The sequence below is a fragment of the Curtobacterium sp. NPDC087082 genome (assembly GCF_044745045.1).
In the GTDB taxonomy this organism is placed as follows: Bacteria; Actinomycetota; Actinomycetes; order Actinomycetales; family Microbacteriaceae; genus Curtobacterium.
This window is the reverse complement of sequence record NZ_JBIUZN010000003.1, coordinates 151,324-266,070: the sequence shown is the minus strand read 5'-3', so window position 1 is coordinate 266,070 and position 114,747 is coordinate 151,324. Positions and strand designations below refer to the sequence as shown.

Sequence of the window (114,747 nt, the reverse complement as noted above, 5' to 3'; positions counted from 1 at the left end):
GCGGAACTACCTGGTCGGGATCCCCTCGACGATCGAGGAGGCCTCCGAGATCGACGGTGCCGGAGCCTGGCGCACGGTGCTCTCCGTGATCCTGCCGATGGCGAAGCCGGGGCTCTTCACGGTCGGGGTGTTCACGTTCACGGCGTCGTGGAGCGAGTTCCTCATGGCGCTGACGTTCAACAGCGAGAACTCGTTCCGGACGATCCCGGTCGGGATCGCCCTGTTCGGGACGCAGTTCACCGTGCCGTTCGCCCAGATCTTCGCGGCGAGCGTGGCGGCGACGGTGCCGATCGTCATCCTCGTGCTGGTGTTCCGCCGGTCGATCGTGTCCGGCCTGACGTCGGGCGCGGTGAAGGGCTGAGCCGGGCCCGGAACGGGACGGGAGGCGCGTGGCGGACCCGCCACGCGCCTCCCGTCCGATCGCGACCCGTCGTCAGCGGCGACGCGGGTCGCGGGCGGTGTCCGTGAAGAAGTCCTCGTAGAGGCCGGCACCGTCCTGCAGCTCGCCGTACTTCCATCGCTTGCGCATCCGACGGAACGTCTCGATGCGCACCGGGTCGACGCCCTGCTGGGATTCGTACTTGCCCATGGTTCCTCCCCGCTCGTGGTCGTGCCCCCGATCGGGGGCATCCGATCGTGACGGTACGGGTGCGTGGCCCGTCCGTCCGGCAAGATAGGTAGGGAAGTTACCTAACTGCGCTTGGTGGACAAACGTTCGAGGTGCGTCCGCCCGCGCCCGTACTCTGCCGTCAAGGGGACGGGGCGCCGAACTCGAGCGCCTCGATGACCCGGTCGATGACCCGGACGTACTTCGCCCGCTCCCGTTCCGTGAAGGAGGACAACAGCTCGTGCAGATGCTCGTTCGTGCTGTCCATCGCCGTCGCGTAGGCACGCTCGGTCTCGGGGGTCAGCTCGATGTAGCGACTCCGGCCGTCGTCCGGGTTCGGCACGCGGCACAGGTGCCCGGCACGCTCCAGTCGGTCGACGGTGCCGGTGACGGCCGGGCCGCTCAGGCCGAGGTGCGACGCGAGGTCCTTGACCCGTACCTTGCGTTCGGCGGCCTCGGCGCGGGCGACGAACTGCAGCACCGTCAGGTCCGAGCCGGAGACGTCCATCCGCTCGCGGAGTCGTCCCCGCAGCGCTCCCATCGCGGCTTCGAGCCGGGTGATGGCGGCCGTCAGGTCGATCTCACTCACGCGGTCGCCCCTTCGGTGCGCATCGGTTCCGCGCAACGATACGCCGCGCTCACCGGGACAGCGTATCCAGATAACGAGGGGGACCGCGGGATCTGGACATCCAAGGCGTGGGGGTACGCATGGCCGACCCGCTGACCGACGACTTCGCCGAGGGGCAGACCACGACGCCGGCGACGGTCCGGTTCGAGGTGTCCGGCGGACACCCGGACGACGCCGTGCGGGACCTCGGCGCGGTCTACGGCGGCACGCAGTGGGTCGCGCGGCTGACCGACGCGCCGTTCGACTACCGGTACACGGCGATCGGCGACGCCGAGGTGACCATCCGCCGGTCGCAGTTGCGCGGCGCCCTCTCCGGGGTGGTGCCGGCCGGTGGCGACTACGTCGTGACCTGGATCAGCTCCGGCACCGCCGAGATCGAACGGCTGGGGGAGCGGTACGCCCTGCCGCTCGACGCCCCGGCACTCTTCCCGCCGGACCACGACTACGCCTTCCGCACCGCGGACTACGACCAGCGGGTCGTGCACCTCGACCGAGCGTTCGTCCGCCGGGTCGCCGTGACGCGCACCGACGTCGGCGACCACGCGCTGCGCTTCGACGACCGGCACGTGCCGGGGTCCGAGACGGCGCGGCGCTGGCAGGGGGCGTTGACGGCGCTCGCACGGTCGCTGCGCGTCGGCGGCACGGACTCCGTCGCCTGGCAGACCGCCAAGGTCACCGCCGCCGAGGTCTTCCTCGACATGTTCCCGCCGAAGCTCGACGACCTGCCCGGGGTGCTCGGGCAACCGCGCAACGCCCGTCTCCGTGCCGCGGTCGAGTACGTCCACGACCACGCCGCGGAGCCCGTCACGATCGGCGACCTGTCGGCCGCGTCGGGGTTGAGCGTGCGCTCGGTGCAGGAGTCGTTCCGTCGGGTGTTCGACGTGTCCCCGCTGACGTACCTGCGGCAGGTGCGCCTCGACCGGGTGCGCGCCGAGCTGCTCGACGCCGATCCGCTCGCCGGGGCGGTCGGGGACGTCGCGCGCCGGTGGGGGTTCGCGCACCTCGGGCGGTTCTCGGCGGCGTACGCGGAGCGGTTCGGGGAGTACCCGAAGCAGACACTGCGGCGCTGACGGTCGCGGTGCGGCGATGACGGTGCGGTCCGCCGCGCGGTGTCAGCGGTCCGCGGGCGCCGGTCCGGTGCTCCGGCGCACGCGCAGGGTCGTCGCCAGCCGGACGTGGTCCGACGTCGGCTCGCCGCGCAGCATCGTCAGGAGCATCTCGACCGCCCGCGAGCCGAGCTCGACGAGGGGCTGTGCGACGGTGGTCAGCGGCGGCGTGGTGGTCGCGGCCTGGGGCACGTCGTCGAACCCGACCACCGACAGGTCCCCGGGCACGTGGAGTCCGAGCTCGGCTGCGGCGCGGAGCACACCCACCGCCGACGAGTCGTTCGCCGCGAACACCGCGGTCGGACGCTCCGGTCCGGCGAGCAGGTCGCGGGCGACCTCGGCCGAGCGGTCCTCCTGGTAGCCGCCGTCGCGGACGAGTGACTCGTCCACCGACAAGCCCGCTGCCGCCAGTGCGCGTCGGTAGCCGGCCTCGCGCAGCTGTGCCGACGCCAGGTCCGGACGACCCCGGAGGTGCGCGATCCGGGTGTGCCCGAGCGCGACGAGGTGTTCGACGGCCTGGACGGCCCCGGCCTCGTTGTCGGAGTCGACCGTGGCGTGCCCCTCGGGGCCGGTGTGCGGGTCGATCGCCACGACCGGGATCGACGAACTCGAGAGCGCCGTGCTCGGGGTCACCACGATCGCGCCGTCGATGAGCGTGCCGGACAACCGCGAGAGCGACCGGCGTTCCCACCCCTTCTGCTCGGCACCGGTCACGAGCCCGGCGTACGCGAGCAGTTCGTACCCGGTGCCGGTGGTGGCGCCGGACACCCCGCGCAGGAGCTCGGTCGAGAACGGCTCGAACTCGGTGACGAGGATGCCGATGACGTTCGTCCGCGAGCTGCGGAGGCTGCGTGCGACGAGCGAGGTCTCGTAGCCGAGCTGCTCGACGACCTCCTGCACGCGCAGGATCGTCGCGGGGGCGACGCCGTCGCGTTGGTTGATCACCTTCGACACCGTGGGGATCGACACTCCGGCGGCGCGCGCGACGTCCGCGATGGTGACCCGGCCGGCTCCGGGACGCATGCCGAGAGCCGTGTCCATGTGCACACCGTACCGCTGAGCTGTGGCCCGAATTAGTAAAGAAAACGTTATCGATATCGATTGACATGGCTCGATGGCACCTGGCACGCTCTCCGCAGCGGCAGTCGATGTCGCTGATTGTCAACGACGACACTTCAGGAGATCCACGATGACGAGGAAGATCCGTGCCACGGCAGCCATCGCGCTGATCGGGGCGACAGCACTGGTGGCCGCAGGCTGCTCGGCCGGCAGCGACGCCGCCGGGGGCGACAGCGGCGACGGGAAGGTCTCGATGACCTTCTGGAACAACTCGACGACCGGGCCGGGCAAGGCCTTCTGGCAGGACACCGTCAAGGCGTTCGAGGCGAAGAACCCGAACGTCACGATCAAGATCCAGGCCATCCAGAACGAGGACCTGGACGGCAAGCTCCAGACCGCCCTCAACTCGAACTCCGCCCCGGACGTGTTCTCGCAGCGCGGCGGCGGCAAGATGGCCGCGATGGTCAACGCCGGCCAGCTCATGGACATCTCCGACTCGATCGGCACCGGTGCCAAGAGCGGGATCAGCGACGGATCGTTCAAGGCCTTCGAACTGAACGGCAAGACCTGGGCGATGCCGACGAACGTCGATCCCGAGGGCATCTGGTACAGCCAGGACCTCTTCGAGGAGGCCGGCATCGAGGGCACGCCGACCACGATGGACGAGCTGAACGCCGACATCCAGAAGCTCAAGGACAAGGGCATCCAGCCGGTCGCCGTCGGCGCGAAGGACGCCTGGCCGGCGGCGCACTGGTACTACAACTTCGCGCTGCGGGCCTGCTCGTCGAACGTACTCAACAAGACCGCGCAGGACCTGAAGTTCGACAACAAGTGCTGGAAGCAGGCCGGTGAGGACACCAAGGCCTTCTTCGACACGAAGCCCTTCAACGACGGCTTCCTGACCACCTCGGCCCAGCAGGGCGCCGGCAGCTCCGCCGGTCTCGTCGCGAACCACAAGGCGGCCATGGAGCTCATGGGCGCCTGGGACCCGGGCGTGATCTCCTCGCTCACCCCGGACGGCAAGCCGCTGCAGGACCTCGGCTTCTTCCCGTTCCCGGAGGTCTCCGGCGGCAAGGGTGCGCCCGGCTCGATGATGGGCGCCGTGGGCGGGCTCTCCTGCTCGGCGAAGGCCCCGAAGAAGGCCTGCACCGACTTCCTCAACTTCGTCACCACGAAGAGCGTGCAGGAGAACTACTACAAGGCGTTCAACTCGATCCCCGCGAACAAGGACGCGCAGTCGGTCGTGACCGAGCCGTACCTGACCACGGTGCTCAAGGCGTACAACGACGCCCCGTTCGTCTCGAACTACCTCGACACGCTCTACGGCCAGAACGTCGGCAACGCGCTCAACACCAGCGTCGTCAACCTGCTCGCCGGCAAGGGGTCCGTCTCGGACATCGTGTCGACCGTCAACCAGGCCGCGGCGAAGGGCTGAGACACATGACCACCTCCGTCGCACCGCGCTCGAACGAAGCGCCGGCCGGGACGGGGCGTCGCACGGGCGGGGCCGACGGTTCGCCGTCGGCCCCGGCCCGCCGGGTCCGCAAGGGCACCGACGTCCGCACCCGGGTCGAGATCGCCGTCCTCGCCGGTCCGGCGGTGATCATGTTCGTCGGGTTCGTCATCCTGCCCGTCGCACTCGCCGCCTACTACGGCTTCTACAAGTGGCAGGGCTACGGCGCCCCGGTCGACTTCGTGGGCCTGCAGAACTACACGGTGATCTTCACCGACCCCGACTTCCGGGCGGTGCTCTGGCACAACCTGTTCATCGTGATCGGCTCGCTCGTCGTGCAGGGCCCGATCGCGATCGTCCTCGCGCTGCTGCTCAACCAGCGGATCCGCGGCCGCGGGCTCATCCGCGTCCTCATCTTCCTGCCGTACGTCATCTCCGAGGTCATCGTCGGCACCGGGTGGAGCCTCATGCTCCAGTCGAGCGGTGCGCTGAACGACCTGCTGCAGAGCATCGGCCTGGGCGGCCTGCGGAACGACTGGCTGTCGAACCCCGACATCGCGCTCTGGACCCTGCTCGGGATCATCTCGTGGAAGTACATCGGCTTCGCGGTGATCCTCTTCCTCGCCGGCCTGCAGAGCATCCCCGAGGAACTGTTCGAGGCCGCGCAGCTCGACGGTGCGAGCTACTGGCAGATCCAGCGACGCATCACGCTGCCCCTCCTCGGACCGACGCTCCGCATCTGGGCGTTCTTGTCGATCATCGGGTCACTGCAGCTGTTCGACCTCGTCTACATCATCTGGGGGCAGTACATCGCCTCGACCGCCGGGACCTCGACGATGGCGACCTACATGGTCGGCAACGGCCGCCTGTCCGGCAACTACGGGTACGGCAACGCCGTCGCCGTGGTGATCTTCCTCATCTCGCTGGTCGTCGCCCTCGTCTACCAGCGGTTCGTCCTGCGCCGCGACACCGCCGGCGCCCTGACCGAGAAGAGCGACCGATGACCGCCACCGCCTCCATCGTCGCGCCGAAGCGCCGCCAGCGTGACACCGGACCCGTCCGTCGCGAGCGCAACCTCGGCACGTACTTCATCGCGCTGCTGTTCATCGCCGTGTGCATCGGCCCGGTCGCGTACATCGTGCTCGGCGGGTTCCGCACGAACTCGCAGATCACCGCGAGCCCGGCAGGGCTGCCGAACCCGTGGCAGATCGGCAACTACGTCACCGTCCTGATGAGCGGCGTGTTCTGGCAGCAGCTCGGCAACTCGGTGATCGCCGGCGTCACCACCACCCTCGGCGTGGTCGTGCTCGGCCTCATGGTGAGCTTCGTGCTCGCCCGGTACCGGTTCCGGGGGAGCGGCGCGCTCTACTCACTGTTCGCGGCCGGTCTGATGTTCCCGATCACGGTCGCCATCACGCCGCTCTACATCCTCGTGAAGGACCTCGGCCTGACGAACAACCTGGCGGGTGTGATCCTCCCGCAGATCGCGTTCGCCCTGCCGACGACGGTCATCATCCTGGTGCCGTTCCTCCGGGCGATCCCGGACGAGCTCGAGGAGGCGGCCGCCATCGACGGCGCGAGCAAGCTCGGGTTCTTCTTCCGGATGGTCGTCCCGCTGTCCCTCCCCGGCGTCGTGACGGTCGGCATCCTCGCGTTCATCGGCAGCTGGAACAGCTACCTCCTGCCGCTGTTCATCCTGAACGACGCGTCGACCTACACGCTGCCGCTCGGGGTCCAGGCGTTCGCGTCCCAGTACTCGGTCGACACCGCCCGGGTGCTCGCGTTCACCTCGCTCTCGATGATCCCGGCGCTCGTGTTCTTCGCGATCTTCCAGAAGCGCATCGTCGGCGGCCTGACCGGGGCGGTGAAGGGGTGACGGCGACGGACGCGACACGGACCGTCGGACGCGAGCCGCGCCTCCAGTCCGACCAGCGCCGCGTCGAGGACGCGACCGGCGCCGACCGCGCGACCGCCCTGCTCGCCGCCATGACGCTCGAGGAGAAGACCGCGCAGCTGGTCGGCTACTGGCTCGACCAGAACGGCGTGGTCGCCCCGATGCAGGGGGAGATGGCGGCGCACGACGACGCCGACGGCCGCACCCTGGCCGACGTCACGCGCCACGGCCTCGGCCAGTTCACCCGCGTCTACGGCACCCGCCCCGTCGAGCCGGACGAGCGCGCGGCGTGGCTGTGGTCGGAGCAGCGACGACTCAAGCGCGAGACGCGACTCGGGATCCCGGCACTCGTGCACGAGGAGTGCCTCACCGGGCTCGCCGCCTGGAAGGCCGCCACGTTCCCGACGCCGCTGGCGTGGGGCGCTGCCTTCGACCCGGAGCTCGTCGAGCGGGTCGGCGAGGCGATCGGCGACTCGATGCGACAGCTCGGCGTGCACCAGGGCCTCGCCCCGGTGCTCGACGTCGTCCGCGACCCGCGGTGGGGGCGGGTGGACGAGTGCATCGGCGAGGACCCGTACCTCGTCGGGACGATCGGCACCGCCTACGTCCGGGGCCTGCAGCGCGCCGGGGTGGACGCGACGCTCAAGCACTTCCTCGGGTACTCCGCGTCGCAGGCGGGGCGGAACCACGCTCCCGTGCACGCCGGGCCGCGCGAGGTCGCGGACGTCTTCCTGCCGCCGTTCGAGATGGCGCTGCGCGACGGCGGGGCCCGGAGCGTCATGAACTCGTACGCCGAGGTCGACGGCGTGCCGGTCGCGGCGAACGGTGACCTGCTGACCGACCTGCTCCGCGGCCGGCTCGGGTTCGAGGGCACGGTGGTCGCCGACTACTTCTCGGTCGCGTTCCTCGAGGTCATGCACGGCGTCGCCGCCGACCGTGGAGAAGCGGCCGCACTCGCCCTCACCGCGGGCATCGACGTCGAGCTGCCCACCGGGGACGCCTACCTCGCGCCGCTCGTCGACCGTGTCCGCTCCGGTGACGTCGACGAGGCGCTCGTCGACCGCGCGGTGCTCCGCGTGCTGCGGCAGAAGGAGCGGCTCGGGCTGCTCGACCCGGACGCGTTCGAGGACGAGCCGCCGACCGGGATCGACCTCGACACCCCTCGGCACCGGGCGCTCGCGAAGGCGCTCGCGGCGCGGTCGCTCGTGCTGCTGTCGAACGGACCCGAGGCCCCGGTCCTGCCGCTGGCGCCGGGTGCGTCGGTGGCGCTGATCGGGCCGAACGCCGATCGCGCCGAGGCCCTGCAGGGGTGCTACTCCTTCGCCAACCACGTGCTCGCCGCGCACCCCGACCTGCCGCTCGGCTTCGCCATCCCGACCGTGCGCGAGGCGCTGACGGAGTCGCTCGGGGCCGACACCGTCCGGTTCGCCGCGGGCTGCGCCGTGACCGGCGACGACCGCTCCGGGTTCGACGACGCGGTCGCGGTCGCGGAGCGCTCCGACGTCGCGGTGGTCGTCGTCGGCGACCAGGCCGGACTGTTCGGCCGCGGGACCGTCGGCGAGGGGAACGACACCGAGTCCCTCGACCTGCCGGGCGTCCAGCGCGAGCTCGTCGAGGCGGTGGTCGTCACCGGCACGCCGACCGTCGTCGTGCTCCTGACCGGACGGCCGTACGCCATCGGGTGGGCGCTCGACGGCGACGCTCCCCGTCCGGCCGCGGTGGTGCAGGCGTTCTTCCCCGGCGAGGGCGGTGGTCTCGCGATCGCGGACCTCCTCACCGGCGCCGCCGCACCGTCCGGTCGCCTGCCGGTCTCGCTCCCGCGGGCCGCCGGCGCGCAGCCGTACACGTACCTGCACCCGCGCCTCGGCGGCCCGTCCGACGTGACCGCGACCGACTCGACGCCCGTCCGGCCGTTCGGGTTCGGGCTCTCGTTCACCTCCTTCGCGTACGAGGAGCTCGTCGTCGACCCGACCGTGTCCAGCGCGGGTGCCTTCGACGCGTGGGTGACCGTCCGGAACACCGGGGAGCGTGCGGGCGAGGACGTGGTGCAGCTGTACGGGCACGACGTGCAGGGGAGCGTCACCCGGCCGGTCGCCCAGCTGCTCGGGTACGCCCGGGTCGCGCTCGGCCCGGGGGAGTCAGTGCGCCTGCGGTTCAGCGTGCCCGTCCAGCGGTTCTCGTTCACCGACCGTGCCCTGCGGAAGGTGGTCGAGCCCGGGGACGTGGAGGTGTGGGTCGCGTCCCACGCCGCGGCGTCCGGACCGACCGGTGGGGTGCGCGCCGACGGGATCGTCGCGGTGGGCGGCGGGACCTGCCCCGCGCCCGTCCCCGGGTCCGCCACGGCGCGCGCGGTCGTCCGCGTCACCGGGCCGGTGCGCGAGGTCGAGCCGTCCGACCGGCGCACGGTCACCTGGGAGCGGGTCTGACCGGACCGACGACGGCACGGACTGGAGGCGCGGTGCGGGCTCGCACCGCGCCTCCAGTCCGTCCCTTGGCCGGGATCCGGGTCAGAGCATCCCGGTGAGCACCCCGCCGTCGGCGCGGACCGCCGCACCGTTCGTGGCGGACGCCCGCGGGCTGGCGAGGTAGGCGACGAGGTCCGCGATCTCGTCGGGCCGGATGAACCGTTCGAGCAGGGTCGTGCGGTTCTGCCCGATCACCGCGGCCTGCACGGCCTCGACCGGAGCGTCCTGCGCGGCCGCGATCGTCTCGATCGTGGCCGCGACCCCGTCGGACCAGGTCGGGCCGCCGAGGACCGTGTTCACGGTGACGCCCGTCCCTCGGGTCCGCTTCGCCAGGCCGTTGCCGAGCGCGATCACCGCGGCCTTCGTGACGCCGTAGTGCACCATGTCGACGGGCACGTTCACGCCGGACTCGCTGCTGACGAACACGATCCGGCCCCAGCCGCGCTCGACCATCGGGTCGAGCAGTGCCCGGGACAGTCGGACGCCGCTCATCAGGTTGACGTCGAGGTACCGCTGCCACTCGGCGTCGTCGACCGATCCGAAGTCGGCCAGGCCGAACAGTCCGACGTTGTTCACGAGCACGTCGACCTCCGGGAGCTGCTCGAGCAGCGCGTCCACCTGCGCCGGGTCGGCGAAGTCCGCCGGGATCCCGGACACCTCGGCGCCGGGGAGCGCCGCTCGCAACCGGGCGACGGCGGCGTCGACCCCCGTGCGTTCCCGTCCGTTCAGCACGACGCGGGCTCCCTCCGCCGCGAGGGCTGCTGCGACGGCGTACCCGATGCCCTGCGTCGAGCCGCTGACGAACGCCGTCCGGCCCCTGATGTCGAGATCCACGTCGTACTCCTGTCGTGTCGGTTCACTTGCCTGGGCAAGTCAATGTACGCAGGTTCACTTGCCTGAGCAAGTCACGGTGGTACGCTCTCCCCATGCCGGACGACGTCGCCACCACCGGGCTCAGTGCTGAGGAGCTCGAGGTCTGGGTCGCCCTCGCGACCGTGCTCGAACGACTGCCGACCGCGCTGGACGCGCAACTGCAGCGTGACGCCGGCCTGACGCACTTCGAGCACGGCGTCCTGTTCGCCCTCGACAGCGAACCCGACCGGACGCTGCGGATGAGCGTGCTCGCCGCCGCCGCGAGCTGCACCCTGTCGCGGCTGTCCCGCGCGGTGACGCGGCTGGAGCAGAAGGGGTGGGTCCACCGCGTGGTCGACCCGACCGACGGGCGGTTCACCCTCGCGGTGCTCACCGACAGCGGGCACGAGCAGGTCGTGGCGTCCACGCCGGCGCACCAGGCGCTCGTCCGGCGGGTGGTCTTCGACGCGCTCACGCCGGCCCAGGTGCGGCAGCTCGGCGCGGTCAGTCGACGCATCGCCGAGGCCGTCGGCGGGACACCGGTCTGGTCCCCGCCGACGCGGTGAGTCAGGGGCGCGGCGGAGCCGTGTAGGACCCGTTCCGGACGTCCTCGACGAGTGACCGCTCCGACGGGTCCCAGCCGTAGGTGGCCCGTGCCTTCGTCGCGAGGAGGTGCGTGGACGTCGTCAGCGTCCGGACTGCCGGGCCCATCTGCGCCTCGGCGACCTCGAGCGGGACGGAGACGCTCGGGGTGCCGGTGAGGGTGCCGATCGCCTCCGCGAGTTCCCGGAAGGTGAACGGCACCGAACCGACCGCGTTGACGACGCCGGCGACCGGGTGCTCGATCGCCCGGACGTACAGGTCGGCGAGGTCGTCCACGTGCACGGGGTACCAGGCGTTCGCACCGTCGCCGATGTAGGTCGCGGCGCCGTTCGCGACGGCGGCGCCGATGAGGCCGGTGACGAGCCCGGTCCCGCCGCGGCCGAAGACGAGTCCGGCGCGGACGGCGATCCCGGTGATGCCCGGCGCGCCGAGCACGATGCGTTCGGCCTGTGCCTTGACCGGTTGGGCGCTGACCTCGGGGAGGACCGCGTCCTCGGTGACGTCCGTCGGGTCGAAGCCGTAGACGAGTCCGGTGGAGGTGTAGACGACGGGCTTCGGGGTGGTCCCGGTGGTTCCGGGCGTTCCGGGCGTTCCGGGCGTGCCGGGCGTTCCGGGCGTTCCGTTCGTTCCGGCGGCTTCTGCTGCTCCGGCGGGTTCTGCTGCTCCGGCGGTGACGGCCCGGACGGCCGCGAGCTCGTCCTCGGTCGACTGCGCGGTCGGTGCGTAGTCCGAGGCGGCGTACACCACCGCGTCGGCGGCCGCGGCGGCTGTGCGGAGCACCTCGGTGTCGGTGATCGAGCCGGCGACGGGTACTGCGCCGGCCGCTCGCAGGCGGGCGGCGCTCTGCTCGGAACGGGCGAGCGCGGTCACGGAGTGGCCGGCGGAACGGAGGTGTTCGACGAGGACCGAGCCGAAGTAGCCGGTGCCGCCGATGACGAAGATCTGCATGGACGGCACGCTAAACTCTGACATCAGTGTCAAGGTCAAGCGAGGAGCAGCGACGATGCAGATCGGCGATCTGAGCCGGGCCAGCGGGGCGAGTGCCCGGTCGCTGCGCTACTACGAGCAGCTCGGGTTCATCCGGCCGGAGCGACGGGCCAACGGCTACCGCGAGTACGACGAGTCCGACGTCGAGACCGTCGGCACGATCAAGATGCTCCTCGACCTCGGGCTGCCGACGGCGCTCATCGAACAGGTCCTGCCGTGCACCCGCGGCCGGAAGGTCGAGGACCAGTGCCCGGGCATCATCGACCAGGTCGTCGCGATCCGGGACGACATGGACGCGCGGGCACAGCGGCTCCTCGCGACGAGGGACGCCCTGTCGGAGTCGCTCGCGCGCGTCGGACGCTGAACCGCTCCGCAGGCGGATTCCGCACGCGTGCAGCGACCGTCCCTAGGGTGACGCCATGCATGACGAACCTGACGGGGGCCAGCACCCGATCGTGCCGACCGAGCGCGGTGCCGTGCGCCACGGTCGCCAGCGGCGCGCAGCCCGCACCCTCTTCCCGGCGATCGGCGGCGTCCTCGCGATGGCACTCGTGCTCACGGGCGGGTACGCGGCCTGGTCCTACGCGCAGCTCGACAGCGCCGTGACCAAGGTGCACGTGGCGCTCCCGCACCCCTCGGCGTCCGCCGACGTCGACGGGTCGGCCGAGAACATCCTGCTCGTGGGGGACGACCACCGTCCGGCCGATGCCACCCCGCAGGAGCTCGCCGAGCTCGGCACGCAGCTCGACGACGGGGCGACGAACACCGACACCATGATCGTGCTGCACATCCCCGCGGGCGGGGGCAGCGCGACGATGATCTCGTTCCCGCGCGACTCGTGGGTGCCGATCCCCGGCCACGGCACGTTCAAGCTGAACAGCGCGTTCTCGGACGGTGCTGCGAACGGCGGCGGCGACGCCGGTGGCATGCGCCTCCTCATCCAGACCATCGAGAACATCAGCGGCCTGCAGATCGACCACTTCGTGCGCGTCTCGCTGCTCGGCTTCTACCAGCTCGTGAAGGCGCTCGGGCCGATCCAGGTCTGCCTGAACGAACCCGCCCACGACCCGAACTCGAACGTCGACCTCCCGGCGGGGAACTCGACGCTGAACGCCTCGCAAGCGCTCTCCTTCGTCCGGCAGCGCGACGGGCTCCCGCGCGGTGACCTCGACCGCGAGGTCCGCCAGCAGTACTTCCTCTCGCAGGAGGCCCGCAAGGTCCTCTCCGCCGGCACCCTCCTCAACCCGGTGAAGGTGTCGGACCTGCTGCACGGTGTCGGGGACGCCGTGCAGATCGACGACGGTCTGAGCATCCCGAGCCTCGTCAACACGTTCCGCAGCATCGACCTGTCGAGCATCCGGTCGACGACCATCCCCACCGCGGGGACCCCGACCATCGACGGCTACTCGACGGTGGCGGTGGACTTCGGCGCGGTGCCGGCGTTCATCCAGGGCATCGTGGGCGCGCCCGCGGCGTACACGGCGGCGAAGGCGGCGTCCCCGTCGAGCGTGCACGTGTCCGTGCAGAACGGCGGCTCCACGCCGGGCGGTGCGACGGCCGCCTCGGCAGCGCTCACGGCGAAGGGGTTCGTGGTCGGGGCGCCGAGCGACACCACCACCACGGCGGCCACGGTCGTCGAGTACCCGAAGGGCGCCGAGGCCGCGGCGAAGGCCGTCGTCGCGGCGGTCCCCGGAGCCACGGCGGTCCGCTCGACCACGGTGTCGGGGGTGACGCTCGTGCTCGGGACCGACGGGCACACGGTCGGGGCCGCGGGGGCTGCCGGGTCCGGATCCGGGTCCGGTTCCGGCGCGGGTTCGGCCGGTTCCGGGTCCGGCGCCTCCGGGTCGTCCGGTGCCGGGTCGTCCGCGCCCGCGGCCACCCCGTCGTCCACCCCGGTCGGCAACGCGTACGGCAAGCAGGGCACCTGCATCAACTGATCGCACCCCCGGCCACCGCGCCGTGTCAGCATGGATTGTGCTGACCGTCGGGATCCTCGTCGTCGCGGGCGTGGTGGCCGGGGTGATCGGCACCGCCGGCGGGATCACCTCCCTCGTGGCCTACCCGGCGCTGCTCGCCGTCGGGGTCCCACCGCTCGCCGCGAACGTCACGAACTCCGTCGCGCTCATCGGCAGCGGTGCGAGCTCCGCGTTCCGCGCGCGGCACGAGGTGCGCGCCGAACCAGCTGTCCTGCGTCGCTGGATGCCGACGACCGTCGCCGCCTCGCTCGCGGGCGCGGTGCTCCTGGTCGTCACACCGGCGCACCTCTTCGACCGCATCGTCCCGTTCCTCGTGCTCGCCGGGGGACTGCTCCTGCTGCTGCAGCCGTTCATCGACCGTCGTCGTGCACGGGCGCCCGGTGCCGCCGCGGGTGGGCACGGCGCCGCCGCTTCGGCCGGGATCGTCGGGGTCGGCGTCTACAACGGGTACTTCGGCGCAGGATCCGGTGTGCTCATGATCGCCGTGCTGCTGCTCACCGGGGAGCCGTCCCTGCACCGTGCGAACGCCGTGAAGAACGTGCTGCTCCTCGCCGCGGACCTGTTGCCGGCGGTCGTGTTCGCGGTGTCCGGGCACGTCGTGTGGTCCGCCGCCGTGGCCCTCGGCGCGGGGGCGGTGGTCGGCGGGCTCATCGGACCGACCGTCGCCCGGCGGGTGCCGCACGGGGTCCTCCGGATCGCGATCGCGTGCTGCTCGGTCGCGCTCGCCGTGTACCTGTTCGTCACGGTGGCCTCGTCCTGATCCGCGGGGACGGTGCTCCCTGACGCCCCGGGACGACCGTCCGGATCGGTACGGTGGTCGGCATGGCACGATTCACGCCCCCAGCCGCCGACGCCGTCCGCGCACGCCTCCTGCTCGCCGCGCGCGACGAGTTCGCCGCGGCGGGGCTCGTCGGCGGCAAGGTCGAGCGGATCGCCGCCGCCGCGTCGAGCAACAAGGCGCAGGTCTTCCACTACTTCGGCAGCAAGGAGGGGCTGTTCGACGCGCTCGTCGAGCAGACCGTCGCCGAGACCTTCGACCTCGTCCCGCTCGACACCGACGACCTGCCCGGGTTCGCCGGCCGGTTGCACGACTCGTGGACCGAGCGGCCCTGGGCCCAGCGGCTGGCGACCTGGCACCGGCTCGAGCGCGCGTCGGCCGCTCCGTTCGAGGCGATCGTCGAACGCCGGACCACGATGGTCGCCGAGGTCGAGCGGGCGCAGCGGGCCGGCGTCCTGCCGCGCAGCTACCGACCCGCCGTGCTGCTCGGCCTCGTGCTGCACCTCGCGGCGTTCTGGAGCGAGGCCTCCGCGGACTCCGAGGCCCTGACGCGCGCGGTGGTGCCGGCGCGGCGACGGCAGATCGTCGTCGACGCGGTCACGTCACTCGTCGGTCACTGACGGTCAGGAGCCCTCGCCGAACGGCAGGCCGAGGGCGAAGGGCACGCCCAACCCGAGGAAGCCGGACGCGGCGACGGCGGCCGGCAGCACGACCGTGACGAGCGTCAGGGTCGCGCCGATGAGCACCGCCGCGAAGGCGAGGCCGTCGCCGCGCTCGCCGGTGCGCCGGACCTCACGGCGGGCGATGAACCCGACGATGACCCCGCCGATCGGCGCGACGAAGGCGAGCGCGATGGCCACGACCGCGATGAGGCTCAGCGGAGCGACCGCGGTCGGAGCACCAGCGGTCGGCGCGGCGTCGGGTCGGGTGGCGGGCACGTGGGCTCCGGGAGCGATGTCGGTCACGGCGACCGAGCCTAGGAGCGCGACGACCGACGGGGGGAGTACCCAGTCCTGGTGGCGTGGAGGCATTCCGGTGTGCCACGCTCGGTCCGTGGACGACGGACTCCTCTACGACCTCTGCAGCCGAGCGCGGCGCGTGCACATGCGAGCCGGCGGGTCGGGGCCGGCGCTCCGCGGGCTGACGGACTTCATCTCCGCCGCAGCCGACCCCCGGGGGACCTACTCGGACGCGGCCCTCGTGGCGCTCGTCGAAGCGGCGCCGGACCCGGTCGGGTTCCGGTGGGGGCTGGAGCGGCTCGAAGCGGTGAGCGCCATCCGGACCGTCCCGCCGTCGGACTACTCCGCCGACGAGGTGGCCGAGTACGAGGACGCCCAGGCCGCCCTGCTGCGCCGGATCGGCCGCGACAGCGGGGAGCCCGCACCGGGCCCGGTCCAGGTCGTGAAGAACGTCCTGGAGCAGTTCGTCCGCCGCTGGTACTGACCGCTGCGATCGCGCCCGGCTCAGCCGCGTCGTCCGGCGCGTGCGGCGAACGCATCGAGCGCCCCGAGCACCTCGTCGTTCCGGAAGAGGATGCCCTGCTGGTACTCGTTCTTCTTCGTCAGGATGCCAGCGGCGACGAGTCGGTCGAGGTGGGGGTACACGTTCTTCGCCTCGACGCCCATCTCGGCTGCGAGGGTCGATGCGTTGAGGACGGGCTGCCGGGCGACCACATCGAGCGCCTGCCAGATGCCGGAGTCGCGACGGGCCGTGACGGCCGTTCGCCAGCGCGCTCGGATCGACGAGATCTCGTCCACGAGCTCGCGGGCGTTGCCGATCGCTTCGAAGGAGGCTTCGGCGACCAGACGGATGATCGGCTCGATGTCTCCCCGGCGGTAGTCGGTGAGCGCTCGGACGTACCCCGCGGTGTCGGTGAGGAGGCCGGCGGAGACCGGCACCGTCACGTTCTGGGTGAGTTCGTTCGACCGGAGCATCGCCTGGAGGAGCGCCCGGCCGGTGCGTCCGTTGCCGTCGGTGAACGGGTGGACCGTCTCGAACTGGGCATGCGTCACCGCGACCTGCGCGAGTCTGGGCAGGTCGAGTCGACGAGCGAACTCCATCACGTCGTCGACCAGCGACGGGACGCGTTCCCAGGCCGGCGCCACGTAGTCAGCGCCGACCGGCGTTCGCCCGCTGGTGCCGATCCACACGGCCTCTTCGCGGAACCGCCCGGCCTCATGCCGGCGGTCGCCGCGGAGCAGCACTTCGTGCATGGCCAGCACGGTCTCCGTCGTCAATCGGTCGGACAACTCGATCGCGGTGCGCATCGCGCGGGTGTTCGACACGATCTCGCCCGCGTTGCGCTTCCCGACGCCGCCGAGTTCCGCAGTGAAGATCTGCCGCGCGCTCGCCGTCAGGTGTTCGATCTGCGACGAGGCAGCCGCTTCCGAGCGGAGCAGCAGCGGGGCGAACGGCGCGACCTCGCTCCCGAGGGACTCATCGAAGCGTGTGAGTGCTGTCGACGCCTCGTCTGCGAGGACCGACACGGCGTCGGACAGCCGCATGGAACGGTGCGCGATGCGGGGCGGAACCGCTGCTCGGTACGGCTCGGTGATCGTTTCCCGGCGCGCGGCTCGTGGGCCGTGCTCCGCGTACCGGCTCTGCCACTGCAGATCCTCGAAATCGAGCGACGGCCATGCTTCGGGAAGCAACGTCATGAGTCGGACCTCGGATTTTCTGTGATGAGCCATTATCTCAGAAAATCTGCCGTCCGCACACTGCGATCGCGCCCGGCTCAGCCCCGCTCGCGCAGGAACGCCACCTGCCGCTCCCAGTGCGCGAACCCGCCGCTCTCGTGCCCGTTGTACGGGTACACCTCGATCGCCTTGTCCACCGAGCCGAGCGCGTTGTACGCCGCGAAGGTCGTCCGCGGCGGGACCACGTCGTCCATGAGCGCGACGGAGAACAGCGCCGGCGCGGTGATCCCCGCCGCGAAGTGCACCCCGTCGAAGTACGCGGCCGTGTCCCACACGGTGTCGATCGCGTCGCGGTGCACGGACAGGTACCGCGCGAGCTCGAGGTACGGACCACCCACGGCGACGGCGGTGCCGTTCTCCCAGTCGCTGAGGAACGCGACGTCCGGCAGGAGCGCCGTGATCGGTCCGACGTGCGCCTCGACCAGCGCGGCCGCGGCGATGGTGATCCCGCCGCCCTGGCTCCCGCCGGTCAGCGCGATGCGGTCCGGGTCGACGCCCGGCAGCGAGCGGACGGCGTCGACGAGTCGGACGGCGTCGGTGTACACGCGCCGGTAGTAGTGGTCGGCGGGGGACCCGATGCCGCTCGTCATCCAGCCGCCGATGTGCGGGCCGGAGCCGTGCGGGTCCGGGGTGTCGCCGCCGGATCCCCACCCGCTGCCCTGGCCGCGGGTGTCCATCACGACGTGCACGTACCCGGCGAGGGCCCACGAGATCCGCTCGCCCGGCAGCCCGCGACCGCCGTTGTAGCCGAGGAACTCGACGACGACCGGCAGCGGCCCGGCGGCGTCGACCGGTCGTGAGACCCAGGCCCGGACGGGGTCGCCGGCGAAGCCCGGGAAGGTGAGGTCCTCGATGACGAGTCCGGTCACCGGGGTGTCGGCGGACACCAGGACCGGCGCGGTCCCCTGGCCGGCTGCTCGTGCGTCGGCGACGGTGTCGGCCCAGAAGGCGTCGAAGTCGTCCGGCCGGCGGACGTCGGGTCGGTAGGCGCGCAGGGCGTCGAGGGGCAGGTCGGTGTACGGCATGTGGTCTCCTCCGGGCAGACCTTGGCGGATCGGGCGTACATGGTCGGAACGTCCGACCAGGTACGCCCGATCGTGCCAGGCGTTGCGATGTCGTGGCAGCCGCTCAGCGCGCGGCGGCCCGGTACTGCTCGAGCACCTCAGGGTGCGGGTCGCCGGCCACGACCGTGGTCGCCGTCTGCCACGCCGGCAGGCTCCCGGTGAGCACCCACGCCGCCTGCTTCGCCGCGCCTGCCGCCACGTACTCGCCCGGCTCCGGCACGAGGACGTCCCGGCCGAACACCTGCGCAGCGACGACCCGCACGGCCTCGTTGCGTGCGGCACCGCCGATGAGCAGCAGCCGCTCGACGGTGACACCGGTGCCCTCGACCGCAGCGAGGCCGTCCGCGAGCGCGCACAGCATCCCCTCGACCGCGGCCCGGGCGAGGTGCGCCCGGTCCGTCGTCCCCGGCGTCATGCCGAGCAGCGAGGCCGTCGCGTCCGGTCGGTTCGGCGTGCGCTCGCCGACGAAGTACGGCACGAGCACGAGCCCGTCGGCACCCGCCGGCGCCTGCAGCGCCAGCTCGCCGAGCGCGTCGTGGTCCACGCCGAGCAGGCCGCCGATCACCTCGAGCACGCGCGCCGCGTTGAGCGTCGTGACGATCGGGAGGCGCGACCCGCTCCCGTCGGCGAAGCCCGCCACGGTCCCGCTCGGGTCGCGCACCTCGGCGTCGGTGACCCCGAAGACCGTGCCGCTCGTGCCGAGGGACACCGCGACGTCACCCGGGCCGAGTCCGAGGCCGAGCGCGGCCCCGGCGTTGTCGCCGAGTCCGGCGCCGACGAGGAGCCCCGAGGGTGCCACGGCGTCGTCCGGCAACTGGACGTCCGCGGTGAGCGTGCCCATCGCTTCGTCGGGCAGGACGACCCGCGGCACGACGACGGCGTCCGGGGAGCCCGTGGCACCGGCGACGCGCATCGGTCGTCCGAGCGCCGACTCGAACAGCTCCGCGTCGTACTCGCGCCGCACCGGGTCCCAGTAGGCCGTGCCGCTGGCGTCGGAGCCGTCGGTGGCGAGGGCGTCGAGGTCGGGGCCGAGCGGACTCTCGTCGGCCGGACCGTACCCGCGCAGCCGCCACGACAACCAGTCGTGGGGGAGGGCGACGGCCGCGACCCGGCCGGCGTTCTCGGGCTCCGCATCGCGGAGCCACCGCAGCTTGGTACCGGTGAACGACGCCACCGGTACCAGACCCGTGCGGGCGACCCATGCCTCCTGGCCCAGCTCCGCGACCATCTGCGCGGCCGCGTCGGCACTGCGGACGTCGTTCCACAGCAGCGCGTCGCGGACCACGCGGCCGTCCGCGTCCACCGCCACCATGCCGTGCTGCTGCCCGGCGATCGCGACGGCACCGACGTCGGCGAGCCCGCCGGCGTCCGCGACGGCGGTGCCGAGCGCGTCCCACCAGTGGCGGGGGTCGACGGACGTGCCGTCCGGGTGGGACGCGCGTCCCTCCCGGACGACGGCGCCGGTCGCGGCGTCACGGATCGTGACCTTGCAGGACTGGGTCGACGAGTCGACCCCTGCGACCAGGTCAGCCACGAGCGCCCATGAGGTGCTCGATGGCGAGCTGCTGCAGCTTCACGAAGCCGAAGCCCTTGCCGCCGAAGTACGCGTCGGCGTCGAAGTCCTCGTACGCGGAGCGGTCCGCGAGGAACGCGTCGTACGACTCGCCGTCGTTGAGTGTCGGCGTCGACAGCTCGCCGACCTTCGAGGCCTCGAGCGCTGCCTGCACCTCGGGGTCGGCGCGGAACGCCTGCGCGCGCTCCTTGAGCAGGAGGTACATGCGCATGTTCGCGGCCGCGGAGTCCCAGACGCCCGTGATGTCCTCGGTGCGGCTCGGCTTGTAGTCGAAGTGGCGGGGGCCGTCGTACGCCGGGCCGCCCTGGGGTGCACCGTGCTCGAGCAGGTCGACGAGCGAGAACGCGTTCTGCAGGTCGCCGTGCCCGAAGACGAGGTCCTGGTCGTACTTGATGCCGCGCTGACCGTTGAGGTCGATGTGGAAGAGCTTGCCCTGGTAGAGCGCCTGGGCGATGCCGGCCGTGAAGTTCAGCCCGGCCATCTGCTCGTGGCCGACCTCGGGGTTGATGCCGAAGAGTTCCGGACGCTCGAGCGTCTCGGTGAACGCGATGGCGTGGCCGAGGGTCGGCAGCAGGATGTCGCCGCGGGGCTCGTTCGGCTTCGGCTCGATGGCGAACCGGATGCCGTAGCCCTTGTCGGTGACGTACTGGGCGAGGAGGTTCACGGCCTCGCGGTAGCGCTCGAGCGCGGCCTGCACGTCCTTCGCGCTGTCGTACTCGGCACCCTCGCGGCCGCCCCACATCACGAACGTCGATGCGCCGAGGTCGGCGGCGAGGTCGATGTTGCGCAGGACCTTGCGGAGCGCGAACCGGCGCACCTGGCGGTCGTTCGAGGTGAAGCCGCCGTCCTTGAACACCGGGGCGGAGAAGAGGTTCGTCGTGACCATCGGCACGACGATGCCGGTGGCGTCGAGGGCGCCCTTCAGGCGGTCGATCTGCGTCTGGCGCTCGGCGTCCGTCGAGCCGAACGCGAAGAGGTCGTCGTCGTGGAAGGTCAGCCCGTAGGCGCCGAGCTCGTCGAGCTTCTCGACGGCCTCGACCACGTCGAGGGCGGGGCGGGTCGGGCCGCCGAAGGGGTCGGATCCGTTGTAGCCGATGGTCCAGAGACCGAAGGAGAACTTGTCTGCACGGGTGGGCGTCGTTGCCATGGTGGTCACCGTTCGTCGTCGAAACAAAATGTTGCCGCGCCCAACATAAGCGGTAGTGTTGACTCTGGCAAGGACGTGATCGCAAGGGAGCGAGCGGATGGCACAGGACCGACTTCGAGTGGCCATGGTGGGCCACGGCTTCATGGGAGCCGCGCACTCACAGGGGTGGCGCACCGCACCGAGGTTCTTCGACCTCGGGGTCGAACCGGAGATGGCCGTCATCGTCGGCCGTGACCCGGAACGGACCGAGGCGGCGCGGCAGCAGTACGGCTGGCAGGCCGCGTCCACCGACTGGCGCGCCGTGGTCACCGACCCGGACATCGACGTCGTCGACATCTGCTCGCCCGGCTCGTCCCACGTCGAGGTCGCGATCGCGGCGCTCGAGGCCGGCAAGCACGTCCTGTGCGAGAAGCCCCTCGCCAACACCGTCGCCGAGGCCGAGGCGATGACCGCGGCGGCCGCCGCCGCACGGGCGGACGGCGTCCGCGCGATGGTCGGCTTCAGCTACCGTCGGGTGCCCGCCATCGCGTTCGCGAAGCGGCTGGTGGAGGACGGGAGGCTCGGCACCGTCCGACAGGTCCGCGCGCTCTACCTGCAGGACTGGCTCGCCGACGAGGACGGCCCGATGACCTGGCGCCTCGACAAGGCGCTCGCCGGCTCCGGCTCGCTCGGCGACATCGGCGCGCACGCGATCGACCTCGTCGAGCACGTCACGGGCGCACAGCTGTCGACCGTGTCCGGCACCCTCGAGACCTTCGTGACCGAACGTCCGTTGATGGCCGAGGGCGTCGGGCTGTCCGGCACCGCCTCGACCGAACGCGGGCAGGTCACCGTCGACGACGCCGCCTTCTTCCTCGGACGGCTCGCCGGTGGCGCTGCCGACAGGGCGATCGGCACGTTCGAGGCGACGCGCTACGCGACCGGCCGGAAGAACGGCCTCACGCTCGAGATCAGCGGGTCGGCGGGCGCGATCCAGTTCGACCTCGAGTCGATGAACGAGCTGCGCTTCTACGACGCCACCGCACCCGCGGGGGAGCAGGGCTTCCAGCGGATCCTCGTCACCGAGCCCGAGCACCCGTACATGGCCGCCTGGTGGCCGACCGGGCACCTCATCGGGTACGAGCACACCTTCAGCCACGAGGTGAAGGACTTCGTCGAGGCGATCGTCGCGGGCACCGACCCGTCGCCGTCGTTCGAGGACGGGCTGCACGTGCAGCGGGTCCTCGACGCGGTCGAGCGGAGCGCCGCCGACGGCAGCGCCTGGACGGTGATCTGAGTGGCTCCGACGAAGCACGCCCTCGTCGTCCGCGGCGGGTGGGACGGGCACATGCCGGTCGAGACCACCGACGCGTTCGTGCCGTTCCTGTGGGACAACGGGTTCGACGTGCAGGTGTCGGACTCGACCGCGGTGTACGCCGACGAGTCGGTCATGGCGGACGTCGACCTGATCGTGCAGGTCGTCACGATGTCCACCATCGCCGACGACGAGTTCGCCGGGCTGCAGCGGGCCGTCCTCGGCGGCGCCGGCCTCGCGGGCTGGCACGGCGGGATCGCGGACGCGTTCCGCAACACCGCCGACTACCTCCACATGATCGGCGGCCAGTTCGCGCACCACGCGGGCAAGCACCCGTCGGAGCGCACCGGCGAGCAGTCCGACAACTACATCCCGTACACGGTGCACATCACCGACCTCGGCCACGAGCACCCGATCACGCAGGGCATCGAGGACTTCGACCTCGTGACCGAGCAGTACTGGGTGCTCTCCGACGAGTACAACGACGTGCTGGCGACGACCACGCAGGAGGCGCGGGACTTCGACGCCTGGAACCGTCCGGTCACGGCGCCGGCGATCTGGACCCGGCAGTGGGGCGAGGGACGCGTGTTCGTCTCGGCACCCGGGCACCGGCTCGAGGTCGTCGAGTCGCAGCCGCTCCGCACGATCATCGAGAGGGGACTCCTGTGGGCAGCCCGGTGAACGGTCCGGCACTGCGGGTCGGTGTCGTCGGTGTCGGCAACATCAGCCAGCAGTACTTCGAGCACTTCCCGGCGCTGCCCGGCCTGGCGCTCACGGCCGTGGCGGACCTCGACGTCGACCGTGCCCGGTCGGTCGGCGACGCCCAGGGTGTCCGGGGCACGAGCGTCGACGAGCTCCTCGCCGCGGACGACGTCGACGTCGTGCTCAACCTGACGATCCCGGCCGCGCACGCCGAGGTGGCCACCCGGGCCCTCGACGCCGGCAAGCACGTCTACGGCGAGAAGCCGCTCGCACTCGCGACGGCCGAGGCCGCACCGGTGCTCGAGCTGGCCGCACGCTCGGGCCTGCGGGTCGGCAGCGCGCCGGACACCGTGCTCGGGACGGGGATCCAGACCGCGCGCGCAGCACTCGACGACGGGCTGATCGGCGACCCGGTCGGTGCCGCGGTGTCGTGGAGCGCCCCGGGACACGAACTCTGGCACCCGGCGCCGGCGTTCTACTACCAGCCCGGCGGCGGCCCGCTGCTCGACATGGGGCCGTACTACCTGACGAGCCTCGTGCAGTTCTTCGGCCCCGTCGCCCGGGTCAGCGGGAGCGCCACCCGGTCGACCCGTGAGCGGACCATCGCGACCGGCCCGTTCGCCGGCGCACCGATCCCCGTCGACGTCGACACCCACGTCGTCGCCGTGCTCGAACACGCCAGCGGAGTCGTCTCCACGGTCACCGTCTCGTTCGAGGTGTGGGCGACCCGGGCGCCGCTGTTCGAGGTGCACGGCACCGCGGGCAGTCTCGCCGTCCCGGACCCGAACCGCTTCTCGGACCCGGTGTCGATCGCGACGGCCGACGACCGCGAGTGGCGCGAGCTGCCCGTGTCGGCCGGGTACGCCGACGCCGGCCGCGGGTACGGACTCGCGGACATGGCGCACGCGATCGCGACCGACCGGCCGCACCGGGCGTCGGGGGACCTCGCGTTCCACGTGCTCGAGGTCATGGAGGCCGTCCAGACCGCCTCGCGGGAGCACACCGTCGTCACGGTGGCGTCCCGCGTCGACCGGCCGGAGACGGTCCCCGCCGGCGCGACCCCGGGATCATGGTGACCAGCACACGCAGCGAGGAAGGACGACGACGATGACGACGACGGACGGAACCGACGAGGCGGCAACGACCCGCGCCTCCAGGCCGGTCACCCTCTTCACCGGCCAGTGGGCCGACCTGCCCTTCGAGGAGGTCGCACGTCTCGCCGGCGAGTGGGGGTACGACGGCCTCGAGATCGCCTGCTGGGGCGACCACCTCGACGTCCGCCGCGCCGCGACGGACCCGGCGTACGTCGCGGACCGCACGGCGATCCTGGAGCGCAACGGGCTGCAGGTCTGGACGATCGCGAACCACCTCACCGGCCAGGCCGTGTGCGACGACCCGATCGACCAGCGGCACGAGGACATCCTCGCGCCGCACGTGTGGGGCGACGGCGACCCCGAGGGCGTCCGGCAGCGTGCCGCCGAGGAACTGCAGTGGACCGCGCGTGCCGCCGCGGCGCTCGGGGTCGACACCGTCACCGGGTTCTCCGGATCCTCGATCTGGAAGACCGTCGCGGGCTTCCCACCCGTGCCCGCGTCGATGATCGACGCCGGGTACCAGGACTTCCACGACCGGTGGTCGCCGATCCTCGACGTGTTCGAGGAGGTCGGCGTCCGCTTCGCGCTCGAGGTGCACCCCTCCGAGATCGCCTACGACTACTGGACGGCGAAGCGGACGCTCGAAGTGTTCGCCGACCGCCCCGCGTTCGGGTTCAACTTCGACCCGTCGCACTTCGTCTGGCAGGACCTCGACCCCGCCGCGTTCCTGCTCGACTTCGCCGACCGGGTGTACCACGTGCACTGCAAGGAGTCGGTGAAGCAGCTCGACGGGCGCAACGGACGACTGTCGTCGCACCTGCCGTGGGGCGACCCCCGGCGCGGGTGGGACTTCGTCACCGCCGGGCACGGGGACGTGCCGTGGGAGCGGGTGTTCCGCGTGCTGAACCACATCGGCTACACCGGACCGACGAGCGTCGAGTGGGAGGACGCCGGCATGGACCGGCTCGTCGGCGGGCCGGAGGCACTGGCGTTCGTCCGGAAGCTGGGCACGATCGCGCCGCCCGAGGCCGCGTTCGACGCGGCGTTCTCGCGGTCGCGGTAGCGCGCCGCCACCACCCGCCCACCGACCACGACGAGGGACCGATGACGAGCACGACCGCCGCGACGCCTGCGCCTGCGCCCGCGCCGGGCAACGCGGCGCGCGTCCTCCGGCTCGTCCACGAGGAGGGGCCGATCACCCGCGCCGAGATCACCCGGCGCACCGGCCTGAACCGCTCGACGACCCTCGCGCTCGTCGGCGAACTCGTCGACCGCGGCCTCCTCCACGAGGACCTCCCCGCAGCCGGTGCACCGGGGACCGGCGTCGGGCGGCCGAGTCCGGTCGTCCGGGCCGCGCCGGACGTCGTGGCCGCCGCGGTCACGGTCGAGGTCGACGCCGTCTCGGTCGCCCTCGTCGGGCTCGACGGCACGGTGCGGAGCCGCCTCGTCGAACCGCAGCACCGTCCGCCCACGCCCGGCGAAGCGGTCGAGACCGTCGCCGGGCTGCTCGACCGGATCCGTCCGGGGTCGGCCGGCACCGCGACGCTCCGGCTCGTCGGGATCGGGGTCGCCGTGCCCGGGACGGTCCGGGTGGAGGACGGGACCGTCCAGTACGCACCGCACCTCGGCTGGCACGACGCACCCTTCGCCGGGCCCCTCGCCGAACGGACCGGACTGCCGGTGCGGGCCGCGAACGACGCCAACGTCGGCGCCTGGGCGGAACGGCTCGCCGGCAGCGGCCGGGGCGTCGACGACCTCGTGTACCTCAACGGCGGCGCGAGCGGCATCGGCGGCGGGGTCATCACGGCCGGCCGACCGCTGAGCGGTGCCGACGGGTACGCGGGCGAGCTCGGACACACCTTCGTCGCGGCGAACGGCATCCGGTGTCACTGCGGTGCCGTCGGCTGCCTCGAGACCGAGGCCTCCCGTGACGCCCTGGCGACCGCGGCCGGGACCGCTCCGGACGACCTGGTCGCCCTCGCCGCGGCGCTCGCCGAGGGCCGACCCGAGGTCGAACGGGTCGTGGACCGCCAGGTGGCCGCCCTCGCCACGGCCCTCCGCAACGCGATCCACACCGTGAACCCGTCGGTCGTCGTGCTCGGCGGCTTCCTCGGCGTGCTGCTCGACCACGTCGGCGACCGGATCCTCGACGACGTCCGAGCGCAGTCGATGACCGGGACCGCCGACCGGCTCCGCATCGTGCCGGCCGCGCTCGGGTCCGACGTGCTCGTGCACGGGGCCGCTGAGATCGCGTTCGGCGCCCTGCTGCGCGACCCGGACCGGATCACCGACGCAGTGCCGGCCACAGCCACACCCACCCCCACGACCATCCATCCGTCCGGCCGCGACGACGCGGCCGAGGAAGCGAGAACCGCATGACCTCCACCCAGCGCGTCAGCGTGCTGCTCGGCACCCAGGACCTCACCGTCGAGGACCGTCCCGTCCCCGCCGTCGACCCCGGCGACGTCCTCGTCCGGGTCGCCGCGGTCGGCGTGTGCGGCTCCGACGTGCACTACTACCGGCACGGCCGGATCGGGGACTTCGTCGTCGAGGAGCCCCTCGTGCTCGGCCACGAGCTCTCCGGCACGATCACCGCGGTCGGCGAGGGCGTCGACCCGTCCCGCGTCGGGGAACGCGTGGCGATCGAGCCGCAGCGACCGTGCCACCGCTGCGCCCAGTGCCTCGCCGGGCGGTACAACCTCTGCCCGCACATGCGCTTCTACGCGACGCCGCCGGTGGACGGGGCGTTCGCCGAGTTCGTCACGATCGAGTCCGAGTTCGCGCACACGCTGCCCGACTCGGTGTCGTTCGAGGCCGGAGCCCTGCTCGAACCCCTCTCCGTCGGCATCGCCGCGGTCCGCAAGGCCGGGATCGTCCCCGGGTCGAGCGTGCTCATCGCCGGGGCCGGTCCGATCGGCATCATCTGCGCGCAGGCCGCGAGGGCGTTCGGCGCCTCGCGGATCGTCATCAGCGACCTCGTCCCGGAGCGCCGCGAGCGTGCGCTCTCCTTCGGCGCGACCGAGACCGTCGACCCCACCGTGGTCTCCGTGGCGTCCGACCTGCCGCCGTTCGACGCCTTCATCGACGCCAGTGGTGCACCGCGGGCCGTCTCCGACGGCATCAAGGCCGTGGGACCGGCCGGGGCCGCCGTCCTCGTCGGGCTCGGCAACTCCGAGATGACGCTGCCGGTCGAGCACATCCAGAACCTCGAGGTCACCATCACCGGGATCTTCCGGTACACCGGCACGTGGCCGGTCGCGATCGAGCTCGTCGCGTCGGGGCAGGTGGACCTGGACTCGCTGGTCACGGGTCGCTTCGGCCTCGACGACGTCCGCGAGGCCCTCGAGAGCGACACCGACCCCGAGTCGCTCAAGTCGGTCGTCTACCCGGGCGGCGTGCCGTCCGCGACGTGACCGGACGACGGACGGGAGGGACGGGGCGGGCCCGCACCGTCCCTCCCGTCCGTCCTGGAGTCGCCACCAGGGCACGCGACCCGCGTCGGCACGCCCCCACTGGGGCCACCGCCGCGACACCCGGACGCGCTACGGTTCGCGCATGACGGCTTCACCCGCGGCTGCCGTGCCGCAGCGCACCGACCGCCGCGCCCTCGTGTCCTGGGCCATGTGGGACTGGGGATCCGCGGCGTTCAACGCGGTCGTGACGACCTTCGTCTTCAGCACGTACCTGGCGAGCCGCGCGTTCGTCGACCCGGCGCTCGTCGCCGACACGTCCGCCGCCGGGAAGGCGCTCGTCGAGCGGGAGCTCGCGCACAACGCGGCCGTCGTCTCGACGGCACTGACGATCGCCGGCATCGTCGTCGCGCTCGTCGCCCCGGCGGTCGGACGCCTGGCGGACACGTCCGGGCACCGGCGCCGGTCGGTGCTCATCGCCACGATCGGCATCGCGCTCTCGATCGGCGGCATGGTGTTCGTCGCGCCGAGCCAGCCGTACCTGCTGCTCGGTGCGGCCCTGCTCGGCATCGGGACCGTCGCCTACGAGATCGCGAGCGTCGGCTACAACGCGATGCTCGGACAGGTCGCGTCGGGGGAGCAGACCGGACGCGTCTCGGCGATCGGCTGGGCGGCCGGGTACTTCGGCGGCATCGTGCTGCTCGTCGTCCTGCTCGTGCTCTGCATCCAGGACTTCGGCGGGGGCGACGTCGCGGGACTCCTGCAACTGCCCGCGACCGTGGCCTCGGGGCAGTGGGACGTCCGCGTCGCGATCGGCATCGCCGCCGTGTGGCTCGCCGTGAGCTCGATCCCGCTGTTCGTCACCGTCCCCGAGGCCGCGCCGGACCGTTCGCGCGCCGGCACCCTGCTCGGGGCGTACCGGGACCTCGGCAGGGACATCGCCCGACTCTGGCGCGAGCGCCGGAACGTCCTGGCGTTCCTGCTGGCGAGCGCGGTGTTCCGCGACGGCGTCGGCGCCGTGTTCACCTTCGGCGGGATCGTCGCCGCGCAGGTGTTCGGCTTCAGCCCGTCGCAGGTGATCCTCTTCGCCATCGCGGCCAACATCGTCGCGGGCATCGCCACGTTCCTGTCCGGCAGGCTCGACGACCGGTTCGGTTCACGCGCGATCATCACGGTGTCGCTCGTCGGGCTCGCGGTGTGCGGGATCGGCGTGTTCGCGGTGGGGAACGTCACCGCGGGCTTCTGGGTCCTCGGCCTGACGCTGGCGCTGTTCGTCGGGCCGGTCCAGTCGTCCTCGCGGGCGTACCTGGCGCGGTTGGCGACGCCCGGCCGCGAGGGCGAGCTCTTCGGCCTCTACGCCACGACCGGGCGCGCGGCGTCGTTCCTCGCGCCGGCGCTGTTCGGGGTGGCGGTGACGGTCGGCGGGTCGACGCGGTACGGGATCCTCGGGGTCGTCGTGGTGCTGGTGGCGGGGCTGGTGCTCATGGCGTTCGTCAAGCGGGAGCCGGTGGGCGGGCGCTGAGTCCGAGCGTGTCGGAGACCGTGGTGCTATCGTCTCCGACGTCCACGGGGGAACGACGGGGGGAACACATGGGGGCCGCAGAACTGCGGATCGAGTCCGAGACGCTCGCGGCGGTCGCGACCGCGCTGACCGACGCCCGGACCGCACTCGGTGCGGACACCGCCCGGTTCACGGGCCTCGACACCGGTTGCCTCGGCGTGACCGAGGTGGTCAGCCGCACCGCCGGCCTCTCGCTCGCCCACCAGGGCATGATCGACGCCGTCGACGCGGCCCTCGAGCAGGCCGCGACCTTCCCGCACGACCTCGGTGCGCAGGTCGACGCGCAGGAAGCCGCCCTCGCGAAGCAGGCGGACGGCAAGTGAGCGGCGAAGAGCCGGACGTCGGCGACCCCGCCGGCATCACCGCCCTGGGGAAGCACTGGCACGACCGGGCCGACGCCGTGCAGGACGCCCTGGCGAAGATCGCCTCGGCGTCCGACGTCACCGCGTCGCCGACGTGGAAGGGCGACGCGCAGACCCGCTTCGCGGCGCTGCTCGACGAGATGCGGCCGAGCGCGTCCGGCCTCGTGGCGCTCTTCGACGCCGCCGGGGACGCCTTCGACCAGTACGCGAAGGACGTCCAGCGCATCAAGGACGACGCGGACGCGATCCGCCTGCAGCGCGGGACCGTCGCGGCCGAGCTCGCCGGACAGCAGCTCACGCTGCCGACCCTCCGCTCCGCCGCGAAGGCCGACGACGCGACCGAGGCGGACGCCACGAGCCTCGCGAACGCGGAGCGGGCGATCGCCGACGCCGGCGACCGGTCCGCAGCGCTCGACGCCCAGTGGGAGCAGCTCGTGCAGGACCGCACGACGGCCGACCAGGCGCTGCTCCGGGTGATCACCGGCCCGGAGACGCTCGGACGCCTCGGCAGCATCGAGGGACGTGGTGTCGGCGCATCCGACGAGGACCTCGCGTCGATGCTCGCGAGCCTGTCGCCGACCGAGCTCGGCGCGCTCCTGATGCTCGACCGCAACCTCGCCGACCGCATCGCCGACATGTCGCCCGACGAGGTCGCCGCGCTCTGGAAGACCCTGGGCGGTGGGAAGGACACGACCGGCGCCGAGCACAGCGCCGCCCAGGACGCGCTCATCGCATCGCTGCCCGCGGTCGTCGGCAACCTCGCGGGGCTGCCTGCCTGGGCGCGGGACCGGGCGAACCGGACGACGCTCGTGTCGGCCGTGGCCCAGGCCGAGCAAGACCTCGCGGACGCGAAGGACCGGCGCGTGGGGCTCGGGTGGCCGGCGTCGCAGGCGGCGGACCAGTCGATCGAGGCGGCGCAGGCGAACCTCGACGCGTACCGGAACATCGAGAAGACCCTGGCGTCGACGGCGAAGCCCGGTCGCGCGCTGCTCACCCTCGCCACCGACCACCAGCCGCCGCTCGCTGCGGTGGCGGTCGGTGACGTGGACACCGCGGAGAACGTGACGTACATGGTGCCCGGGATGGGGACCACCACGAAGGACACCTCGGGGTGGACGACCGGGGCGCAGAACCTCTGGCGGGCGCAGGAAGACCTCGACGACTCGGGCACCTCGCACGCTGTCGTGGCCTGGATGAACTACGAAGCACCCCCGGCCCCGCCGGCTTCCTGGGGCGTGCTCCACGGCGACGCGGCGCGAGCGGGTGCGACCCGCCTCGCGGACGACCTGTCGGGCTTCCAGGCAGCGCGGACCGACCATCCCACACTCAACGTCGTCGGACACTCGTACGGCACGACGACCGGCGCCGACGCGCTGCACGGCACGGGCGTGCACGTCGACAACTTCGTGGCCGTCGCCTCCGCCGGCATCGAAGGGGACGTCGGTGGTGCGAAGGGGATCGACGCCGACCACGTCTACGCCGGACAGGGGACGTCCGGGCTGCCGACGGCGGACCCGAACGACAACCCACGCGACCAGTACGCGTGGCTCGGCCGGCTCGGCAGCGGTCGTGCGGACCCGATGGACTCGTCGTTCGGCGCCACGACCTTCGGGACGAACGGTGGGGACCCGTCGGAGGGCGCCGGGGTCACGATGCACGACCCGATCGGCTACGGCGGGGGGACCGGCTACTTCAACCTCGGAACCGAGTCCCTGAACAACGTCGCGAGGGCCACGATGCACGACGGGGTCGGCATGACGCCCGCTGACGACGCCGGGTTGAGCGATCATGACAAGACCCTGCTCGACAACATGATGGGACCGTCACTGTGATCAGACGATCGACGACGATCGGGATGGTGCTGCTCGCCGCGATCCTGCTCGCGGGCTGCGCGGCGGGCACCCCGACCAAGGAGGACACCGTGCAGGCTGCACCGACCGCAGAGCACCAGCGCCGACAGGCGGCAGACTACGTCGAGGAGACGATGCGCCGTTCGGGGGTCGACTGGGACGCGGACCAGTCCGACGAGTACGCGCAGGACTGCGTCCTCGCGGACGGCTCGGCGGGCGCGCTCTACAACATCGTCCGGACCGGTGCGGGCGTCGATGACCCGGAGGCCGTGACGAAGGCGGTGGGCACGGCCTGGGTGGCGGACGGACTGAAGGTGGAGTACTCGACGGACGAGATGACGTCGGGTGCGAAGCGGTACCTGGTGAACGGCGGCGGCGGCGCCGTCGAGCGCATCCAGTTCGGCGCGGCGACGACCAAGACCACCATGAGCGGCGTGTCGAAGTGCGGCACCGGGAACGCGGCGGACCTCGGCTGACCGCGCGCCTCGCAGCCGGACTCCTCCGACATCCGACGGCACCGAGACGGTGAGCGGACGCGCCCGAGGCGCGGCAGCGGGGACCCTGCTCGCCCTGACACTGACGCTCGCCGCGTGTTCCGCTCCGCCGACCGGCGGCACCCCGGTGCAGAGCACACCGAGCACACCGACCGTCCAGCACCAGCGCGATCTCGAATCCGCGTACGTCGCTTCGACCATGCGGACCTCGGGCGTCCTGTGGGATGACGCACAGGAGAACGCCTACGCCCAGGAGTGTCGACTCGGTGACGGCACCTCCGGAGCGCTCGACAACCTCACCCGCATCGGTGCGGGTCTGCCCGATCCGCAGGCCGCGGTGCAGACCGTCGGCCGGTCGTGGGCTGCGGCCGGGCTGACCGTCCAGTACTCGGAGTCCTCGCTCAACGACGGCAGTCGACAGTTCGTCGTCAAGGGGGCCGGTGGTGACGTCGAACGCATCCAGTTCGGGGCGGCGACCACGCGCAGTTCGCTCGCCGCGGTCTCACACTGCGGCACGGGTGACGCGGCGGACCTCGGCTGAGCCTCCCGTCGGGCGGTGCCCGGAGGCGCGGTGCAGGCCCGCCCGCCGGCTGCGGTTCCGCGCACGGTTGCGCCCCTGGCGCGGTTCCGCCGGACTCCGCAGCGAGCGTGCGCCAGGATGGAGCCATGACCGACCAGCGCATCGCCGTCGTCGTCCTCGCCGCCGGGCAGGGCACGCGCATGAAGTCGTCCACCCCGAAGGTCCTGCACCGCCTCGCCGGGCTGCCGCTCATCGCGCACGTGCTCCGGACGGCGTCGTCCCTCGAGCCCGAGCACGTCGCCGTCGTCGTGCGGCACGAACGGGAGCTCGTCGCGGCCGAGGTCACCGAGCGTGCCCCCGACGCCATCGTGGTCGACCAGGACGACGTCCCCGGCACCGGCCGTGCGGTCGAGGTCGCGGTGCAGGCGCTGCCGGCGGACTTCGACGGCGCCGTCGTCGTGCTGTCCGGCGACGTGCCGCTGCTCGACGCGGTGTCGCTCCGAGCACTCGTGGACGCTCACGTCGGCGGCGGCAACGGCGCCACCTTCGTGAGCGCGATCGCACCGGACCCGACCGGCCTCGGCCGCATCGTCCGCGACGCCGACGGGGCGTTCGTCGGGGTCGTCGAGCACAAGGACGCGACCGCCGAGCAGCTGACGATCACCGAGGCCAACGCGGGCATCTACGCCTTCGACGTCACGCACCTCCGTGCGGTCCTGCCGTCGCTCACCACGGCGAACGCGCAGGGCGAGAAGTACATCACCGACGCGCCGGCACTCATCGGGGCGCGGGGCGCGCGCATCGACGTCGTCACGCTGACCGACCCGTGGCTGGTCGCCGGCATCAACGACCGGGCACAACTCTCCGACGCCGCGCGGGTGCTGAACGCGCGCATCGTCCGTCGGCACCAGCTCGCCGGCGTCACGGTGCAGGACCCGGCGACGACGTGGATCGACCTCGACGTCTCGATCGAACCCGACGCCGAGGTCCTCCCGGGCACCCAGCTCATCGGCGCCACCGCGATCGCCTCGGGCGCGGTCGTCGGGCCGGACACCACCCTGCGGGACACCGAGGTCGGCGTCGGCGCCGTGGTGAACCGCGTCGACGCGACCCTCGCGGTGATCGGTGACGGCGCCTCCGTCGGACCGTTCGCCTACCTGCGACCGGGCACGATCCTCGGCGACGGAGGCAAGATCGGCACCTTCGTCGAGACGAAGAACGCGACGATCGGCCGGGGCAGCAAGGTGCCGCACCTGTCGTACATCGGCGACGCCGAGGTGGGCGAGGACTCGAACATCGGCGCGAACACGATCACGGCGAACTACGACGGGGTGCACAAGCACCGGACCGAGGTCGGCTCGAACGTCCGTACAGGGTCGCACAACGTGTTCGTCGCCCCGGTTAGGATTGGTGACGGAGCGTACACCGGCGCGGGTACGACCGTCCGCAAGGACGTCCCTGCCGGGTCGCTGGCGATCAGCTACGCCCCACAGCGCAACACCGACGGATGGGTCGAGGAACACCGACCCGGTTCGCCGGCTGCCGAGGCCGCTCGGCGCGCGAACGGCGAACAGATCTGACGGCTCTCGGGCCGATCAACACGGCCCCGCGGGGTCAGGGAGTGAGCACCGCACTTGTCCGGAATCAAAACGACCGGCCAGAAACGACTCGTCCTCGTCTCAGGGCGAGCACACCCGGCGCTCTCGGCCGAGATCGCCGAGGAACTCGGCGTGGACCTCGTCCCGACCGATGCACGGACCTTCGCGAACGGGGAGCTCTACGCCCGCTTCGACGAGTCGGTCCGCGGCTGTGACGCGTTCGTCATCCAGTCCCACACCGCGCCGATCAACGAGTGGCTCATGGAGCAGCTCATCATGGTCGACGCCCTGAAGCGTGCGTCGGCGAAGCGCATCACCGTCGTCGCGCCGTTCTACCCGTACGCGCGGCAGGACAAGAAGGGCCGTGGTCGCGAGCCGATCTCGGCGCGACTCGTCGCCGACCTGTTCAAGGCCGCTGGTGCGCACCGCATCATGAGCGTCGACCTGCACGCCGCACAGATCCAGGGCTTCTTCGACGGCCCGGTCGACCACCTGTTCGCCATGCCGGTCCTGCTCGAGCGCTTCCAGCAGACCCTCGACCCGTCGACGCTGACGGTCGTCTCGCCGGACATGGGCCGCGTGCGCGTCGCCGACATCTGGTCGGAGAAGCTCGGCGCGCCGCTCGCCATCATCCACAAGCGCCGCGACCCGCTCGTGCCGAACCAGGTGTCCGTGCACGAGATCGTCGGGGACGTCTCGGGTCGCGTGTGCCTGCTCGTCGACGACCTGATCGACACCGGCCGCACCATCGCCAAGGCAGCGGAGGCGCTCAAGGCCGCCGGTGCCACCGGCGTGGTCGTCGCGGCGACGCACGCGGTGTTCTCCGACCCCGCGACGGAGCTGCTCCAGAGCGAGTTCATCGACCGGGTCGTCGTCACCGACACCCTGCCGCTGCCGGAGGACAAGCGCTGGGACCGCCTCGAGGTCCTGCCGATCGCACCGCTCATCGCACGCGCCATCCACGAGGTCTTCGACGACGGGTCGGTCACCTCGATGTTCGACGGCGCCGCTTGACCGCACCCGTGCGCGACGCGCTCGCGGCCCGGCTCCGGGCCGCGGGCAGCGTCTTCGCCGAGGACGAGGCGGACCTCCTGCTCGAGGCCGGCGACGGTGACGCGGTTCGTTTGCGGGCGCTCGTGCAGCGGCGGCTCGGCGGCGAACCGCTCGAGTACGTGCTCGGCTGGGCGGCGTTCGACGGGCACCGCCTCCGCGTGACGCCGGGCGTCTTCGTGCCCCGGGCCCGCACCACCGTCGTCGTGGAGCAGGCCGCACGCCGGTTGCACCGCTACGACCGTGTCGTGGACCTCTGCTGCGGTGCCGGGGCGATCTCGGTCGCGCTCCTCGGTCGTGTCGGTGCCCTCGACCTCGTCGCGGCGGACATCGATCCGGCGGCGGTCGACGTCGCTGCGGAGAACATCGGCGACCGCGGGATCGTCGTCGCCGGGGACCTCTTCGCGCCGCTGCCCGACCGGTTCCGCGGGCTCGTCGACGTCATCGCCGTGAACGCGCCCTACGTGCCGACGGGGTCCATCCCGATGATGCCGTCGGAGGCTCGCGACCACGAGCACCGGGTGGCCCTCGACGGCGGGGCGGACGGGCTCGACCTGCACCGGCGGATCGCGTCGGGGGCGGGGGAGTGGCTCCGACCCGGGGGTGCGGTCGTGATCGAGGTGTCGGCTGCGCAGGCGCCGACATCGGCGGCCGTCTTCGAGACTGCGGGCCTCGCGGTGGCCGTCGAGTCCGACGACGAGGTCGACGGGACCTGTGTCGTGGCGACGCGTCCCGCCTGAGACGATCCGCGTCGTCGAGGTGACCCGCGTCGTCGAGGCGCGCCGCGCCTCCTGTCCGTGACGGCGGACGGTCCACCCCGTCTCAGGCCGCGCGGACCTCGACCGTGTGCCATCCCGACGCCCCGTTCGGAGCCGGGGGCCGCTCGACGCTCGTCTGCACTTCACCGTCGGCGCTCACTGCGCGGACCTGGATGCGGTGCGACCCCTTCGTCGGCGTCCACCGGTAGACCCACTGCCGCCACGTGTCGGCCGAGACGGAGTCCGCGAGGGTCGCCTCTTCCCACGCGCCGTCCCCGACCCGGACCTGCACACCCTTCACCCCGGTGTGCGGCTGCCACGCGACCCCGGCGATCGCCACCGTCGAACCGGCGTCGACCGTCGCGCCCGCACGCGGGGTGTCGATGCGCGACTCCAGCTTGACCGGACCGCGTTCCGACCAGCCGCGCGGCGTCCAGTAGCCCTGGGCGTCGGCGAACCGCGTGACCTCGAGCTCGGTGACCCACTTCGTCGCGGACACGTAGCCGAAGAGCCCCGGGACCACCATGCGCACCGGGAACCCGTGCTCCGGCGGCAGCGGCTCGCCGTTCATCCCCACGGCGAGCAGCGCGGCCGTGCCGTCGTCCTGCAGGACGTCGAGGGGCGTGCCCGCCGTGAACCCGTCGATGCTGCGCGACAGCACCATGTCGGCGCTCGCGTGGGGCCCGGCGCGCTCGAGCAGCTTCCGGATCGGGTAGCCGAGCCAGAGTGCGGTGCCGATGAGGTCCCCGCCCACCTCGTTCGAGACGCAGCTCAGCGTCGCGTGGTGTTCCTCGAGCGGGAGGGCGAGCAGGTCGTCCCACGTGAGCTCGACCTCGTGGTCGACGGCTCCGTGGATGCGGAGCTTCCAGTCGGCGGTGTCGACCGACGGCACCCGCAGCGCGGTGTCGATCCGGTAGAAGTCGCTGTTCGGGGTGACGTAGGGCGTGATGCCCTCGACGTCGAGCGACGCCCCGGCCGGGACCGCGGGTGCGGTGGTCGCCGGGGCCGGCAGCCGGACGGCCCGGCGTGCGGCAGCGGTCGCCTGCGCGGCGGCGGTGCCCAGGCGGGAGGCGCCGCCCACCACGACCGCGACGGCCGCCGCCGTCACACCCCAGACCAGGAAGGCGCGACGTTCCGCAGAGGCGGGTCTGGGTGCGGCGGAGGGCACGGCGGCTGCCGACTCCCACCGGCGGAGCCTGGCGGTGAGCAGCCGGAGCACGATGACGGCCGCGGCGACCCCGAGCACGGACGGAGCCCCGTCCAGCGTGCCGCTGCCGGAACGGGTGGTGACGGCCAGGAGTGAGAGGACACCGCCCACGGCGAAGACCAGGGCCCCGAACGGCGGGCGGGCGCGTTCGAGGATGCCCGCCCCGGCGCTGACCACGGCGACGATGACCGCCATGAGCACGAACAGCGCGACCTTGTCGCCGGTGCCGAACAGCGTGACCATGAGGTCCTTCGCGCCCGGGGGTGCGAGGTCGATGACCGCCGAACCGACCGCGACGAGGGGGCTGCCGGCACCACCGAGGACGAGGGCACCGAGTTCCGCGGCGGCGAAGAACGCGAGCGCGGCGACGATGCCCGTCGCGGCCGCGAGCAGGCGGGGGCGCGAGACCGCCACGGGGGCGGGCGCGAGGTCAGTGGTCACGGGCCGAGCGTAGGTCGACCGTGCCGCGTGTGTGCTGACAGTCGTGCATGCGGTGGACGGAGCCGGCGGTGTCCGCGCCCGTGGACGACCCGTACCCCGCATGAGCGGGGCCGCCGGTTCGTCGGGCGTTCACCGGTGCCGGCCAGCCGGTCGCGGGTGGAGCATGCGAGGATCGAGGGGTGCTGAGGCGTCCCGACCGTGTCCCGCGCTTCGGTCGCGCCCGGCGACGGGACCGCCACCCGATGTCGCAGGCACGACGTCTCCTGGTCCTGCGCTGGATCATCGTCGGCGTGTGGGCGGCCCTGCTCACGGCACGCATCATCGTGGTGTCCACCACGCCCGACGCCGACCTGACCTTCTTCGGCATCGCCGAGGTCGCCGTGATCGGTGTCGGCCTCCTCGTGATCGCCGGTGCCGTGCTGCGGGGCTGGTCGCTCCGACGGCGCCACGAGGACGAAGCCCTGGCCATCGCGATCCGCCGGATCGACCCGACGGTGTGGCTCGTCCCGGCGGCACCGACCCCGGAGCTCCGGGCATCGGTGGAGTCCGTCCGGCCGGACGTCGCGCTCGGGCACCGGGTGACGTGGGCCTTCGGTGCGACCGAGGCCTCGCTGTGGGAACTCGAGGAACGTCGTGCGACCCGGCTGCTCGTGATCCGGTGGAGCCGGATGGTGCACGTCGGCCTCGAGGACGTGCACGGCGACGGGCGTTCGTGGGCGATCGCCATGCACTACGTCCGACCCGACGACACGACAGCGGTGGCGACGTTCTTCGTCCGTGCGGCGCCGGGCTCGCGGCGGATGCTGGGCCGGGGCCCACGGCTGGAGCGGCTCGTGGCCGACCTCGCGCGCGAACGCATCGTCGCGTAGCGCGTACGCGTGGCGGGGAACACCGGAGGGCCCCGCCGATCGGCGAGGCCCTCTCGTGGTGCGGTCGTCGCCGCTGCCTAGTGGGTCGACGGTTCCTGTTCGACCTCACGCCGGTCGTCGTCCGACCAGAGCGTGTGGAAGGTGCCGTCCTTGTCGATGCGCTGGTAGGTGTGCGCGCCGAAGAAGTCCCGCTGCCCCTGGATGAGCGCGGCGGGCAGGCGGTCGGAGGCGAGCGAGTCGAAGTACGACAGCGCGGACGAGAACCCCGGCGCCGGGATGCCCGACGCCGCCGCGATGCCGACGATGCGACGCCACGCGGCCTCGCCCTCCTGCACGGCGTTCGCGAAGTACGGGTCCACCAGCAGCGACTCGAGCGAGGGGTTCTTGTCGTACGCCTCGACGATGCGGTTGAGGAACTGCGCGCGGATGATGCAGCCGCCACGCCAGATCTTCGCGATGTTGCCGAGGTCGATGTCCCAGCCGTACTCCTTGGCCCCAGCGATGATGAGGTCGAAGCCCTGCGCGTACGCGACGACCTTCGACGCGTAGAGCGCCGCGCGGACGTCGTCCTCGAACCCGTCCGGGACCTCGGCGATGGCGGGACGGTCGGGGAAGGCCTTCTGCACCGCAGCGCGCTGGACCGGCTTGGACGACACCGCGCGGGCGAACACCGCTTCGCCGATGCCGGAGACGGGGATGCCGAGACCGACCGCGTTCTGCACGGTCCACACGCCGGTGCCCTTCGACCCGGCCTCGTCGCGGATGACGTCGACGAGGGCCTTGCCCGTGTCGGCGTCCTGCTGCTTCAGGACCTCGACGGTGATCTCGATCAGGTAGGACTCGAGGTCGCCGCCGTTCCACTCGTCGAACACCTTGACCAGGTCCTCGACGGACAGCCCGCCGACGCGGCGGAGCAGGTCGTACGACTCGGCGATGAGCTGCATGTCGGCGTACTCGATGCCGTTGTGCACCATCTTCACGAAGTGGCCGGCACCGTCGGTGCCGATGTGGGTCACGCACGGCTCGCCCTCGGCGACGGCGGCGATCGACTTGAGGATCGGGCCGAGGGTTTCCCATGCCTCCTTCGAACCGCCGGGCATGATCGACGGACCCTTCAGGGCACCCTCTTCACCGCCGGAGATGCCGGTCCCGACGAAGTTGAGACCCTTGTCGCGCAGGTCGTGCTCGCGGCGGATGGTGTCGTGGAAGTTGGCGTTGCCGCCGTCGACGATGATGTCGCCTTCCTCGAACCGTTCCGCGAGCTGCTCGATGACCGCGTCGGTGCCCTTGCCCGCCTGCACCATGATGATGGCCGTGCGGGGCTTGGACAGCGAGGCCACGAAGTCGTCGATCGACTCGGACGCGATGAAGCCGGCGTCCGCGTGCTCGTTCAGCAGTTCCTCGGTGCGGGCGTACGTGCGGTTGTAGACCGCGACGGTGTTGCCCTCCCGCGAGGCGAGGTTCCGAGCGAGGTTCGAACCCATCACCGCCAGACCGACCACGCCGATGTTCGCCTGTCCGTTGTTCTCTGCCACGAGGTCTCCTTCGTCCTGACGTTCGGCACCAACCTACGGTCCGCAGCCTGGGACCGCCCGGGTGTTACGGCAACTGGGGACGACTGTTCACCGGCCCAATACGGTGGAGCAATGACCGAGCGCGCTGTCCTCCCGCCCCTGCTCGTGATGGGGGTCTCCGGTTCCGGCAAGTCGACGATCGGGCAGGCCCTCGCCGACGCCCTCGCCGCCGAGGGGCAGCCCACGGTCTTCGTGGACGCGGACGACCTGCACCCCGCCGCGAACAAGGAGAAGATGCGGCAGGGGATCCCGCTCACGGACGATGACCGCTGGCCCTGGCTCGACGCCTGCGCCGCGCGGATCGCCGAGGTCGAGGACTCCGGCCACCGCTGCGTGATGGCGAACTCGGCGCTCAAGCGTGTCTACCGCGACCGTCTCCGCGCCTCGGCGCCGACCCTCGTGATCGCCTTCCTCGACGGCTCGCACGACCTGATCGCCGACCGCCAGGCGCACCGTCACCACGAGTACATGCCGAGCTCCTTGCTCGACTCGCAGTTCGCGACGCTCGAGCGACCGCAGCCGGACGAGGCCGCCGTCACCGTGTCGATCGAGGGCTCGGTCGACGAGACGGTGACGGCGATCCTCTCCGCGCTCTCGGTCACTTCCGGCTGAGCTCGGACAGCCGCGACCGGTACTCCTCGGCGTCGATGTCGCCGCGGGCGAACCGGTCTGCGAGCACCGAGCGGGCGTCCGGCCGCGCCCGCCAGCTGCCGCGTCGGAGCACGCCGAACACGAGGAACACGACGAGGAACGCGACGAAGAAGAACGCGGGGAAGACGAGGAACGGGAACCCGCCGCCGTGCCAGTAGGGCGCGGTGGCGGCGATGGTGGTGAGCATGGTGACCTCCTGTGGTCGGTTCGGCGTCGCTGTCACGACCGTCCAAGACTCGGCCCAGGAGGCGCGACGCGCGTCCGTCCCGCAGCCCCACTTCCGCCTGCTCCCGCAGTCGTAGTGCACGTCCTCCTCCACAGCCGACTACTCCCGCGGGAGTAGTCCACAGGTCGTGCGCACGCCCGATGCCGCGGGCGGCAGCCGACCCTAGGCTCGAGCCATGGACACCACCCCGACCCTCGCCGACCCGGCGAGCGACGGCACCCGCTGGGTCGGGCGCCGTCGCTTCGCCCGGGTCGGTCGGGTCCTGCCGGTGGCGTTCCTGCAGATCGTCGGGACGCTGCTCGCATCGCGCGTGCTGGTCGGACCCGGTGTCGGGACGGGCTCGGCCGGCCCACCCTGGGCCCGGCACGCGTTCACCGGTGCGGTCGACCCGGTGCACCTCGGCCCGCTCGCGATCGGGTTCCTCGTGGCCGGCGTCGTGGTGCTCCCGTGGCGCTGGCGGTGGCCACGGTCGGTGCTGCTCCTGACCCTCGCGACCACGATCGGGTACGCCCTCGTCGTGAGTCCGCGCGGGCCGTTCGTCGCCGCGCTGACGATGGCGCTCGCCAACGCCTGGCTCCGCGGACACCGCTGGTGGGTCGTCGCCTCGGCGGCGCTCGCCGTCGTCGTGCTCCCGACCGCCGACGCCGTCCTCGGCCGCTCGTCCGTGCTCGACCTCAGCGCCGTGCTGCTCTGCATCGCCTGGGTCACCGTGACGATCGCCGTGTCCGAACTCGTCCGGGTCCGGCTCGAACGGGTCGCGGAACGCCGTCGTCAGCGCGCCGAGGCCGACCGGCGTCGTGCCGCCGACGAGCGGGTGCGGATCGCCCGCGAGCTCCACGACTCGGTCGCCCACAGCATGTCCCTCATCAACCTCCAGGCAGGGGTCGCCCTCCACCTCGGCGCCGACCTCCCGGACCAGACGCGGGACTCCCTCGCGAACATCCGCGACTCCAGCCGCGAGGCCCTCGTCGAACTCCGCACGATCCTCGGCGTGCTGCGCTCGGTCGACGGAGCGCCCGACGGAGCGCCCGACGGAGCGCCCTACGGAGCGCCCGACCGCGAGGGGTCCGAGCGCGCCCCGACCGCCGGCCTCGACCGCGTCGCCGACCTGGTGGAACGAGCGCGTGCCGCAGGCGTCGACGTCACCCTGGCCGTCGACGGCGACCGTTCGGCGGTGCACGGCATCACGGACCGGAACGCGTTCCGCATCGTGCAAGAGTCGGTGACCAACGTCATGAAGCACGCCCCCGGACACCGAGCCGACGTGACGATCTCGATCGGCCCGGACGTCGTGGACCTCGTCGTCGCCGACCGCCCGTCCCAGCCGCGGGTGGCCGACATCGGCTCCACCGAGCCGCTCGCCCCGACCGGCAACGGGATCATCGGGATGCGCGAACGTGCGAACGCCGTCGACGGCACCCTGTCCGCCGGACCGACGACCGACGGCGGCTGGCGGGTGGCAGCGCGCCTCCCGGTGGTCGGCACCGACCCCGAGGACGCCCGATGACCACGGACAGCATCGCCCCGGACCCGATCCGCGTGCTCCTCGTCGACGACCAGGTGCTCGTCCGCGCCGGACTCCGTGCACTCGTCGACGCCGAACCCGGCATGACCGTCGTCGGCGAGGCGGGTGACGGCGACGCCGCGGTGGACGTCGCACGGCGGGAACGCCCCGACGTCGTCCTCATGGACATCCGGATGCCGGGCACCGACGGGCTCGCGGCGACGCAACGGATCTCGGCCGACCCCGAACTCGGGGGCGTGCACGTGGTCATCCTCACCACGTTCGAGGAAGACGACTACGTGTTCGAGGCGATCCGCGGTGGGGCTGCCGGATTCCTCGTGAAGGACACCGAACCGGCCGAACTCCTCCGGGCGATCCGGACCGTCGTCGCGGGGGAGTCCCTGCTCTCGCCCCGGGCGACCCGTTCCCTGGTCGAGGCGTACGCCACCCACGCGAAGCCGTCGTCCCTCGCGCCGGAGCTGGGCGTCCTGACCGACCGCGAGCGTCAGGTCATGCAGCTCGTCGCCGTCGGCATGACGAACGCCGAGATCGCCCAGCACCTCTTCGTCAGCCCGATGACCACGAAGACCCACGTCTCCCGGGCGATGATCAAGCTCGGCGCCCGCGACCGCGCCCAGCTCGTCGTCTTCGCCTACGAGACCGGCCTCGTGACCCCGGGCTGGCGCCCGTGACCAGCCTCCTCGCTGCAGGTATCACGAGTGATACCATCAACCGCATGGCCATGACGCTCCGACTCGACGACGACGAAGCGAGCGCGCTGCGGAAGCGCGCCGATCTCGAAGAGCGCTCGATGCAGGAGATCGCCCGGGCCGCGATCCGTGAGTACATCGAGCACCACAGCCGGAGCGACCTGATCGACAGCATCCTCGACCGCGAACTCCCGCGGTACGCCGAGGCGCTGGAACGGCTCGGTCGGTGATCCACCTCACCACCGACGAAGCGCTGCACATCGCTCGTCGGACGCTCGGCGACGGATTCCTCCTCCGCGATGTCGGGTTGCTCGAAGCCGCCGTCGCGCGGCCGGCGACATCGGTCGGCGGTGCTGATGCCTACCCGACCATCGTCGAGAAGGCCGCGGCGCTCGTACACTCGGCGGTGCGGAACCACGCCCTCGTCGACGGCAACAAGCGCGTCGGGCTCATGCTCCTCGTCGTCTTCCTCAGCGTGAACGGACGGCGGCTGACCGCGACGAACGACCAGGCGTACGAGTTCATCGTCGCCATCGCGGAGGGGCGCCTCGACGCAGTGCCCGAGATCGCCCGAGCGCTCTCCGAGCTCGTCGAGTCCGCCGACTGACCGGACCCGTGGCAACGGACGGCAACGACTGCCGGACCGCCGCACCACGAGTTGCATGGACCCCATGTCGTTCACCGGATTCGGCGTCGTCGCCGGAGCAGCACTGACCGAGGCCGTCCGTCGCGCGGGCGCCGACCACGTCGAGCCGACGATCGCCGACAACCTGGCGATCCGGACGAACGGCGGCGGCGGCCACGGCGGCGGCTGGGTGCTCGACGACGGCTACGCCGGCGACCGCTTCCCGTCCTTCGCGATCCTCGTCCCCGGTGACCTCCCGCTGCTGACCGCCGACCCCGACGCGGTCCGGGACTACTTCGAGGCCGTCCTCCCGATCGTCCACTCCGTCGCCGAGCCGGGCGCGAAGATCGTGTTCGGCTCGGGGACCGCCCGCACGGCACCCGACGGCATGCCCGCGGCCGAGGCGCACCGCCGCTTCGCCGAGGTGCTCCGCACGGCACGGGACACCGCCGCGGCGAACGGCCTCCGCATCGCGCTCGAACCGCTGAGCCGCTCGGAGACGAACGTCCTGCACTCCGTCGCCGAGGCCGTCCGGTTCCTGGACGACACGGCCGTCGACGGGGTGGACGTCGTCGCCGACCTGTTCCACATCCGGAACGAGGGGGAGTCGCTCGACGTCCTCCGGGAGCACGGCGCCCGCATCGGCCACGTGCACGTCAGCGATCGCGACCGTCGCCCGCTCGGTGCCGAGGGCGGGGACGACGTCTGGCGCGACTTCCTCGCGGCCGCGCACGACGGCGGCTACCGCGGCTCGGTCTCACTCGAGTGCAACTGGTCCCCGACTCCGGACGCGGCCGAGGCCGAGATCCGGCGGTCCCTCGACCTCCTCCGACGATCGGGTGCCGAACTCGTGTGACGCAGATCCGCACGGTGCGAGGTTCCGTGCTGTGTGCGGCGCCGCGAGCGTCGCACCGAGCGCGGAACCTCGCACACAGCGGCCCGGAGCCGCCGCCTCAGAGCTTGAACGTCGCCCTCGGGATGTCCGACACGATCCGACGCGCCGTCCGTACCGCGTCCTCCTCGGACAGCTCGTGCGTGACCACGAGCGACGCCAGGTAGGCCGCGTCCGCTCGGCGAGCCATGTCGTGCCGCGCCGGGATCGAGCAGTACGCCCGGGTGTCGTCGATGAACCCCGAGGTCTTCGTGAACGACGCCGAGTCGGTGATGGCCGCCCGGTACCGGCCGATCGCCGCGGGCGTGTCGATGAACCACCAGGGAGCGCCGGCGTACACGGCGGGGTAGAAGCCGGCGAGCGGGCCGATCTCGCGGGAGAACACGGTCTCGTCGACGGTGAAGAGCACGAGGTGGAACCCCGGCGCGGTCCCGAACGACTCGAGCAGCGGCCGCAGCGGTTCGGTGAAGGACCCGACCGCGGGCAGGTCGTGCCCGGTGTCCGGCCCGAAGCGCTCGAGCGTGGGGGCGTGGTGGTTCCGCAGCACACCGGGGTGGAGCTGCATGACGAGGCCGTCCTCGACGCTCATCTCGGCCCACCGGTAGAGCATGTCGTGCCGGTACGCGACGGCCTCCGACGCGGTCACAGCGGACGGACCCTGCATCGCTGCCGCGTGGATCCGCGAGCGCTCCGAGGCCGACAGCGGCGTGGACCCGGCGTCGAGGACCCCGGTGTCCGTGGCGGTGGCACCGTGCTGGACGAAGTACTGGCGACGTGCGCGCAGAGCCGCCAACAGCCCGTCGTGGGTTCCCGTGTCGATGCCGGCGGCCTCACCGATCGACGCGACCACGTGCCTCCAGTCCGACCCCGACGGGTCGAACACGGCGTCCGCGCGGAACGTGGGGAGCACCCGGCCGGTGAAGGTGGGGTCGGCGGCGAGCCGCGCGTGCGCGGCGAGGTCGGCGGTGGGCGAGTCCGTGGTCGCGAGGACCTCGATGCCGAAGGCGTCGAACAGGGCGCGCGGACGGAACGCGGGCGTGGTGAGGAGCCCGGCGATGTGGTCGTACTGGGCGTCCGCGTTCGCGGCCGACGGCTGCTCCGTCAGTCCGAAGACGTCGTGCAGCTCCGTCTCGAACCAGTAGCGGACGGGGGTGCCGAGGAAGTCGTCCCAGTGCTCGGCCAGGTTCCGCCAGATGGATCGTCCTGGAGGCACGGTGCCGGTTCCCGACAGGTCGACGCGACCCAGCGCCTCCAGTCCGACACCGTTCGCGTGCAGGAGCCGCAGGACGTAGTGGTCCGGCGTGATGAGCAGCGACGCGGGGTCCTCGAACGGTTGGTCGTCCGCGATGAGGGCGGCGTCGACGTGCCCGTGGGGGGAGATGATCGGCGCGTCCTTGACGGCGTCGTAGACCGTGCGGGCGACCGCTCGCGCTCCCGGGTCGGCTGCGAAGAGCCGGTCCGGGTGCGGGGCGAGCGGTGTGGCGGTGGTGGTCTGGGTCATCGTCGACTCCTTCATGACGCGTGGGGGACGGGTGCGGGACCGGTGGACTCGCGGACGGTGAGGTGGGTCGGCAGCGCGACCGCGCCGCTCATGTGCTCGCCGGGCAGTTCGTCGGCGGGGATCGCGCCGAGCCGTCCGAGGAGCATCCGGATCGCGACCCGGCCGGCCCGCTCGATCGGCGAGGTCATCGTGGTGAGCGGGGGGTTGCAGAAGTCCGCGCCGAAGATGTCGTCGCAGCCGACGATGCTCATGTCCTCGGGGACGCGGACGCCCCGCTCCCGGAGTCGGGCGAGCATGCCGATCGCGATGAGGTCGTTGAACGCGATGCAGGCGGTGGCACCGGCGTGCACGGCGGCGTCGGCGGCCGCTGCTCCGGAATCGACGAACGGCGCGTGCGGCCCGACGCGGCCGACCCGCACGCCGAGGCGCTTGGCGACGCGGACGAGGGCCTTCCACCGGCGTTCGTTCGACCACGAGCTGTCCGGGCCGGCGACGTAGAGGATGTCCCGGTGGCCGAGGGACACCAGGTGCTGCACGGCCTGCTCGACCCCGCCGGGGGTGTCGATGAGCACGGAGGGGACCCCGGCGGGCCGGCGGTTCACCACGACGAGCGGGGTGCGTTCGGCGAACCGGGCGATCTGCGCGTCGGACAGTCGCGACGCGGTGAGCACGGCCCCGTCGGCCTTCCCGGCGATCGCGCTGAGGGCGGCCATCTCCGCGTCGGCGGACTCCTCAGTGTCGACGAGGAGCTGCGTCCACCCGGCACCGGCGAGCTGGTGCTGCGTCCCGCGGATGACGTCGAAGTAGAAGGGGTTCGTGATGTCGGACACGAGCACGGCGACCGCGCGGGTCCGGCCGGACGTGAGCGCCCGGGCCTGCGAGTTCGGGACGTAGCCGAGTTCCCGGGCGGCCTGCTGGATGCGCTGTTGCGTCGCCTGGTTCACACGGTCGGGCAGGGAGAGCGCCCGGGACACCGTGGACGGCGCCACACCGGTGGCGTCGGCGATGTCGCGGATGGTCACCCGCCGGGCGGTGTCGGTGTCGGTCACGGTTCCTCCGTCGTCCGGCCTGCGCGTCGGTGCGCCGGTGCGGTCTGCCGGTGCCTCGGTGCGCCGGTGCAGCGAACGTAAACCGGTCTGGCAACAAGTGGCAACCGATTGCCGCATGTTGCCAACCGCGGGACAGTGGATCGACCGGGCAGTGCCGCCCGGAGGAGGTCTCGAGGAGGAAACCCCCGTGAACACGCGAAGACTTCATGCCCGCACCGTGATCGGTGCCGCGGCCGTGGTCGCCCTCGCCGCGCTGTCCCTCCAGGGATGCGCCGTGGTGAACGGCAGCGGCGACGACCCGAACACCCTCCGCGTCATGATGGGCGCGGACACCACCTACCCCAAGGAACGCAAGCAGTGGCAGCAGGACGTCGCCGCTGAGTTCAAGCGCACCACCGGTGCGAACGTCCAGTGGGAGACGTACTCGTCCGCCCAGGAGGAGCTCACCGCCATCCAGACCAGCGTCATCTCGGGGCAGGGTCCGGACGTGTACGCGATCGGCAGCACGTTCACGCCGACCGCGTACGCCACCGGCGCCTTCGTCGAGATGGGCTCGAAGGAGTGGAAGGCCGTCGGGGGCAAGGACCAGTTCGACCCCGCGTCCTTCGGGATCTCCGGACCGAGCACCTCGAAGCAGATCGGCATCCCGTTCGCCAGCCGACCGTTCGTGATGGCGGTGAACAAGGACCTGCTCGCCGACGCGGGCATCACGGAGATGCCCACGACCTGGGACCAGCTGACCGAGGACGCCAAGGCCACCACCACGGGTGGCCGGCACGGCCTGGCGATCGCCTACGCCGACGGCTTCGACCCGTGGAAGTTCGTCTGGGGCATGGCGCAGAACGCCGGCAACACGATCGTCTCGAAGGACGGCAAGGCGGAGATCGACTCGAAGGCCGTCGAGAACGCCTACCGCACCTACTTCGACTGGGTCACCAAGGACGGCGTCGTCGACAAGGCCGCGATCGGGTGGAACAACGCCCAGGCCCTCGCGCAGTTCACCGAGGGCAAGGCGGCGTTCTTCCCGATGACGACCACCACCGCGATCAACTCGTTCAAGAACACCCCCGTGGACGGCAAGTACGAGTTCGCTCTCCTGCCGACGGTGCCCCCGGGAGCGACGTCGCGTCCGTCCGGCGGCATCGAGGCGGCGAGCATCCTCTCCGGCGACAACTGGGTCGTGGCCGACTACGGCAAGAAGCAGGACCTGTCGTTCGACTTCATCAAGCAGCTCAGCACGCCGAAGGCGCAGCTCGAGTACTACAAGCTCTTCGGCAACCTGCCGACGAACTCCGACGCCGCGGCCGAACTCGCGGCGGCGAACCCCCAGCTCAAGCCGATCATCGACGCCGGCAAGCTCTCGAAGCCGACCGCCTTCACCGGTGCCTGGTCGGACATCCAACTCTCCCTCGTGGACGTCGTCGTGCAGTCCATCCCGTCGCTCAAGAGCGGTGAGGTCACCGACGACCAGCTCCGGAAGCGTCTGCAGGACGCCCAGAAGGACGCCCAGTCCACGCTCGACCGGCAGAAGAACGGAGGCCTGTGATGACGCAGGTCCAGACCCCCGCGCCGCGCGCGACCGAGTCGCGTGACCGCGAGGTCCGTCCCCACGGCACGACCCCGCTCTACAAGCGGGAGCGTCCCCTCTGGATGCTCCTCCCCGGCGGCGTCCTCATGCTCGCCGTCATCGTGGTGCCGCTCCTCGTGGGCTTCTACATCGCGATGCTCGACCTCGACCAGTACACGCTCCGCCAGTGGTTCAGCGCCCCGTTCGTCGGGTTCGCGAACTTCGCCGAGGCGTTCACGGACTCGCCCCTGCTCCACTCGATCTGGATCTCGGTGTCCATCTCGGTGCTCGTCACTGCGGTCACCGTCCCGATCGGCGTCGCCGCGGCGATCTCGACGCAGAACAGGTTCCCCGGTCGCGGACTCGTCCGGTCGATCTACCTCATCCCGTACGTGCTCCCCGCCTTCGTCGTCGGCACGTTCTTCCGGACGATGCTCCAGCCGCAGGGCGTCGTGAACTCGATCCTGCACACCGACGTGCTCTGGCTGAACGGCTCCGCGTCGTACTGGGCGCTCGCCGGCGTGATGATCTGGACGAGCTGGCCCTTCGTCTACCTGCTCTCCCTCGCCGGACTGCAGGCGGTCGACAACGAGGTGCACGAGGCCGCCGCACTCGACGGGGTGACCTGGTGGGCGAAGCTCCGCTACATCATCTTCCCGTACCTGCGCGGACCCCTGAGCCTCGCGGTGATCATCGCGATCCTGCACAACATCAACAACTTCACCCTCCCGTTCGTGCTGTTCGGCATCCCGCTGCCGTCGAGCGTCGAGGTCATGCCCGTCCTCACGTACATCGCGAGCTTCCAGTCGTTCCGCTTCGGCCTGTCCGCGGCGATGGCGATCTGCTCGCTCGTGATCGTCGCGATCCCGTTGTTCGTCTACCTGCGGGCCGTGAAGCTCGACACCGGTGACGACGCGGGCCCCAACCGCAAGCAGCGTCGTGCCGACCGGCGCACCCTCGCGGCAGCGACCCCGGCCGCCGACATCGACGGAGCCCGAGCATGAGCGCCTTCACCACCTCCACGCGGACCCGACCCACGGCGACGCTGACCGAGAGCATCACCGCCGGCGACCGTGGCCGTCGGCACAAGCGCCCGTACGACACCGACGTCACCCGGCTCCTGCCGCGCTGGCTGCTCATCCTCGTGATCGCGGTGATCATCGCGTTCATCGCCGTCCCCGTGCTCTACATCCTGTTCGGGTCGGTCAACTCCGACGTCGCGGTGGCCCGGGGCGAGTACTTCCCCTCGGAGTTCACGCTCGCGAACTACGTGGACATCTGGTCGACGGTCGCACTCGGCGAGGGGCTCGTGAACTCGATGCTCACCGCCGGTGCCGTCGCCGTCGCGAGTGCGGCGCTCGCCGTCTCCACCGCGTACGTGCTGGTCCGGTTCCGCTTCCTCGGACGCCTGACGTTCCTCCGCGGCCTGCTCGCGCTGCAGTCGATCCCCGGCACGCTCCTGCTCCTGCCCGTGTTCGTAGTGTTCTCGAACATCGCGAGCGCCACCGGCGTGCAGATCATCGGCACCCGCTGGGGCCTGTTCGTCACCTACCTGACGTTCGCCCTGCCGTTCTCGACGTGGGTGATGGTCACGTACCTGCGCGGCCTGCCGAAGGAACTCGAGGAGGCCGCCCGCATCGACGGCGCGTCCAGCACCAAGATCCTCACGAAGATCGTCCTGCCGCTCTCGTGGCCCGGCATCGTCGTGTCGGCGATCTTCGCCTTCCTGCTCGGCTGGAACGACGTCCTGTTCTCGACGATCATGACGACCCCCAACACCCGCACGGTGGCGGTCGTCCTGCAGGTCCTCGGCACCACGCAGGAGGGCGGCGCCGTCCCGATCTACGGCCAGATGATGGCCGCCTCGATCGTCTGTGCGGTCCCGGTCGTGGCGCTCTACCTGATCTTCCAGCGCTACCTGGTCGGCGGTCTCACCGCCGGCTCCGTCAAGTAGCGCTGTGCAGTCTGCCGACTTGTCCACAGACTGCCTGGAGGCGCGGTGCCAGCCCGCCCCGCGCCTCCAGGCTGGTCGCATGAAGGGAATGCAATGACCCAGCCCAGTTGGGAACTCTCCGGTTTCGGCGACGAGATCGACGCCGATCCGGCGATCCAGGTCGCGGTGCTGCAGGCGCTCGGCGCCAGCGCCATCGAGGTCCGCAGCGCGTGGGGGGTGAACGTCGTCGACCTCGACGAGGACCAGCTCGCCGGCCTGCACCGCCTGTTCGAGGAACGCGGGCAGACCGTGTCCGCCATCGCCTCGCCGATCGGCAAGGTGTCGGTCGACGAGCCCGTCGAGCACGAGGTCGGACGACTCGGCCGCGCGATCGCCGCCGCGCACGCCCTCGGTACCACGAACATCCGGATCTTCTCGTTCTACTTCGAGGGCCGGCAGCCCGAGGACGTCCGCGACGACGTTCTCGTCCGGATGCGCGCCCTGGCCGACCTCGCCGAGCGCGAGGGCGTCACGCTGCTGCACGAGAACGAGAAGGACATCTACGGCGACGTCCCCTCGCGCGTGCTCGACATCGTCGAGAGCGTCGGCTCGCCCGCGCTCCGACTCGCCTGGGACAACGCGAACTACGTGCAGTGCGGCGTCAAGCCGTTCACCGACGGGTGGGCACAGCTCGCGCCGTACGTCGACTACCTGCAGGTCAAGGACGCCCTCGCCGCCGACTCGTCGGTGGTCCCCGCGGGTGAGGGCGACGGCGAACTGCTGCAGACCCTCACCGCGCTGCGCGACGCCGGGTACTCCGGCTACGCCTCGCTCGAGCCGCACCTCAGCGACTTCACCCACCTCGGCGGGTTCTCCGGCCCCGCGGCGTTCGGCCGCGCCGGTCGTGCCCTCCGGAAGCTCACCGACCAGATCGGAGTCACCCTGCGATGACCGAACCCACCCCGCTCAAGCTCGCCGTCGTCGGCGCCGGCGTCATCGGACGCCACCACGCCAAGGTCGCCGTCCACCACCCGGACCTGCAGGTCGTCGCCCTCGTCGACGCGATCCCCGCAGCGGCCACGAGCGCCGCCGACGAGATCGAGGCGATGGGCGTCACCCGCCCCATCACGACGTCCACCATCGAGGAAGCGATCGCGCAGACCGACATCGACGTCGTCGCGATCTGCTCGCCGTCCGGCATGCACGTCCAGCTGGCCGAGGCCGCCCTCGCCGCCGGCAAGCACGTCGTCATCGAGAAGCCCCTCGACACCACGATGCCCCGCGCACGGCAGATCGCCGCCCTCGCCGCCTCCGCACGAGCGCGCGGACTTGTGACGAGCGTCATCAGCCAGCACCGCTTCGACCCGGCCTCCGCCGCCGTCGCAGCAGCCGCCCACGACGGCGGGTTCGGCACCGTGACCTCCGGCCTCGCGAGCGTCGCCTGGTACCGCTCGCAGGGCTACTACGACTCCGGCGACTGGCGCGGCACCTGGGCGCTCGACGGCGGCGGCGCGGTGATGAACCAGGGCGTGCACACCGTCGACCTGCTCGTCTGGGCGCTCGGACGTCCGGTCGAGATCTCGGCGCAGACCGGCCTGCTCGCGCATGACCGGATCGAGGTCGAGGACACCGCGGTCGCCACCGTCCGGTTCGCCGGGGGAGCGCTCGGCGTCATCCACTGCACGACCGCCGCGTACCCGGGCCTCTCCGCCCGGTACGCCGTGTACGGCACGCACGGGTCCGCGATCGTCGACGACGACCGCCTGGCGTACTTCCACATCGCCCCCGACACTGCGACGCTCGAGTCCGCATCCACCACCGCGAACGCCACGGCGGTCGCCGGTGCGGTCGACCAGAAGGACGAGGTCGTCCCACCGGAGCACGTCGTCGGCGGTCCGGCGGAACCCGACCACTTCGCCGCCGGTCACGCCCGGCAGTACACCGACATCGTCGAGGCGATCCGCGACGGCCGCGAACCCGGCGTCACGGTCGACGCGGCCCTCGTGTCCCTCGCCACCGTCCGCGGCCTCTACGTCAGCGCGACGCTCGGCAAGCCCGTCCGGATCGACGACGTGATCGAGGGCGCGTACGACGACGTCGTCCCCGTCGTCGGCGCACACGCAGCAGAAGGAGCCACCCGATGAAGTTCTCCGTGTTCACCGCCTCCACCCCCGACTGGACCCCGTCACAGGCCGCGCAGACGCTCGCCGAGCAGGGCTGGGACGGCATCGAGTGGCGCATCGTCGACGACCGTCCGGCCTCCGGCGAGGCGGTGCCCGCCGGGCGCTCGTTCTGGGCCGGCAACAACTCCACGTGGCAGTTCACCGGCATCGAGGACCAGGTCGGCGAGATCGCCCGCACCACCGACGCCGCCGGGCTGGAGTACTCCGGCATCGGCGGGTACCAGCAGGCCTCGAACCGTGACGGCGTCGACACCATGCTCCGCGTCACGAGCGAGCTCGGCGCTCACCAGGTCCGCGTCTCGATGCCGATGTACCGGCAGGAGAAGGAGCGCACCGGCGAGACCTACACGCAGATCTTCGACCGCACCCGGGCGGACCTCGAGTGGGCCGTCTCCCGTGCGACGGAGCTGGGCGTGAAGGCGCTCGTCGAGCTGCACCACATGACGATCACGCCCTCGGCGTCGGCGGCGCTCCGGCTCGTCGACGGCCTCGACCCGGAGCACGTCGGCGTCATCCACGACCTCGGCAACCTCGTGATCGAGGGGTACGAGGACCACCTCGCCGCGTTCGAGCTCCTCGGCCCGTACCTCGCCCACGCGCACGTGAAGAACGCCCGCTGGGTCGACACCGGCGACACCCGGGCCGACGGCAGCACGATCTGGCAGAACGAGTGGGCACCGCTGCGCACCGGCCAGGCGTCCGTCTCCGAGTACCTCGACGCGCTCCGCCAGGTCGGCTACGACGGCTGGGTCACGATCGAGGACTTCTCCACCGATCTCCCGCTCGAGGCCCGCACCGCCGACAACCTGGCGTACCTGCGGTCCCTCGTACCGGTGTCGGCATGACCGATCGCCGACCCGGCATCGTGCACCTCGGGGTGGGTGCGTTCGCGCGCGCCCACCTCGCCTGGTACACGGCGCACGCCGACGGCGAGCCGTGGGGCATCACCGCCTTCACCGGACGCTCGCCGGACACGGCCGACGCGCTGGACGCCCAGGGGTGCCGGTACACGCTCGTCACCCGGGCCGCCTCGGGCGACGACGCCGAGGTGGTCGACACGATCGTGGCCGCCCACCCGGGCAGCGACTCCTCGACCTGGAGGCACATGGTCGCGTCCCCGGCGACCACCGTCGTCACGCTGACGGTCACCGAGCAGGGCTACCGGTCCGGTTCCGACGTCCCGGCCCGCCTGGTCGAGGGGCTCGAGGCCCGCCGCGCCGCGGGGTCGGGGCGCATCGCGCTCGTCAGCCTCGACAACCTGACCCACAACGGTGACGTGCTCCGTGACGCGGTGACGTCCGCCGTGTCCGACCCGGCGCTGCAGGACTGGGTCGACACGAACGTCTCGTTCCCCTCGTCGATGGTCGACCGGATCACCCCGGCCACGACCGACGACGACGTGGCGGCGCTGGCGGAGCTCCCCGGTGCGCTCGACGGAGACCGGGTGCCCGTGGTCACCGAACCCTTCGCGGAGTGGGTGCTCGAGGACGGCTTCGCGGGGATCGACCGTCCGGCGTGGGAGACCGCCGGCGTCCGCATCGTCGACGACGTCACCCCGTACGAGCAGCGCAAGCTCTGGCTCCTGAACGGGTCCCACTCACTGCTGGCCTACCTCGGCCTGCAGCTCGGCCACGACACGGTCGCGTCCGCGATGGGCGACCCCGTCTGCCGCGCGGCCGTCGAGCAGCTCTGGGACGAAGCGGCGCTCGAACTCCCACTGCCCGAAGCTGAGGTCGCCGCGGCGCGCGACGCCCTGGTCGACCGGTTCGCGAACCCCCGGATCCGGCACACCCTCCGGCAGATCGCCGCCGGCGGCTCCGAGAAGCTCCCCGTCCGCGTGGTCGACGTGCTCCGGCACCGACTGGACCGCGACCCGTCCGCGGGCATCGGTCCCGGTGCCGCGACCGCCATCGCGGCGTGGTGGCTGCACCTGACCGAGCAGCCCGACCTGGTGAGCGACGACGGAGCCCCCGGGGCAGACTCGGACGTGCACGACGTGCACGACGTGCTGCGCGTCATCGCCCCCGACCTCGACACCACCCCCGTCGTCGCGGCGATCACCGCCGCGGCCGACCGCATCCGTGCCGCGCGGGACACCGCGGAGCGCACGAGAACCGACGAAGGAGTCCACGCATGACCGACACCACGACGAACCCCGCGGCCCCGGTGCCGGGTGCGACCGACGCCGGCGCGGCGACCGACCCCACCGCCGGACGTCCGGACACGTGGGCGTCGGCCGACCGTGGGCAACTGATCGACCGCGCCGAGGTCATCGTCACGAGCCCGAACCGCAACTTCGTGACGCTGAAGCTCACCACCGCCGACGGCGTCACCGGTCTGGGCGACGCCACCCTGAACGGTCGTGAGCTCGCCGTCGCCACCTACCTGTCCGAGCACGTCGTGCCGCTGCTGGTCGGCCGCGACGCGAGCCGGATCGAGGACGCCTGGCAGTTCCTCTACCGCTCCTCGTACTGGCGGCGGGGTCCGGTCACCATGGCCGCGATCGCCGCGGTGGACATGGCGCTCTGGGACATCAAGGGCAAGGTCGCGGGGATGCCCGTGTACCAGCTGCTCGGCGGCGCCTCCCGGACCGGGCTGATGGCGTACGGCCACGCCTCGGGCAAGGAGCTGCCGGAGCTGTTCGACTCCATCCGTGAGCACCAGTCCGAGGGCTACCGCTCGATCCGCGTGCAGACGGGCGTCCCCGGCCTCGAGTCGATCTACGGCATCGCGTCGAACAAGACGACGACGGGGAACGAGGGCGTCCGCTACGACTTCGAGCCCGCGCAGCGCGGTGCGTTCCCCGCGATGGAGGACTGGGACACCCGGGCGTACCTGCGCCATGTGCCCACCGTGTTCGAGGCCGTCCGGAACGAGTTCGGCCCCGAACTGCCCCTGCTGCACGACGGCCACCACCGGATGACCCCGCTGCAGGCGGCGAAGCTCGGCAAGTCGCTCGAGCCGTACGACCTGTTCTGGCTCGAGGACTGCACCCCGGCCGAGAACCAAGAGGCCCTGAAGCTCGTCCGGCAGCACACCACGACGCCGCTCGCGATCGGCGAGGTCTTCAACACGATCTGGGACTTCAAGGACATCATCCGCGACCAGCTCATCGACTACGTCCGCGGCGCCGTGACCCACATGGGCGGCATCTCCCCGCTGAAGAAGACGATGGACTACGCCGCGATGTACCAGATCAAGTCCGGGTTCCACGGGCCGACCGACATCTCGCCGGTGGGCCTCGCGGCGCAGATGCACCTCGGGCTGGCGATCCACAACTTCGGCATCCAGGAGTACATGCAGCACGGCCCGAAGACGAACCAGGTGTTCCGGCAGACCTTCACCTTCACCGACGGGTACCTGCACCCCGGCGACGAGCCGGGCCTCGGGGTCTCGCTCGACGTCGACGAAGCCGGCAAGTACCCCTACGAGCAGGCGTACCTGCCCTTCAACCGCCTCGCCGACGGCACCGTCCACGACTGGTAGCGGGCAAGCTGGGCCGCATGGGGTTCGCGGACGTGGCGAGGGAACTGCTCCTCGTCGCGCCCGCGGACTTCGTCGCCGAGCGGACGGCGCGTCAGCGGGCGGTCCGGAAGGACGACCGTGCGCTCGCGACGGCGATCGGCGGCCTCCGGAAGCCCGCGCCCGCCGCGTGGGTCATCGACCTGCTGGCGCACGAGGGCGCACTGGACGAGGCCGTCGACCTCGGACCCGCCATCCGGCAGGCACAGGCGGACGCGGACCCGGCCGTCATCCGGAAGCTCCGGCGTCAGCGCGCGGGCGTGGTCGACGCGCTCACGCAGGCCGGTGCCGACCTCGCGTCCGATGCCGGGCACCCGGTGACGCCGGCCGTGCTCGACCAGGTGCGGGCGACGATCGAGGCCGCGATGGCGGACCCGCACGCCGGTGCCGCGGTGCGCTCCGGGCTCCTCGTCCGCGCGCTCGAGAGCGCCGGGTTCGACGACGTGGACCTCGACGGGGCGCTCGCCGATCCGGATGCGGTGCCCGATGCGTGGTCGGGGAGCGGCGCGGCGCCGATCCCCATCACGGAGGGGAGACGCGCGGCGGGGACGACCCGCGCCTCCGGGAAGCCCGACCGCAAGCCGGACCACGAGCCCGAACGCAAGCCGGACCACAAGCCCGAACGCAAGCCGGACAGCGAGCCGGACCGTACGCCGGACCGCGAGCCGGAGCCTGCCCCGGACTCCTCACGCGAGACCGACCCGGCCACCGAACGCCGCGCAGCGCGCCAGGCCGAGACGGCCGCACGGACGGAGTCCCGCGACGCCGACGCCGCACTCGACGCGGCCGAGGACGCCCTCGCGACCGCCGAGGCCCGCCGGGCCGACCTCGAACGCCAGCTCGCCGCGGCCACCGCCGAGGTCACGCGACTCGAACACGCCCGCGACGACGCCGAGACCACGAGCGACCGAGCCCGCGAGCTCCTCGCGGCCGCCCAGCACCACCGACGCGAGGTCGGCCGCTGACCGGCGGCGCCGTCCGACGTGGACTGACCGCTACTCCGCGAGCGGCCCCGGAGCCCACATCGTTACCCAACAGTTGTCGTTCTTGACGGACTGCGTTGGAGCGGTCTAATCTCGGGCACCATGCTTCGGGCCGGCGATGGTCCGCCGGGTCCGCCCCGACGACAGCACCAGGCGGCCCGGGTACAGGACTCGCATCATCGCCGACGCAGCACCCCACCCGCAGCCACTGCGCGGGCGAGGTGCTGCACGGCGCGCGGCGCACCCCGGAGACATGCCGCGATGCCGGGTCGAGCACTCCGGGGCCCCTCCAGGAGAGACGACACATGTCGGAACCCCGCACCGCCCGCACCACCACCCTCACGCCGCCGAACGGCGTCACCGCTCCCGAGTCCGGCACCGCCGCCCCACCGCCCACACCACCAGCCGCCGCCGCCCGCGAGGGACTCCTCGCCCGCCTCGGCATCCCGCACCCGCTGCGCTGGGGCTTCCTCGGCGTCCTGGTCTTCATGACCGGCGACGGCATCGAGTCGAACTTCATCTCCCCGCACATCGCGGCGGCGCTCGGCTCCGGCGGGGTCGACAGCGCCGCGATGGTGATCGGCCTCTACGGCGTCGCGGTCCTCGTCGCGTCGTACTTCGCCGGCGTGCTGTCGGAGCTCTGGGGCCCGCGCCGGGTGATGACCATCGGCGCCGTGCTCTGGGTCGTGTTCCAGGTCGCGTTCCTCGCGGCACTGCCCACCGCGTCGGTCGGCCTCATCGCGCTGACGTACTTCCTGCGGGGCCTCGGCTTCCCGCTGTTCGCGTTCTCGTTCCTCTGCTGGGTGAACCACACGGTCGCCCGCGAGCGGAACGCGACCGCCGTCGGCTGGTTCTACGTCGTGTTCACCGGCGGCCTGCCGACGCTCGGCTCGCTCATCGCGATCGGCACCATCCCCGCGTTCGGCGGCGGCCACACCGGGGAGACCTGGTCGATGGCGCTGTCGCTGCTCCTCGTCGCGGTCGGCTGGGCGATCGTCCGGTTCGGCGTGCACGAGCCCACCGGCCTCGGTCGGATCGCGCCGCGCTCGCACTCCGCCGCCCGGGTGATCGCGAGCGGCATCGAGGTCTGCGTCAAACGCCCGAAGGTCCTGCTCGCGGTCCTCATCCGGCTCGTGAACACCGCCCCGGAGTTCGGCATGTTCGTGATCATGCCCGCGATCATCGGCACGGAGCTCGGTTGGGGCCAGTCGAAGTGGCTGACGATGACCGTGATCGTCTACGCCGGCAACATCCTGTTCAACGCGTTCTTCGGCGCCCTCGGCGACCGCATCGGCTGGATCCGCACCGTGAAGTGGTTCGGCATCGGCGCCTCGGCGATCGGCCTGCTCGCGTGGTGGTACGTCCCGCACCTCGTGCCGGCCGGCTCCGAGTGGGGCTTCTGGCTGGCGACCGCCGCCGGCACCGTCTTCGGCATCATGCTCGCCGGGTTCACGCCGATGGGCGCGATCGTCCCCGCCTTCGCCGGCGAGGAGCGCCGTGGCGCCGCGATGGCCATGTACGCCACCGCAGCGGGTGGTGCGACGTTCCTCGGCAACGCCGTCGTCAGCGCCGTGCTGCCCTGGGGCGGCCCCGGCGGCGTCGTCTGGACGTTCGTCGGCCTCTACGTGCTCGCGTTCGTGGTGCTGTCCTTCCTCAAGGTGCCGGAGGGCGCCGAAGCGGCGGGCCACTGACGCGACCACCTGCGTCCTGGAGGCGCGGTGCGGGCCCGCACCGCGCCTCCAGGCCGCCTGTACCGACGTCCAGGGCACGGTGCGACACGCCCGGATCGGTCCTGCTAGACTCGGTGACTGACTTCGGCGAGGGCCGCGCATGCGCGGCCGTGATCGACGCGGTGGGAGACCCGGCCCAGCTTGGGAACGTTCCTCACGCGTGCACGCGTTCGAGTTGCAACACCACAGACCCCCACGATGCCGGCACCCCGGTGTCGTCCCCGAGACCAGGAGACACCATGGCCGACTACACCAAGCTCGCAGCGGAAGTCCGCACCAAGTTCGGCAAGGGCGCTGCTCGCAAGCTCCGTGCCGCCGACAAGATCCCCGCGGTCGTCTACGGCCACGGCACCGAGCCGAAGCACATCACGCTGCCCGGCCACGAGACCATGCTGCTCGTCCGCACCGCCAACGCGGTCGTCGACCTCGACATCGAGGGTGCGGCCCAGCTCGCCCTCGTCAAGGACGTCCAGCGTGACCCGGTGCGCCAGATCATCGAGCACATCGACCTCGTGGTCCTGCGCCGCGGCGAGAAGGTCACGGTCGACGTGCCCGTCGTCGTCGAGGGCGAGTCCTTCTCCGGCACCATCCACGTGCAGGACCTCAACACGGTCTCGCTCCTGGTGCTCGCCACCTCCATCCCCGAGCACGTCGTCGTCGACGTCGAGGGCCTCGAGGACGGCACGCAGATCCACGCCTCGCAGCTCCAGCTCCCCGAGGGCGCCGAGCTCGAGACCGACGCCGAGGCACTCGTCGTCGCGATCGTCACCCCGCGTGGCACCGCCGACGACGACGCCGCCGACGAGGCCGCTGCCGAGGCGGGCGCCGAGGCCGGTGCCGAGGGCGGCTCCGCCCCGGTCGACGGCGAGTAACACCCCTTCGCGGACATCTGGCCGACGCTGATGACAGGCAAGACGCTCGTCGTGGTCGGGCTCGGGAACCCCGGGCCCGGCTACGCGGGCAACCGTCACAACGTCGGCCAGATGGTCCTCGACGAACTCGCCGCCCGCATGGGCGCGACGTTCAAGAAGCACAAGACCCCGAACCAGGTCGCCGAGGGGCGCCTGGTGCCCGGGGGACCCCGCCTGGTGCTCGCCAAGCCCGGGTCGTTCATGAACACCTCGGGTGGCCCGGTCTCGAGCGTGCTCGGGTTCTACAGCGCCACCCCGGCCGACCTCGTCGTCGTGCACGACGAGCTGGACCTGCCGTTCGACACCGTCCGCCTGAAGGGCAGTGGCGGGCACGGCGGGCACAACGGCCTGCGCGACATCATCAAGGCCACGGGGACCAACGAGTTCACCCGCGTGCGGATCGGCATCGGCCGTCCCCCCGGGCGCCAGGACCCGGCCGACTACGTGCTGCGTGACTTCTCGCCGACCGAGAAGAAGACGCTGCCGAACCTGCTGGCGGACGGCGCGGACGCGGTCGAGGCGATCGCGGACCTCGGGCTCCTCGCCGCACAGCAGCGCGTGCACGCCCCGTCCTGAGCGGCGCTGCCCGGTGCCGTGGGTTCGCCGGTCGCGCACACAGCGGCCGGTGTCAGTGGTGGCCGGTACCATCTCCTGAGTGACGATCTCGGGCATCATCCCTGCGCTCTCGCGCGCCTCCGCGTTCGATCGCGTCCTCCGTGCCGCACCCCGTGACGCCGACTTCTCGGTCGTCGACGGTCTGCGCGTGCCGCTGCTCGGCGCCCTGCTGGCCGAACGCACCGGGCCGCAGTGCGTCTTCGTGATCACGGCCACCGGGCGCGAGGCCGAGGCCGTCCGCGCATCGGTCGGCAGCTACCTCCCCGATGCCGAGGTCCTCGAGTTCCCCGCGTGGGAGACCCTGCCGCATGAACGGCTCAGCCCGAGCGCGCAGACCGTCGGCACGCGCATCGCGACCCTCCGGAAGCTCGCCGCGTGGCAGGACGCCCCCGTGGCCGAGCGCCGCACGACCGTGGTGGTGGCGAGCGTCCGGGCGGCGCTGCAGCCGATCGCGGGCAACCTCACCTCCCTCGCGCCGATCGCCCTCCGCACCGAGTCCCGCGGCAACGACCTCGGCACCATCGCCGGGCAGCTCGTGGACATGGCGTACGCCCGGGTCGACCTCGTCACCCGCCGCGGTGAATTCGCCGTGCGCGGCGGCATCCTCGACGTCTTCCCGCCGACGGCCGACCACCCGGTCCGCGTCGACTTCTTCGGCGACGAGATCGAGGCGATCAAGGCCTTCTCCGTCGCCGACCAGCGCACGACTGACGACGACCTCGGCTCCGTCGAGCTCACGGCCTCGCGCGAACTCCTGCTGAGCGACGACGTCCGGCAGCGGGCGCGCGAGATGCTGCACGAGTTCCCGAACCTCTCCCAGATGCTCGCGAAGATCGCCGAGGGGATCCCGGTCGAGGGCATGGAGTCTCTCGCCCCCGCGCTCGTGCAGGACCTCGTGCCGGTCACGAACTACCTGCCGGACGACTCCGTCATCGCGGTGTTCTCGCCCGAACGGGTCAGCGGCCGCGCGCACAGCCTCGCCGAGACGAACACCGAGTTCCTGCAGGCCGCCTGGAGCGCCGCGGTCGCGGGTGCGCAGGCGCCGATCGACCTCGACGCCGGCAACTTCCTCACCGTCCAGCAGCTCAAGAACGGCCGTGGGCAGCGCACCTGGTGGACGGTCTCCCCGTTCGACTCCGGGCTGGACGAGGGCGACGCCGAGCGCGTGCTCACCGACGCCGAAGCCGTGGCCGAGGCGGGCGACTACATCCGCGTCCGGGCCGAGGCGATCCCGAGCTTCGCCGGCAGCGCGGACGGCGCGATCGCGCACGTGAAGCAGCTCACCGACGACGGGTGGGCCGTCGTGGTGACCGCCCAGGGCCAGGGGCTGGTCGAACGGGCGGTGCAGGTGCTCGCCGACGCGGGGGTCGCCGCCCGTGCCGAAACCGTCACCGCGCCTCCCGAGCCCGGCGTCGCCGTCGTCACGACCGCCACCGTCGAGCACGGCTTCGCCACCCCGGATCCGCGCATCGCGGTCCTCAGCGAGGCCGAGTTCTACGGCCGCAGCGTCCAGCAGGGCGCGCGCACCGTCAAGAAGCTCGCGAGCCGGCGCAAGAACGTCGTCGACCCGCTGCAGCTCAAGCCCGGCGACGTCGTCGTGCACGCCACGCACGGCATCGGCAAGTTCGTCGAGCTCGTCTCGCGCGAGGTGAGCTCCGGCGGCCGCAACGCGGTGAAGACCCAGCGCGAGTACCTGGTGCTCGAGTACGCGCCGTCGAAGCGCGGGTACCCGGGCGACAAGCTCTTCGTGCCGACCGACCAGCTCGACCAGCTCTCGCGGTACGTCGGCGGCGAGTCCCCGACCCTGTCGAAGATGGGCGGCTCGGACTGGGCCTCGGCGAAGTCGAAGGCGCGCAAGGCCGTCCGCGACATCGCCGTCGACCTCGTGAAGCTCTACTCCGCGCGGATGGCGTCGAAGGGACACGCCTTCGGCCCGGACACCCCGTGGCAACGCGAGCTGGAAGAGGCGTTCCCGTTCGCCGAGACCGCCGACCAGCTCACCACCATCGACGAGATCAAGCGCGACATGGAGCGGCCGATCCCGATGGACCGCCTGCTCTCCGGCGACGTCGGCTACGGCAAGACCGAGGTCGCGATCCGCGCCGCGTTCAAGGCCGTGCAGGACGGCAAGCAGGTCGCCGTGCTCGTCCCCACGACGCTGCTCGTGCGCCAGCACATGGAGACCTTCCAGGAGCGCTTCGCCGGCTTCCCCGTGCACCTGCGCGCCCTCAGCCGGTTCCAGACCGAGAAGGAGTCGAAGGAGACCATCGCGGGCCTCGCCGACGGCACGGTCGACATCGTCATCGGCACCCACCGGATCCTGTCGCAGGGCATCCAGTTCAAGGACGTCGGCCTGGTCATCATCGACGAGGAACAGCGGTTCGGCGTCGAGCACAAGGACCAGCTCAAGAAGCTCAAGACGAACGTCGACGTCCTGGCGATGTCCGCGACGCCGATCCCGCGTTCGCTCGAGATGGCGGTCACCGGCATCCGCGAGATGTCCACCCTCGCCACCCCACCCGAGGACCGCCACCCGATCCTCACCTTCGTCGGGCCGCAGTCCGATCTGCAGGTCGCCGCCGCCATCCGCCGCGAGCTCCTGCGCGAGGGGCAGGTGTTCTACGTGCACAACCGCGTGAAGGACATCCAGTCCGTCGCCGCGCACCTCGCCGAGATCGTCCCCGACGCCCGCATCGCCGTCGCGCACGGGCAGATGTCCGAGTCGACGCTCGAGCAGGTGATGGTCGACTTCTGGGAGCGCCGGTTCGACGTCCTCGTCTCGACCACCATCATCGAGACCGGCCTCGACATCGCGAACGCGAACACGCTCATCATCGACAAGGCGGACAAGTACGGGCTGTCGCAGCTGCACCAGCTGCGCGGTCGTGTCGGCCGAGGGCGTGAGCGCGGGTACGCGTACTTCCTCTACGACGCCGAGAAGCCCCTGTCCGAGACCGCACAGGACCGCCTCGAGACCATCGCCGCGAACAACGAGCTCGGCGCGGGCATGCAGGTCGCCATGAAGGACCTCGAGCTCCGCGGGGCGGGCAACCTGCTCGGCGGGGAGCAGTCCGGCCACATCGCGGGCGTCGGGTTCGACCTCTACCTGCGCATGATCGGCGAGGCCGTCTCGCAGTTCCGCGGGGACGTCGCCGAGGGGCAGACCGAGCTCCGGCTCGAGATCCCCGTCGACGCGCACATCCCGGACGACTACGTCGAGTCCGAGCGGCTCCGGCTCGAGGCGTACCAGAAGCTCTCCGCCGCCTCCGCCCCCGCGGCGCAGGCCGAGGGCATCGACATGGTCCTCGACGAGCTCACCGACCGGTACGGCCAGCCGCCGCAGGCCGTGCTCACCCTGGTCGAGGTCTCGCGCCTCCGCCGGATGGCGCAGCAGGTCGGGCTCTCCGACGTCGTCGTGATGGGGTCGAACCTGCGCGTCGCGGGCAAGGAGCTCGCCGACTCGGCGCAGGTGCGGCTCAAGCGGATGTTCCCTGGAGCCCGGTGGTTCCCGCAGCAGGACGCGGCGAGCATCCCGCTGCCGAAGCCGCACGGTGAGACCCTGCCGGACGCTGCGCTCATCCAGTGGGTGGAGAGCATCCTGACGGCTGTGTACGGGGCGTCGAAGGCGCCGGCGGAGACGCCGGCGGCGTAGTCGGGCGGGCTGCCGTCGCGCGCGTGCGTGGCGACCGACGGGAGGCGCGGTGCCAGCTGGCACCGCGCCTCCCGTCCGTCGGTGGTCGCGTCGTGGGCGCGTGGGGGCGCGGGCGGGCGCGCGCTGTTCGGTGCGGACTCGATGCGACGTTGTCGGTGTCGTACGACAGCGACAACGTCGCCCGAGCGCGCGTGCAAGAGTGCGCGCGTGCAACGAACGACATCGTGGTCGTCGTACGACGGCGACGATGTCGTTCCGGGACAGCACCCCGCGGGACGCGCACGGACCCCGCGCGACCCCGCTACTCGGTCGCCTCGGCCTCGGAGAGCTCCCGCCGCGCCCGGTACCGACGCGCCCGCAGGCTGACCACGACGGCGGAGGCCACGATCGCGATGCCCGAGCCGACGAGGACGGCGAGCACCCCCTCGTCGAGGATCTCGTCGTTGCGGGCGAAGGCGAGCTCGTTCATGAGCAGCGAGACCGTGAACCCGATCCCGCCCAACACCCCCACCGTGACGATCGACCCGAACGACAGCGTCGAGCGGCCGGGCGCCCGGAAGATCCGGGTCGCCACCGCCCCGAACAGCGTGATGCCGATCACCTTGCCGACCGGCAGCGCGAGCACCACCGCCCAGAACGTCGGCGACAGCTCCCCGATGCCGACGGCGGGCACCACCACGGCGGCCGACGCGAAGGCGAACACCGGCAGGACGATCGCGTTCGACCACGGCTCGACGTTGCCGTGCAGCGTGTGCCCGGGGCGGCGCGGCAGGACGAGCCCGAGCGCCACGCCCGCGATCGTCGCGTGCACGCCCGAGTGGTACACGAGCCACCACGTCAGGACACCGAGCACGACCATGCCCGCGATGACCCAGGCCTGGCCGGGACGCCCGGGGCGCAGGGCCTTGCCGAGCAGCCAGAAGAGCGCGAGCACGACGACGGCGCCGGCCAGCGCGAGGAAGTCGGTGTCGTGCGCGAACACGACGGCGATGATGATGATCGCGATGAGGTCGTCGAGCACCGCGAGGGCCAGCAGGAACACCCGGAGCGTCGAGGGCAGCCCGCGGCCGAACATCGCCAGGACGCCGAGCGCGAAGGCGATGTCGGTCGCGGTCGGGATCGGCCACCCGTGCCCGTACGGCGTCCCTGCGGTCACGAGGAGGTAGATGCCGGCCGGGACGAGCACGCCGCCGACCGCCGCGATCGCGGGGATGACCGCCGTCTTCGGGTTCGAGAGCTCACCGGCGACGAGCTCGTGCTTCAGCTCGATCGCCACGAGCAGGAAGAACACCGCGAGCAGCCCGTCGCTGATCCAGTGCGACACCGAGAGGTCGAGTCCGACCGCACCCCACGGGGCGTGCACGTGCAGGAGGTGCTCGAGGCCGGGGCCGAGCGGCGAGTTCGCCACGACGAGCCCGAGGACCGCCGCGGTGAGCAGGGCGATGGCGCTGAAACGGGGGGAACGGACGATTGCCGGCATGGAGCTCCGTCGGAGAAGGGTCGGGTGAGAGATCGTCGACCAGACTTCCCGACACGCCACGTACAGCATACCGGCCGACCATCGGCGGCGTCCACGGTGTGCTGCGTGGCACGATGACCGCATGACCGCCGTCTCGGACCTCGTCACCGTCGTCGACCGCCTGCTCGACCCCGCCGGAGGGTGCGTCTGGAACCGCGCCCAGACCCATGCCTCGCTGGCGCGCTACGCGGTCGAGGAGTCGTACGAGCTGGTCGACGCGATCGACTCCGGGGACGACGACGAACTCCGCGAGGAGCTCGGTGACGTGCTCTACCAGGTGGTCCTCCACGCGGGACTCGCGGAGTCGTTCGACCTCGAGGACGTGGCCGCCGGCGCCCGGGACAAGATGGTGCGCCGGCACCCGCACGTGTTCGGGGACGAGCGGGCGGACACCGTGGAGGACGTCGTGCGCGTCTGGCGGGCGGCCAAGGCTGCGGAGAAGTCCTCGCGGCGGAGCGTCTTCGACGGGGTCCCTCGGGCGATGCCGCCGATGGAGCGGGCCGTGAAGCTGCTCGAACGCCTGGAGGAACGGGGGGACTCCGACGCGGTCGTCGCCTCCGTCGTCGCGGCGGCGGGCGCGGGGGCGCGGTCGGGAGGCGCGGGTGGCGTCCCGGACGCCGGTGCTGCGGGTGCGGGGGCGCGACCGGGGGCCGCGGGTGCGGTTCCGGACGCCGGTGCGGTTCCGGACGCCGGTGCGGTTCCGGACACGGGTCCTGGTCGGGATGTGCGGGTGGAAGGCGCCGGTGGTGCCGTCGTGGACGCCGGGTGGGGGACCGCCGTGCTCGCGATGATCGCGGAGGCGCGCGGCACCGGGATCGACCCGATCGCCAGTCTGCGTGCCGCGGTCGCGGAGCTGGAGGCGGCCGGCCGCGTCGGAGAGTGAGGCGACCTGCCGCGCCCGAGCGGTGCGGGTGCGGATGCGCTGTGCGGGTGCGGGGGGCTGGGGGCGCGGGCAAGGGGAGTGCGGGCGTCCTCCCAACCCGAAAAAAGGAGGACGCCCGCGAGTGGGCCGACGGCACCACCAGGGATGCGGTGCCGATGGAGCAGCCCACTCGAACCGCGGGGCACACTGCAGCACGTTGCCCACGCGATCGGTTCGTCGGATGGATCAGGCACCCGTCGAACCGAGGTTCTGGATGAAGAATATCAGCCGGTCGGAACGTGTGCAAGCCGGAGAGGTCGATCTGCCAGAATCGATCCATGGCTCCGACCGTGACGGCTCCCCGTGGCATGCGTGACTTCCTCCCGGCAGACAAGGCCCGGCGCGAGCACGTCCTGGGCGTGATCCGCGACGTGTACGCGCGCCACGGGTTCGACGAGATCGAGACCCCGGTCGTCGAGGACGCCGCCCGCCTGCACTCGGGCCTCGGCGGCGACAACGAGAAGCTCGCGTTCGCGGTCATGAAGCGCGGGCTCTCCACCGAGGACCTGCAGCACGCCGGTGCGCCGCTCGACCTCGCCGACCTCGGGCTGCGGTTCGACCTCACCGTGCCCCTCGCACGCTTCTACGCCACGCACCGTGCCGAGTTGCCGTCGGTGTTCCGGTCGGTGCAGATCGCCCCGGTCTGGCGTGCTGAACGCCCGCAGAAGGGGCGCTACCGGCAGTTCGTGCAGTGCGACATCGACATCCTCGGTGAGCCCGGGCAGCTCGCCGAGATCGAACTCATCCGGGCGACGACCGCTGCCCTCGACGCGCTCGGGATCCAGGGCACCACGATCCGGATCAACGACCGCCGGATCCTCCTCGCGCTCCTCGGGTCGTGGGGGATCACCGACCCGACCGCCGCCGACCGCGCGCTCATCACGATCGACAAGCTCGACAAGATCGGGCCGGACGGCGTGGCGGCAGAGCTCCGCGAGACCGTCGGCGTCGAGCTCCCCGGGCTCGAGGACACGATCCGCACGCTCGAGACCGCCGACTGGGACGCCGTCGGGGGAGCCACGTGGCTCGACGCCGACGCGTTCGAGGACCTGCAGCGGCTCCGTTCGGCGCTCCCGGGCGTCGACCTGCGCTTCGACCCGACGCTCGTCCGTGGCATGGGCTACTACACGGGCACGATCTTCGAGGTCGCGCACCCCGACTTCGGCTACAGCCTCGGCGGTGGTGGGCGCTACGACGGCATGATCGGCCGGTTCCTCGGTCAGGACGTGCCCGCGGTCGGGTTCTCCCTCGGGTTCGAGCGGCTGGTCGACCTCGTCACGCTCCCCGAGTCCGCCGAGTCCGACGCCGTCGTGCTCGTGTACGACAAGGACGTCGACCCGGTCCGGCTCGCGGCGCTCAAGGCCGAAGCGCTCGAGGGGCACCGTCGTGTCCGGCTCGAGCGACGCACGAAGAACATGAAGAACCTGCTCGCGCGACTCGTCGCGCAGGGCTTCGACGCGTTCGCCTCCGTGGGTGCCGACACGCAGTCGCTCGAGGGTGTGGAGTTCCGCCCGCTGGCGTGAGTTCTCCACAGTCGCCCGTCATGCACGCCTCGTGTTCACCCGCGCCTCGCTAGGATCGACTCCGCAATCACCACAACCGAACGTGTAGGGAGTACCCCGTGGCCCAGATCGACGCCGTAGGCGCACGCGAAGTCCTCGATTCCCGAGGCAACCCGACGGTCGAGGTCGAGGTCCTGCTCGACGACGGGGTCGTCTCGCGCGCACTCGTCCCGTCCGGCGCCTCCACCGGTGCGTTCGAGGCGTACGAGCTCCGTGACGGAGACGCTTCCCGCTACGGCGGCAAGGGCGTCCTCAAGGCCGTCGACGCGGTCCTCGACGAGATCGGTCCGGCGCTCGAGGGCTTCGACGCCACCGACCAGCGCCTCGTCGACGCCGCGCTCATCGAGCTCGACGGCACCGAGAACAAGTCGCGCCTCGGTGCGAACGCGATCCTCGGTGCCTCGCTCGCCGTCGCACGCGCGGCAGCCGACTCGGCCGACCTGCCGCTGTTCCGCTACCTCGGCGGCCCGAACGCGCACACGCTGCCCGTCCCGCTCATGAACGTCGTCAACGGTGGCGCGCACGCCGACACCAACGTCGACATCCAGGAGTTCTTCCTCGTGCCCTACGGCGCCGAGTCCTTCTCCGAGGCGCTCCGCTGGGGCGTCGAGACCTACCACGCGCTCAAGGGCGAGCTGAAGAAGCAGGGTCTCGCGACCGGCCTGGGCGACGAGGGCGGCTTCGCCCCGGAGCTCGCGTCCAACCGCGCTGCGCTGGACTTCCTGCTCGCCGCGATCGAGAAGGCCGGCTTCACGCCGGGCAAGGACATCGCGCTCGGCCTCGACGTCGCCTCCACCGAGTTCTTCCACGACGGCAAGTACGCGTTCGAGGGCAAGCAGCTCTCCGGCGAGGAGTTCACGGCCTACTTCGCCGAGCTCGTCCGCGACTACCCGCTCGCCACGATCGAGGACCCGCTCGCCGAGGACGACTGGGCCGGCTGGTCGCACCTGACCGCCGAGCTCGGCGACAAGGTGCAGATCGTCGGTGACGACCTGTTCGTCACGAACCCGACGCGCCTGCAGCGGGGCATCGACGAGAAGGCCGCGAACTCGATCCTCGTCAAGGTGAACCAGATCGGCACCCTGACCGAGACCCTCGACGCCGTCTCCCTCGCGCAGCGCCACGGCATGACGGCGATCCTGTCGCACCGCTCCGGCGAGACCGAGGACACCACGATCGCGGACATCGCGGTCGCGGTCGACGGTGGCCAGATCAAGACCGGCGCCCCGGCCCGCTCGGACCGTGTCGCGAAGTACAACCAGCTGCTCCGCATCGAGGAAGAGCTCGGCGACGCCGCGGTCTACGCGGGCCGCTCGGCCTTCCCGCGCTCGGCTTCCCTGTAACCAGCGCCCTCAACGAGACGCCGTCCTCCTCCGGGAGGGCGGCGTCTCGTCGTTCGCCCGTCGAGGTCGCACGGCATGCCGCGCGCCGACCGTCGAGGTCGCACGAACTGCCGCCTCAGCCGGACGCGGGCGACCGATCGTGCGACCTCAGCGGATCGCCCGCGGCGTGTTGCGCGACCGCGTGCCGGGCGCTGGCAGCGATCCGGGGGTGCGCCGCGCCTCCTGGATCGCCCGCTGAGAGGGCGCCGAACGGCCGCGTGCCGACCGCCAGCAGGCCCGCCGGCGGGTTATCGTCGGACCGTGCCCAGCCAGAAGCCCCGTGTCCGCCGCGTCCCCGTGGCGCTGCCCGAGGGCGGCTCGTCCGAGCAGCCGTGGTACCGCTCGATCCGGTTCTCCGGGTTCAGCCTGCTCATGCTGGCCATCATCGTGCTGTTCGTCGTCGTGCTCGCACCGTCACTCCGGACGCTGATCCAGCAGCAGGAGCAGATCGCCCAGCAGCAGCGCGAGGTCGCGAGCCAGAAGGCCGACGTCGCCCAGAAGAAGAAGGACGTCGCGCGCTGGGACGACCCCGCGTACATCGAGGCGCAGGCCCGGGACCGACTGCTCTACGTGTACCCCGGCGAGGAAAGTTACCTCGTGATGGGCAGCGAGAACCGGAAGGCCGAGTCGACGCCGACGACCGATTCCGGTACGCCCGTGAGCTCGACCGTGCAGACGCCGAAGGTCGACTGGGTGCAGGCGATGCTGTCGTCGGTGCTGACCTCGGGGCTCACCGACGAGACCACGCAGCAGCTCGTCGCACCGGACGTCTCCGGCACCGGCGACACGAAGTAGGACGACGCGCGGGACTCCGGTAGGCTCACGTACCCGTGACGACCCCTCCCTTCGACCCGCCCTCCGAACGCGACATCCAGGTCGTCTCGGCGCAGCTCGGCCGACCGGCGCGTGACGTCATCGGGATCGCTGCTCGCTGCGTCTGTGGCAACCCCACCGTCGTGTCCACGAAGCCCCGGCTGTCGAACGGCACCCCGTTCCCGACGCTGTACTACTTGTGCCATCCCGCGGCCACCGCTGCGGTCAGCACCCTCGAGGCCAACCAGGTCATGCCCGAGCTGGCAGCCCTGCTCGAGGACCCGACCGTCGCCGAGCAGTACCGCGCGGCGCACGAGTCCTACCTCGCCGATCGCGAGTCGATCGAGCACGTCGACGAGATCGACGGCATCACCGCCGGTGGCATGCCCACCCGTGTGAAGTGCCTGCACGCCCTCGTCGGCCACGCCCTCGCCGCCGGACCCGGCGTCAACCCCATCGGCGACCTCGCGCTCGAGCGCGTGAGCTGGTCGCCTGCCCGGTGTGAGTGCCGGGCGTATGATGAGGGAGCAGACGCCGGAGTCGGGGCGGGTGGCGGCGAATTCTGACCAGCCTCCCGGCAACCACCCCACTCCAAGGAGATCATCCACCGTGCCCAAGATCCTCGTCGTCGGCGGCGGTTACGCCGGCTTCTACACCGCCTGGAAGCTCGAGAAGCACCTTCGTCAGGGCGAAGCCGAGGTCGTCATGGTCGACCCGCTGCCGTACATGACGTACCAGCCGTTCCTCCCCGAGGTCGCCGCCGGTTCCATCGAGCCGCGTCACGCCGTCGTCTCCCACCGCCGTCACCTCAAGAAGACGCGCGTCGTCACCGCCAAGGTCACGAAGGTCGACCACGCCAGCAAGACGGCGACGATCACCCCGGCCGAGGGCGAGGCGTGGGAGGAGTCCTACGACCAGATCGTCATGACCGCCGGTGCGGTCTCGCGTACCTTCCCGATCCCGGGCGTCGCCGACGAGGCGATCGGCCTGAAGACGATCGAAGAGGCCGCGGCGATCCGCGACAAGATCCTCACGAACTTCCACAAGGCCGCGACCCTGCCGGCCGGCCCGGAGCGTGACCGCCTGCTGACCGTCGTCGTCGTCGGTGGTGGCTTCGCCGGCATCGAGGTGTTCGCCGAGCTCCGCTCGTTCGTCTCCGACCTGCTCAAGAGCTACCCCGAGCTGTCGTTCGACGACACGCACTTCCACCTCGTCGAGGCGATGGGCCGCATCATGCCCGAGGTCTCGCTCGAGACGTCGCACTGGGTGCTCAAGAACCTCGCGCAGCGCGGCGCCACGGTGCACCTCGAGACGCAGCTGGCCTCGGCGGTCGGCGGCGTCTGCGAGCTCAAGACCAACGACGGCGCGATCGAGAAGATCGAGTCCGACCTCATCATCTGGACCGCCGGTGTCATGGCGAACCCGATGGTCAAGGGCACCGACCTCCCGCTCGAGCAGCGTGGCCGCATCCGCGTGCAGCCCGACCTGCGCGTGGTCGACGACAACGGCGTGATCGCCGACGCGTGGGCCTGTGGTGACGTCGCGGCCGTGCCGGACCTCACCGGTGGTGGCGTCGGCGGCTTCTGCGTGCCGAACGCCCAGCACGCCGTCCGCCAGGCGAAGCAGCTCGCGAAGAACCTCGTCGCGACGATCCGCGGCGAGGCGACGACCGACTACAAGCACGAGAACCTCGGTGCCGTCGCCGGCCTCGGTCTCGGCATCGGCGTCTTCCAGTCCGGCAAGTTCGCCATGAAGGGCTTCCTCGCCTGGGGTGCCCACCGCGGCTACCACGGGCTGGCGATGCCGTCGTGGGAGCGCAAGTGGCGCGTCATCGGCGACTGGGTCGGTGGCTTCTTCCTCGGCCGCGACATCGCGTCGCTCGACGACCGCGAGACCCCGCGTGCCGCGTTCGAGGCGTTCGCGTCCCGTCCGAAGCCCGCAGCCGAGGCCCCCGCGGCACCGGTCGAGGCGTCGAAGCCGACCACCGCTCCGGAAGAGGGCAAGCCCGCCGGTGCGGCCGGTCCCGCCTACGGCGAGCCGGCGAAGGACGTCTCGAACGACGCCGAGCCGGTGAAGGCCGAGGCGGACGCCAAGTAGCGACACGCTCCAGACGAGGCGGTCACCCCACGGGGTGGCCGCCTCGTCTTCGTCGGTAGGCTGTTGCGGCCCGCCCCCGTGGCCCAATCGGTAGAGGCATGCGACTTAAAATCGCCGAGTTGTGGGTTCGAGTCCCACCGGGGGTACCGAGGCGACGGACGAAACCCCGCCCCCGCTACCATTCTCGGGTGGTCGGATTCGGAAGCGCGCTCGCGAACCTGCGGAACGCCCTCGGCCGACCCGAGGCCCACGTCGAGGTGGTCGACGGCGAGACCGTCCCCACCGGCATGCTGCTCGGCACGCTGGGCGCCCTCCTCCTCGACGCCGGCAGCTCGGTCACGGACGTCCGTTCGGCGCTCGAGAAGGCGCGCGATGCCGCCGGGGTCGGGCCGACGCTCGCCGTCGGGGTCCTCCCCGCCCTCGTCATGGTGAGCGAGGTCGCCACCGGCGCCGCCACCATCGTCAACGCCGAGGGCGTCGAGCTCTCGAGCCGCCAGGCCGCCCGGGCGAACCGGCTCGTCCTCGGCCTCGAGAGCGGTTCGATCGCTCTCGCCGAGATCCCCGCACGGGTCCGGGCGATCCGCGCCGGGACCGTCCCACCGCCGGCACTCCCGTGGATCCTCGGCAACGCCCTGACCTCGGCCGGACTCGCGGTGGTGTTCCGCTGCCCGTGGTGGGCGATCCTCGTGGCGCTGGCCGTCGGAGCCCTCGTCGGCGTGATCGGCCTCCTGCTGCGCCGCTTCCGCGAGGCCGTGGCGATCATCCCGTTCCTCGCGGCCTTCGTGTCCACGACGATCGTCGGGCTCGTCGCCGCCGGCACCGGGTTCGACCACGTCCCGCTCTTCGCCGTGTGCGCCCCCGTGGCCGTGTTCGTGCCGGGAGCCCTCATCACCAACGCCCTGCTCGAGCTCACCGCGGCCGACATCGTGACCGGGTCCTCGCGGCTCGTGCAGGGGCTCATCATGCTCGGGTTCATGGCCGCGGGCATCGCGTCGGGGAGCGCGCTGACCGGGCTGCACGTCGACCCGTCCTCGGCGGCACTCGTCGGCGAGGTCGCCGGTGTCGGCACGGACCGCGGCGGGTGGGAGGCCGTCCCGTCCTACTGGGTGTCGTGGGTCGCGGTGGTCGGACTGGCCGTCGGCCTCGGCCTGGTCTTCCGGTCGGGGTGGCGGCTCACGCTCGTGTCCGTCGCGGTCATGGTCACGGCCTACGCGCTGGTGAGTGGGACGACCCCGCTGTGGGGGAGCGTCGTCGCCACCGGTGCGACCGCCGCGCTGCTGTTCGTCGCGACGCGGCTGCTGGAGCGGCTGGTGCCGGCGATCCCGGCGACGGTCTCGTTCTTCCCGGCGTTCCTGCTGCTCGTGCCGGGGACGGTCGGGCTCGTCGCGGTCGCCACGTTCGACCCGGAGGCGCTGGCGAACCCGCTCGCGACCTTCGTCAGTCTCTGCATCGGCACGAAGATCGGCGGCCTGCTGCCGGGGCTGTTCGCGCGGAACGCACCGCACCGCGGGGTCGACGCGACCCAGTAGACGCGCGCAGCGCGGAGAGCGCGGCAGGCGCCGTGGACGCGACCCACTGCGGGACTGGAGGCGCGGTGCCAGTTCGCACCGCGCCTCCAGGCCGTCACGGCGCGAGCAGGCGCCCCGCAGCCTGGTCGTCCACAGCCGTCGCCTTCGCGAGGTAGTGCACCTTCTTGCCCGTGGCGTTGTACGGCAGCTCGGTGACGAACCGGTAGAGCCGCGGCCGCTTGTAGCGGGCGAGGCCGGGGTGCGACGCGGTCCACTCCTCGAGGGCTGCGGCGGCTTCGACGTCGTCCTCCGGCAGTCGCCCGGGCGCGCGGACGACGTACGCCGTCACGACCTCGCCCCAGCGCTCGTCGGGGACGCCGACCACGATCGCGTCGGCGACGCCCGGGTGCTCCTGCAGTGCGGCCTCGACCTGCACGGGGTGGACGTTCTCGCCGCCGGAGATGATCATGTCGTCCTTGCGCCCGACGATCGTCACACGCTCGTGCTCGTCCCACGTGGCGAGGTCGCCCGGGTAGAACCAGCCGTTCGCGAACTTCTCGGCCTCGAGCCCGGGGTTGCGGTACGAGTAGCCGGACTTCACGGTGCGGACCGCGAACTCGCCGATCTCCGAACCGTCCTTCGGCACGGTGTCGCTCGGGTCGGCGAGGCGGTCCTCGTAGACGCGGACCACGGCGACGTCGTCGTCGGTGGAGGCCCGGCCGGTGGACCCGGCACCGTCGGGGAAGTCCTCGGGGCGGAGGAAGGTGTTCCAGAAGGTCTCGGTCGTGCCGTATCCGTTGAAGATGCGGGGCGACAGGAGCTCCTGGTACCGGAGCGCCGCGGCCCGGTCCAGCGGAGCGCCCATCGTCACGATGCCGTTGAGGGAGGACAGGTCGCGGGGCCGCTGCTCCTGGGCGTTCGCGAGCTGCACGAGGTTCGGCGGGGCTCCGATGAGGAACGTCAGCTGCTCGGACTCGACCAGGTCGAGCACGCGGTCGGCGTCGAAGTGCCGGAGCGTGGTGAGTTCGGCGCCGACGTAGAACACCGGGTTCGGGCCGCCGGAGTACAGACCGCCGCGGTGGAAGAGCGGCGACATGTTGAGGGTCTTGTCGAACGGGCTCAGCGGGAAGTGCATGATCACGTCGTGGGCGCTGAGGACCTCGACGAGGCTCGGCAGCGGCACGGGCTTCGGCCGTCCGGTCGTGCCGCTCGTGTACAGGCGCGTCGTCTCGTCGTAGGTGCTGCGGGGCTCGGACGCGGAGAGCTCGTCGGCGGAGACGGGGTCGCTGGTGAGGAGCGCGGCGAAGTCGACGTCGCCGGGCCGGGTTCCGTCGCCGACCACGACGACGTGCTCGGGCGTGTGGTCGGAGCTGGCGAGCGCGGCCGTGATGTCGATCGAGCGGGCGGCGTCGTGGACGAGGACCACGGGGGCGGAGTCCTCGATGATGAACGCGACCTCGTCCGACGCGAGCCGGAAGTTGGTGGGGGAGAACACCGCGCCGATGCGGTGGGCCGCCAGGTACAGGATCGCGAACTCGGGGGAGTTGAACAGCTCGACCATGACCACGGAGCCGCGACCGACCCCGTGGCGCACGAGCCACCCGGCGACGCGGTCGACGTCGGCGCCGAGCTCGGCGTACGTCCACGAGCGGTCGGTGTCGGGATCGCGGAGCGCCGGTCGGCCGGCGAAGCGGTGGGTGTTCCGGGCGAAGCCGTTGGCGTACGTGTAGCTGTGCTCGAAGACGTCGCGGAAGCGGGTCGGGTCGTAGTCGGATCGGGTCTCGGTCATCGTCGCTCCCAGCAGCGGTCGTGGTGCTGCACGCACCGTCCGTGGTGCCGCGCGCTCCGTTCGTGATGTCGCGCGCACCGCTCGTCAGCGTATCCGTGCAGCGAGCCTCGGCGGCAGCCCGATCCGAGCCCTGACGGTGCCACGTTCAGGCGCGCTGGTCGACCCGGGCCGCCCGCTGCCAGCACCAGACGGCGACGGCTCCGGCGGTGCAGACCGCGGCGACGACCACCAGTGCGACGGGGGAGACGTGCGTTCCGCCGGACCCGGAGTACACGGCGGCGGCCAACGCGACGGCGACCGCGGCGATGGCGGCGTACCGACCACGGGACCGCGCGAGCAGGGACTGCCCGGCGGACCCGGCCACCGGCAGCAGCGTCACGACGACGGCGCCGAGGCCGCCGACGCACAGGGTGATCGCGAACTCGGACACGAACGACACCCAGAAGCCGGACCCCGGCGTGACGGAGTGCAGGACCCAGCCGGCCGCCGCCACGACGAGCAGCGCGATCGACCGCCAGGTGGCGCTGCGGGCGCCGGCAGCGATCGAGGAGCCGAGCCGGAGCGCCCGGGTGTCGAGGTCCGGTCGGCCGATCGGCACGAGGACGGCACCGACGATCACGGCGGGTGAGAGGTCGAAGGTCCGGGTGACGCCGCACGCCACGAGGGCGGCGAGCACCAACCAGGGGGAAACCCGGAACCCGATCGTGCTGCGGTCGGTGCCGGCTGCCCAGCGGGTGGCGAGGACGATCGTCGTCGTGAGGACGGCCGCGCCGAGCAGGACCGCGATCGCCAGGCGGACGTAGCGGGCCTCGAGGGAGATGCCGACGCCGAGGAGCGTGCACAGCCCGACGACCAGCACCGCGACGGTGATCGAGGCCCAGGTCGGGAGCACGTCCTCGCCGCGGCGTCGCTCGTCACGGGGGCGGTTGCGACCGAGGAGCCCGGCGAACGGCGACCGGATCCGGCCCCGGGCGACGCCGGCGACGAGTGCGAGCGGACCCGCGATGAGCACGAGGAACCCGGCGGCGACGGCCGTGGCGACGAGGACGGTGCGCCACGAGAACGCCGCCTGGATGGTCGGCACGGTGGTGTCGTACGCGGTGGAGGCGGTCCAGTCGCCGGCGGGGCCGGACCAGTCGAGCCCGCGGCCGTGCCCGCCCGTGGTGGTGCCGGACCCTGCGCCGCTGCCGCTGCCGCTGCCGCTGCCGCTGCCGCTGCTGCCGCCGCTGCTGCCGCCGGTGCCCCCATCTGAACCGGAACCCGAACCGGTGCCGGGGCCGGTGGATCCGCCGGTCGCGGTGCCGTGGCCGTTCGGGCCCGTCGTCGTGCCGGTGCTGCCCGTTCCGGTACCAGGGGTCCCGGACGGCGAGCCGCTGCCGGTCGACCCGTCACCCGGCGTGCCCGGGGCCGCGGACGCACGGGAGACGACGACCCGGACGGCCGTCGAGGTCGGCGAGAAGTTGCCGGCGGCGTCGTGCTGCGTCGCCGTCACCGCCCGGGTGCCGGCGCCCAGCGTCGAGCCGGCCGTGGTGCAGGACCACCGGCCGGAGGCGGGCACCTCGGTCCGGCAAACGGGCGCACGGTCGACGTACACGGTGAGCACGGCGCCCGCCTCGCCCGTCCCGCTGACGGTCAGGGGCTGGACGCGCACGCGGTCGCCGGAGCCGGGCGCGATGATGCGCGGTGCCGTCGGCGCGGTCCGGTCGAGCGTCACGGTCACCGGGGTCGACGCAGCGCTCCGCAGGTCGGACCGGTACCCGTCAGCCGTGCTCGCGGTCTGCGTGGCGGTGACGGAGAGCCGTGCGTCGCCGCCCGGGGTGCCGCCGCGGAGGGACACCGTCCACCGGCCGTCGGCACCGACCGTGGCGGTCCGGTCCGTCGACGACCCGGACACCGAGAGCGTGACGGTCGACCCGGCGTGCCCGGTGCCGGTCACCGGACCGTTCGTGGGCCGTGCGGTGGTGACGACCGGCGGGACGATGACGTCGGACGCCGGGGTGCGCGCCGAGCCGAGCCCGGGGAAGCTCTGGTCCGCCACGGTGAAGACCTGCTGCGGTCCGCTCCGGACGGTCGCGAGGCAGGACCAGGCTCCGTCGTCGTGGACGGTCGCGGTGCACCCGGTCGACCCGGTCGACGCCGGACCGGTGACCCGCAGGGCGTGCCCGGGGGTGCCCCGGCCGCTGAAGCGCACGGTCCCGCTGGTGATGTCGCCGGGGTCGTCGATCGACGGGCGCACCGGGGGCCGGCTCGGCGACGTGGTCGGGGGCGCCGGGGTCAGGTGGTCCTGGGGCGCTGGCGTAGGGGTGGGTGTCGTGCCCGGATCGGGGTCCGCAGCGGCAGCAGCGGTGGACGTCAGGGCTGCGGACGTCACGGCTGCGGACGTGACGGCGGTGGCCGGCGCCACGGCGAGGGCGAGCAGGCCCACGACGAGGGCGGCCCCCGCGGCGACGGCCAGCGTGATCCGGGTTCGGCGAACGGGGCCGTCGCCCCCGACAGCCCGGTCGTCCACGTTCTCCCCGCGCGCGTTCATCCGAGTCCATCCCACGTGATCGAGCCGCTCGGGTCAATACGTCGATCGGATGATGTCCGTGGACCGAGCGACACGCCGAGCAGCCCGAGCGCGCGGTGTGTGCGACTCGGGAATCGCCCGTGAACCGGGGCCGTGGACGAGAGGGCACCCCGCTGGTCGATACAATCGTCCTCGGCCGTGACGCCGGCCCGACGGCCCCGTCACACCGCGATCCCGACGCGCAAAGGAGTACGCCCTCATGGACACCGGACTCATCACGACGCTGATCGTCGTCGGAGTGGTGGTGGTCCTCCTCGTCGTCGTGGGGATCTACCTGTGGGTCACGTACAACTCGCTCGTCACGCTGAAGGTCCGCGTCGACGAGGCGTGGAGTGACATCTCCGTGCAGCTCAAGCGCCGCGCCGACCTCATCCCGACGATCGTCGAGACGGTGAAGGGCTACGCCACGCACGAGAAGTCCGTGTTCGAGGCCGTGACGAAGGCCCGCGCCGAGACGCTCAGCGCCGGGGACGCCTCGAGCGCCTCCACGGCAGAGGGACACATGCAGAAGGCGCTGAAGAGCGTGTTCGCGGTGGCCGAGGGGTACCCGCAGCTGCAGTCCAGCCAGAACTTCCTGCAGCTGCAGTCCGAACTCGTCGACACCGAGGACAAGATCCAGTCCGCCCGTCGCTTCTACAACGGCGGCGTCCGCGAGCTGAACACCAAGATCCGGGTCTTCCCGAACTCGTCGTTCGCGAAGAGCCGTGGCTTCACCGAGGCGTCGTTCTTCGAGACCGCCGAGCCCGCGGCGATCGCCGAACCGCCGCGCGTCCAGTTCTGACCCGCCCGGGGACGGCTGCGACGTGTACAGCGCGATCGCGCGCAACAAGCGCAACACGGTCCTCATCGTCCTGGTCTTCCTGCTGATCATCGGGGCGCTCGGGTTCCTCGGCGGTTACCTCGCCGGCAACGTGTCGATCGGCGTGATCGTCCTCGTGGTCGCGCTCGGGTACGCGCTGGTGCAGTACTTCGCCGCGGGTCGCCAGGCCACGGCGATCGCGGGCGGCATCGAGATCGACCGGAACACCGAGCCACGACTCTGGCGCACGGTCGAGAACCTCGCGATCGCCACTGGGATGCCGATGCCGCGCGTCTTCGTGATCGAGGACCCGTCGCCGAACGCCTTCGCCACCGGCCGTGACCCCGACCACGCGATCGTCGCCGCGACGACCGGGCTGCTGGCGATCATGGACGACCAGGAGCTCCAGGGCGTCATGGCCCACGAGCTCGGGCACGTCCGGAACTACGACATTCGCGTCTCCACGATGGTGTTCGGGCTCGTGGTCGCGGTCGGTCTCATCGCCGACGTGCTCCTCCGCATCTCGATCTTCAGCGGGCTCGCCGGCGGTCGGAACCGGAACAACGACAACGGCGGCACCAACCCGATCCTGCTCATCGCCGGCCTCGTGGCGGTCATCGTGGCACCGATCGCCGCGGCGGGCGTGCAGGCCGCGGTGTCCCGGCAGCGGGAGTACCTGGCGGACGCGACCGGCGCGATGACCACCCGCCACCCCGAGGGGCTCGCCCGTGCGCTCGAGAAGCTCGGCGCGTACGGCCGGCCGATGCAGACGCAGAACTCGTCGATGGCGCACCTCTGGATCGCCGACCCGATGCGGCCCGGCCTGATGGACCGGCTGTTCTCCACGCACCCGCCGCTGCCGGACCGGATCGCGCGGTTGCGCGGGAGTCTCGACCGGTTCTGACCCGAGGGCGGGTGCCGGCGACCGGGTGCGGCCCAGGAGGCGCGGGCCTGCCCCGCCTCGCGCCGCCAGCCCGTCAGACGGCCGGTTCCAACGCCACGCTCGCGTCCGCGTCGTCGGCCGCGACGTGCGGCACCAGCCGGACGCCGAGCGCCCCAGCGACCGCAGCCGCGGCGGTTCCGCGATCGGTGACCTCGACCCCGTCGAGCCCCTGCCACGCGGCCGTCCGTCGGAGGGTCTCGGCGAGCCGCCCGGCATCGAGCCGCTCGCCCGGCTCTTCCCACGCCGTCCGCACGCGCAGGACCCCGCGCTGTCGGTCGCTCTTCAGGTCGACCCGCCCGACGAGCCGGTCGTCCTGCAGGACGGGCAGGACGTAGTAGCCGAAGACCCGCTTCGGGGCCGGCGTGTAGATCTCGATCCGGTAGTGGAACCCGTACATCCGTTCGGCCCGCCGCCGGAACCACACGACCGGGTCGAAGGGACTGAGCACGGCGTCGGCCGTCACGTGCCGCGGGACCCGGGCATCGGCGTGCATCCAGGCGCGCTCGCCCCAGGACTCGACCCGCACGGGCACGAGATCCCCGGCGGCGACGAGTTCGGCGATCGCCGCGGCGGTGTCGTCGGAGCGGAGCCGGTAGTAGTCGGCGATGTCCGCGCGGGTGCCGACGCCGAGTGCCCGGGTGGCCCGGCGGACGAGTTCGAGGACGGCTGCGGGTCGCGCCGGTGCGGCCTCGAGCGTGCCGGCAGGCAGGACCTGCTCGGGGAGCGCGTAGACCCGCTCGAAGCCTGACCGTCCGGCGCTCACGACGTCGCCCCAGCGGAACATCTGCTCGAGTCCGAGCTTCACGTCGCTCCAGCCCCACCACGGCCCGCGGCGGACGTTCGACTCGTGCTCGACCGCGCTCGCCGGCATCGGCCCCTCGGCCGCGAGCAGCGCCCGGAGCTCGCGCCGGACCCCCTCGGTCCGCCGGACCCCGTCGATCCGGTTCGGCCACGAGTCGCGCTCGCGCAGCGCGTCCATCCGCCACCGGAAGAGGGGGAGGTCGGTGCGGTCGACGAAGGCGGCCTCGTGCGCCCAGTACTCGGCGTAGGGACCGCGCTTCGACATCGTCAGACGGTCGAGGGTGGACCGGTCGTAGGCGCCGAGCCGGGCGAAGAGCGGCAGGTAGTGGCTGCGCTCGAAGACGTTCACGGAGTCGATCTGCAGCAGGCCGAGGCGCGCGAACCCCGCGTTCAGCGCTCGGGTCGACACGGCGTCGGCAGGTGGCTGGCCGAAGCCCTGGGCAGCCAGTGCGACGCGGCGGGCCTCGGCAGCGGAGAGCGTGGTCCTGACCATGTCCCGAAGGCTACCGATCGCCGCCGACACCCTGCGATCGGTCACGTATGCCGTATCTGGTACCTGTCGGGCCGCACATCGGTACACTCGCGACCATGGCATGGGGCAGAAAGCAGCAGCAACCGACGCATCCGGACCCCGTGGTCGAGGAGTCGGTCCCGACCGGCATGCGGATCGCCGGCGCGTGGTCGTGGCGGATCCTGGTCGTCATCGGGGTGATCGCGGTCTTCATCTGGCTGATGACGATCTTCAGCCAGATCCTCATCCCGTTCCTCGTCGGCATCGTCGTCTCGGCGCTGCTCGTGCCGATCTCGAACTGGATGCAGCGCCACCACGTGCCGAAGTGGCTCGCGGTCGTCATCAGCCTGCTCGGCGGACTCGCGGCGATCGGCGCGCTGGTGTGGCTCGTCGTCGACCAGATCATCGCGTCCTACCCGTCACTCCGCGACCGCACGGTCGACCAGTACGCGAACATCAAGGACCTCGTCCTCAACTCCGGCCTGGGCATCACGCAGGGCGACGTCAACGGCTGGCTGGACGACGGCACGAAGTGGCTGCAGGACAACAGCGCGTCGATCCTCTCCGGGGTCGCGAGCGCGGGGTCCGGTGCCACGCACGTGTTCGAGGCGCTCTTCATCATCCTGTTCACCACGATCTTCCTGCTCATCGACGGCAAGAACGTGTGGCGGTGGGCCGTGCGGCTCTTCCCGAAGAAGGCCCGTGCGACCGTCGACGGCGCCGGTGTCGCGGGGTGGATCACCCTGACGAGCTTCATCCGCGTGCAGATCTTCGTCGCCTTCGTGGACGCCGTCGGCATCGGGCTCGGCGCCTTCATCGTCGGCCTGTTCTTCGGCGGCATGCCGCTGGTGATCCCGATCGCGGCGTTCGTCTTCCTCGGTGCCTTCATCCCCGTCGTCGGTGCGATCGTGACCGGGTTCCTGGCCGTCTTCGTCGCGCTCATCTTCAACGGCCCGCTCGCGGCCGTCCTCGTCCTCGCTGTCGTGCTGCTCGTGCAGCAGATCGAGGGACACATCCTCCAGCCGCTCGTCATGGGCAACGCGGTCAAGGTCCACCCGCTCGCGGTGGTCCTCGGCGTCACAGCGGCCTCCGGGCTCGCGGGCATCGCCGGTGCCTTCTTCGCCGTGCCGCTGATCGCCACCGTGAACACGATGGTCATGACGATCGCGAGCGGCCGCTGGCGTGGACTCGACTCCGAGCACGTGCTCGAGGCGACCCCGAAGCGCGGCCAGCACGGGCAGCTCCAGCTCCGGCGTGGCCGCCGCCACAAGGTCGGCGACGCGGTCCCCGCACCGGGCAGCAAGCCGGAGCCGACGGCGGCTGAGGGCACTGCCAGCACCAACTGACGTCACGGGTTCGTCAGGAGTGCCGCGAGCGACGATGATGGACCCGTGACCGACACCACCACGCCGCTGATCCCCACGCTCGACGACATCGAGAAGGCACGTGTGACGATCGCCGGGGTCGCCCGTGTCACCCCGATGGAGACCTCGCAGTTCCTCGCCGAGGTCCTCGGGTCGCCGGTGCACCTCAAGTGCGAGAACCTGCAGCGCACCGGTGCGTACAAGGTCCGCGGTGCGTACAACCGCCTGTCGACCCTCACCCCGGAGCAGCGGGCCGCGGGCGTCGTCGCCGCGAGCGCCGGCAACCACGCGCAGGGGGTCGCCCTGGCCGCGCGCGAGCTCGGCATCCCCGCGACGATCTTCACGCCGGTCGGCGTCGCCCTGCCGAAGCTCCAGGCCACGCGGCACTACGGCGCCGAGGTCGTCCTGCGCGGGCACTCGGTGGAAGAGGCACTGAGCGCGGCCAAGGACTTCGCGACACGGACCGGAGCGGTCTTCATCCCGCCGTTCGACCACCCCGCGGTCATCGCCGGCCAGGGCACGCTCGGGCTCGAGATCCTCGACCAGGTGCCCGACGCCGACACGGTCATCGTGCCGATCGGCGGCGGCGGCGTCATCGCCGGCATCGCCCTCGCCGTCAAGGGCGTCGCCGAACGCCTCGGACGCACCATCCGGGTCATCGGGGTGCAGGCCGAGAACGCCGCCGCGTACCCGAGCTCGCTCGAGGCCGGCGAACCCGTCACCGTCAGCACGAAGCCGACGATCGCGGACGGCATCGCCGTGGCGCGACCCGGCGACCTGAACTTCCCGATCATCCGCGACCTCGTCGACGACATCGTCACCGTGTCCGACGACGACGTCGCACGGTCGCTCCTGGTGCTGCTCGAACGCGCCAAGCTCGTCGTCGAGCCCGCCGGAGCCGTCGGCGTCGCGGCGATCATGTCCGGTGCTGTCCGCGACACCGGTCGCACCGTCGTCCTGCTCAGCGGCGGCAACATCGACCCGCTCATGATGGAACGCGTGATCACCCGCGGCCTCGTCGCGGCGTCGCGCTACATCGGCATCCGGATCATGCTGCCGGACCGCCCCGGTCAGCTCGCCCGCGTCTCGCAGGTCATCTCGGACGCCGGCGCGAACGTCGTCGAGGTGCTCCACACCCGGCACGGCCAGGGGCTCGTCATCAACGAGGTCGCGCTCGACCTGTCGATCGAGGCGCGCGGTCCAGAGCACGCGCAGGAGGTCATCCACCGCCTGCACGAGGTGGGCTTCCAGCCGGAGCTGCTCGAGCACTGAGACGGGCGCTGAACCGAGCCGGAGACGGACAGGAGGCGCGGTGCCAGCTGGCACCACGCCTCCTGTCCGTCAAGGGTGGCGTCTACGGCTCGTAGCGCTCGACCTTCGTCACCTCGACGGCGATCTCCTTGCCGTTGGGCGCGGTGTACGTGGCCTTCTCGCCGGCGCGCAGACCGACGATGGCCGCGCCCACCGGGCTGACCGGGCTGTAGACGGTGAGGTCCGAGCCCTCGCCGACGATCTCGCGGTTGCCGACCAGGAACGTCGACTCGTCACCGGCGATGACGGCGGTCACCACGGTGCCGGGCTCGACGGTGCCGTCGAAGTCCGCTTCGCCGACGGTGGCGTGCTTGAGGAGCTCGGTGAGCTGACGGATGCGGGCCTCGATCTTGCCCTGCTCGTCCTTGGCGGCGTGGTAGCCGCCGTTCTCCTTGAGGTCGCCCTCTTCGCGAGCGGCTTCGATGCGGTTCGCGATCTCCTGGCGACCTTCACCGGACAGCGTCTCGAGCTCGGCCGTGAGGCGGTCGTGCGCCTCTTGCGTCAGCCACGTGACCTGGGTGTCGTTGCTCATGGTGATTCCCTTCAGCAAAGAACAAGACCGGCCGGTGTGGCCGGTCTTGTCCGCGAATCACAGCAGTCTAGGGAACCCAGCAGTCGTGGATCAAGCCGGTCACACCGCGTGACACGGTGTTCACGGGCGTGCTGATGCTCCGGACGCGCTGATCGGATGCCGGCACCCGGATCTCGCGCCAGCCGACGATCGTGTACGACTTGTCGAGGACCTGGACGGCGCACTTCGCGACCGTGCCGGGGTCGACGGAGATCTGCGTGTGCACGACCACCTGGTGGTCGGAGACGACCTGGTACCCGACGTCGTCGGTGTCGAGGCCGTGGCTGGTCTGCCCGGGACCGGCCCAGACCACCCAGACGATGAACACCAGGGCGACGGCGGCAGCGGCGACGATCCCGATCAGCCGCGTGCGACGAGCGCGTCCGGGGGTGCGGCCGTAGCGGTCGTCCAGCGTCGCGGTGGTGCTGGCGGACGGCTGAGGTGCCGGTTGGTGCTGCGGTTCGGACAGTTCGGGGCTCCCGGGGTGATTATCCTGATCCCAGGGTAGTTCACGTGACACTGTGTGCTGCCACGCGATCAGTGAGGAAGACCAGTGCCGTACCGCTTGATGGCCGTCCACGCCCATCCCGACGACGAGTCGAGCAAGGGAGCGGCGACCACGGCGAAGTACGCGGCCGAGGGCAACGAGGTCCTCGTGGTCTCCTGCACGGGCGGCGAGGCGGGGGACATCCTCAACGACCAGCTCGGCGAGCCCGCCACGAGCCGGGCGCACCGCGACATGGCCGGGTATCGCCGCACCGAGATGGCCGGGGCCCAGGCGGCGCTCGGCATCGACCACCTGTGGCTCGGGTACCACGACTCCGGCCTGCCCGACGCCGACAAGGGCGAGACCGTCCGCCCCGGCACCTTCTCGACGGTGCCGCTCGAGTACTCGACCGAGGCCCTCGTGCGGGTCATCCGGCGCTTCCGGCCGCACGTGCTCGTCACCTACGACGAGAACGGCGGCTACCCGCACCCGGACCACATCCGGACGCACGAGGTCTCGGTGGCCGCCTGGCGCGACGCCGCGGACCCCGAGAAGTACCCCGACGCCGGGCCCGCGTGGTCCGTCGCGAAGCTCTACTACGAGCGCACCATGAACCCCCGGCGCTTCAAGACGGTCTTCGAGGCCCTGCAGGAACGCGACCCGGACAGCCCGGCGGTCGAGCAGCTGCGCGAGTGGGTCGAACGGTTCGCCGACCGGCCCGACCTCGCCACGACCCACGTCGACGTGCACGAGTACTTCGACGCGCGTGACGCGGCGCTCCGGGCCCACGCGAGCCAGGTGCCGCCGGACAGCGCCTTCTTCTACTGGCCGAACGACCTCCTCGCGACGGTGTGGCCGACCGAGGACTACCAGCTCGTCGAGGCCCGCGTGCCGACCGAGCTCCCCGAGTCCGACCTGTTCGCGGGGATCCCTGCCGACAAGGACACCACTGCGTGAGCACCCTCCACGCGGCACTCGCCGCGACCCCCAGCCCGAGCCCGACCTCGAGCGTCCCGGACGTCGACGTGACGCCCGGCGTCGCGGGCTTCATCGCGATCGCGGTCGTGGCCATCGTGACGATCCTGCTCGTGATCGACATGACCCGGCGCATCCGGCGGACCCGCTACCGGGCGGAGATCCGGGAGCGGCTCGAGGCCGAGGCGAACGGCACCGCGGGTGGCGAGCGTGACGGCATCGACCGTGACGGCATCGATCGCGACGGCGTCGCGACGGACGAGCCGGAGCGGCGTGCGGCCGAGGACGGCCGGGCCGACGTCGGGGACGACACCGAGCGCGGCTGACGCCACGAGCGCGGCTGACGCGACCGGCGCGGCTGACGCGACGGGCGCGGTGGACCCGCGTGTGTGCGGGACGGGAGGCACGGTGCGGGCCCGACCCGCGCCTCCCGTCCGACGGACCGTCGCGGTCAGCGCACCGGGTCCAGCGCCACGATGAGGACACCCGCCCACTGGGCGGCGAACGCGACGACCGTGAGGGCGTGGAAGACCTCGTGGAAGCCGAACACCGTCGGCGACGGGTTCGGCCGCTTGAAGCCGTACACGAGTGCGCCGAGGATGTAGGCCACGCCGCCGGAGAGCACGAGGACCGTCATCGGGACGCTCGCGGCGAAGAACTGCGGCAGCAGCCCGAGCGCCGCGCAGCCGAGCACGAGGTAGATCGGCACGTAGAGCCACCGGGGCGCCCCGATCCAGAGGACCCGGAAGGCGATGCCGAGCGCCGCGCCGGACCACATCACCCAGAGCACCACGACCATCAGGGTGTGCGGCAGGGCGCAGATCGCCACGGGTGTGTACGTGCCGGCGATGAGCAGCAGGATGTTCGTGTGGTCGATGCGCTTGAGCACCGCCTTGACCGTCGGGCCCCAGGGGAACCGGTGGTAGGTCGCCGAGACGCCGAACATCGCGAGCGACGTCGCCATGAACACGGCGCTGCCCACCTTCGCCGCGGGTGAGCCCGCGAGGACGATGAGCACGATGCCCATCGCGATGGCGAACGGGAACGCCCCGAGGTGGATCCAACCGCGCCACGCGGGCCGGGGTTCGGACGCGCTGGCGGTCGTCCGTCCGGCTGTCGCGGTGCTCGCGGCCTCGTCGGTGAAGGGGACGTGGGGGAGGGTCCCGGTGTCGTGCTCGGCCTGCATGGTCCGACCGTAGGGGCCGATGCCGAACGAACGCCGAACACGGGCGGACGGCCCGGGGAACGCGGCTCGCTCCGAGGCACTGTGCACTATGTTCGTTCCGTGACCGGCAGGGTGGGATGGGCAGGACGAGGGATCCTCTACCGCGCCTACCAGAACCGGATCCGCCGGCAGATCGACGGATCGGCGATGCCGAAGCACGTCGCCATGATCGTGGACGGCAACCGTCGCTGGGCGAAGCAGCTCGGCCTCGAGTCCGCCGCGCACGGGCACCGCGCGGGCGCCGCGAAGATCCCGGAGTTCCTGACGTGGTGCGACGACCTCGGCATCGAGGTCGTGACGCTCTACCTGCTGTCGTCCGACAACCTCAAGGGTCGTGGCGGCGACGAGCTCGAGCAGCTCGTCGGCATCATCGCCGACCTCGCGGGGACCCTGGCCGACCACCGGGACTGGCGGGTCCAGCACGTCGGCTCGAACGAGGGCCTGCCCGAACCCCTCGTCGCCGCGCTCTCCGCCGCCGAGCAGCGCACGGCGGAGCACACCGGGCTGCACGTGAACCTCGCGGTCGGCTACGGCGGCCGTCGGGAGATCGCGGACGCCATGCGCAGCATCGTGCAGGCGCACGACGAGGGCGGCGGCACGCTCGACACCCTGGCCGAGGTCCTCACGCCCGAGCTCATCGGCGACCACCTCTACACCCAGGGGCAGCCGGACCCCGACCTGGTCATCCGGACGTCGGGCGAGCAGCGGTTGTCCGACTTCATGCTGTGGCAGAGCGCGCACAGCGAGTTCTACTTCGTCGAGGCGCTCTACCCGGACCTGCGCGAGGTCGACTTCCTGCGCGCCGTCCGCGACTTCGGGTTGCGGTCCCGCCGGTACGGCGGCTGACGACCGCCGTTCCCCGCACTGCGGCGGCTGTCGGCCGTTCATCCCAGTAGACTCACAGGGTTTTCGTCCCACGGAAGGTTGCCCCTGTGAACATCGCCGAGTACGCCTCAGGCTTCGCCGAGGAGCCCGGCTACCTCGACCACGCCGCCTTCGGGCCCGTCCAGACCGCTGTCCTCGAGGAGCAGCGCGTGCTCGGGACGATCCAGGAGCACATGCGCTTCGGCGCCATGGAGACGCTCGACGAGCAGGACGCCCGGGTCCGCACCGTCGCCGCACGGCTCGTCGGTCGGCGCGAGGACCAGGTCGTCTCGCAGACCGCCACGACCCCTGGGCTCCTGCACACCGCGTTCGGGCTCACCGGCGGCGTGCTCGTCTCCGCCGACGAGTACCCCTCGCTGCCGCTGGCCCTCGCGAGTGCTGCCTCGGCCACGGGCGGTCGCGTGCAGCCCGTCGTGATCGAGTCCGGCGCCGGGTGGATGACGCCGTCGCTCATCGAGTCGCGCCTGTCCGACGACGTCACCGCGGTCGCCGTCTCGCTCGTCGACTGGCAGACCGGCTACCTCGCCGACCTCGCCGCCATCCGCGAGGTCATCGGCGACCGCCTCCTCATCGTCGACGCCATCCAGGGGTTCGGCGTGGTCGACGCCCCGTACGAGCTCGCCGACGTCGTCGCGACCGGCGGCCAGAAGTGGTTGCACGCCGGGTGGGGGACCGGGTTCACCGCGTTCAGCGACCGTGCTCTGAACCGCCTCCGGCCCGCCCTGTCCGGCCCGCACGGCACGACCGGGTGGCCGACCGAGGTCCCGTCGGTCCGTCCGGGTGCCGCCGGGTTCCAGATGACCCGCACCGACCCGGTGTCACAGGCACGCCTGGCGGTGTCGCTCGACCGGCTCACGGCCGTCGGTGTCGCCGCCGTGCAGGAGCGGGTCACCGACCGGGTCGAGCGGGTGTTCGACATCGCCGACGAGTTCGGCCTGTCCGTCGAGTCCAGCCGCGACCCCCGGGAGCGCGCCGGGATCGTGGTGCTCCGACCGCCGCAGGGGCGGCTCACCGCGCTGTCCGCGGCGTTCCACAACCACGGCGTGACGGTCACGACGCGGCTCGGGGTCGCGCGGGTGTCGGTGTTCGCGTCCACCACGGACGAGACGCTCGACATGTTCCGCGACGCCTGCCTGTCGTACGCCACGATGCAGTAGCGGCCGCGTTGTTCACGTGACCGTAACTCGGGGAACCGCGTGTCGCTGGTGCCGTGTCGGGGGTCGGACGTAGCTTGTCCCCATCGGGCACCGCGCCCGATCGAAGCGGCCACAGTCGGTGCTTCGCAGACCCGCTCCACGGCCGCGTTCGAGGACATGGACCGGGCCGAGCGCGGCCCGGGGATGGAGTGGTCGTGACCTCTCAGAACGTCTCTCGCGGAACACAGCAGCAGCACACCGCGGACTCGTCCACATCGGTCGCCCAGCGCACGTACGTGCTCGACACCTCGGTGCTCCTCAGCGATCCGCGGGCACTGTTCCGCTTCGCGGAGCACGCGGTGGTCCTGCCCGTCGTGGTCGTCAGCGAACTGGAGTCCAAGCGCAACGACCCGGAGATCGGGTACTTCGCCCGGCAGGCACTCCGACTCCTCGACGAGCTCCGGATCGAGCACGAGCGGCTCGACTTCCCGATCGCGATCGGCGACGGCGGCTCCTTCCGGGTCGAGCTGAACCACTCGAACCAGTCCGTCCTCCCGTCCGGGCTGCAGCTCGGCGACAACGACTCGCGGATACTCGCGGTCGCCTCGAACCTCAAGAACGACGGACTCGACGTGGTCGTCGTGTCGAAGGACCTGCCGCTGCGCGTCAAGGCGTCCTCGATCGGCATGGCGGCGGAGGAGTACCGCGCCGAGCTCGCGGTCGACTCCGGGTACACGGGCATCGCCGACCTGCAGGTGTCCGGCGAGCAGATGTCCGACCTCTACGAGAAGGAGGAGATCCGCTCGTCGCAGCTCGACGGCGTCCCGGTCAACACCGGCGTCGTCATCCACTCCGAGCGCGGCTCGGCCCTCGGCCGGGTGCACACCGCCGGCGCGGTGGCGCTGGTGCGCGGCGACCGCGAGGTCTTCGGCCTCCGCGGGCGCTCCGCCGAACAGCGGCTCGCGATCGACGCCCTGCTCGACCCGGAGATCGGCATCGTCTCCCTCGGCGGCAGCGCCGGCACGGGCAAGTCGGCGCTCGCGCTCTGCGCCGGTCTCGAGGCCGTCCTCGAACGCCAGCAGCACAAGAAGATCATGGTGTTCCGGCCGCTCTACGCGGTGGGCGGCCAGGAGCTCGGGTACCTGCCGGGCGACGCGTCCGAGAAGATGAACCCGTGGGCACAGGCGGTGTACGACACGCTCGGCGCCCTGGTCTCCGACAACGTCCTCGACGAGGTCGTCGAGCGGGGCATGCTCGAGGTGCTCCCGCTGACGCACATCCGCGGACGCTCCCTGCACGACGCGTTCGTGATCGTGGACGAGGCGCAGTCGCTCGAGCGGAACGTGCTGCTCACGATGCTGTCCCGGATCGGGCAGAACTCGCGGGTGGTCCTCACGCACGACGTGGCGCAGCGCGACAACCTGCGGGTCGGTCGGCACGACGGGGTCGCGTCGGTGATCGAGCGGCTCAAGGGGCACCCGCTGTTCGCGCACGTGACGCTGACGCGCTCGGAGCGGTCCGCGATCGCGGCGCTGGTGACGGAGATGCTCGACTCGCCCGACCTGGTCTAGCGGGTCCGCGCGGCACGCGCCGGCCGAGACTCGGCCCAGCGGACAGTTTCGCGGCATCTCGGCCACGAAACTGTCCGCGGACGCGAGTCTCGGCTGTCGGAAGCACCGCACTGACGGACAGGAGGCGCGGTGCCAGCTGGCACCGCGCCTCCTGTCCGTGACGGGTTGCGTCAGTTCGGGTGCGTCATGCTGAGCACGTCGAGGGCGCTGTCGAGCTGCTCCTCGGTGACCTCGCCCCGCTCGACGTGGCCGAGGGCGATCACGGCCTCGCGCACGGTGATGCCTTCCTGCACCGCGAACTTCGCGACCTTCGCCGCCGCCTCGTACCCGATCACGCGGTTGAGCGGGGTGACGATGGACGGCGAGGACTCGGCGAACGCGCGGGCCCGGTCGAGGTTCGCCTCGAGCCCGTCGATCGTCTTGTCGGCGAGCACCCGCGAGCTGTTCGCGAGCAGGCGGATCGACTCGAGCAGCGCGGTGCCCATCACGGGGATCGCGACGTTCAGCTCGAACGCACCGGAGGCGCCCGCCCACGCGATGGTGGCGTCGTTGCCGATCACGCGTGCGGCGACCATGAGCGTGGCCTCGGGGATGACGGGGTTGACCTTGCCGGGCATGATCGACGACCCGGGCTGGAGGTCCGGGATGTGCAGTTCGCCGAGGCCCGTGTTCGGCCCCGAGCCCATCCACCGGAGGTCGTTGTTGATCTTCGTCAGGCTGACCGCGATGACCTTGAGCGCCCCGGACGCCTCGACCAGGGCGTCCCGGGCGCCCTGCGCCTCGAAGTGGTCGAGCGCCTCGGTGACGGGCAGCCCGGTGTCGCTCGCGAGCTGGGCGATGACCCGCTGCGGGAAGCCCCTCGGGGTGTTGATCCCGGTACCGACGGCCGTGCCGCCGAGCGGGACCTCGGCAACGCGGGGGAGCGTCGCGTTCACCCGCTCGATGCCGAGACGGACCTGGCGCGCGTAGCCGCCGAACTCCTGCCCGAGGGTGACGGGCGTGGCGTCCATGAGGTGCGTGCGGCCGGACTTCACCGCGTCGGCCCAGAGCGTGGCCTTCGCCTCGAGCGACTCGGCGAGGTGCTCGAGCGCCGGGACGAGCGTGCGGATGAGGGCCTCGGTCACGGCGACGTGCACCGACGTCGGGAACACGTCGTTCGAGGACTGCGAGGCGTTCACGTGGTCGTTCGGGTGCACCGGGGCACCGGCGACCTCGGACGCGAGGGTCGCGAGGACCTCGTTCATGTTCATGTTCGACGAGGTCCCGCTGCCGGTCTGGTAGACGTCGACGGGGAACTGGTCGTGGTGGGCGCCACCGATGATGGTGTCCGCAGCCTCGACCACGGCAGCGGCCAGGGTCGGGTCGACGATCCCGAGCTCACCGTTGACGATCGCGGCCGCCCGCTTGATCCGGGCGAGGGCGACGATCTGGGCCGACTCGAGCCCGCTCCCGGAGATCGGGAAGTTCTCCACCGCACGCTGCGTCTGCGCCCGGTAGAGCGCGGACACCGGCACCCGGACCTCGCCCATGGTGTCGTGCTCGATGCGGTACTCGCCGGAGCTGTCGGTCACGGTGGTCGGGGTGGTGTCGGTCACGTCGTCGTGGTCCTTCCTGGGGTGCTCGCCGGCCGCGGTCGCGCCGGCTGGTGGGTGTCCCGATGGTGTCCGGGACGGGTCGTCGTGGCGGTCGGTCAGGCCTGGCCCACGACGGTGTCGACGGCGACCTCGCCCGTGGTGAGGTCGTAGGTCGCGCCGACGACGGCCAATCTACCCTCGGCGATCGCGTCCGAGACGGCGCCGGAGCGTTCGATCACCTGCCGGAGCGTGGCTTCGAGGTGGGCGGCGCCGACGGATTCCTGGGGGACGTCGGCGTCGGTGGTGCGGACGCGCTCGACGCTCGGGGCGATGGCGTCGACGAGGGCCTGCAGGTGCGGGGCGGGGACGGGCTCGCCGGAGCGGGCGGCCGCGACGGCGCCGCACTTGGTGTGCCGGAGGACGACCACGAGCGGCGTGCCGAGCGCGACGACGGCGAACTCGATCGATCCGAGCACGACGTCGTCGACGATCTGGCCGGCGTTGCGGATGGCGAAGAGGTCACCGATGCCGGCGTCGAACACGTGCTCGAACGGCACGCGGGAGTCCGAGCAGCCGAGGACGGTGGCGAACGGTGCCTGCGACCCGGCGAGTTCCGAGCGGCGGTCCGGGTCGATCCGGCCGGTGCGGCGCTTGTCGGCGGCGAAGCGGGCGTTGCCCTCGACGAGGAGTCGGAGGGCGTCGGACGGGGTGGAGGCGGCGCGGTCGGGCATGGGGCTCCTCGGGTGCTTCGGGTGGTTCGGGTCGTGGTCGTGCTGCTGCTGCGGCGGGTGTTTGCTCGTCAGTTCACGAACTGCTTGCTGACGGCGGTCGCGACGGTCCGGAAGGAGGTGTCGTCGGCGGTGCCGGACAGGACGACGGTGCCCTGGTCGAACGTCGACACGAGCGAGTACGCCTGGTTGCCCGCGTCGTCGCCCTCGGCCCGGCGGTCGTACACGGTCCACTTCGTCCCGGCGATCGTGCGGGTGCCCGTGGCGGCGTGCTGGTCGAGCTTGTTCGACACCCAGGTCGCGTTCGCGTCGATGCCCTGCTGCAGGCCGATGTACTGCTTGTCCGGCGTGAGCAGGCCGACGGTCCAGACGCTCACCCCGTCGGACGTCTTGTCCTGGTAGTCGGCACGGTTGGACGAGAAGTCCCCCGGCAACGCGGGCGCGGCGAGCGTGACACCCGGCACCTGGGCCTGCGAGGCCACCTGGCGGTAGTCGACCGTCCGGTCGCCGATCGTGGTGTCCGGACGCACGACGACCGCGACGAGGAACAGCACGATGCCGAGCGACGCGATGAGTGCGAGCACGAGGTTGAACGCGGTCTGGTGCTGCCGCCGGGCGGTGCGGGCGGCGTCCTTGCGCGCCCAGGTCTCCTCCGGTGTCTCGGGGCGGCCCAGCTCGGCGACGATCGGGCGGCCGTCGGCGTCGGTCATCGCGCTGCGCCGTCCTCGGACTCGGACGCGGCGCGTGCGGCGTCGAGCCGGGCCCGCGCGCCGACGAGCCACTCTTCGCACCGGGCGGCCAGGGACTCGCCCCGTTCCCAGAGGGACAGCGAGCGTTCGAGCGTGGCCGATCCCTGTTCGAGCTCGGCGACGACGCGCACGAGTTCGTCGCGCGCCGCTTCGTAGCTCAGCGACCGGATGTCGGGCTGCTCGGGTTCCTGCTGGGATGACACCCCTCGATCCTACCGAGCGCCCACCGACGTGCCGCCCGCGGGGGCGAACCCGTGGACAACTCCCGGCCGCGTAGGGTCTGGGGGCATGACGGACCTCCCCGACGGCGCGACCTGGTACCCGGCCCCGACCGCCCCGGACCCCGCGGACGCGCGACCCGACGTCGCCCTCGTCCTGCCCGGCGGCGGGTACCACGGCCACGCCGCCCACGAGGGGGAGGGCTACGCCCGGTGGCTCAACACGATCGGCATCTCCGCCGTGGTCTTCGCGTACCCGGTCGCGCCGCACCGGCACCCCGACGCCGTGGTGGCGACCAGGACGCTCGTGCGGGACCTGCGCGCCGGACGGTACCCGGGCCTCCCGTCCGCTCCACGCGTCCTGCTGGTCGGCTCGTCCGCGGGTGGCCACCTCGCTGCCCTCGTCTCGAACGCGCCGACGCCCGACGAACGCGCCGTGTCGGACGTGGACGACCGACCCGACCTCGCGCTGCTCTGCTACCCGGTGGTCTCGATGACCGACCACCAGCACCGGGGGAGCGCGGACAACCTGCTCGGCACGGGTGCGACGGTGTGGGCGCTGGGGGCGCTCGACACGGAGCTCATGGTCGACGGCGCGACCCCGCCGACGTTCCTCTGGCACACCGCCGAGGACCCGGCTGTCCACGTCACGCACTCGCTGCGCTACGGGCAGGCACTCGCGCGCCGGGCGGTGCCGTTCGAACTGCACGTCTTCGAGCGTGGCGCGCACGGGATCGGGCTCGCCGAGGGCACCGGGACCGCTGCCGCGTGGCCGGGCGTCGCCGAGGCCTGGCTGCGCGACCGCGGGTGGTGACCACTCGCCGCCGCGACGCCCGCCGCGACGCCCGCCGCGACGCCCGCCGCGACGCCCGCCGCGGCGCCCGCCGTGACGTCGACCGGGGTCAGGCCCCGTCCGGACCGGGACCGTCCGGCTCGAGCGTCCCGGTGGCGGTGCCCGCGCCGAGCGTCACGTGCACGGGCGTCGCACTGCTGAGGTCCTCCGAGCCACGCACCACGCCGCCGTCGGCCGTCTGCACGATCGCGTAGCCACGCCGCAGGGTGTCCCGCGGCGACAGCGCCCGGAGCCGGGCGGTGAGGTGCCCGACCTCGGAGTGGGAGCGTTCGAGCCGACGGTCGAGGAGTTCACGGGCGCGGGAGAGGTCGCGCGCCACCTCTTCCGCGCGGGTGTCGACGAGCCAGGCGGTGGACGCGAGGGCGGGGCGGGAGCGCAGGGCCGCGATCCGGTCCGCCTCGACCGAGAGGGTGTGCGACAACCGGAGCCCGAGTCGTGCCCGCGCCTGCCGGACGTTGGCGAGTTCCTCGGCGACGTCGGGGACCACGCGCTTGGCGGCGTCGGTCGGGGTGGAGGCACGGAGGTCTGCGACCTCGTCGAGGATCGGCCGGTCGGCCTCGTGCCCGATCGCCGAGACGATCGGGGTGCTCGCAGCGGCCGCGGCACGGACGAGTCCCTCGTCGCTGAAGCCGAGCAGGTTCTGGAAGTCGCCGCCGCCGCGGGCCACGATGATGACGTCGACGGTCGGGTCGGCGTCGAGCTCGAGGATCGCCGCGGTGACCTCGCTCACGGCGCGCTCGCCCTGCACGGCCGTGTGGACCGTCCGGAACTCGACCTGCGGCCACCGGAGCTGGGCGTTGCGCTTGACGTCCTTCTCGGCGTCGGAGTCCTTGCCGGTGATCAACCCGATCCGGTGCGGCAGGAAGGGCAGGCGCTTCTTCCGGGACGGGTCGAACAACCCTTCCGCGGCGAGGGTGCGGCGCAGGCGTTCGAGACGCTCGAGCAGGTCGCCCAGTCCGACGTGCTTCATCTCGACGACCTGCATCGTCAGCGAGCCGCCCTTGACCCAGTAGTTCGGCTTGACGGCCGCGACGACCCGGTCGCCCTGCTTGATGTCCGCGGGGACCCGGGAGCGCACGCTCGACCAGATCGAGAACGACACCGTGGCGTCGACGTCGACGTCCTTGAGCTTGCCGTAGACGTTGCCGCCCGCGACGTTCCACTGGGTGATCTCGCCCTCGACCCAGGCGGTGCCGAGCCGGTCGATCCAGTCGCGGAGCTTCGCGCCGAGCAGCGCGACGGGCCACGGGTCGTCAGCCGTCGGGGGACCCTGTTCGATCGCCAATGTCGTTCCTTCCACGCGGGACGTCCATGCTGCCCGAGACCGGTGACAGCGCGCTCCGGACGGGTTGTCCACAGGTCCGTGCGCGCTCAGCCCGCGCGCGTCCCGCTCACCTATCATCGGGGACGTGACGATCACCAACGGCCACACGGTCCCGCTCGCCCCGCCGCGGGTCCTCGCGGCGCGCGGCCGCCTGCGGGACGAACCGGTCGCCGGCACGAAGAAGGTCCTCCTCGCCGCCCCCCGCGGGTACTGCGCGGGCGTCGACCGCGCCGTCGTCGCGGTCGAGAAGGCGCTCGAGCAGTACGGCGAGCCCGTGTACGTCCGCAAGCAGATCGTCCACAACGTCCACGTCGTGTCGACGCTCGAGCAGCGCGGAGCGGTCTTCGTCGACGACGTCGCCGAGGTCCCGCGCGGTTCGCACGTGGTCTTCAGCGCCCACGGCGTCTCACCGGCCGTGGTGGCCGGCGCCGCCGACCGCGACCTGCACGCCATCGACGCCACGTGCCCGCTCGTCACGAAGGTCCACAGGGAGGCGACGCGCTTCGCGAAGGCCGACCGCACCATCATCCTCATCGGGCACGCCGGCCACGAAGAGGTCGAGGGCACCATGGGCCACGCACCCGACCGCACGATCCTGGTCAACGGGCCGGACGACGTCGCCGCGCTCGAGGTCCCCGACCCCGAGAACCTCGTCTGGCTCTCGCAGACCACGCTGAGCGTCGACGAGACGATGGAGACCGTCCGGCTCCTGCGCGAGAAGTTCCCCGCGATCGAGGACCCGCCCTCCGACGACATCTGCTACGCCACCCAGAACCGCCAGGTCGCGATCAAGAAGGTCGCCCCCGGAGCCGACCTCGTGATCGTGGTCGGCTCGGCGAACTCCTCGAACAGCGTCCGCCTGGTCGAGGTCGCGCTGGAGCACGGCGCGAAGGCCGCACACCGCGTCGACTACGCCGCCGAGATCCAGCAGGACTGGCTCACCGGAGTCGGCACCGTCGGCGTCACGAGCGGCGCCAGCGTGCCGGAAGAGCTCGTCACCGAGGTCCTCGACCAGCTCGCGGACGCCGGCTACGCCACGGTGGAAGAGGTCGTCACGGCACACGAGGACCTCATGTTCTCGCTGCCGAAGGAGCTCCGCACGGACGCGTCGGGCAACCCCACGCGCGCACTCGGCGGGCGTCGACGGTGAGCGGGGGCACGGACGGCTGGTCCGCGGTGCCCGCCCGCGAGCCGGGTCAGGTCGTCGATCCCTCCCTCGGCCAGGAGGCGCGGCGCACCCCTGCAACGTCGGCCGACGGTGACGCGCACGGTCGCGTCCACGGCCGTCCGGCACCGCAGTACGGCGAGTACGCGCCCGACGGTTGGGTGAACCCGGTGCTCGTCGAACAGGAGCGCCTCGAGCACGAGGAGCGCTCCCGAGCGGCTGGCGAACGCGAGACCCGTGACCGCCCCGCTCGCGACCGCGATCCCCGTGCCGGCGCCCAGCGGCCCGGACCTGCGACCGACGGCGGGACGGCTCGCCCGACACCCCTCGCCGGACGCTTCGGCCGCACCCCGCTCGACTTCGTCCTGACGGTCGGGCTGCTCGTGATCGGGCTCTGGTCGGTCGTCGAGTCCCTCGCCGTCGGCACCACCGCCTCGACCATCCGGACCCTCGTCGAGCGCCAGTACACCGAGCTGACCGACCCGGCGGCGCTGTCGACCGCCGTGCTCGTGCGGGCGGTCGTGCTCGTCGTGGTGTTCGTGCTCGTGGCCTGGTGGTCGATCCGACGGCTCCGTGCCCGGCGCTGGACGTTCTGGGTCCCGCTCGTGGGCGGTGTCGTCGCGTCGGTGCTCGGCATCGTGCCGGTGATGGTCGTGCTCTTCCAGGACCCGGCGTTCACGGCGTACGTGCAGCGGATGGCCGCCGGCGGCTGACCCGCCCGCCGGGCGCTCCCGCGTCAGCCGGCCAGGAACGCGGCGACGGCGCCGTGCAGGGACGCGAGGTCGTCGACGTGCACGAGCTCGCGGATCGAGTGCATCGACAGCAGCCCGACGCCGATGTCGATCGTCGGGATCCCGAGCCGGGTCGCCGCGATCGGGCCGATGGTCGAGCCGCCCGGGATGGTGTTCACGTTGACGAAGGGCTGCCACGGCACGCCCGCGGCAGCACACGCGGTGGCCCAGACGGCCTCGCCCTTCGCCTCGGTCATGTAGCGCTGGTTCGCGCTGATCTTCAGGAGCGGGCCCGCTCCCGGACGCGGACGGTTCGTGGGGTCGTGCTTCTCCGGCTGGTTCGGGTGCACGAGGTGCCCGGCGTCGCTCGACAGCAGCCACGAGGCACGGAACGCCCGCGCGGCTTCGGAACGGGTGGCGCCGAGGCCCTCCTGCACGCGACCGAGGACGTCCTCGAGGAAGGGACCGCCGGCACCGGACGGCGTCGAGGACCCGATCTCCTCGTGGTCGAACGCCGCGAACACGGGGATGTGGTCGCCGTCGGCCGGGGCCTCGACGATGCCGCGGAGTCCGGCGTGCACGCTCGTCAGGTTGTCCATCCGGCCCGAGGCGAGGAACTCGCGGTCGATGCCGATGCGCGCGGGAGCCTGGGTGTCGGCGAGGAAGAGGTCCCAGGACACGGCCGTCTCGCCGAGTCGGGCGCGCAGCCACGACACCACGTCGGTCCCGCCCGCGTCGCCGTCGACCCCGACGATCGGCAGTGTGTGGCGCTGGCGGTCGATCTCCTTGCCGTCGTTCACGCCGCGGTCGAGGTGGATCGCGAGGTTCGGGATGCGGGCGACGGCGTCGGTGGACACCAGGCGGACCGTCCCGTCCGCGTCGACGACCCGGCCGGCGATGCGGAGGTCGCGGTCGAACCACGTGGAGAGGAGCGCGCCGCCGTAGACCTCGACGTTCAGCTGCTCCCAGCCGCCGGTGCGCACGCCGGGGTTCGGCTTGATGCGGAACCCGGGGGAGTCGGTGTGGGCGCCGAGGATCCGGAACGGGGTGGTCGGGGTGGCCCCGGACGGCAGACGCCAGGCGATGACGGCACCGTCACGGACCACCACGTAGGCGCCGGGCGTCGTCGGCCAGGCGCCGAGCTCGTCGAGCTCCTCGAACCCCGCGGCGACGAGGCGGTCCCGGGCGGCCGCCGCCGCGTGGAACGCGGTGGGGGACTCGGTGACGAACTGGGCGAAGTCGGAGGCGATGGCGTCGGCGGTCACCCGACCATCGTGGCACGGCGGTGGAGGTGACCGGACGCAGAACGGGGCGCGTCCGTCGGACGCGCCCCGTTCCTCCAGGCTGTTGCTCGGCGTGTCAGCCCTTGGTGTGGCCGGCCGAGCCGAGCACCTTCGCGGCCTCGCCGACGCGAGCCGCCATCGCGGTCTCGGCGACCTTGCCCCAGGCGCGCGGGTCGTACTGCTTCTTGTTGCCGACCTCGCCGTCGATCTTCAGGACGCCCTCGTAGTTCCGGAACATCGAGTCGGCGATCGAGCGCGTGAACGCGTACTGCGTGTCCGTGTCGATGTTCATCTTGATGACGCCGTTGCGGACGGCCTCGTGGATCTCGTCGTCGGTCGAGCCGGAGCCACCGTGGAAGACGAGGTCGAGGGGGTTCTCGCCGGTGCCGTGCTTGGCCGCGACCGAGGCCTGGATCTCGCCGAGGAGCTCGGGGCGGAGCTTGACGTTGCCCGGCTTGTAGACACCGTGCACGTTGCCGAACGTGAGCGCGGCGATCCAGCGACCCTTGTCGCCCAGGCCGAGCGCGTCGACGACCTTCTCGACGTCGTTCGGGGTCGTGTACAGGGCGTCGTTCGTGCCCTCGTGCTCGACGCCGTCCTCTTCGCCGCCGACGACGCCGATCTCGACCTCGAGGATCGCGTTGATGTTCCGCGTCTTCTCGATCATGGTCTTGGCGATCTCGATGTTCTCGTCGAGCGGCACGGCCGAGCCGTCCCACATGTGCGACTGGAAGATCGGGTTGCGGCCGGCGCGGACCTCTTCCTCGCTCGCTGCGATGAGCGGCAGGACGAAGCCGTCGAGGGCGTCCTTCGGGCAGTGGTCGGTGTGCAGCGCGACGGTGATGTCGTAGTTCTTCGCGACCTCGTGGGCGAACTTCGCCATCGCGAGGGCACCGGCGGCGCGGTTCTTGACGGTGTGGCCGGCGAAGTAGTCTGCGCCACCCGTGGTCACCTGGAGGATGCCGTCCGAGCCCGCCTCGGCGAGGCCCTGGAGGACCGCGTTGATCGTCTGTGACGACGACACGTTGACGGCGGGGTACGCGAACTTGCCGGCCTTCGCTCGTTCGATCATCTCGGCGTACTGTTCCGGCGTTGCGATGGGCACGTGGATCTCCTTCGACTTCGGTGGTGTCCTCGCCGATCGTAGTCAGCCGGACTGGAGGCGCGGTGCGGGTTACGCGGTCGGCCCGCGCCCGGCGTGCACATGCGTCCACGGGCCCGTTGTCCGGACCGTCGGTCGGCTGCCGGTCGGTAGGCTGGCGGTCGTGACTCCCACGACGGAAACCGGCTCCCTGTTCCTCCAGCCTGACCGCAACCTGGCGCTCGAGCTCGTGCGTGCGACGGAGGCCGCGGCGATCCGTGCGCAGCCGTGGGTCGGGCGTGGTGAGAAGAACCTCGCGGACGGTGCTGCCGTCGACGCGATGCGGAAGTTCCTCGGCACGGTGAACTTCGACGGCGTGGTGGTCATCGGCGAGGGCGAGAAGGACAACGCCCCGATGCTCTACAACGGCGAGCACGTCGGCAACGGGCACGGCCCGGCCTGCGACATCGCCGTGGACCCGATCGACGGCACCTCGCTGACCGCCGCGGGTCGCCAGAACGCGATCTCGGTGATGGCCGTCTCGGACCGCGGCTCGATGTACGACCCGTCCGCCGTGTTCTACATGGACAAGATCGCCGCCGGCCCCGAGGGTCGCGGCGTCCTCGACCTCGAGAAGCCCATCGGTGACAACATCCGTGCGCTCGCGAAGGCGAAGGGCAAGGACCTCGAGGACATGCAGATCGCCGTCCTCGACCGTCCCCGTCACGACGAACTCATCCGTGCGATCCGTGCGACCGGTGCCGGCACCCGGCTGCTGCTCGACGGTGACGTCGCCGGTGGCATCGCGGCGGCGCTGCCCGGATCGACGATCGACATGTGCGTCGGTGTCGGCGGCACCCCGGAGGGCATCATCACCGCGTGCGCGATCAAGGCGCTCGGCGGTGTGATCCTCGGCAAGCTCCAGCCGAAGGACGACGAGGAGCGCGAGAAGGCGATCGCCGCCGGACACGACCTCGACAAGGTCCTCGACCAGGACGACCTGGTCACGGGCGACAACACGTTCTTCGTCGCCACCGGTGTCACCGACGGTGTGCTCGTGGACGGTGTCCGCCGGTCGCGCGGCGTCATCCACACGGACTCGCTCGTGCTGCGGTCCCGCTCGAACACGATCCGCCGCATCCAGGCGGACCACCGCGCCGAGAAGTGGTTCTGATCCGCTGACGCCGCGGCGCGGCCGGCGCTGCGCGGCGGCGCGGCGCACATCGCGTTCGCACAACCGAAGTCCGTCCGAACCACGTTCCCGCGTGGTTCGGACGGACTTTCGTTGTGCGGGGCGGGGCGGGGCGGGGCGGGGCGGGGCGGCGCCGGGCGAAGCGGGGCGCGGCGGAGCGCGCCGGGGCGGGCGTCAGTCGTCGTCGAGGGCGCCGACGAGCTCCGGCGCGGTGAGCAGCCGCGGCTCGTCGGTGATCGTCGCCGGGTCCGCGATGACCTTCGACTCGTCGAGGAGTGACAGCCGCCGGGCACTCGGCAGGACCTGGCGTTCGAGCGACCCCACGAACCGGTTGTAGTCGACCACGGAGCCCCGGATCGACCGCCCGAGCTTGTCGACGTGTCCGGCCATGGTGGCCAGGCGGCCGTACAGCTCGCGGGAGACCCGGAAGAGCTCGTGCGCCTCTTGTGAGACGACGTCCTGCTGCCACGAGAACGCCACGGTCTTCAGCACCGACCACAGCGTCACCGGCGACGCGAGTGCGATGCGCTTGCGGAACGCGTGGTCGAGCAGCCCCGGGTCGGCGGCGAGGGCGCTCGAGATGAGCGACTCCGACGGGATGAACGCCACGGTGAGCTCGGGTGACGCGTCGTAGCCGGTCCAGTACTCCCGCGCGGCGAGGGCGTCGACGTGGGCCCGCAGTGCCTTGACGTGCTGCCCGATGAGCGCATCGCGCCGGGCTCCCTCGGCGCCGGTCGCGGTCGCCGGGATCTCGGCAGCCTGCAGGTAGGCGCTGAACGGGACCTTGGCGTCGACGGCGATGGTCTTGCCACCCGGCAGGCGCACGACCATGTCGGGGCGTGCGGTGCCGGCGGTCGTGGTGACGGAGGACTGCACGTCGAAGTCGACGCGCTCGAGGAGCCCCGCGGCCTCGACCACGTTGCGCAGCTGGGTCTCGCCCCAGACGCCGCGCGTGCTGTTCGACGACAGGGCACTCGCCAGCGTGTCGGCGGTGGCGCGCAGGCGTTCCTCGGACTCGGCAGCGGAGCGCAGCTGTGCGGAGAGGGCCCCGTACTGCTCGCTGCGGGACTGTTCGAGCTCGGCGATCTTGGCGCGCATGACGTCGAGCGTCTGGGCGACCGGGCTGAGCGCGGAGAGCACCTTCGACTCGCCCTGGGTCCGGGCGGCGTCGGCACCGTGCATGCGCTGGACGAGGTGCTCGAGTTCGGCGGCGCGGCGTTCGAGCGAGTCGACCTGCCGCCGGTACTGCGCGTCCTGCGCGTCGAGCCGTTCCTCGGCGTCGCGACGGACCTCGTCGAGGCGCGACCGGAGCGCCTCGGCGCTGGCGCGGGACGTGGCCGCGTCCACGCCGGCGCGGGACCGCGCGAGCGACCAGGCGACGACCGCACCGACGGCGACGCCGATCACGAGACCGATGACCAGGGCGAGGATCTGCATGTCGCGACCTTGGCAGGATCCACCGACACCGCGCCTCCTGGGCCGCCCGAATCCATGTCATGACATTAGGGCAAACAAGGTGTACAGTCGTGATCGTCCGCCGATGAAGCCGCACGGAAGGTCCCCCGCGTCGCATGACGAACCCAGCTCCCCACGCGTACGACGTGATCACGATGGGACGTGTGAGCGTCGACATCTACCCGCAGCAGACGGGGCCGCTCGAAGACGTCTCGACGTTCTCGAAGTCCGTCGGCGGCAGCGCCACGAACGTCGCGATCGCAGCAGCCCGGCACGGAGCCGACGCGGCGGTCATCACGCGCACGGGCAACGACCCGTTCGGCCGCTACATCGCCAGGACCCTGCCGGAGTTCGGTGTCGCGAACGCCTTCGTCGAGACGGTCGAGGGGCTGAACACCCCCGTCGCGTTCTGCGAGATCTTCCCGCCGGACGACTTCCCGCTGTACTTCTACCGGGCGCCCAAGGCCCCGGACCTCATGATCACGGCGAAGTCCCTGCCGCTGCACGAGATCGAGCGGGCGAAGATCTTCTGGACGACGGTGACCGGCCTGAGCGAAGAGCCGAGCCGCAGCGCACACCACACCGCGTTCCAGGCGCGGAGCGCCGCCGACGCCCCGACAGCACTGCACACCGTGTTGGACCTGGACTACCGGTCCATGTTCTGGTCGTCGCCCGAGGCCGCGACGCGCGAGGTCGCCGTCGCCCTCGAGCACGCGACCGTGGCCGTCGGCAACCGCGAGGAGTGCGAGGTCGCCGTCGGTGAGACCGACCCCGTCCGCGCCGCCGACGCCCTGCTCGAGCGCGGGGTCGAGATCGCCATCGTCAAGCAGGGGCCGAAGGGCGTCCTCGCCAAGACCCGGGACGAGTTCGTCGAGTTCCGCCCGCACCACATCGACGTCGTCAACGGCCTCGGGTCGGGCGACGGCTTCGGCGGGGCACTCACCCACGGACTGCTGCAGGGCTGGGGGCTCGAGCGGACCCTCGCGTTCTGCAACGCCGCCGGCGCGATCGTCGCGACCCGGTTCGAGTGCTCGACCGCGATGCCGACGAGCGACGAGATCGAGCAGTTCCTGCAGGACAACCCCACGGAGGAGGCCGTCAATGCCTGAGATCAGCACCGCCGACTTCGCGCGGCTGCGGGACGTCCGCGCCGGGCAGCCCGAGCTCGTGCGGGCCGCGCTCGACGCCCGCCGCAAGCGCTCCCTGCTCGCCGACGACGGCAAGCTCTTCATCGTGGCGGCCGACCACCCGGCGCGAGGAGCCCTGGCCGTCCGGAACGACGAGTCCGCCATGGCCGACCGGTACGACCTGCTCGAGCGGCTCGTCACGGCGCTCGGACGCCCCGGGGTGGACGGGGTGCTCGGCACGCCGGACATCCTCGAGGACCTCGCGCTCCTGGGCGCCCTCGACGACAAGGTCGTGGTCGGCTCGATGAACCGCGGTGGCCTCCGGGGCGCGACGTTCGAGATGGACGACCGCTACACGGCGTACTCGGCGCAGGCCATCAAGGACTCCGGGCTGGACTTCGCCAAGCTCCTGGTGCGCATCGCCCTGGAGGACTCGGGCACCGCCCCGACCCTCGAGGCCACGGCCCGGGCGGTCAGCGAGGCGGCCGCGCTCCGGCTGCCGATCATGCTCGAACCGTTCATGTCGGCGTGGCAGGACGGCCGGGTGGTCAACGACCTGACCGCCGACGCCGTGATCACCTCGATGGCGATCGCCGCGGGACTGGGGGAGTCGAGCGCGTACAGCTGGCTCAAGATCCCGGTCGTGGACGACATGGAACGGGTGATGGCCGCGACGACGCTGCCGACCCTGCTGCTCGGCGGGGACCCGTCGACCCGCCCGCTCGAGACCTACGCCAAGTGGGCCGACGCACTGGCACTCCCCGGGGTGCGCGGCCTGGTCGTCGGCCGCACGCTGCTCTACCCGCCGGACGGCGACGTCGCCGCAGCCGTGGACGTGGCCGCCGGGCTCGTCCACACCCAGGAGGCCCGTGCCGGGTTCTCCACAGAATCCCACGACCCAGCCGCTCGGCTCGCGGGCGCCACCACCATGGACTCGTCCATCCCGGAAGGAAGCAACGCATGACCACCACCGAGACCGCCACCACGACCATCGGGCACTGGATCGACGGGGCACGCGTCGCGTCGACCTCCGGCAACACGGCCCCGGTGTACGACCCGGCGCTCGGGGTCGCGACGAAGCAGGTCGCCCTCGCGAACGAGGAGGAGATCCAGGCGGCGATCGCGAGTGCGAAGGCGGCGTTCCCGGCGTGGAGCAACCTGTCGCTGTCGAAGCGCCAGCAGATCCTGTTCTCCTTCCGCGAGGTCCTCAACCGCGACAAGGCGGAGCTCGCCGAGATCATCACGAGCGAGCACGGCAAGGTCATCGACGACGCCCTCGGCGAGATCGCTCGCGGGCAGGAGGTCGTCGAGCTGGCGACGAACATCCCGAGCCTGCTCAAGGGCGAGTTCAGCGACCAGGTGTCGACCGGCATCGACGTGTACTCGATCCGTCAGCCGCTCGGTGTGGTCGGCATCATCAGCCCGTTCAACTTCCCCGCCATGGTGCCGCTGTGGTTCCTGCCGATCGCGATCGCCGCGGGCAACACGGTCGTGCTGAAGCCGAGCGAGAAGGACCCGAGCGCCGCGATCTGGCTTGCTGAGAAGTTCAAGGAGGCCGGGCTGCCCGACGGTGTCTTCACCGTCCTGAACGGCGACAAGCTGAGCGTCGACGGGCTCCTCACCAGCCCCGACGTCGAGTCGATCTCCTTCGTCGGGTCCACCCCGATCGCGCAGTACGTCTACGAGACGGGCACGAAGCACGGCAAGCGCGTGCAGGCCCTCGGCGGCGCGAAGAACCACATGCTCGTCCTTCCGGACGCGGACCTCGACCTCGTCGCGGACAACGCCATCAACGCGGGCTTCGGCTCCGCCGGTGAGCGCTGCATGGCGATCTCGGTCGTCGTCGCCGTCGAGCCGGTGGCCGACGAGCTCATCGAGAAGATCACGGAGCGCGCGGCGACCCTGCGCATCGGCGACGGTCGTCGCGGGTGCGACATGGGCCCGCTCGTCACGAAGCAGCACCGTGACAAGGTCGCCTCGTACATCGAGGTCGCAGAGCAGGACGGTGCGGTGGTTGTGGTGGACGGCCGCACCGTCCGACCCGACGGCGACGAGAACGGCTTCTGGCTGGGCCCGACGCTCATCGACCGGGTCCCCACCACGAGCCGCGTCTACACCGAGGAGATCTTCGGCCCGGTGCTCAGCGTCGTCCGCGTCGCCTCCTACGAGGAGGGCCTCGAGCTCATCAACAGCGGGGCGTACGGCAACGGCACCGCCATCTTCACCAACGACGGCGGCGCTGCCCGTCGCTTCCAGCGCGACGTGCAGGTCGGCATGATCGGCATCAACGTGCCGATCCCCGTCCCGGTCGCGTACTACTCGTTCGGTGGCTGGAAGAACTCGCTGTTCGGCGACCACAAGGCGTACGGCGCCGACGGCGTGAGCTTCTTCACCCGCCAGAAGGCGATCACGAGCCGCTGGCTCGACCCGTCGCACGGCGGCATCAACCTCGGCTTCCCGTCGAACGGCTGAGCGCTCGTGACGACCGACAACTGGTTCAACCCCGCCGGCTCCCGCCCCGAGGCGGGCTGGACGGACGTGATCGACGGCCGTGTCGCGGGGTGGGCGTACACCGGTCTGCGGACCGGCGCGCTGACCGACGGGGGCGAGCTGCGCCTCCAGGCCGACGCCGTGGAGCGCATCGTCGTGCCGCTCGCCGGATCGTTCCACGTCACGTACGCGGGCGCCGCCGGGAACGGCGACCAGGCCCTCGACGGGCGTTCGAGCGTGTTCGACGGACCGACCGACGTCCTGTACCTCGGTTCGGGAACGGAGGCGCGGATCACCGGCACCGGTCGGCTCGCGGTCGCCGAGGCACCCACCGACACCGTCAAGCCGACGACGTACGTGGCCCGGCAGGACGTGCCGGTCGAGCTCCGCGGTGCCGGGCAGTCCAGCCGGCAGGTGCACAACTTCGGCACCCCGGCGGCGCTCGACGCGGACAAGTTCATCGTGTGCGAGGTGATCACGCCGGCCGGCAACTGGTCGTCGTACCCGCCGCACAAGCACGACACGTCCGTGCCCGGCGAGGAGTCGAACCTCGAGGAGATCTACTACTACGAGTCCGCGGTCGCGCGCGGGGTCTCCGCACCGACCACCGCCGACCCGTTCGCACTGCACCGGACCTACGCGTCCGACGACCGCGCGATCGACGAGTTCCGGCAGGTGCGGACCGGCGACATCGCCCTCGTGCCGTACGGCTGGCACGGTCCCGCCGTCGCGGCGCCGGGCTACGACATGTACTACCTCAACGTGATGGCCGGGCCCGACCCGGAACGCGTCTGGAACATCACCGACGACCCGGCGCACGGCTGGGTCCGCCAGGTGTGGGAATCCGAGTCGATCGACCCGCGCCTGCCCTACGAAAGGAAGCTCGCGTGACCACCAACACGCGGAGGATGACCGTCGGCCAGGCACTCGTCGAGTTCCTGGCCAACCAGTGGACCGTCGACGGTGACGTCCGCGAACGCACCATCCCGGGGATCTTCGGCATCTTCGGGCACGGCAACGTCGCCGGCGTCGGCCAGGCCATCAAGCAGCTCCACGTCGAGCAGCCCGGCCTGCTGCCGTACCACCAGGCCCGCAACGAGCAGGCGATGGTGCACGAGGCCGTCGGCTTCGCCCGCATGCACCGCCGCCGTGCCACCTTCGCCGCGACGGCGTCGGTCGGCCCGGGTGCCGCGAACATGCTCACCGCCGCGGCGCTCGCGACGACCAACCGGCTGCCCGCATTGCTGCTGCCGTCGGACACCTTCGCCACGCGCACGACCGACCCGGTGCTCCAGCAGATCGAGCTGCCGCACGACACCTCGCTGCAGGTGACCGACGCGTTCCGTCCGCTGTCCCGGTACTTCGACCGCGTCGAGCGTCCGGAGCAGCTGTTCTCGATCGCGCTCGCGGCGATGCGGGTGCTCACCGACCCGGCCGAGACCGGCGCCGTGACCATCGCCCTGCCCGAGGACGTCCAGGCCGAGCAGCTCGACGTGCCCGTCGCCTTCCTGCAGCCGCGTGAGTGGCACATCCGCCGGCCGCTGCCCGAGCACGGGCCGCTGGCGCGTGCGGTCGCGGCGATCCGGGCGGCGAAGCGTCCCGTCATCGTCGCCGGCGGTGGCGTGCTGTACTCCGGTGCGGAGCAGGAACTCGCGGCGTTCGTCGAGGCCACCGGCATCCCGGTCGGCACGTCGCAGGCCGGCGGCGGGTCGCTCGTCTGGGACCACCCGCAGTACCTCGGTGGCATCGGCGCGACCGGTACCGCCGCGGCGAACGCGATCGCCGCGCAGGCCGACGTCGTCATCGGGATCGGCACGCGGTACAGCGACTTCACGACGGCCTCCCGGACGGCGTTCCAGGACCCGGACGTCACGTTCGTCAACGTCAACGTCGCCGCGTTCGACGCCTACAAGCACGGGTCGCAGTTGCCGATCGTCGCGGATGCGCGCGAGACGCTCGTCGCGCTCGCCGAGCACCTCGCCGCGTTCTCGGTGGACGCCGGGTACGCGGCCGAGATCGCGCAGCGGAAGCAGGAGTGGGACGCCGTGGTCGACCGGGCCTTCGCACCGTCCGGCCTGGCCGTGCCCGGTCAGTCCGAGATCATCGGCGCCGTGCAGTCCGCCACCGATCCGCGGGACGTCGTCATCCAGGCGGCCGGATCGCTGCCGGGCGACCTGCACAAGCTCTGGCGGGTGCGGGACGCGCTCGGGTACCACGTCGAGTACGCGTTCTCGTGCATGGGCTACGAGATCGCCGGGGGCATCGGCGTCCGTCGTGCCGCGCCGGACCGCGACGCGATCGTCATGGTCGGCGACGGCAGCTACCTCATGCTGCACACCGAGCTCGTCACGGCCGTGGCCGAGGGCATCAAGATCGTGGTCGTCCTCATCCAGAACAACGGGTACGCGTCCATCGGGCACCTGTCCGAGACGGTCGGGTCCGAGCGGTACGGCACGAAGTACCGCTACCTCGACGAGACCGGCTCGTTCGAGGGCGACGACGTGCTGCCCGTCGACCTCGCCGCCAACGCACGCTCGTACGGCGTCGACGTCATCGAGGTGCAGCCCGGGCCGAACGCGATCGAGGACCTCACGTCCGCGGTGCGTCAGGCGAAGGCGAACGACCACACCACGCTCGTGCACGTCCACTCGGACCCGCTCGTCTACGCCCCCGAGGGTGACGGCTGGTGGGACGTCCCGGTCGCCCAGACCTCCACGCTGCCGAGCACCCAGCAGGCCCGCGCCGCGTACGAGCAGCAGGTCGCCGCGCAGCGTCCCCTGCTCGGCTGAACACCCCCACCACACGCAGAAAGCAGACGACGACGTCATGACCGACACCGCCACCGCCACCGACGCCATCCGGATCGGCACCGCCCCCGACTCGTGGGGCGTCTGGTTCCCCGACGACCCGAAGCAGGTCCCGTGGCAGCGCTTCCTCGACGAGGCGACCGCGGCCGGCTACAAGTGGATCGAGCTCGGGCCGTACGGGTACCTGCCCACCGACCCCTCGCAGTTGCGCGACGAACTGGAGTCCCGCGGGCTCCAGCTGTCAGCCGGCACCGTCTTCACCGGGTTCCACAAGGGCGACGACCAGTTCCAGCGCGCCTGGGACCAGGCCGTCAAGGTCGCCGGTCTCGCCGCCGCGCTCGGCGCCGAGCACCTCGTGACCATCCCGGACCTCTGGCGCTCGGACGCCACGGAAGAGGTGCTCGAGTCGCGCACGCTGACGGACGAGCAGTGGGAGCGCCTCGGCAAGGGCCACGACCAGCTCGGCAAGGCGCTGCTCGAGGAGTTCGGCGTGCACCAGCAGTTCCACACGCACGCGGACAGCCACGTCGGCACCTACACGGAGACCGTGCGCTTCCTGTCCGAGACGGACCCGGCGTACACGAACCTCTGCCTCGACACCGGTCACTTCGCGTACTACGGCGGCGACAACCTGAAGCTCATCGCCGAGCACCCCGAGCGCGTCGGCTACCTGCACCTCAAGCAGGTCGACACCGACCTGCTCCCCGACGTCCTGAAGAACGACGTCCCGTTCGCCACCGCGGTGGCGCAGGGGATCATGACCGAGCCGCCGCACGGCACCCCCGAGCTCGCGCCCATCATCGAGGCCGTCGCGAAGATCAACCCGGACATCTTCGGCATCGTCGAGCAGGACATGTACGGCTGCTCCGTCGACGCTCCCGGCCCGATCGCCGAGCGCACGTTCCAGCACATCTTCGGCTCGACCGCCGCCGCCCGCGCCCTCTGACACCCCCAGGAGAACCCAGCATGAGCACCACCGAGAACCTCCGCGTCGCCGTCGTCGGAGCGGGCGCGATGGGCAGCGACCACGTGCGTCGCATCACGTCGACCATCGCCGGCGCGGACGTCGTCGCGATCGTCGACCCCGACACCGCCCGGGCCACCGCGGCCGCGGCGAAGGCCCCGGGTGCGATCACCGCGTCGTCGTTCGAGGACGCACTCGACGCCACCCCGATCGACGCCGTCATCGTCGCGACCCCGGGCTTCCTGCACGAGCCCGTCCTCGTGCCCGCGATCGAGCGTGGCCTCGCCGTCCTCTGCGAGAAGCCGCTCACCACGTCGGCCGCGGACTCCCTGCGGATCGTCGAACTCGAGCAGGCGACGTCCGAGCGCCCGAAGATCCAGGTCGGCTTCATGCGCCGGTTCGACAAGGGCTACCAGGAGCTCCGTGCGCTGCGGGAGTCCGGCTCGAACGGTGCCCTGCTCGCGCTGCACCACGCGCACCGCAACCCGACGACCCCGCCGAACTTCAGCGAGTCGATGCTGATCCACGACTCGGTGATCCACGAGATCGACATCATCCCGTTCATCACGGGGGAGCCGATCGTCGCCGTCGAGGTGAAGAAGCCGCGCAAGAACTCCCTCGCACCGGCCGACCTGCCCGAGCCGCAGTTCGTCCTGTTCACCACCGAGTCGGGCACGATGGCGATCGTCGAGATCAACGTGAACGCCCAGTTCGGCTACCAGGTCACGACCGACGCGGTGTTCGAGTCGGGTGTCGCCTACATCGGCCGCGAGACCTCGCTGAACCTCGTGTCGCAGGGCGTGTCCGGCCAGGGCGTGACCCCGTCGTTCGTGGAGCGCTTCGGCGCCGCCTACGACGAGGAGGTCCAGCGCTGGGTCGACGCCGCCAAGACCGGCGGCATCGACGGGCCGAGCGCCTGGGACGGCTACACGGCGTCCGTCGTCGCCGAGGTGGCCGTGCGCGCGCAGCAGTCCGGCGCGCTGGAGCAGGTCGCTTACGCCACCGCGAAGCCGGCGTTCTACGAGACGGTCTGATCGATGCCGAAGATCGCACTCGACCCCACGCCGTTCCACCACGACCTGTCGCTGCTGGAGTTCCCGCAGAAGGTCGCGGACCTCGGCTACGAGTACCTGCAGCTCACCCCGCACCAGGACTTCATCCCCTTCTACCGGCACCCGAAGGCCGACGACGACCTCGTCGACGCGTTCGCTGCCGCGTGCCGGAAGGCCGGAGTGCAGGTCGCGTCGGTCCTGCCGGTCCTCCGGTGGTCCGGGCCCGACCGTGACGCCCGCGAGGCCGCGGTGACGAAGTGGAAGCGGGTCATCGAGATCACGAAGCGTCTCGGCGTCGACACGATCAACACCGAGTTCTCCGGCCGCCCCGAACGCCCCGAGGAGTCCGAGGACGCCTTCTACCGCTCGATGGAGGAGCTCCTGCCGATCATCGAGGACGCCGGACTCCGCGTGCTCATCGACCCGCACCCGGACGACTTCGTCGAGGACGGCCTCGAGGCCCTCCGGGTCATCCGCGGCCTCAACTCGAAGCACGTCGGGTTCGTCTACGTCGCCTGCCACACCTTCCACTACGGCGGCAACATGGACGAGATCATCGACGCCGCGGGCGACTCGCTGCAGCTGATCCACGTCGCCGACGCCTACGACCACCGACGGTCGCACGGCCTCCGCTACATCACGAACCCGCCGGGCAACCCCGTGCGCGTGCACCAGCACCTCCCCGTCGGGCAGGCGGACGTCGACTTCGACGCCTTCTGGGCCGCCCTCGACCGAGTCGGCTTCACGGCGCGCGAGGACACCGTCGCGGTGTCGAGCGTCTTCGCCGAGGACGAGAACGCCGACGAGGTCTCCCGCTTCCAGCTCGACACGATCACGAAGGGACTGAACCGATGACGACCACCGTCGAGACCCCGACGCCCACCGGCACCGACGCCCGACCCGTCACGCTGCAGGCCGCGTCGCAGACCGTGACCGCCCTGTGGAACGACTCCGCGGATCCGCGCGAGCTGTCCACCGCGATCCACGAGTACGGCGCCGTCGGGGCGACCTGCAACCCGGTGATCGCGTACACCTGCATCCAGCAGGACCCCGACACGTGGGTCCCGCGCATCCGCGAGATCGCCGCCGAGCACCCGACCGCGGGGGAGTCCTGGATCGGCTGGAAGGCCGTCGAGGAACTCTCGATCGCCGCCGCCGAGCAGCTGTTGCCCGCCTTCGAGGCCTCGGGTGGCCGCAACGGCCGGCTGAGCATGCAGACCGACCCGCGTCTCCACCGCGACCGGGACGCCCTCGTCGAACAGGCCGTGCGGTTCTCGCAGCTCGCGCCGAACATCATCGTGAAGATCCCCGCCACCAAGGTCGGCATCGCCGCCATCGAGGAGGCCGCGTACCGCGGTGTCTCGATCAACGCGACCGTGTCGTTCACCGTGCCGCAGGTCGTCGCCGTGGGCGAGGCCATCGAGCGCGCCCTCGACCGCCGTGCCGCCGAGGGTCTGCCCGAGCAGGAGTTCGGCCACGTCGTCACGCTGATGGCCGGCCGCTTCGACGACTGGTTGAAGACCGTCGTCAAGCGCGACCATGTGATGGTCGACCCCGGCATCCTCGAGTGGGCCGGTGTCGCTGCGGTGAAGCACGCGTACCGGGTCTTCCAGGAGCGCGGCTTCCGGTCGCGCGTGCTCGTCGCCGCCTTCCGGAACGCGATGCAGTGGTCGGAGTTCCAGGGCGGTGACCTCGTCGTGTCGCCGCCGTTCCAGTGGTCGAAGGACATCAACGACAACGCGTTCCCGTTCCGTCCGGACGCCATCCACGACGAGGTCCCCGCGCAGGTCATCGACGCGCTGCGTGCGGCCACGCCGGAGTTCGCCCGGGGCTACGACGTCGACGGCATGACGATCGACGAGTTCGACCGCTTCGGCGCCACGGTGACCACGCTGCGCCAGTTCCTCGACGCCGACGCGAAGCTCGACGCCCTGGTCCGCGACATCATCGTGCCGGCAGCATGAGCGCAGCTGCGTCCGACCGCGTTGCAACCATCGGTGTCGGCCTCATCTCGGTCGGCTGGATGGGCCGGTTGCACTCCCGTGCCTACCGCGCCCTGCCCGACCACTTCCCGGAGCTCGGCGTGCACCCCCGGCTCGTCGTCGCCGCCGACCCGATCGAGGCCGCGCGCGACCAAGCGGTGACCCGCCTGGGCTACGAGCGGGCCGTCGCCGACTACCACGAGGTCCTCGCCGACCCCGAGGTCGACGTCGTCTCGATCTGCTCGCCGAACTTCCTGCACCGCGAGATGGCGGTCGCCGCTGCCGAGGCGGGCAAGCCGTTCTGGATCGAGAAGCCGATGGGCCGGTACGCCAGCGACTCCCGACAGATCCACGAGGCCGTGCAGCGCGCCGGTGTCATCACGAGCGTCGGCTTCAACTACCGGCACGCCCCGGCGATCGAACGGGCGCGCGAACTCGTCCGCAGCGGGCGCCTCGGCCGGATCACGAACGTCCGCGGGTCGCTCCTCGCCGACTACTCGTCCGACCCCGCGGCGCCGCTGACCTGGCGCTTCGAGCGGGAGCGTGCCGGCTCGGGCGTCCTCGGCGACCTGCTCTCGCACGGGCTCGACCTGGCGCAGTACGTCGTCGGCCGGATCTCGTCCGTGACGGCGCTCGCGGAGACCTTCATCGTCGACCGCCCACTCCCCGGCGCTGGCATCGTCGACCGCAGCGCCGCCGCGACGGGGGAGCGGAAGCCGGTCGAGAACGAGGACTACGCGGCCCTGCTCTTCCGCTTCGAGGACGGCGCCGTCGGCACGATGGACTCCAGCCGCGTCATGCGGGGGCCGCACGCCGAGTACACGCTCGAGGTGTACGGCACGAAGGGCTCGGTGCGGTGGGACTTCCAGCGCCTCAACGAGCTCGAGGTCTACCTCGACGGGCAAGAGGTCGACGGGTACGCCACCCACTACGTGGCCGCGGGGGACGGCGAGTTCGCCCGCTTCCAGCCGGGCGCCGGCACCGCCATGGGGTACGACGACCTGAAGACCGTCGAGGCCGCGCAGTTCATCGCGAGCGTCCGGCGCGGGGAGCAGCTCGCGCCGTCGGTCGCCGACGGCCTGGCGGCTGCGTCGATCGTGGAAGCGGCGGAGGCGTCGCTCGCCGACGGGGCGTGGCACGAGGTGGCGCGCGTCGACGGACCGCTCACCTACGCGGCGGCCACTCCCGTGCTCTAGACGCACGACCCGACGGACGGGAGGCGGGGGGGCCCCCGGGCCCCCCCCCCCCCCCGGGCCGGGGGGGCGCCCCCCCCCACCGGGGTTTTTGGTGGGCCCGACGCGGCGCG

The 114,747-nt window shown here is 71.7% G+C and carries 106 protein-coding genes and 1 tRNA gene (1 of these 107 only partly in view); 77 read left to right on the top strand and 30 right to left on the bottom strand.

The window, feature by feature from the left end:
* Positions 1-361, top strand: partial view of a carbohydrate ABC transporter permease gene (locus ACIPEP_RS10280; protein WP_083295042.1) — the final stretch only. 488 nt of this gene lie to the left of the window's left edge; 361 of the gene's 849 nt are visible here — the last part of the coding sequence; its start codon lies beyond the left edge, outside the window; its stop codon occupies positions 359-361.
* A gap of 72 nt (positions 362-433) precedes the next feature.
* Here ACIPEP_RS10280 and ACIPEP_RS10275 read toward each other — a convergent pair whose 3' ends face one another.
* Positions 434-589 (bottom strand): hypothetical protein, encoded by a 156-nt coding sequence (locus ACIPEP_RS10275; RefSeq protein ID WP_156794753.1) that lies wholly within the window; start codon positions 587-589, stop codon positions 434-436.
* 160 nt (positions 590-749) lie between these two features.
* Positions 750-1,196 carry a MarR family winged helix-turn-helix transcriptional regulator gene (locus tag ACIPEP_RS10270; RefSeq protein WP_070416822.1) on the bottom strand — a complete coding sequence of 149 codons (447 nt, stop codon included), beginning with the start codon at positions 1,194-1,196 and terminating at the stop codon, positions 750-752.
* Between the two features lie 119 nt (positions 1,197-1,315).
* Between ACIPEP_RS10270 and ACIPEP_RS10265 the strand changes: the two genes are divergently transcribed.
* A complete protein-coding gene (locus ACIPEP_RS10265) occupies positions 1,316-2,305 on the top strand; it encodes an AraC family transcriptional regulator (RefSeq protein WP_071295287.1) in 990 nt (329 codons plus the stop codon).
* A gap of 42 nt (positions 2,306-2,347) precedes the next feature.
* Here the strand turns inward: ACIPEP_RS10265 and ACIPEP_RS10260 are convergent, their stop codons facing one another.
* Positions 2,348-3,382 (bottom strand): LacI family DNA-binding transcriptional regulator, encoded by a 1,035-nt coding sequence (locus tag ACIPEP_RS10260; RefSeq protein WP_402717191.1) that lies wholly within the window; start codon positions 3,380-3,382, stop codon positions 2,348-2,350.
* Between the two features lie 148 nt (positions 3,383-3,530).
* Here ACIPEP_RS10260 and ACIPEP_RS10255 point away from each other — a divergent pair, with 148 nt between their 5' ends.
* The 4 genes from ACIPEP_RS10255 to ACIPEP_RS10240 all read left to right on the top strand — a co-directional run bounded on the left by ACIPEP_RS10255 (position 3,531) and on the right by ACIPEP_RS10240 (position 9,173).
* Positions 3,531-4,835, top strand: a complete 1,305-nt coding sequence (locus ACIPEP_RS10255) for an ABC transporter substrate-binding protein (protein WP_402717190.1) — start codon at positions 3,531-3,533, stop codon at positions 4,833-4,835.
* A 5-nt stretch (positions 4,836-4,840) separates the two neighbouring features.
* On the top strand, positions 4,841-5,857 hold the full coding sequence (locus ACIPEP_RS10250) for a carbohydrate ABC transporter permease (RefSeq protein ID WP_071295285.1): 1,017 nt from the start codon (positions 4,841-4,843) through the stop codon (positions 5,855-5,857).
* Positions 5,854-6,729, top strand: a complete 876-nt coding sequence (locus tag ACIPEP_RS10245; protein WP_402717189.1) for a carbohydrate ABC transporter permease — start codon at positions 5,854-5,856, stop codon at positions 6,727-6,729. The genes ACIPEP_RS10250 and ACIPEP_RS10245 overlap by 4 nt, the downstream gene beginning before the upstream one ends.
* 110 nt (positions 6,730-6,839) lie before the next feature.
* The gene (locus tag ACIPEP_RS10240) at positions 6,840-9,173 is read left to right on the top strand and encodes a beta-glucosidase (protein WP_402717320.1); all 2,334 of its coding nucleotides are present in this window, start codon (positions 6,840-6,842) and stop codon (positions 9,171-9,173) included.
* Positions 9,174-9,254: 81 nt separating this feature from the next.
* Here ACIPEP_RS10240 and ACIPEP_RS10235 read toward each other — a convergent pair whose 3' ends face one another.
* Entirely contained in the window at positions 9,255-10,046 is a 792-nt protein-coding gene (locus ACIPEP_RS10235) for an SDR family NAD(P)-dependent oxidoreductase (protein WP_070416817.1), read from the bottom strand.
* A gap of 92 nt (positions 10,047-10,138) precedes the next feature.
* On the opposite strand from ACIPEP_RS10235, the gene ACIPEP_RS10230 reads away from it, so the two are divergent.
* A complete protein-coding gene (locus ACIPEP_RS10230) occupies positions 10,139-10,630 on the top strand; it encodes a MarR family winged helix-turn-helix transcriptional regulator (protein ID WP_071303123.1) in 492 nt (163 codons plus the stop codon).
* A gap of 1 nt (position 10,631) precedes the next feature.
* Here ACIPEP_RS10230 and ACIPEP_RS10225 read toward each other — a convergent pair whose 3' ends face one another.
* On the bottom strand, positions 10,632-11,615 hold the full coding sequence (locus tag ACIPEP_RS10225; RefSeq protein WP_402717188.1) for an NAD-dependent epimerase/dehydratase family protein: 984 nt from the start codon (positions 11,613-11,615) through the stop codon (positions 10,632-10,634).
* 55 nt (positions 11,616-11,670) lie between these two features.
* On the opposite strand from ACIPEP_RS10225, the gene ACIPEP_RS10220 reads away from it, so the two are divergent.
* The 4 genes from ACIPEP_RS10220 to ACIPEP_RS10205 all read left to right on the top strand — a co-directional run bounded on the left by ACIPEP_RS10220 (position 11,671) and on the right by ACIPEP_RS10205 (position 15,028).
* Positions 11,671-12,018 carry a MerR family transcriptional regulator gene (locus tag ACIPEP_RS10220; RefSeq protein ID WP_402717187.1) on the top strand — a complete coding sequence of 116 codons (348 nt, stop codon included), beginning with the start codon at positions 11,671-11,673 and terminating at the stop codon, positions 12,016-12,018.
* A gap of 55 nt (positions 12,019-12,073) precedes the next feature.
* Positions 12,074-13,591, top strand: coding sequence for an LCP family protein (locus ACIPEP_RS10215; protein WP_402717186.1), 1,518 nt, complete (start codon positions 12,074-12,076; stop codon positions 13,589-13,591).
* 22 nt (positions 13,592-13,613) lie between these two features.
* The gene (locus ACIPEP_RS10210) at positions 13,614-14,390 is read left to right on the top strand and encodes a sulfite exporter TauE/SafE family protein (RefSeq protein ID WP_402717185.1); all 777 of its coding nucleotides are present in this window, start codon (positions 13,614-13,616) and stop codon (positions 14,388-14,390) included.
* Between the two features lie 62 nt (positions 14,391-14,452).
* Positions 14,453-15,028: a TetR family transcriptional regulator gene (locus ACIPEP_RS10205; RefSeq protein WP_402717184.1), complete on the top strand. Its 576-nt coding sequence runs from the start codon at positions 14,453-14,455 to the stop codon at positions 15,026-15,028.
* A 3-nt stretch (positions 15,029-15,031) separates the two neighbouring features.
* Here the strand turns inward: ACIPEP_RS10205 and ACIPEP_RS10200 are convergent, their stop codons facing one another.
* On the bottom strand, positions 15,032-15,373 hold the full coding sequence (locus ACIPEP_RS10200; RefSeq protein WP_309887837.1) for a DUF4190 domain-containing protein: 342 nt from the start codon (positions 15,371-15,373) through the stop codon (positions 15,032-15,034).
* A gap of 88 nt (positions 15,374-15,461) precedes the next feature.
* Between ACIPEP_RS10200 and ACIPEP_RS10195 the strand changes: the two genes are divergently transcribed.
* On the top strand, positions 15,462-15,851 hold the full coding sequence (locus ACIPEP_RS10195) for a hypothetical protein (RefSeq protein ID WP_175495961.1): 390 nt from the start codon (positions 15,462-15,464) through the stop codon (positions 15,849-15,851).
* A gap of 20 nt (positions 15,852-15,871) precedes the next feature.
* Here the strand turns inward: ACIPEP_RS10195 and ACIPEP_RS10190 are convergent, their stop codons facing one another.
* The 4 genes from ACIPEP_RS10190 to xylA form a co-directional block, all read right to left on the bottom strand.
* The gene (locus ACIPEP_RS10190) at positions 15,872-16,912 is read right to left on the bottom strand and encodes a Fic family protein (RefSeq protein WP_402717183.1); all 1,041 of its coding nucleotides are present in this window, start codon (positions 16,910-16,912) and stop codon (positions 15,872-15,874) included.
* A gap of 230 nt (positions 16,913-17,142) precedes the next feature.
* A complete protein-coding gene (locus ACIPEP_RS10185; protein WP_402717182.1) occupies positions 17,143-18,129 on the bottom strand; it encodes an acetylxylan esterase in 987 nt (328 codons plus the stop codon).
* 103 nt (positions 18,130-18,232) lie between these two features.
* Entirely contained in the window at positions 18,233-19,702 is a 1,470-nt protein-coding gene (locus ACIPEP_RS10180) for a xylulokinase (RefSeq protein WP_402717181.1), read from the bottom strand.
* Positions 19,695-20,888, bottom strand: coding sequence for a xylose isomerase (xylA, locus tag ACIPEP_RS10175; RefSeq protein ID WP_402717180.1), 1,194 nt, complete (start codon positions 20,886-20,888; stop codon positions 19,695-19,697). The genes ACIPEP_RS10180 and xylA overlap by 8 nt, the downstream gene beginning before the upstream one ends.
* 97 nt (positions 20,889-20,985) lie before the next feature.
* Between xylA and ACIPEP_RS10170 the strand changes: the two genes are divergently transcribed.
* The 14 genes from ACIPEP_RS10170 to ACIPEP_RS10105 all read left to right on the top strand — a co-directional run bounded on the left by ACIPEP_RS10170 (position 20,986) and on the right by ACIPEP_RS10105 (position 35,563).
* On the top strand, positions 20,986-22,164 hold the full coding sequence (locus tag ACIPEP_RS10170) for a Gfo/Idh/MocA family protein (RefSeq protein WP_402717179.1): 1,179 nt from the start codon (positions 20,986-20,988) through the stop codon (positions 22,162-22,164).
* A gap of 51 nt (positions 22,165-22,215) precedes the next feature.
* Positions 22,216-22,863, top strand: a complete 648-nt coding sequence (locus ACIPEP_RS10165) for a ThuA domain-containing protein (RefSeq protein ID WP_402717319.1) — start codon at positions 22,216-22,218, stop codon at positions 22,861-22,863.
* Positions 22,848-23,960 carry a Gfo/Idh/MocA family protein gene (locus ACIPEP_RS10160; protein ID WP_071295274.1) on the top strand — a complete coding sequence of 371 codons (1,113 nt, stop codon included), beginning with the start codon at positions 22,848-22,850 and terminating at the stop codon, positions 23,958-23,960. The genes ACIPEP_RS10165 and ACIPEP_RS10160 overlap by 16 nt, the downstream gene beginning before the upstream one ends.
* A 31-nt stretch (positions 23,961-23,991) precedes the next feature.
* Positions 23,992-25,041 carry a sugar phosphate isomerase/epimerase family protein gene (locus ACIPEP_RS10155; protein ID WP_402717178.1) on the top strand — a complete coding sequence of 350 codons (1,050 nt, stop codon included), beginning with the start codon at positions 23,992-23,994 and terminating at the stop codon, positions 25,039-25,041.
* Between the two features lie 41 nt (positions 25,042-25,082).
* The gene (locus ACIPEP_RS10150) at positions 25,083-26,357 is read left to right on the top strand and encodes an ROK family protein (protein ID WP_402717177.1); all 1,275 of its coding nucleotides are present in this window, start codon (positions 25,083-25,085) and stop codon (positions 26,355-26,357) included.
* Complete coding sequence (locus tag ACIPEP_RS10145; RefSeq protein WP_402717176.1) at positions 26,354-27,391, top strand: NAD(P)-dependent alcohol dehydrogenase; 1,038 nt, start codon at positions 26,354-26,356, stop codon at positions 27,389-27,391. Before ACIPEP_RS10150 ends, ACIPEP_RS10145 begins: the two co-directional genes overlap by 4 nt.
* Positions 27,392-27,533: 142 nt before the next feature.
* Entirely contained in the window at positions 27,534-28,910 is a 1,377-nt protein-coding gene (locus ACIPEP_RS10140; RefSeq protein WP_402717175.1) for an MFS transporter, read from the top strand.
* Positions 28,911-28,978: 68 nt separating this feature from the next.
* On the top strand, positions 28,979-29,272 hold the full coding sequence (locus ACIPEP_RS10135) for a hypothetical protein (RefSeq protein WP_070416800.1): 294 nt from the start codon (positions 28,979-28,981) through the stop codon (positions 29,270-29,272).
* Positions 29,269-31,143, top strand: a complete 1,875-nt coding sequence (locus ACIPEP_RS10130; RefSeq protein ID WP_402717174.1) for an alpha/beta hydrolase — start codon at positions 29,269-29,271, stop codon at positions 31,141-31,143. The genes ACIPEP_RS10135 and ACIPEP_RS10130 overlap by 4 nt, the downstream gene beginning before the upstream one ends.
* Complete coding sequence (locus ACIPEP_RS10125; protein ID WP_402717173.1) at positions 31,140-31,637, top strand: hypothetical protein; 498 nt, start codon at positions 31,140-31,142, stop codon at positions 31,635-31,637. Before ACIPEP_RS10130 ends, ACIPEP_RS10125 begins: the two co-directional genes overlap by 4 nt.
* Positions 31,638-31,686: 49 nt before the next feature.
* Positions 31,687-32,196 (top strand): hypothetical protein, encoded by a 510-nt coding sequence (locus ACIPEP_RS10120; RefSeq protein ID WP_402717172.1) that lies wholly within the window; start codon positions 31,687-31,689, stop codon positions 32,194-32,196.
* Between the two features lie 125 nt (positions 32,197-32,321).
* Positions 32,322-33,755 carry a bifunctional UDP-N-acetylglucosamine diphosphorylase/glucosamine-1-phosphate N-acetyltransferase GlmU gene (glmU, locus tag ACIPEP_RS10115; protein WP_402717171.1) on the top strand — a complete coding sequence of 478 codons (1,434 nt, stop codon included), beginning with the start codon at positions 32,322-32,324 and terminating at the stop codon, positions 33,753-33,755.
* A 54-nt stretch (positions 33,756-33,809) separates the two neighbouring features.
* Positions 33,810-34,787, top strand: a complete 978-nt coding sequence (locus ACIPEP_RS10110) for a ribose-phosphate diphosphokinase (protein WP_022907051.1) — start codon at positions 33,810-33,812, stop codon at positions 34,785-34,787.
* Positions 34,784-35,563 carry a putative protein N(5)-glutamine methyltransferase gene (locus ACIPEP_RS10105; RefSeq protein WP_402717170.1) on the top strand — a complete coding sequence of 260 codons (780 nt, stop codon included), beginning with the start codon at positions 34,784-34,786 and terminating at the stop codon, positions 35,561-35,563. The genes ACIPEP_RS10110 and ACIPEP_RS10105 overlap by 4 nt, the downstream gene beginning before the upstream one ends.
* Before the next feature lie 82 nt (positions 35,564-35,645).
* Here the strand turns inward: ACIPEP_RS10105 and ACIPEP_RS10100 are convergent, their stop codons facing one another.
* The gene (locus tag ACIPEP_RS10100; protein WP_402717169.1) at positions 35,646-37,229 is read right to left on the bottom strand and encodes a molybdopterin-dependent oxidoreductase; all 1,584 of its coding nucleotides are present in this window, start codon (positions 37,227-37,229) and stop codon (positions 35,646-35,648) included.
* Between the two features lie 242 nt (positions 37,230-37,471).
* On the opposite strand from ACIPEP_RS10100, the gene ACIPEP_RS10095 reads away from it, so the two are divergent.
* On the top strand, positions 37,472-38,098 hold the full coding sequence (locus ACIPEP_RS10095; protein WP_402717168.1) for a hypothetical protein: 627 nt from the start codon (positions 37,472-37,474) through the stop codon (positions 38,096-38,098).
* Between the two features lie 77 nt (positions 38,099-38,175).
* On the opposite strand, the gene gndA is transcribed toward ACIPEP_RS10095, so the two are convergent.
* Positions 38,176-39,633, bottom strand: a complete 1,458-nt coding sequence (gndA, locus tag ACIPEP_RS10090; RefSeq protein ID WP_402717167.1) for an NADP-dependent phosphogluconate dehydrogenase — start codon at positions 39,631-39,633, stop codon at positions 38,176-38,178.
* Between the two features lie 111 nt (positions 39,634-39,744).
* On the opposite strand from gndA, the gene ACIPEP_RS10085 reads away from it, so the two are divergent.
* Positions 39,745-40,284, top strand: coding sequence for a gluconokinase (locus tag ACIPEP_RS10085; protein ID WP_309887868.1), 540 nt, complete (start codon positions 39,745-39,747; stop codon positions 40,282-40,284).
* On the opposite strand, the gene ACIPEP_RS10080 is transcribed toward ACIPEP_RS10085, so the two are convergent.
* On the bottom strand, positions 40,271-40,510 hold the full coding sequence (locus ACIPEP_RS10080) for a hypothetical protein (RefSeq protein WP_402717166.1): 240 nt from the start codon (positions 40,508-40,510) through the stop codon (positions 40,271-40,273). The genes ACIPEP_RS10085 and ACIPEP_RS10080 overlap by 14 nt on opposite strands.
* A gap of 214 nt (positions 40,511-40,724) precedes the next feature.
* Here ACIPEP_RS10080 and ACIPEP_RS10075 point away from each other — a divergent pair, with 214 nt between their 5' ends.
* From ACIPEP_RS10075 to ACIPEP_RS10055, 5 genes are all read left to right on the top strand, one after another.
* Positions 40,725-42,056 (top strand): sensor histidine kinase, encoded by a 1,332-nt coding sequence (locus tag ACIPEP_RS10075; RefSeq protein ID WP_402717165.1) that lies wholly within the window; start codon positions 40,725-40,727, stop codon positions 42,054-42,056.
* Positions 42,053-42,745, top strand: coding sequence for a response regulator transcription factor (locus ACIPEP_RS10070; protein WP_071303144.1), 693 nt, complete (start codon positions 42,053-42,055; stop codon positions 42,743-42,745). The genes ACIPEP_RS10075 and ACIPEP_RS10070 overlap by 4 nt, the downstream gene beginning before the upstream one ends.
* Positions 42,746-42,789: 44 nt before the next feature.
* Positions 42,790-42,993, top strand: a complete 204-nt coding sequence (locus ACIPEP_RS10065) for a ribbon-helix-helix protein, CopG family (RefSeq protein ID WP_305739221.1) — start codon at positions 42,790-42,792, stop codon at positions 42,991-42,993.
* Positions 42,990-43,370, top strand: a complete 381-nt coding sequence (locus ACIPEP_RS10060) for a type II toxin-antitoxin system death-on-curing family toxin (RefSeq protein WP_309778827.1) — start codon at positions 42,990-42,992, stop codon at positions 43,368-43,370. Before ACIPEP_RS10065 ends, ACIPEP_RS10060 begins: the two co-directional genes overlap by 4 nt.
* Positions 43,371-43,434: 64 nt before the next feature.
* Positions 43,435-44,244: a sugar phosphate isomerase/epimerase family protein gene (locus ACIPEP_RS10055; protein WP_402717164.1), complete on the top strand. Its 810-nt coding sequence runs from the start codon at positions 43,435-43,437 to the stop codon at positions 44,242-44,244.
* A gap of 97 nt (positions 44,245-44,341) precedes the next feature.
* Here the strand turns inward: ACIPEP_RS10055 and uxaC are convergent, their stop codons facing one another.
* Positions 44,342-45,781 (bottom strand): glucuronate isomerase, encoded by a 1,440-nt coding sequence (gene uxaC / locus ACIPEP_RS10050; RefSeq protein ID WP_402717163.1) that lies wholly within the window; start codon positions 45,779-45,781, stop codon positions 44,342-44,344.
* 11 nt (positions 45,782-45,792) lie between these two features.
* Positions 45,793-46,830 (bottom strand): LacI family DNA-binding transcriptional regulator, encoded by a 1,038-nt coding sequence (locus tag ACIPEP_RS10045; protein ID WP_070416787.1) that lies wholly within the window; start codon positions 46,828-46,830, stop codon positions 45,793-45,795.
* A 187-nt stretch (positions 46,831-47,017) separates the two neighbouring features.
* Here ACIPEP_RS10045 and ACIPEP_RS10040 point away from each other — a divergent pair, with 187 nt between their 5' ends.
* The 13 genes from ACIPEP_RS10040 (at position 47,018) to mfd (ending at position 63,926) form a co-directional block, all read left to right on the top strand.
* Positions 47,018-48,376, top strand: a complete 1,359-nt coding sequence (locus ACIPEP_RS10040; protein ID WP_229086828.1) for an extracellular solute-binding protein — start codon at positions 47,018-47,020, stop codon at positions 48,374-48,376.
* Positions 48,376-49,401 (top strand): carbohydrate ABC transporter permease, encoded by a 1,026-nt coding sequence (locus tag ACIPEP_RS10035; protein WP_402717162.1) that lies wholly within the window; start codon positions 48,376-48,378, stop codon positions 49,399-49,401. Before ACIPEP_RS10040 ends, ACIPEP_RS10035 begins: the two co-directional genes overlap by 1 nt.
* Positions 49,398-50,351: a carbohydrate ABC transporter permease gene (locus ACIPEP_RS10030; RefSeq protein ID WP_071303147.1), complete on the top strand. Its 954-nt coding sequence runs from the start codon at positions 49,398-49,400 to the stop codon at positions 50,349-50,351. Before ACIPEP_RS10035 ends, ACIPEP_RS10030 begins: the two co-directional genes overlap by 4 nt.
* 93 nt (positions 50,352-50,444) lie before the next feature.
* Positions 50,445-51,281 carry a sugar phosphate isomerase/epimerase gene (locus tag ACIPEP_RS10025; RefSeq protein ID WP_092384318.1) on the top strand — a complete coding sequence of 279 codons (837 nt, stop codon included), beginning with the start codon at positions 50,445-50,447 and terminating at the stop codon, positions 51,279-51,281.
* Complete coding sequence (locus ACIPEP_RS10020) at positions 51,278-52,474, top strand: Gfo/Idh/MocA family protein (protein WP_402717161.1); 1,197 nt, start codon at positions 51,278-51,280, stop codon at positions 52,472-52,474. The genes ACIPEP_RS10025 and ACIPEP_RS10020 overlap by 4 nt, the downstream gene beginning before the upstream one ends.
* Positions 52,471-53,358, top strand: coding sequence for a sugar phosphate isomerase/epimerase family protein (locus tag ACIPEP_RS10015; protein ID WP_402717160.1), 888 nt, complete (start codon positions 52,471-52,473; stop codon positions 53,356-53,358). The genes ACIPEP_RS10020 and ACIPEP_RS10015 overlap by 4 nt, the downstream gene beginning before the upstream one ends.
* Positions 53,355-54,650: a mannitol dehydrogenase family protein gene (locus tag ACIPEP_RS10010; RefSeq protein WP_402717159.1), complete on the top strand. Its 1,296-nt coding sequence runs from the start codon at positions 53,355-53,357 to the stop codon at positions 54,648-54,650. Before ACIPEP_RS10015 ends, ACIPEP_RS10010 begins: the two co-directional genes overlap by 4 nt.
* Positions 54,647-55,999 carry a D-mannonate dehydratase ManD gene (manD, locus tag ACIPEP_RS10005; protein ID WP_229086823.1) on the top strand — a complete coding sequence of 451 codons (1,353 nt, stop codon included), beginning with the start codon at positions 54,647-54,649 and terminating at the stop codon, positions 55,997-55,999. Before ACIPEP_RS10010 ends, manD begins: the two co-directional genes overlap by 4 nt.
* A 17-nt stretch (positions 56,000-56,016) precedes the next feature.
* Positions 56,017-57,000, top strand: a complete 984-nt coding sequence (locus ACIPEP_RS10000) for a hypothetical protein (protein WP_402717158.1) — start codon at positions 56,017-56,019, stop codon at positions 56,998-57,000.
* Between the two features lie 323 nt (positions 57,001-57,323).
* Entirely contained in the window at positions 57,324-58,709 is a 1,386-nt protein-coding gene (locus ACIPEP_RS09995; RefSeq protein WP_402717157.1) for an RbtT/DalT/CsbX family MFS transporter, read from the top strand.
* 278 nt (positions 58,710-58,987) lie between these two features.
* The gene (locus ACIPEP_RS09990) at positions 58,988-59,620 is read left to right on the top strand and encodes a 50S ribosomal protein L25/general stress protein Ctc (RefSeq protein WP_070416780.1); all 633 of its coding nucleotides are present in this window, start codon (positions 58,988-58,990) and stop codon (positions 59,618-59,620) included.
* 30 nt (positions 59,621-59,650) lie between these two features.
* Positions 59,651-60,235: an aminoacyl-tRNA hydrolase gene (pth, locus tag ACIPEP_RS09985; RefSeq protein ID WP_070416779.1), complete on the top strand. Its 585-nt coding sequence runs from the start codon at positions 59,651-59,653 to the stop codon at positions 60,233-60,235.
* Positions 60,236-60,314: 79 nt separating this feature from the next.
* A complete protein-coding gene (gene mfd / locus ACIPEP_RS09980; RefSeq protein WP_402717156.1) occupies positions 60,315-63,926 on the top strand; it encodes a transcription-repair coupling factor in 3,612 nt (1,203 codons plus the stop codon).
* Positions 63,927-64,227: 301 nt separating this feature from the next.
* Here mfd and nhaA read toward each other — a convergent pair whose 3' ends face one another.
* A complete protein-coding gene (gene nhaA, locus ACIPEP_RS09975; RefSeq protein ID WP_402717155.1) occupies positions 64,228-65,406 on the bottom strand; it encodes a Na+/H+ antiporter NhaA in 1,179 nt (392 codons plus the stop codon).
* Between the two features lie 121 nt (positions 65,407-65,527).
* Between nhaA and ACIPEP_RS09970 the strand changes: the two genes are divergently transcribed.
* From ACIPEP_RS09970 to ACIPEP_RS09935, 8 genes are all read left to right on the top strand, one after another.
* The gene (locus ACIPEP_RS09970; RefSeq protein ID WP_402717154.1) at positions 65,528-66,328 is read left to right on the top strand and encodes a MazG family protein; all 801 of its coding nucleotides are present in this window, start codon (positions 65,528-65,530) and stop codon (positions 66,326-66,328) included.
* 317 nt (positions 66,329-66,645) lie between these two features.
* On the top strand, positions 66,646-67,890 hold the full coding sequence (gene hisS / locus ACIPEP_RS09965) for a histidine--tRNA ligase (RefSeq protein ID WP_402717153.1): 1,245 nt from the start codon (positions 66,646-66,648) through the stop codon (positions 67,888-67,890).
* A gap of 98 nt (positions 67,891-67,988) precedes the next feature.
* Positions 67,989-69,272: a phosphopyruvate hydratase gene (eno, locus tag ACIPEP_RS09960; protein WP_071294716.1), complete on the top strand. Its 1,284-nt coding sequence runs from the start codon at positions 67,989-67,991 to the stop codon at positions 69,270-69,272.
* Between the two features lie 300 nt (positions 69,273-69,572).
* Positions 69,573-70,106: a septum formation initiator family protein gene (locus ACIPEP_RS09955; RefSeq protein WP_070416773.1), complete on the top strand. Its 534-nt coding sequence runs from the start codon at positions 69,573-69,575 to the stop codon at positions 70,104-70,106.
* A gap of 35 nt (positions 70,107-70,141) precedes the next feature.
* Entirely contained in the window at positions 70,142-70,690 is a 549-nt protein-coding gene (locus ACIPEP_RS09950) for a DUF501 domain-containing protein (protein ID WP_229085142.1), read from the top strand.
* 43 nt (positions 70,691-70,733) lie between these two features.
* A complete protein-coding gene (locus tag ACIPEP_RS09945; RefSeq protein ID WP_070416771.1) occupies positions 70,734-72,221 on the top strand; it encodes an NAD(P)/FAD-dependent oxidoreductase in 1,488 nt (495 codons plus the stop codon).
* Between the two features lie 72 nt (positions 72,222-72,293).
* Positions 72,294-72,367 (top strand) — tRNA-Leu (locus tag ACIPEP_RS09940).
* 42 nt (positions 72,368-72,409) lie between these two features.
* Positions 72,410-73,750: a threonine/serine exporter family protein gene (locus ACIPEP_RS09935; protein ID WP_083295032.1), complete on the top strand. Its 1,341-nt coding sequence runs from the start codon at positions 72,410-72,412 to the stop codon at positions 73,748-73,750.
* 94 nt (positions 73,751-73,844) lie between these two features.
* Here the strand turns inward: ACIPEP_RS09935 and ACIPEP_RS09930 are convergent, their stop codons facing one another.
* Positions 73,845-75,518, bottom strand: a complete 1,674-nt coding sequence (locus tag ACIPEP_RS09930; protein WP_402717152.1) for a class I adenylate-forming enzyme family protein — start codon at positions 75,516-75,518, stop codon at positions 73,845-73,847.
* A 145-nt stretch (positions 75,519-75,663) separates the two neighbouring features.
* A complete protein-coding gene (locus ACIPEP_RS09925; RefSeq protein WP_402717151.1) occupies positions 75,664-78,048 on the bottom strand; it encodes a hypothetical protein in 2,385 nt (794 codons plus the stop codon).
* A gap of 238 nt (positions 78,049-78,286) precedes the next feature.
* On the opposite strand from ACIPEP_RS09925, the gene ACIPEP_RS09920 reads away from it, so the two are divergent.
* Positions 78,287-78,868, top strand: a complete 582-nt coding sequence (locus tag ACIPEP_RS09920; protein WP_070416768.1) for a LemA family protein — start codon at positions 78,287-78,289, stop codon at positions 78,866-78,868.
* Between the two features lie 22 nt (positions 78,869-78,890).
* Positions 78,891-79,790, top strand: coding sequence for a M48 family metalloprotease (locus ACIPEP_RS09915; RefSeq protein ID WP_402717150.1), 900 nt, complete (start codon positions 78,891-78,893; stop codon positions 79,788-79,790).
* A gap of 73 nt (positions 79,791-79,863) precedes the next feature.
* Here the strand turns inward: ACIPEP_RS09915 and ACIPEP_RS09910 are convergent, their stop codons facing one another.
* On the bottom strand, positions 79,864-81,123 hold the full coding sequence (locus tag ACIPEP_RS09910) for a winged helix-turn-helix domain-containing protein (RefSeq protein ID WP_402717149.1): 1,260 nt from the start codon (positions 81,121-81,123) through the stop codon (positions 79,864-79,866).
* A gap of 95 nt (positions 81,124-81,218) precedes the next feature.
* Between ACIPEP_RS09910 and ACIPEP_RS09905 the strand changes: the two genes are divergently transcribed.
* Positions 81,219-82,487 (top strand): AI-2E family transporter, encoded by a 1,269-nt coding sequence (locus tag ACIPEP_RS09905; protein WP_254791795.1) that lies wholly within the window; start codon positions 81,219-81,221, stop codon positions 82,485-82,487.
* A gap of 45 nt (positions 82,488-82,532) precedes the next feature.
* The gene (gene ilvA, locus ACIPEP_RS09900; protein WP_070416764.1) at positions 82,533-83,777 is read left to right on the top strand and encodes a threonine ammonia-lyase; all 1,245 of its coding nucleotides are present in this window, start codon (positions 82,533-82,535) and stop codon (positions 83,775-83,777) included.
* 82 nt (positions 83,778-83,859) lie between these two features.
* On the opposite strand, the gene greA is transcribed toward ilvA, so the two are convergent.
* Positions 83,860-84,348 carry a transcription elongation factor GreA gene (gene greA / locus ACIPEP_RS09895; RefSeq protein ID WP_070416763.1) on the bottom strand — a complete coding sequence of 163 codons (489 nt, stop codon included), beginning with the start codon at positions 84,346-84,348 and terminating at the stop codon, positions 83,860-83,862.
* Positions 84,349-84,415: 67 nt separating this feature from the next.
* On the bottom strand, positions 84,416-84,907 hold the full coding sequence (locus ACIPEP_RS09890; protein ID WP_175473661.1) for a DUF4307 domain-containing protein: 492 nt from the start codon (positions 84,905-84,907) through the stop codon (positions 84,416-84,418).
* A 33-nt stretch (positions 84,908-84,940) separates the two neighbouring features.
* Between ACIPEP_RS09890 and mca the strand changes: the two genes are divergently transcribed.
* Together mca and ACIPEP_RS09880 are read left to right on the top strand one after the other, a co-directional pair.
* Entirely contained in the window at positions 84,941-85,831 is an 891-nt protein-coding gene (gene mca, locus ACIPEP_RS09885; RefSeq protein ID WP_402717148.1) for a mycothiol conjugate amidase Mca, read from the top strand.
* Positions 85,828-86,175, top strand: coding sequence for a hypothetical protein (locus ACIPEP_RS09880; protein WP_402717147.1), 348 nt, complete (start codon positions 85,828-85,830; stop codon positions 86,173-86,175). Before mca ends, ACIPEP_RS09880 begins: the two co-directional genes overlap by 4 nt.
* Positions 86,176-86,300: 125 nt before the next feature.
* Here the strand turns inward: ACIPEP_RS09880 and ACIPEP_RS09875 are convergent, their stop codons facing one another.
* A complete protein-coding gene (locus ACIPEP_RS09875) occupies positions 86,301-87,035 on the bottom strand; it encodes a hemolysin III family protein (RefSeq protein ID WP_070419188.1) in 735 nt (244 codons plus the stop codon).
* A 99-nt stretch (positions 87,036-87,134) separates the two neighbouring features.
* Here ACIPEP_RS09875 and ACIPEP_RS09870 point away from each other — a divergent pair, with 99 nt between their 5' ends.
* The 3 genes from ACIPEP_RS09870 (at position 87,135) to ACIPEP_RS09860 (ending at position 90,666) form a co-directional block, all read left to right on the top strand.
* On the top strand, positions 87,135-87,920 hold the full coding sequence (locus ACIPEP_RS09870) for an isoprenyl transferase (RefSeq protein ID WP_229085150.1): 786 nt from the start codon (positions 87,135-87,137) through the stop codon (positions 87,918-87,920).
* 86 nt (positions 87,921-88,006) lie between these two features.
* The gene (locus tag ACIPEP_RS09865; protein ID WP_071294707.1) at positions 88,007-89,116 is read left to right on the top strand and encodes an aminotransferase class V-fold PLP-dependent enzyme; all 1,110 of its coding nucleotides are present in this window, start codon (positions 88,007-88,009) and stop codon (positions 89,114-89,116) included.
* A gap of 188 nt (positions 89,117-89,304) precedes the next feature.
* The gene (locus tag ACIPEP_RS09860; RefSeq protein WP_175473660.1) at positions 89,305-90,666 is read left to right on the top strand and encodes a PhoH family protein; all 1,362 of its coding nucleotides are present in this window, start codon (positions 89,305-89,307) and stop codon (positions 90,664-90,666) included.
* Between the two features lie 170 nt (positions 90,667-90,836).
* On the opposite strand, the gene ACIPEP_RS09855 is transcribed toward ACIPEP_RS09860, so the two are convergent.
* The 4 genes from ACIPEP_RS09855 to ACIPEP_RS09840 form a co-directional block, all read right to left on the bottom strand.
* Positions 90,837-92,237 (bottom strand): class II fumarate hydratase, encoded by a 1,401-nt coding sequence (locus ACIPEP_RS09855; protein ID WP_402717318.1) that lies wholly within the window; start codon positions 92,235-92,237, stop codon positions 90,837-90,839.
* Between the two features lie 119 nt (positions 92,238-92,356).
* Positions 92,357-92,971, bottom strand: a complete 615-nt coding sequence (locus ACIPEP_RS09850; protein WP_070416758.1) for a carbonic anhydrase — start codon at positions 92,969-92,971, stop codon at positions 92,357-92,359.
* Between the two features lie 68 nt (positions 92,972-93,039).
* Positions 93,040-93,678: a DUF4245 domain-containing protein gene (locus ACIPEP_RS09845; RefSeq protein ID WP_402717146.1), complete on the bottom strand. Its 639-nt coding sequence runs from the start codon at positions 93,676-93,678 to the stop codon at positions 93,040-93,042.
* Positions 93,675-93,920 (bottom strand): exodeoxyribonuclease VII small subunit, encoded by a 246-nt coding sequence (locus ACIPEP_RS09840; RefSeq protein WP_402717145.1) that lies wholly within the window; start codon positions 93,918-93,920, stop codon positions 93,675-93,677. The genes ACIPEP_RS09845 and ACIPEP_RS09840 overlap by 4 nt, the downstream gene beginning before the upstream one ends.
* An 85-nt stretch (positions 93,921-94,005) precedes the next feature.
* Here ACIPEP_RS09840 and ACIPEP_RS09835 point away from each other — a divergent pair, with 85 nt between their 5' ends.
* Positions 94,006-94,749 (top strand): alpha/beta hydrolase, encoded by a 744-nt coding sequence (locus tag ACIPEP_RS09835; protein ID WP_402717144.1) that lies wholly within the window; start codon positions 94,006-94,008, stop codon positions 94,747-94,749.
* 88 nt (positions 94,750-94,837) lie between these two features.
* On the opposite strand, the gene xseA is transcribed toward ACIPEP_RS09835, so the two are convergent.
* Positions 94,838-96,073, bottom strand: coding sequence for an exodeoxyribonuclease VII large subunit (gene xseA, locus ACIPEP_RS09830; RefSeq protein ID WP_402717143.1), 1,236 nt, complete (start codon positions 96,071-96,073; stop codon positions 94,838-94,840).
* A 124-nt stretch (positions 96,074-96,197) separates the two neighbouring features.
* Here xseA and ACIPEP_RS09825 point away from each other — a divergent pair, with 124 nt between their 5' ends.
* Both ACIPEP_RS09825 and ACIPEP_RS09820 read left to right on the top strand, forming a co-directional pair.
* The gene (locus ACIPEP_RS09825) at positions 96,198-97,262 is read left to right on the top strand and encodes a 4-hydroxy-3-methylbut-2-enyl diphosphate reductase (RefSeq protein ID WP_083295030.1); all 1,065 of its coding nucleotides are present in this window, start codon (positions 96,198-96,200) and stop codon (positions 97,260-97,262) included.
* The gene (locus tag ACIPEP_RS09820; protein ID WP_402717142.1) at positions 97,259-97,990 is read left to right on the top strand and encodes a DUF6264 family protein; all 732 of its coding nucleotides are present in this window, start codon (positions 97,259-97,261) and stop codon (positions 97,988-97,990) included. Before ACIPEP_RS09825 ends, ACIPEP_RS09820 begins: the two co-directional genes overlap by 4 nt.
* Positions 97,991-98,013: 23 nt before the next feature.
* On the opposite strand, the gene ACIPEP_RS09815 is transcribed toward ACIPEP_RS09820, so the two are convergent.
* Both ACIPEP_RS09815 and fbaA read right to left on the bottom strand, forming a co-directional pair.
* On the bottom strand, positions 98,014-99,273 hold the full coding sequence (locus ACIPEP_RS09815) for a M18 family aminopeptidase (protein ID WP_402717141.1): 1,260 nt from the start codon (positions 99,271-99,273) through the stop codon (positions 98,014-98,016).
* A gap of 94 nt (positions 99,274-99,367) precedes the next feature.
* Positions 99,368-100,396, bottom strand: coding sequence for a class II fructose-bisphosphate aldolase (gene fbaA / locus ACIPEP_RS09810; RefSeq protein WP_070416752.1), 1,029 nt, complete (start codon positions 100,394-100,396; stop codon positions 99,368-99,370).
* Positions 100,397-100,556: 160 nt separating this feature from the next.
* Between fbaA and glpX the strand changes: the two genes are divergently transcribed.
* Positions 100,557-101,546: a class II fructose-bisphosphatase gene (gene glpX, locus ACIPEP_RS09805; RefSeq protein WP_079238384.1), complete on the top strand. Its 990-nt coding sequence runs from the start codon at positions 100,557-100,559 to the stop codon at positions 101,544-101,546.
* Between the two features lie 192 nt (positions 101,547-101,738).
* Here glpX and rmuC read toward each other — a convergent pair whose 3' ends face one another.
* Positions 101,739-103,001 (bottom strand): DNA recombination protein RmuC, encoded by a 1,263-nt coding sequence (gene rmuC, locus ACIPEP_RS09800; RefSeq protein ID WP_402717140.1) that lies wholly within the window; start codon positions 102,999-103,001, stop codon positions 101,739-101,741.
* A gap of 173 nt (positions 103,002-103,174) precedes the next feature.
* On the opposite strand from rmuC, the gene iolC reads away from it, so the two are divergent.
* From iolC to ACIPEP_RS09750, 10 genes are read left to right on the top strand one after another with little or no spacing between them, the layout of a single operon-like run.
* Entirely contained in the window at positions 103,175-104,128 is a 954-nt protein-coding gene (gene iolC, locus ACIPEP_RS09795; RefSeq protein WP_402717317.1) for a 5-dehydro-2-deoxygluconokinase, read from the top strand.
* The gene (locus ACIPEP_RS09790) at positions 104,121-105,110 is read left to right on the top strand and encodes a class I fructose-bisphosphate aldolase (protein WP_070416749.1); all 990 of its coding nucleotides are present in this window, start codon (positions 104,121-104,123) and stop codon (positions 105,108-105,110) included. The genes iolC and ACIPEP_RS09790 overlap by 8 nt, the downstream gene beginning before the upstream one ends.
* Positions 105,107-106,618, top strand: coding sequence for a CoA-acylating methylmalonate-semialdehyde dehydrogenase (locus ACIPEP_RS09785; protein WP_070416748.1), 1,512 nt, complete (start codon positions 105,107-105,109; stop codon positions 106,616-106,618). The genes ACIPEP_RS09790 and ACIPEP_RS09785 overlap by 4 nt, the downstream gene beginning before the upstream one ends.
* Before the next feature lie 6 nt (positions 106,619-106,624).
* The gene (iolB, locus tag ACIPEP_RS09780; protein ID WP_402717139.1) at positions 106,625-107,527 is read left to right on the top strand and encodes a 5-deoxy-glucuronate isomerase; all 903 of its coding nucleotides are present in this window, start codon (positions 106,625-106,627) and stop codon (positions 107,525-107,527) included.
* A 17-nt stretch (positions 107,528-107,544) separates the two neighbouring features.
* On the top strand, positions 107,545-109,425 hold the full coding sequence (gene iolD / locus ACIPEP_RS09775; protein WP_402717316.1) for a 3D-(3,5/4)-trihydroxycyclohexane-1,2-dione acylhydrolase (decyclizing): 1,881 nt from the start codon (positions 107,545-107,547) through the stop codon (positions 109,423-109,425).
* Positions 109,426-109,462: 37 nt separating this feature from the next.
* Positions 109,463-110,389: a sugar phosphate isomerase/epimerase gene (locus tag ACIPEP_RS09770; RefSeq protein WP_071294519.1), complete on the top strand. Its 927-nt coding sequence runs from the start codon at positions 109,463-109,465 to the stop codon at positions 110,387-110,389.
* Between the two features lie 20 nt (positions 110,390-110,409).
* Positions 110,410-111,441, top strand: coding sequence for a Gfo/Idh/MocA family protein (locus ACIPEP_RS09765; RefSeq protein WP_402717138.1), 1,032 nt, complete (start codon positions 110,410-110,412; stop codon positions 111,439-111,441).
* A 3-nt stretch (positions 111,442-111,444) separates the two neighbouring features.
* Positions 111,445-112,314, top strand: coding sequence for a sugar phosphate isomerase/epimerase family protein (locus tag ACIPEP_RS09760; protein ID WP_402717137.1), 870 nt, complete (start codon positions 111,445-111,447; stop codon positions 112,312-112,314).
* Positions 112,311-113,423, top strand: coding sequence for a transaldolase family protein (locus tag ACIPEP_RS09755; RefSeq protein WP_402717136.1), 1,113 nt, complete (start codon positions 112,311-112,313; stop codon positions 113,421-113,423). The genes ACIPEP_RS09760 and ACIPEP_RS09755 overlap by 4 nt, the downstream gene beginning before the upstream one ends.
* A complete protein-coding gene (locus ACIPEP_RS09750; RefSeq protein WP_402717135.1) occupies positions 113,420-114,637 on the top strand; it encodes a Gfo/Idh/MocA family protein in 1,218 nt (405 codons plus the stop codon). Before ACIPEP_RS09755 ends, ACIPEP_RS09750 begins: the two co-directional genes overlap by 4 nt.
* Positions 114,638-114,747: the final 110 nt, after the last annotated feature.

Bases quoted from the DNA above. Each gene is read 5' to 3' on its own strand.
- ACIPEP_RS10000 (WP_402717158.1), top strand. From the start codon at position 56,017: ATGGGGTTCGCGGACGTGGCGAGGGAACTGCTCCTCGTCGCGCCCGCG.
- pth (WP_070416779.1), top strand. From the start codon at position 59,651: ATGACAGGCAAGACGCTCGTCGTGGTCGGGCTCGGGAACCCCGGGCCC.
- ACIPEP_RS09835 (WP_402717144.1), top strand. From the start codon at position 94,006: ATGACGGACCTCCCCGACGGCGCGACCTGGTACCCGGCCCCGACCGCC.
- ACIPEP_RS10025 (WP_092384318.1), top strand. From the start codon at position 50,445: ATGACCCAGCCCAGTTGGGAACTCTCCGGTTTCGGCGACGAGATCGAC.
- ACIPEP_RS10185 (WP_402717182.1), bottom strand. From the start codon at position 18,129: ATGCCGTACACCGACCTGCCCCTCGACGCCCTGCGCGCCTACCGACCC.
- ACIPEP_RS10225 (WP_402717188.1), bottom strand. From the start codon at position 11,615: ATGCAGATCTTCGTCATCGGCGGCACCGGCTACTTCGGCTCGGTCCTC.
- ACIPEP_RS10165 (WP_402717319.1), top strand. From the start codon at position 22,216: ATGCCGGTCGAGACCACCGACGCGTTCGTGCCGTTCCTGTGGGACAAC.
- ACIPEP_RS10010 (WP_402717159.1), top strand. From the start codon at position 53,355: ATGACCGATCGCCGACCCGGCATCGTGCACCTCGGGGTGGGTGCGTTC.
- ACIPEP_RS10275 (WP_156794753.1), bottom strand. From the start codon at position 589: ATGGGCAAGTACGAATCCCAGCAGGGCGTCGACCCGGTGCGCATCGAG.
- ACIPEP_RS10055 (WP_402717164.1), top strand. From the start codon at position 43,435: ATGTCGTTCACCGGATTCGGCGTCGTCGCCGGAGCAGCACTGACCGAG.
- ACIPEP_RS10145 (WP_402717176.1), top strand. From the start codon at position 26,354: ATGACCTCCACCCAGCGCGTCAGCGTGCTGCTCGGCACCCAGGACCTC.
- ACIPEP_RS10150 (WP_402717177.1), top strand. From the start codon at position 25,083: ATGACGAGCACGACCGCCGCGACGCCTGCGCCTGCGCCCGCGCCGGGC.
- ACIPEP_RS09925 (WP_402717151.1), bottom strand. From the start codon at position 78,048: ATGAACGCGCGCGGGGAGAACGTGGACGACCGGGCTGTCGGGGGCGAC.
- ACIPEP_RS09760 (WP_402717137.1), top strand. From the start codon at position 111,445: ATGCCGAAGATCGCACTCGACCCCACGCCGTTCCACCACGACCTGTCG.
- rmuC (WP_402717140.1), bottom strand. From the start codon at position 103,001: ATGCAGATCCTCGCCCTGGTCATCGGTCTCGTGATCGGCGTCGCCGTC.
- ACIPEP_RS10135 (WP_070416800.1), top strand. From the start codon at position 28,979: ATGGGGGCCGCAGAACTGCGGATCGAGTCCGAGACGCTCGCGGCGGTC.
- ACIPEP_RS09995 (WP_402717157.1), top strand. From the start codon at position 57,324: ATGTCGGAACCCCGCACCGCCCGCACCACCACCCTCACGCCGCCGAAC.
- ACIPEP_RS09770 (WP_071294519.1), top strand. From the start codon at position 109,463: ATGACCGACACCGCCACCGCCACCGACGCCATCCGGATCGGCACCGCC.
- ACIPEP_RS09790 (WP_070416749.1), top strand. From the start codon at position 104,121: ATGCCTGAGATCAGCACCGCCGACTTCGCGCGGCTGCGGGACGTCCGC.
- ACIPEP_RS10080 (WP_402717166.1), bottom strand. From the start codon at position 40,510: ATGCTCACCACCATCGCCGCCACCGCGCCCTACTGGCACGGCGGCGGG.
- ACIPEP_RS09990 (WP_070416780.1), top strand. From the start codon at position 58,988: ATGGCCGACTACACCAAGCTCGCAGCGGAAGTCCGCACCAAGTTCGGC.
- ACIPEP_RS09755 (WP_402717136.1), top strand. From the start codon at position 112,311: ATGACGACCACCGTCGAGACCCCGACGCCCACCGGCACCGACGCCCGA.
- ACIPEP_RS09875 (WP_070419188.1), bottom strand. From the start codon at position 87,035: ATGCAGGCCGAGCACGACACCGGGACCCTCCCCCACGTCCCCTTCACC.
- ACIPEP_RS10020 (WP_402717161.1), top strand. From the start codon at position 51,278: ATGACCGAACCCACCCCGCTCAAGCTCGCCGTCGTCGGCGCCGGCGTC.
- ACIPEP_RS09920 (WP_070416768.1), top strand. From the start codon at position 78,287: ATGGACACCGGACTCATCACGACGCTGATCGTCGTCGGAGTGGTGGTG.
- ACIPEP_RS10260 (WP_402717191.1), bottom strand. From the start codon at position 3,382: ATGGACACGGCTCTCGGCATGCGTCCCGGAGCCGGCCGGGTCACCATC.
- ACIPEP_RS10255 (WP_402717190.1), top strand. From the start codon at position 3,531: ATGACGAGGAAGATCCGTGCCACGGCAGCCATCGCGCTGATCGGGGCG.
- ACIPEP_RS10075 (WP_402717165.1), top strand. From the start codon at position 40,725: ATGGACACCACCCCGACCCTCGCCGACCCGGCGAGCGACGGCACCCGC.
- ACIPEP_RS09785 (WP_070416748.1), top strand. From the start codon at position 105,107: ATGACCACCACCGAGACCGCCACCACGACCATCGGGCACTGGATCGAC.
- ACIPEP_RS09765 (WP_402717138.1), top strand. From the start codon at position 110,410: ATGAGCACCACCGAGAACCTCCGCGTCGCCGTCGTCGGAGCGGGCGCG.
- ACIPEP_RS10215 (WP_402717186.1), top strand. From the start codon at position 12,074: ATGCATGACGAACCTGACGGGGGCCAGCACCCGATCGTGCCGACCGAG.
- ACIPEP_RS10155 (WP_402717178.1), top strand. From the start codon at position 23,992: ATGACGACGACGGACGGAACCGACGAGGCGGCAACGACCCGCGCCTCC.
- ACIPEP_RS10250 (WP_071295285.1), top strand. From the start codon at position 4,841: ATGACCACCTCCGTCGCACCGCGCTCGAACGAAGCGCCGGCCGGGACG.
- ACIPEP_RS10035 (WP_402717162.1), top strand. From the start codon at position 48,376: ATGACGCAGGTCCAGACCCCCGCGCCGCGCGCGACCGAGTCGCGTGAC.
- ACIPEP_RS09930 (WP_402717152.1), bottom strand. From the start codon at position 75,518: ATGACCGAGACCCGATCCGACTACGACCCGACCCGCTTCCGCGACGTC.
- ACIPEP_RS10245 (WP_402717189.1), top strand. From the start codon at position 5,854: ATGACCGCCACCGCCTCCATCGTCGCGCCGAAGCGCCGCCAGCGTGAC.
- ACIPEP_RS10220 (WP_402717187.1), top strand. From the start codon at position 11,671: ATGCAGATCGGCGATCTGAGCCGGGCCAGCGGGGCGAGTGCCCGGTCG.
- ACIPEP_RS09750 (WP_402717135.1), top strand. From the start codon at position 113,420: ATGAGCGCAGCTGCGTCCGACCGCGTTGCAACCATCGGTGTCGGCCTC.
- ACIPEP_RS09970 (WP_402717154.1), top strand. From the start codon at position 65,528: ATGACCGCCGTCTCGGACCTCGTCACCGTCGTCGACCGCCTGCTCGAC.
- ACIPEP_RS09845 (WP_402717146.1), bottom strand. From the start codon at position 93,678: ATGACCGACGCCGACGGCCGCCCGATCGTCGCCGAGCTGGGCCGCCCC.
- iolC (WP_402717317.1), top strand. From the start codon at position 103,175: ATGGGACGTGTGAGCGTCGACATCTACCCGCAGCAGACGGGGCCGCTC.
- ACIPEP_RS10230 (WP_071303123.1), top strand. From the start codon at position 10,139: ATGCCGGACGACGTCGCCACCACCGGGCTCAGTGCTGAGGAGCTCGAG.
- uxaC (WP_402717163.1), bottom strand. From the start codon at position 45,781: ATGACCCAGACCACCACCGCCACACCGCTCGCCCCGCACCCGGACCGG.
- ACIPEP_RS09905 (WP_254791795.1), top strand. From the start codon at position 81,219: ATGGCATGGGGCAGAAAGCAGCAGCAACCGACGCATCCGGACCCCGTG.
- manD (WP_229086823.1), top strand. From the start codon at position 54,647: ATGACCGACACCACGACGAACCCCGCGGCCCCGGTGCCGGGTGCGACC.
- ACIPEP_RS09910 (WP_402717149.1), bottom strand. From the start codon at position 81,123: ATGGTCAGGACCACGCTCTCCGCTGCCGAGGCCCGCCGCGTCGCACTG.
- greA (WP_070416763.1), bottom strand. From the start codon at position 84,348: ATGAGCAACGACACCCAGGTCACGTGGCTGACGCAAGAGGCGCACGAC.
- ACIPEP_RS10030 (WP_071303147.1), top strand. From the start codon at position 49,398: ATGAGCGCCTTCACCACCTCCACGCGGACCCGACCCACGGCGACGCTG.
- hisS (WP_402717153.1), top strand. From the start codon at position 66,646: ATGGCTCCGACCGTGACGGCTCCCCGTGGCATGCGTGACTTCCTCCCG.
- ACIPEP_RS10070 (WP_071303144.1), top strand. From the start codon at position 42,053: ATGACCACGGACAGCATCGCCCCGGACCCGATCCGCGTGCTCCTCGTC.
- ACIPEP_RS09850 (WP_070416758.1), bottom strand. From the start codon at position 92,971: ATGCCCGACCGCGCCGCCTCCACCCCGTCCGACGCCCTCCGACTCCTC.
- ACIPEP_RS10205 (WP_402717184.1), top strand. From the start codon at position 14,453: ATGGCACGATTCACGCCCCCAGCCGCCGACGCCGTCCGCGCACGCCTC.
- ACIPEP_RS10265 (WP_071295287.1), top strand. From the start codon at position 1,316: ATGGCCGACCCGCTGACCGACGACTTCGCCGAGGGGCAGACCACGACG.
- glmU (WP_402717171.1), top strand. From the start codon at position 32,322: ATGACCGACCAGCGCATCGCCGTCGTCGTCCTCGCCGCCGGGCAGGGC.
- ACIPEP_RS10095 (WP_402717168.1), top strand. From the start codon at position 37,472: ATGTCGCAGGCACGACGTCTCCTGGTCCTGCGCTGGATCATCGTCGGC.
- ACIPEP_RS10170 (WP_402717179.1), top strand. From the start codon at position 20,986: ATGGCACAGGACCGACTTCGAGTGGCCATGGTGGGCCACGGCTTCATG.
- ACIPEP_RS10140 (WP_402717175.1), top strand. From the start codon at position 27,534: ATGACGGCTTCACCCGCGGCTGCCGTGCCGCAGCGCACCGACCGCCGC.
- ACIPEP_RS10015 (WP_402717160.1), top strand. From the start codon at position 52,471: ATGAAGTTCTCCGTGTTCACCGCCTCCACCCCCGACTGGACCCCGTCA.
- ACIPEP_RS10065 (WP_305739221.1), top strand. From the start codon at position 42,790: ATGGCCATGACGCTCCGACTCGACGACGACGAAGCGAGCGCGCTGCGG.
- ACIPEP_RS10085 (WP_309887868.1), top strand. From the start codon at position 39,745: ATGACCGAGCGCGCTGTCCTCCCGCCCCTGCTCGTGATGGGGGTCTCC.
- iolD (WP_402717316.1), top strand. From the start codon at position 107,545: ATGACCGTCGGCCAGGCACTCGTCGAGTTCCTGGCCAACCAGTGGACC.
- ACIPEP_RS10240 (WP_402717320.1), top strand. From the start codon at position 6,840: ATGACGCTCGAGGAGAAGACCGCGCAGCTGGTCGGCTACTGGCTCGAC.
- xylA (WP_402717180.1), bottom strand. From the start codon at position 20,888: ATGGCAACGACGCCCACCCGTGCAGACAAGTTCTCCTTCGGTCTCTGG.
- nhaA (WP_402717155.1), bottom strand. From the start codon at position 65,406: ATGCCGGCAATCGTCCGTTCCCCCCGTTTCAGCGCCATCGCCCTGCTC.
- ACIPEP_RS10190 (WP_402717183.1), bottom strand. From the start codon at position 16,912: ATGCGGCTGTCCGACGCCGTGTCGGTCCTCGCAGACGAGGCGTCGACA.